General features: G+C 42.2%; 84 protein-coding genes and 1 CRISPR repeat array (1 of these 85 running past the window's edge). Of the genes, 50 read left to right on the top strand and 34 right to left on the bottom strand.

The annotated features are described in order from the left end of the window. On the bottom strand, positions 1-428 hold the beginning of the coding sequence (locus ACYQ2C_RS09455) for a S1C family serine protease (RefSeq protein ID WP_460101781.1). It extends 637 nt beyond the left edge of the window; only the first 428 of its 1065 coding nucleotides appear in the window; it begins with the start codon at positions 426-428; its stop codon lies off the left edge, out of view. A 501-nt stretch (positions 429-929) separates the two neighbouring features. Beyond that, entirely contained in the window at positions 930-1229 is a 300-nt protein-coding gene (locus ACYQ2C_RS09450; RefSeq protein ID WP_460048480.1) for a TfoX/Sxy family protein, read from the bottom strand. 182 nt (positions 1230-1411) lie between these two features. On the opposite strand from ACYQ2C_RS09450, the gene ACYQ2C_RS09445 reads away from it, so the two are divergent. The 7 genes from ACYQ2C_RS09445 (at position 1412) to tsaA (ending at position 8398) form a co-directional block, all read left to right on the top strand. After that, positions 1412-2158 (top strand): M15 family metallopeptidase, encoded by a 747-nt coding sequence (locus ACYQ2C_RS09445; RefSeq protein ID WP_460101783.1) that lies wholly within the window; start codon positions 1412-1414, stop codon positions 2156-2158. A 160-nt stretch (positions 2159-2318) separates the two neighbouring features. Further along, complete coding sequence (gene cysE, locus ACYQ2C_RS09440) at positions 2319-3134, top strand: serine O-acetyltransferase (protein ID WP_460048477.1); 816 nt, start codon at positions 2319-2321, stop codon at positions 3132-3134. Between the two features lie 249 nt (positions 3135-3383). Next, positions 3384-4022 carry a protein-L-isoaspartate(D-aspartate) O-methyltransferase gene (locus tag ACYQ2C_RS09435; protein ID WP_460115668.1) on the top strand — a complete coding sequence of 213 codons (639 nt, stop codon included), beginning with the start codon at positions 3384-3386 and terminating at the stop codon, positions 4020-4022. A gap of 131 nt (positions 4023-4153) precedes the next feature. After that, complete coding sequence (locus ACYQ2C_RS09430; RefSeq protein ID WP_460101785.1) at positions 4154-5107, top strand: DUF368 domain-containing protein; 954 nt, start codon at positions 4154-4156, stop codon at positions 5105-5107. Between the two features lie 240 nt (positions 5108-5347). Beyond that, complete coding sequence (locus tag ACYQ2C_RS09425; RefSeq protein ID WP_460101787.1) at positions 5348-6118, top strand: peptidoglycan DD-metalloendopeptidase family protein; 771 nt, start codon at positions 5348-5350, stop codon at positions 6116-6118. Between the two features lie 137 nt (positions 6119-6255). Continuing rightward, the gene (gene rpoS / locus ACYQ2C_RS09420) at positions 6256-7260 is read left to right on the top strand and encodes an RNA polymerase sigma factor RpoS (protein ID WP_460101789.1); all 1005 of its coding nucleotides are present in this window, start codon (positions 6256-6258) and stop codon (positions 7258-7260) included. A gap of 391 nt (positions 7261-7651) precedes the next feature. Further along, positions 7652-8398, top strand: a complete 747-nt coding sequence (gene tsaA / locus ACYQ2C_RS09415; RefSeq protein ID WP_460101791.1) for a tRNA (N6-threonylcarbamoyladenosine(37)-N6)-methyltransferase TrmO — start codon at positions 7652-7654, stop codon at positions 8396-8398. 113 nt (positions 8399-8511) lie between these two features. On the opposite strand, the gene fdxA is transcribed toward tsaA, so the two are convergent. Continuing rightward, positions 8512-8835, bottom strand: coding sequence for a ferredoxin FdxA (gene fdxA, locus ACYQ2C_RS09410; RefSeq protein ID WP_460048470.1), 324 nt, complete (start codon positions 8833-8835; stop codon positions 8512-8514). Positions 8836-8986: 151 nt separating this feature from the next. Further along, a complete protein-coding gene (gene mutS, locus ACYQ2C_RS09405) occupies positions 8987-11560 on the bottom strand; it encodes a DNA mismatch repair protein MutS (protein ID WP_460101908.1) in 2574 nt (857 codons plus the stop codon). Between the two features lie 274 nt (positions 11561-11834). On the opposite strand from mutS, the gene ACYQ2C_RS09400 reads away from it, so the two are divergent. The 7 genes from ACYQ2C_RS09400 (at position 11835) to ACYQ2C_RS09370 (ending at position 20458) form a co-directional block, all read left to right on the top strand. Then, positions 11835-12332 carry a CinA family protein gene (locus tag ACYQ2C_RS09400; protein ID WP_460101794.1) on the top strand — a complete coding sequence of 166 codons (498 nt, stop codon included), beginning with the start codon at positions 11835-11837 and terminating at the stop codon, positions 12330-12332. A 193-nt stretch (positions 12333-12525) separates the two neighbouring features. After that, entirely contained in the window at positions 12526-13572 is a 1047-nt protein-coding gene (gene recA, locus ACYQ2C_RS09395; RefSeq protein ID WP_460048468.1) for a recombinase RecA, read from the top strand. A gap of 385 nt (positions 13573-13957) precedes the next feature. Beyond that, positions 13958-14473 carry a regulatory protein RecX gene (locus ACYQ2C_RS09390; protein WP_460101796.1) on the top strand — a complete coding sequence of 172 codons (516 nt, stop codon included), beginning with the start codon at positions 13958-13960 and terminating at the stop codon, positions 14471-14473. A 1955-nt stretch (positions 14474-16428) separates the two neighbouring features. Beyond that, a complete protein-coding gene (locus tag ACYQ2C_RS09385; RefSeq protein WP_460101798.1) occupies positions 16429-17301 on the top strand; it encodes an aspartyl/asparaginyl beta-hydroxylase domain-containing protein in 873 nt (290 codons plus the stop codon). 36 nt (positions 17302-17337) lie between these two features. Further along, positions 17338-18492, top strand: a complete 1155-nt coding sequence (gene solA, locus ACYQ2C_RS09380) for an N-methyl-L-tryptophan oxidase (protein WP_460101800.1) — start codon at positions 17338-17340, stop codon at positions 18490-18492. Positions 18493-18654: 162 nt separating this feature from the next. Then, positions 18655-19569, top strand: a complete 915-nt coding sequence (locus tag ACYQ2C_RS09375; RefSeq protein WP_460101802.1) for a DMT family transporter — start codon at positions 18655-18657, stop codon at positions 19567-19569. 103 nt (positions 19570-19672) lie between these two features. Continuing rightward, complete coding sequence (locus ACYQ2C_RS09370; RefSeq protein ID WP_460048458.1) at positions 19673-20458, top strand: 3-hydroxybutyrate dehydrogenase; 786 nt, start codon at positions 19673-19675, stop codon at positions 20456-20458. A 120-nt stretch (positions 20459-20578) separates the two neighbouring features. Here ACYQ2C_RS09370 and ACYQ2C_RS09365 read toward each other — a convergent pair whose 3' ends face one another. Together ACYQ2C_RS09365 and ACYQ2C_RS09360 are read right to left on the bottom strand one after the other, a co-directional pair. Beyond that, complete coding sequence (locus tag ACYQ2C_RS09365; protein ID WP_460101804.1) at positions 20579-20992, bottom strand: pilin; 414 nt, start codon at positions 20990-20992, stop codon at positions 20579-20581. A gap of 153 nt (positions 20993-21145) precedes the next feature. Continuing rightward, positions 21146-21205 carry an NINE protein gene (locus ACYQ2C_RS09360; RefSeq protein WP_460101910.1) on the bottom strand — a complete coding sequence of 20 codons (60 nt, stop codon included), beginning with the start codon at positions 21203-21205 and terminating at the stop codon, positions 21146-21148. Between ACYQ2C_RS09360 and ACYQ2C_RS09355 the strand changes: the two genes are divergently transcribed. Then, positions 21204-21404 (top strand): hypothetical protein, encoded by a 201-nt coding sequence (locus ACYQ2C_RS09355; RefSeq protein ID WP_460101914.1) that lies wholly within the window; start codon positions 21204-21206, stop codon positions 21402-21404. The genes ACYQ2C_RS09360 and ACYQ2C_RS09355 overlap by 2 nt on opposite strands. Before the next feature lie 423 nt (positions 21405-21827). Here ACYQ2C_RS09355 and ACYQ2C_RS09350 read toward each other — a convergent pair whose 3' ends face one another. From ACYQ2C_RS09350 to ACYQ2C_RS09300, 11 genes are all read right to left on the bottom strand, one after another. Next, positions 21828-22097, bottom strand: a complete 270-nt coding sequence (locus tag ACYQ2C_RS09350; RefSeq protein ID WP_460115670.1) for an imm11 family protein — start codon at positions 22095-22097, stop codon at positions 21828-21830. A gap of 307 nt (positions 22098-22404) precedes the next feature. Continuing rightward, positions 22405-23268 (bottom strand): hypothetical protein, encoded by an 864-nt coding sequence (locus tag ACYQ2C_RS09345; RefSeq protein WP_460101806.1) that lies wholly within the window; start codon positions 23266-23268, stop codon positions 22405-22407. 93 nt (positions 23269-23361) lie between these two features. Then, a complete protein-coding gene (locus ACYQ2C_RS09340; RefSeq protein WP_460101808.1) occupies positions 23362-24225 on the bottom strand; it encodes a hypothetical protein in 864 nt (287 codons plus the stop codon). Between the two features lie 93 nt (positions 24226-24318). After that, positions 24319-25182 carry a hypothetical protein gene (locus ACYQ2C_RS09335; RefSeq protein ID WP_460101810.1) on the bottom strand — a complete coding sequence of 288 codons (864 nt, stop codon included), beginning with the start codon at positions 25180-25182 and terminating at the stop codon, positions 24319-24321. After that, positions 25179-26405: a hypothetical protein gene (locus ACYQ2C_RS09330; RefSeq protein ID WP_460101812.1), complete on the bottom strand. Its 1227-nt coding sequence runs from the start codon at positions 26403-26405 to the stop codon at positions 25179-25181. The genes ACYQ2C_RS09335 and ACYQ2C_RS09330 overlap by 4 nt, the downstream gene beginning before the upstream one ends. A gap of 336 nt (positions 26406-26741) precedes the next feature. Continuing rightward, positions 26742-27281 (bottom strand): imm11 family protein, encoded by a 540-nt coding sequence (locus ACYQ2C_RS09325; protein WP_460101814.1) that lies wholly within the window; start codon positions 27279-27281, stop codon positions 26742-26744. Between the two features lie 130 nt (positions 27282-27411). Beyond that, a complete protein-coding gene (locus ACYQ2C_RS09320; protein WP_460101816.1) occupies positions 27412-30339 on the bottom strand; it encodes a ribonucleoside-diphosphate reductase subunit alpha in 2928 nt (975 codons plus the stop codon). Positions 30340-31123: 784 nt separating this feature from the next. Then, complete coding sequence (locus ACYQ2C_RS09315; protein WP_460048449.1) at positions 31124-32179, bottom strand: ABC transporter ATP-binding protein; 1056 nt, start codon at positions 32177-32179, stop codon at positions 31124-31126. Positions 32180-32424: 245 nt separating this feature from the next. Continuing rightward, on the bottom strand, positions 32425-32781 hold the full coding sequence (locus ACYQ2C_RS09310) for a hypothetical protein (protein WP_460101819.1): 357 nt from the start codon (positions 32779-32781) through the stop codon (positions 32425-32427). A gap of 114 nt (positions 32782-32895) precedes the next feature. Beyond that, positions 32896-33798, bottom strand: coding sequence for an ornithine carbamoyltransferase (gene argF / locus ACYQ2C_RS09305; protein ID WP_460101821.1), 903 nt, complete (start codon positions 33796-33798; stop codon positions 32896-32898). A 245-nt stretch (positions 33799-34043) separates the two neighbouring features. Then, the gene (locus tag ACYQ2C_RS09300) at positions 34044-35213 is read right to left on the bottom strand and encodes an acetylornithine/succinylornithine family transaminase (RefSeq protein WP_460101823.1); all 1170 of its coding nucleotides are present in this window, start codon (positions 35211-35213) and stop codon (positions 34044-34046) included. A 552-nt stretch (positions 35214-35765) separates the two neighbouring features. Between ACYQ2C_RS09300 and grxD the strand changes: the two genes are divergently transcribed. Next, the gene (grxD, locus tag ACYQ2C_RS09295) at positions 35766-36092 is read left to right on the top strand and encodes a Grx4 family monothiol glutaredoxin (protein WP_460048444.1); all 327 of its coding nucleotides are present in this window, start codon (positions 35766-35768) and stop codon (positions 36090-36092) included. A 465-nt stretch (positions 36093-36557) separates the two neighbouring features. Continuing rightward, the gene (locus ACYQ2C_RS09290; protein ID WP_460101825.1) at positions 36558-37547 is read left to right on the top strand and encodes a sterol desaturase family protein; all 990 of its coding nucleotides are present in this window, start codon (positions 36558-36560) and stop codon (positions 37545-37547) included. Between the two features lie 243 nt (positions 37548-37790). On the opposite strand, the gene ACYQ2C_RS09285 is transcribed toward ACYQ2C_RS09290, so the two are convergent. From ACYQ2C_RS09285 to ACYQ2C_RS09270, 4 genes are all read right to left on the bottom strand, one after another. Then, positions 37791-39134, bottom strand: a complete 1344-nt coding sequence (locus tag ACYQ2C_RS09285; RefSeq protein ID WP_460101827.1) for an alginate export family protein — start codon at positions 39132-39134, stop codon at positions 37791-37793. Between the two features lie 2445 nt (positions 39135-41579). Beyond that, complete coding sequence (locus ACYQ2C_RS09280; RefSeq protein ID WP_460101829.1) at positions 41580-42644, bottom strand: imelysin family protein; 1065 nt, start codon at positions 42642-42644, stop codon at positions 41580-41582. Between the two features lie 305 nt (positions 42645-42949). Continuing rightward, positions 42950-44386, bottom strand: a complete 1437-nt coding sequence (locus ACYQ2C_RS09275; protein ID WP_460101831.1) for a di-heme oxidoreductase family protein — start codon at positions 44384-44386, stop codon at positions 42950-42952. 451 nt (positions 44387-44837) lie between these two features. Further along, positions 44838-46085 (bottom strand): imelysin family protein, encoded by a 1248-nt coding sequence (locus ACYQ2C_RS09270; RefSeq protein ID WP_460101833.1) that lies wholly within the window; start codon positions 46083-46085, stop codon positions 44838-44840. A gap of 1526 nt (positions 46086-47611) precedes the next feature. On the opposite strand from ACYQ2C_RS09270, the gene ACYQ2C_RS09265 reads away from it, so the two are divergent. The 5 genes from ACYQ2C_RS09265 (at position 47612) to ACYQ2C_RS09245 (ending at position 56487) form a co-directional block, all read left to right on the top strand. Continuing rightward, positions 47612-48331, top strand: coding sequence for a response regulator transcription factor (locus ACYQ2C_RS09265; protein WP_460048434.1), 720 nt, complete (start codon positions 47612-47614; stop codon positions 48329-48331). Positions 48332-49388: 1057 nt separating this feature from the next. After that, a complete protein-coding gene (locus tag ACYQ2C_RS09260) occupies positions 49389-50759 on the top strand; it encodes a FecR family protein (RefSeq protein WP_460048433.1) in 1371 nt (456 codons plus the stop codon). After that, positions 50749-53346 carry a CHASE2 domain-containing protein gene (locus tag ACYQ2C_RS09255; RefSeq protein WP_460101835.1) on the top strand — a complete coding sequence of 866 codons (2598 nt, stop codon included), beginning with the start codon at positions 50749-50751 and terminating at the stop codon, positions 53344-53346. Before ACYQ2C_RS09260 ends, ACYQ2C_RS09255 begins: the two co-directional genes overlap by 11 nt. A gap of 959 nt (positions 53347-54305) precedes the next feature. Beyond that, a complete protein-coding gene (locus ACYQ2C_RS09250; protein ID WP_460101837.1) occupies positions 54306-55478 on the top strand; it encodes an OmpA family protein in 1173 nt (390 codons plus the stop codon). A gap of 193 nt (positions 55479-55671) precedes the next feature. Then, positions 55672-56487, top strand: coding sequence for a mechanosensitive ion channel family protein (locus ACYQ2C_RS09245; RefSeq protein ID WP_460101839.1), 816 nt, complete (start codon positions 55672-55674; stop codon positions 56485-56487). A gap of 111 nt (positions 56488-56598) precedes the next feature. Here ACYQ2C_RS09245 and bfr read toward each other — a convergent pair whose 3' ends face one another. Together bfr and ACYQ2C_RS09235 are read right to left on the bottom strand one after the other, a co-directional pair. Beyond that, positions 56599-57075 (bottom strand): bacterioferritin, encoded by a 477-nt coding sequence (gene bfr, locus ACYQ2C_RS09240; RefSeq protein ID WP_460048428.1) that lies wholly within the window; start codon positions 57073-57075, stop codon positions 56599-56601. Between the two features lie 797 nt (positions 57076-57872). Continuing rightward, positions 57873-58085: a (2Fe-2S)-binding protein gene (locus ACYQ2C_RS09235; protein ID WP_460048426.1), complete on the bottom strand. Its 213-nt coding sequence runs from the start codon at positions 58083-58085 to the stop codon at positions 57873-57875. A gap of 541 nt (positions 58086-58626) precedes the next feature. Here ACYQ2C_RS09235 and ACYQ2C_RS09230 point away from each other — a divergent pair. Then, complete coding sequence (locus ACYQ2C_RS09230) at positions 58627-59229, top strand: peroxiredoxin C (protein WP_460048424.1); 603 nt, start codon at positions 58627-58629, stop codon at positions 59227-59229. Positions 59230-59303: 74 nt separating this feature from the next. Here the strand turns inward: ACYQ2C_RS09230 and rnt are convergent, their stop codons facing one another. Both rnt and pyrC read right to left on the bottom strand, forming a co-directional pair. Beyond that, positions 59304-59948 carry a ribonuclease T gene (gene rnt, locus ACYQ2C_RS09225; RefSeq protein ID WP_460101843.1) on the bottom strand — a complete coding sequence of 215 codons (645 nt, stop codon included), beginning with the start codon at positions 59946-59948 and terminating at the stop codon, positions 59304-59306. A 77-nt stretch (positions 59949-60025) separates the two neighbouring features. Then, a complete protein-coding gene (gene pyrC, locus ACYQ2C_RS09220; RefSeq protein WP_460101845.1) occupies positions 60026-61069 on the bottom strand; it encodes a dihydroorotase in 1044 nt (347 codons plus the stop codon). 262 nt (positions 61070-61331) lie between these two features. Between pyrC and ACYQ2C_RS09215 the strand changes: the two genes are divergently transcribed. The 13 genes from ACYQ2C_RS09215 (at position 61332) to ACYQ2C_RS09155 (ending at position 77625) form a co-directional block, all read left to right on the top strand. Then, on the top strand, positions 61332-62285 hold the full coding sequence (locus ACYQ2C_RS09215) for a MotY family protein (RefSeq protein WP_460101847.1): 954 nt from the start codon (positions 61332-61334) through the stop codon (positions 62283-62285). Between the two features lie 711 nt (positions 62286-62996). Then, the gene (locus ACYQ2C_RS09210) at positions 62997-64217 is read left to right on the top strand and encodes an argininosuccinate synthase (protein ID WP_460048418.1); all 1221 of its coding nucleotides are present in this window, start codon (positions 62997-62999) and stop codon (positions 64215-64217) included. 630 nt (positions 64218-64847) lie between these two features. After that, on the top strand, positions 64848-66308 hold the full coding sequence (gene ccoN, locus ACYQ2C_RS09205; protein WP_460048417.1) for a cytochrome-c oxidase, cbb3-type subunit I: 1461 nt from the start codon (positions 64848-64850) through the stop codon (positions 66306-66308). Positions 66309-66325: 17 nt separating this feature from the next. Next, the gene (gene ccoO, locus ACYQ2C_RS09200; RefSeq protein WP_460048415.1) at positions 66326-66937 is read left to right on the top strand and encodes a cytochrome-c oxidase, cbb3-type subunit II; all 612 of its coding nucleotides are present in this window, start codon (positions 66326-66328) and stop codon (positions 66935-66937) included. A gap of 28 nt (positions 66938-66965) precedes the next feature. Beyond that, complete coding sequence (locus ACYQ2C_RS09195; RefSeq protein ID WP_460101850.1) at positions 66966-67169, top strand: cbb3-type cytochrome oxidase subunit 3; 204 nt, start codon at positions 66966-66968, stop codon at positions 67167-67169. Positions 67170-67171: 2 nt separating this feature from the next. Further along, positions 67172-68071, top strand: a complete 900-nt coding sequence (gene ccoP, locus ACYQ2C_RS09190; protein WP_460101852.1) for a cytochrome-c oxidase, cbb3-type subunit III — start codon at positions 67172-67174, stop codon at positions 68069-68071. 453 nt (positions 68072-68524) lie between these two features. Then, entirely contained in the window at positions 68525-69967 is a 1443-nt protein-coding gene (gene ccoG / locus ACYQ2C_RS09185) for a cytochrome c oxidase accessory protein CcoG (protein WP_460101854.1), read from the top strand. 722 nt (positions 69968-70689) lie between these two features. Then, positions 70690-71274 (top strand): FixH family protein, encoded by a 585-nt coding sequence (locus ACYQ2C_RS09180; protein ID WP_460101856.1) that lies wholly within the window; start codon positions 70690-70692, stop codon positions 71272-71274. Between the two features lie 20 nt (positions 71275-71294). Then, positions 71295-73772 (top strand): heavy metal translocating P-type ATPase, encoded by a 2478-nt coding sequence (locus ACYQ2C_RS09175; RefSeq protein WP_460101858.1) that lies wholly within the window; start codon positions 71295-71297, stop codon positions 73770-73772. A gap of 100 nt (positions 73773-73872) precedes the next feature. Continuing rightward, on the top strand, positions 73873-74061 hold the full coding sequence (gene ccoS, locus ACYQ2C_RS09170; RefSeq protein WP_460101860.1) for a cbb3-type cytochrome oxidase assembly protein CcoS: 189 nt from the start codon (positions 73873-73875) through the stop codon (positions 74059-74061). Positions 74062-74111: 50 nt separating this feature from the next. Next, positions 74112-74861, top strand: a complete 750-nt coding sequence (locus ACYQ2C_RS09165) for a sulfite exporter TauE/SafE family protein (protein WP_460101862.1) — start codon at positions 74112-74114, stop codon at positions 74859-74861. 214 nt (positions 74862-75075) lie between these two features. Then, complete coding sequence (locus ACYQ2C_RS09160; RefSeq protein ID WP_460048406.1) at positions 75076-75498, top strand: hypothetical protein; 423 nt, start codon at positions 75076-75078, stop codon at positions 75496-75498. Between the two features lie 723 nt (positions 75499-76221). After that, the gene (locus tag ACYQ2C_RS09155) at positions 76222-77625 is read left to right on the top strand and encodes a cytochrome-c peroxidase (protein ID WP_460101865.1); all 1404 of its coding nucleotides are present in this window, start codon (positions 76222-76224) and stop codon (positions 77623-77625) included. 155 nt (positions 77626-77780) lie between these two features. Here the strand turns inward: ACYQ2C_RS09155 and tmpT are convergent, their stop codons facing one another. Beyond that, entirely contained in the window at positions 77781-78923 is a 1143-nt protein-coding gene (gene tmpT / locus ACYQ2C_RS09150; protein ID WP_460101867.1) for a thiopurine S-methyltransferase, read from the bottom strand. A 474-nt stretch (positions 78924-79397) separates the two neighbouring features. Here tmpT and ACYQ2C_RS09145 point away from each other — a divergent pair, with 474 nt between their 5' ends. Further along, positions 79398-80222, top strand: a complete 825-nt coding sequence (locus ACYQ2C_RS09145) for a delta-class carbonic anhydrase (protein ID WP_460101869.1) — start codon at positions 79398-79400, stop codon at positions 80220-80222. A 348-nt stretch (positions 80223-80570) separates the two neighbouring features. On the opposite strand, the gene ACYQ2C_RS09140 is transcribed toward ACYQ2C_RS09145, so the two are convergent. Beyond that, a complete protein-coding gene (locus ACYQ2C_RS09140) occupies positions 80571-81512 on the bottom strand; it encodes a hydrogen peroxide-inducible genes activator (protein ID WP_460048403.1) in 942 nt (313 codons plus the stop codon). A 152-nt stretch (positions 81513-81664) separates the two neighbouring features. Between ACYQ2C_RS09140 and ACYQ2C_RS09135 the strand changes: the two genes are divergently transcribed. Both ACYQ2C_RS09135 and ACYQ2C_RS09130 read left to right on the top strand, forming a co-directional pair. Then, positions 81665-82312 carry a carbonic anhydrase gene (locus tag ACYQ2C_RS09135; RefSeq protein ID WP_460048401.1) on the top strand — a complete coding sequence of 216 codons (648 nt, stop codon included), beginning with the start codon at positions 81665-81667 and terminating at the stop codon, positions 82310-82312. A 15-nt stretch (positions 82313-82327) separates the two neighbouring features. Continuing rightward, entirely contained in the window at positions 82328-83872 is a 1545-nt protein-coding gene (locus ACYQ2C_RS09130) for a SulP family inorganic anion transporter (RefSeq protein ID WP_460048400.1), read from the top strand. A 145-nt stretch (positions 83873-84017) separates the two neighbouring features. Here ACYQ2C_RS09130 and ACYQ2C_RS09125 read toward each other — a convergent pair whose 3' ends face one another. From ACYQ2C_RS09125 to ACYQ2C_RS09110, 4 genes are read right to left on the bottom strand one after another with little or no spacing between them, the layout of a single operon-like run. Continuing rightward, on the bottom strand, positions 84018-85250 hold the full coding sequence (locus ACYQ2C_RS09125; RefSeq protein WP_460101872.1) for a hypothetical protein: 1233 nt from the start codon (positions 85248-85250) through the stop codon (positions 84018-84020). Further along, on the bottom strand, positions 85247-86593 hold the full coding sequence (locus ACYQ2C_RS09120; RefSeq protein ID WP_460101874.1) for a proton-conducting transporter transmembrane domain-containing protein: 1347 nt from the start codon (positions 86591-86593) through the stop codon (positions 85247-85249). The genes ACYQ2C_RS09125 and ACYQ2C_RS09120 overlap by 4 nt, the downstream gene beginning before the upstream one ends. A gap of 2 nt (positions 86594-86595) precedes the next feature. Continuing rightward, complete coding sequence (locus ACYQ2C_RS09115; protein ID WP_460101876.1) at positions 86596-89589, bottom strand: DUF2309 domain-containing protein; 2994 nt, start codon at positions 89587-89589, stop codon at positions 86596-86598. Between the two features lie 4 nt (positions 89590-89593). Next, positions 89594-90424 carry a SulP family inorganic anion transporter gene (locus ACYQ2C_RS09110; RefSeq protein ID WP_460101878.1) on the bottom strand — a complete coding sequence of 277 codons (831 nt, stop codon included), beginning with the start codon at positions 90422-90424 and terminating at the stop codon, positions 89594-89596. 368 nt (positions 90425-90792) lie between these two features. Here ACYQ2C_RS09110 and ACYQ2C_RS09105 point away from each other — a divergent pair, with 368 nt between their 5' ends. The 11 genes from ACYQ2C_RS09105 (at position 90793) to cas2e (ending at position 103489) form a co-directional block, all read left to right on the top strand. After that, complete coding sequence (locus ACYQ2C_RS09105; protein ID WP_460101880.1) at positions 90793-92025, top strand: hypothetical protein; 1233 nt, start codon at positions 90793-90795, stop codon at positions 92023-92025. Next, the gene (locus ACYQ2C_RS09100) at positions 92025-92906 is read left to right on the top strand and encodes a hypothetical protein (protein WP_460101882.1); all 882 of its coding nucleotides are present in this window, start codon (positions 92025-92027) and stop codon (positions 92904-92906) included. The genes ACYQ2C_RS09105 and ACYQ2C_RS09100 overlap by 1 nt, the downstream gene beginning before the upstream one ends. 112 nt (positions 92907-93018) lie before the next feature. After that, complete coding sequence (locus ACYQ2C_RS09095) at positions 93019-93900, top strand: hypothetical protein (protein WP_460101884.1); 882 nt, start codon at positions 93019-93021, stop codon at positions 93898-93900. Between the two features lie 181 nt (positions 93901-94081). Further along, positions 94082-96808: a CRISPR-associated helicase Cas3' gene (gene cas3 / locus ACYQ2C_RS09090; protein ID WP_460101885.1), complete on the top strand. Its 2727-nt coding sequence runs from the start codon at positions 94082-94084 to the stop codon at positions 96806-96808. A 638-nt stretch (positions 96809-97446) separates the two neighbouring features. Then, a complete protein-coding gene (gene casA, locus ACYQ2C_RS09085; protein WP_460101887.1) occupies positions 97447-99024 on the top strand; it encodes a type I-E CRISPR-associated protein Cse1/CasA in 1578 nt (525 codons plus the stop codon). Between the two features lies 1 nt (position 99025). Next, entirely contained in the window at positions 99026-99556 is a 531-nt protein-coding gene (casB, locus tag ACYQ2C_RS09080) for a type I-E CRISPR-associated protein Cse2/CasB (RefSeq protein ID WP_460101889.1), read from the top strand. 41 nt (positions 99557-99597) lie between these two features. Then, complete coding sequence (cas7e, locus tag ACYQ2C_RS09075; protein WP_460101891.1) at positions 99598-100656, top strand: type I-E CRISPR-associated protein Cas7/Cse4/CasC; 1059 nt, start codon at positions 99598-99600, stop codon at positions 100654-100656. Between the two features lie 9 nt (positions 100657-100665). Further along, positions 100666-101475, top strand: coding sequence for a type I-E CRISPR-associated protein Cas5/CasD (cas5e, locus tag ACYQ2C_RS09070; protein WP_460101893.1), 810 nt, complete (start codon positions 100666-100668; stop codon positions 101473-101475). Next, on the top strand, positions 101475-102233 hold the full coding sequence (cas6e, locus tag ACYQ2C_RS09065) for a type I-E CRISPR-associated protein Cas6/Cse3/CasE (RefSeq protein ID WP_460101895.1): 759 nt from the start codon (positions 101475-101477) through the stop codon (positions 102231-102233). The genes cas5e and cas6e overlap by 1 nt, the downstream gene beginning before the upstream one ends. A gap of 23 nt (positions 102234-102256) precedes the next feature. Continuing rightward, complete coding sequence (cas1e, locus tag ACYQ2C_RS09060; protein WP_460101897.1) at positions 102257-103171, top strand: type I-E CRISPR-associated endonuclease Cas1e; 915 nt, start codon at positions 102257-102259, stop codon at positions 103169-103171. 9 nt (positions 103172-103180) lie between these two features. Further along, on the top strand, positions 103181-103489 hold the full coding sequence (gene cas2e / locus ACYQ2C_RS09055) for a type I-E CRISPR-associated endoribonuclease Cas2e (RefSeq protein WP_460048382.1): 309 nt from the start codon (positions 103181-103183) through the stop codon (positions 103487-103489). An 83-nt stretch (positions 103490-103572) separates the two neighbouring features. Next, a CRISPR array of direct repeats spans positions 103573-111836; the repeat unit is 29 nt; unit sequence GTGTTCCCCACACACGTGGGGCTAAACCG. A gap of 57 nt (positions 111837-111893) precedes the next feature. Here the strand turns inward: cas2e and ACYQ2C_RS09050 are convergent. From ACYQ2C_RS09050 to ACYQ2C_RS09040, 3 genes are all read right to left on the bottom strand, one after another. Then, positions 111894-112826, bottom strand: coding sequence for a type VI immunity family protein (locus tag ACYQ2C_RS09050; RefSeq protein WP_460101900.1), 933 nt, complete (start codon positions 112824-112826; stop codon positions 111894-111896). Between the two features lie 11 nt (positions 112827-112837). Continuing rightward, on the bottom strand, positions 112838-113557 hold the full coding sequence (locus ACYQ2C_RS09045; RefSeq protein WP_460101902.1) for a VRR-NUC domain-containing protein: 720 nt from the start codon (positions 113555-113557) through the stop codon (positions 112838-112840). A 459-nt stretch (positions 113558-114016) separates the two neighbouring features. Next, the gene (locus ACYQ2C_RS09040; protein ID WP_460101904.1) at positions 114017-115018 is read right to left on the bottom strand and encodes a lipid A deacylase LpxR family protein; all 1002 of its coding nucleotides are present in this window, start codon (positions 115016-115018) and stop codon (positions 114017-114019) included. Positions 115019-115343 lie beyond the last annotated feature (325 nt).

The following is a 115343-nucleotide window of genomic DNA, read 5'->3' as shown; positions in this document are numbered from 1 at the left end:
GAATCGCCAACGGGGAGGGCTTTTAGGGCTTTTTTGGGCGCATCAATTTTTAGAACAGCAATATCTTTCTCAGGTGCTAAACCAACAACACTGGCACTCCACGCGCTTTGATCAGACAGTGTAATTGTGATTTCACGAGCACCATCAATCACGTGGAAGTTGGTAACTATATGTCCTGAGTTATCCCAAACGAAACCTGTACCCGTACCCTGAGGACGACGAGTGACATTGTAAGAGTAGGGATCTCTAACCAAGGTATTATTGGTGACAAATACAACTGAAGGGCTTGCCGATTTGAATATTTCGATGTTGTTTAATTCGTCGTCGGTAAGTGCAAAAGCAGGCTGAATGCACAAGCTCAGCAGAAAAATACTAACCAAAAAGGTAAACGAGTGTAGTTTATTTGACTGTGAAGTATTTATTTTCATAGTACTTGGGTTCTTCGTTCAAATGGGAAAAGTCTGAATTGAGAGACTTGAGGCGATAGATTCGCCGTCGCAGATCAGAACCAACAGTTTTAGTGGAATCCACCTGCAAGTGTGTTCTCAGCGTTATAGATAGGGGCGAGGGAATAAAATTCAAAAAAAGAGCCAGTCCAAATGGACTGGCTGAAAACCGTGATTAGCCTGATTAAGGAGAAGAGACCATGGAGTAAGGTTTCCTCTGTATCGAAACATTGTCTCGATGAGTTAATGATAACAAATCTCATTTGCATGTAAAGTGTTTTTGCAAATTATTCTCATTTATTTTATTCGAGCGCACATTTACCGATAGACTTGCATTACGTGTGTAAGCGAACAGTTGGAAAAAGGCTAAACTGGCGATTGATGTAAGATTTGAATCCGTTGGCATCAGCGCCAAGACAAGGTCTGTCTATAGCGCTGTTGGCCAAGGTTTATGAATGAAGTGGAGTTACGTTAACGAAGACGTTAGTGTTCGGCAGCAAGCATGGCAGCGGCATTGCCCGACAGGTGTTTTACTTCGGCAACCAATTTAGCTTTGGTGTCTGGGCCTAGGTCATTCCAATGCCTGTCTTGAAGAGCGCCTTGCAATGCATAGAGCATTACCTTAGACACATTAATGCCTCTTTTTTTGATGCGAACATACGCTTCAACGGCACCGACTTCTTTGAGATCGTCGGTATTGTGTATACCTACAGCGTGAAGGATGTTTACAGAGGCAGCCCCGATATTCTTAAGGTGAATAAGGTCAGTATTGTTAACGTTCATAAATTAGCCTTTATTTATTATTATCAAGCTTAAAAAATTATAAAAAGTACGAACTTTTTTGCTACTTACCCATATAGCGAATTGTTATGTTACACCTTAGAAAGTTTATGGGTAAATACTTGTTAAGGATTTTGCGATGCACAATCTTTTTCTGTTACCTAAGGTAGCAACACGGTTACAAGATGGCGGTTAAAGGCATGAAATTCGATGAATGTTGTGTAGGAAAAACCATATCCCACCTGGCTGAACCTGGCCCGGACAATCCGTTTGGCTGTTTACTTCATCCGAAAGTTTTACCTTCACTTAAAATTTTAGCAGATGCAGCAAAAAGTCAAGGTTTTGAATTGAAGGTTTATAGTGGTTTTCGTAGTTTTGATACCCAAATGACAATTTGGAATAGAAAGGCTGCAGGTGCACGGGTGATTTTAGACGCCAATGAAGAGCCAATTCCTTATGATTCTCTTAGTGGTTGGGAGCTAGCCCAAGCTATTTTGCGTTGGTCGGCGTTACCGGGCGCCTCTCGACATCACTGGGGTACAGACGTTGATATTATTGATGCCAGCGCTTGCAGTGAAGATTATTCTGTACAGTTGACCCAGAAAGAAGCAGCTAAAGATGGCATCTTTGGAAACTTTCATCAGTGGCTAACACATTGGTTAAGTGAGAATCCAGAATGTGGTTTTTATAAGCCCTACACAAAACCAGTGTTTGCTAATGATCCACAGTTTGGTATTGCGCCAGAACCGTGGCATTTGAGTTTTGCACCTGCAGCACAGAGGTTCGAGGAGCATTTTGATTTGTCCTATCTGTACCGGTTAATTGAGGTATCCGATATTTTGTTGAAAGATACGATACTCGAACACTTATCGGAAATTTACGAGAGATTCATCCGTGTGGGCTCAATGCCTAACCAAGTTGCGCATCATTAAGCTTGAATGAATATAAATAACTGCGGTTAAATTGCTGTGGCGAGTCTATGGAACCTCTGATTAACCCAGAGGCTGCTGTAAATCATTCATGCTGGCATCGATTGCGCAAGAGACTTATCCTAAACACATCTGCCCTACAATTTCTAACACAGAGCCGCACATGCAACTGTTAAGAGTCCAACAAAAGCCTGATCACCTAATTCATTTATGGGAAACCATTCGCGCTGAAGCTAAGCAAATGAGTTTGATAGAGCCAGAATTGGGCAGTCATTATCACTGTACTGTACTTAAACACGACAAGTTTAATCACAGCATTACCTACATATTGGCCGGGCTTCTGGAAAGCACTGATCTTCCTGCAATGTTGGTGCGTGAAGTTTGCGAACAGGCTTTGTCGAGTGATCCGAGTATTGAGATCTCGATGTTGGAAGATATAAAAGCATGCGTTGATCGCGATGCGGCCTGCGATACCTACATTACGCCTTTGCTTCATTACAAAGGTTTTCATGCCCTGCAATCCTACCGGATTGCCCATTGGTTATGGAAAGAAGGACGTAAACCGCTGGCGTTGTTTTTTCAAAATCGTATCTCAGAGATGTTTGCCGTTGATATTCATCCGGCCGCGCTGATTGGATCTGGAATTATGTTTGACCATGCTACGGGTATCGTCATCGGAGAGACTGCCATCATCGAAGATAATGTTTCTATGCTCCATTGCGTAACCCTCGGCGGCAGCGGTTGTGGGCGCGGTAAAAGACACCCAACCATTCGCCAAGGTGTGATGGTAGGTGCGGGCAGTAAAATCTTGGGTGATGTAGTCGTTGGAGAATGCGCGAAGGTTGCCGCAGGAAGTTTGGTAAAAATGTCGGTGCCTGCCTACACAACCGTCGCGGGTGTGCCTGCAAAAATCGTTGGTAAATCTCAGAAAACTCAGCAAGCGCCGTCTCAATCTATGGACCAACAAATCTCCGCGTAATCTCAGTTCTAGTGTGAAAAATCGTCTTGGTCTAGACGATTTTTTACGCGAAATGGCAGCTATCGCTTATTGTGTCTCGCGTTGATATAAACATCTTGATAAACAATGCGCAATTTCAATGCCTCAATAGGTGAAATTTCGTATACTTTATCTTTAAGCATTAACGTCAGTGCTTATGCCGTGGAACGATTCTTACATAGTATTCAATAATGTTCGGAAACTCTAAAGATGCATGATCAGGGAATTGGCATGACTTCCCAGCGCACTCGCCAACGTCTTACCCAGAGACTGCGCGAGCAGGGCATCACCAACAATCGAGTACTCTCGATTATCGAATCGACTCCCAGACACCTTTTTCTCGACGAAGCGCTGAGTCATCGCGCCTATGAGGATACTTCTCTGCCAATCGGACACGGACAAACACTTTCACAGCCTTACATTGTTGCACGTATGACTGAGATATTACTGGAACATGCGACCAGCAAAACCAGTGTGCTTGAGATTGGAACTGGCTCTGGGTATCAAACCTCAATCTTGGCGCAACTGTTTCAACAGGTTTACAGCATCGAACGCATCAAGCCTTTGCAAGACAAAGCTCGAAAGCGTCTTAGTCAGCTCAGTTTACGCAATGTCATTCTCAAGCATGCCGACGGCCAGTTTGGTTGGCCGCAAGAAAAGACCTTTGGTGCCATTATCAGTACAGCCGCGCCAACAGAGATTCCTCAAGAATTACTTGATCAGCTTGAAGTGGGTGGCGTGCTGGTTATTCCAGTCGGACAAGAGCAACAGATTCTAACGGTGGCCAAGCGCCAGCCTGATGAGAGTATTTCTATTACTAAAATAGAACCCGTAAAATTTGTACCATTACTTGGCGGTGTAACACGTTAGACTCGTTACACCTTTAATGTGGCTGTTTAAATCTTCTGCTGTTTATCGTTTCAATTCATCCGCGTGGGAACTCCACGCTGTCGTTTTAACTCTCTCATTAATATCTACTTGGTATCAAGGACGACAGTTTCATGACCAAACTCTTTAAGCATTATTTTTTATTAGTAGTTCGAGGAATGGCCATGGGGGCGGCTGATGTTGTGCCCGGTGTTTCTGGCGGTACTATTGCGTTTATCTCTGGGATTTACGAAGAGCTTATTAACTCTTTAAAAAGTATTGGCCCAAAAACCGTATTGATTTGGAAAAACCAAGGCTTAAAAGCGGCCTGGCAATCCATCAATGGTAACTTCCTGTTGGCAGTTTTTGGCGGCGTTTTGATCAGTCTATTTTCGCTATCAAAACTGATAGATGTAGCACTGCATCAGTACCCAATTTTAGTTTGGGCTTTTTTCTGGGGATTAGTGGTTGCGTCGGTGTGGCATCTCGTTCGACAAATAAAGTTTGAAAATCTAACCATTTGGGCTTGGATGGCATTTGGTGCCTTTGTCGCATTGGGTATTTCCATCGCCAAACCGGTAGCTTTACCAGCCTATTGGTGGGTGCTAATGCTCGGCGGTGCTGTGGCGATATGCGCAATGATCTTGCCGGGTATCTCCGGCAGTTTTATTTTATTGCTGCTGGGCTTGTATCCCATTTTTATTGATGCACTTGCCACCTTTAATATTGTGTTGCTGGCGAGCTTTGGTGCCGGATGTGTAATAGGCTTGATATGTTTTTCTAGGCTCTTGTCCTGGTTGCTTGCACGGTATCATTATCAGACACTGGCTTTGTTGACCGGATTTTTAATTGGCTCCCTCAATGTAATATGGCCTTGGAAACTTGTGCATGAAGTGCGTGTCGATCGACATGGTGATGCAATACCGGTCGTTCAAGAAAATGTACTACCCAATGTATACGCAGAAGTATCTGGACAAGCATCCTACTTAACCGAGGCACTCATATTAGCTTTTTTCGGTTTTGCACTTGTTCTATTTATTGAATTTTTTTATAAGAAATGGTCCTCAGCCACTCCAAATAGTCACTAAGGATAGATCAAAAGGTGCCTACTGAAATCAAGAAAAGGAAAAGTAAACCTGTAAATATCAGTAAAACGTCTTTTTGGTACCTTCTTTTTTATTTTTTTTTAGAATTTATCTTAATAGACCGCCAAGTTTTAAGCGGTCTCAAGCATATAATCGTTATATCGCGATATTCTAAAAGAGAATTATTTCACACTATCGTTGTTCAATGTTGGTGCTTTTATGTGCGGTAGGATGTTCAAGATCTTGATCATCCCGCTGATCATAACGGGATGCAGTTCACCTTCTCGGCCGGCAAAAGTGATTGAATTATCGCAACCACCGTCTAGAAATGTCACAACTCATGTTGTTTCGAAAGGCGAAACGCTATATTCAATCGCTTGGAGATACGGACTTGATTATAAAGGTTTAGCAAGAGCTAATAAAATTGGCGCCGATTACTACATTTACCCCGGCCAAGTATTGAATTTGGTCTCATTACCCGAAAAACCTAGCCCTTCCAAGAATACCCACACACAAAGTGTAGCTAAATCACGGTCTGCTACTTCCAATAATGATTCTGGTGTCAAAAAGGCGACACCGCCTCGTTCAAAACTGTTAACGCGATCACCCGCTCAACAAAATTCGCAAACCACCTCAAATTCTTCGGTCAACTGGGTTTGGCCCTCTCATGGAGCGATCGTTCGGCATTTTCGGGTTGGAGACCCCGAAGGTGAAGGGATTGATCTTGTGATGAAAAAGGGAGATTCTGTTGTTTCCGCCGCAGACGGTACCGTGGTCTACGCGGGTGAAGGACTTAGAAGATATGGCAAACTTCTCATTATAAAACACAACAAACAGTTCCTCAGCGCATACGCGCACGCCGATCGAATTCTGGTTGACGAAGGGAGCCAAGTTAAAGCAGGTCAGAAGGTTGCCGAAATAACTTCCGAAAGGATTAGTCAACCAAAGCTGTATTTTGAAATTCGTGACGGTGGTAAACCTGTCGATCCGTTGCGGTTTCTACCCAAAAGGTAGTGTGTTTCGAATGTGCTTTAGCGGTAAGTCCAAACAACAATAATATTTATAGGACTTCACATCCCAAAGTCAGGGTGTCACAGAATAAGAGTGTTGGTGAGCTCTTTAGTATTAATCAAATAAACAGGGCTAAGATCATGGCAGTGACTATACATAATTCTAATATTAAAGCTGACGATAACTTGTTTGTTGTATCCGATTTAGACGCCAACTTCATTGACGTCGATAATGATGATGATTCTGCTGATGAAGTTTTTTCTCATCATTCAAAAAAGTCTTTTGGCGACGAATCAGACGAAATTGCTAAAAATCTAGACGCAACTCAGCTATACCTCAATGAAATTGGTTTTTCCCCGCTTTTATCCGCTGAGGAGGAAGTTTTCTTTGCGAGAAAAGCTTTGAAAGGCTGCGAGGGTTCTCGCAAAAGAATGATAGAAAGTAATTTGAGATTAGTGGTAAAAATCTCTCGACGTTATGTTAACCGTGGACTTGCCTTACTAGATTTAATTGAAGAAGGTAATTTGGGTTTGATTCGCGCGGTTGAAAAGTTTGATCCCGAACGTGGATTTCGTTTCTCTACTTACGCAACTTGGTGGATTCGTCAAACCATCGAGCGCGCCATCATGAATCAAACGCGAACCATTCGTTTACCGATTCATGTGGTAAAAGAGCTTAATGTGTATTTGCGTGCGGCTCGTGAGTTATCACAAAAACTCGATCATGAGCCTACACCCGATGAAATTGCGACCTTGCTAGAAAAGCCGGTCGAAGATGTTGAAAAAATGCTGAAGTTGAACGAGCGTGTAACATCAATGGATGTACCACTTGGTATTAACTCAGAAAAAACATTAGCCGATACCATTCCAGATCATCAACATTCTGATCCGTCTTCAATGTTACAAGACAGCGATCTGTGCAACAGTTTGGATAATTGGTTAGGTGAGTTGACCGAAAAACAACGAGAAGTTATTGCTCGCCGATTTGGTCTTCGTGGCTATGAAATGAGTACGTTAGAAGAGGTTGGTAAAGAAATTGGGTTAACTCGCGAGCGTGTGCGCCAAATACAAGTGGAAGCATTAAAACGCCTACGCGATATTCTTGAACAACAAGGTCTTGATGGCGAATGCTTGTTTAGCCTTTAATTCACATAAGGGATATTGAGTTAATTCATAGCTAGTCAATCTTAGTTCCCTAAATTAACAAAATTTGAAGCCGCTTTTTGCGGCTTTTTTTATGGTTTTATTTTTGGAAATCTTTAATCCAATTCTGAAAGAGTCATTAATAAGTCCTTTGACGCTTAATTCCGCTAATTAATTTCTCGCATCACAAGTCAAACTTATGAAGGCATCTAAGCTCATTGTTGATCGTAAATAAAGGCACGGCTTTTGGTGTTTTTAACACTTTAAAAATCCTCGAACAATTATTGGTAGTGGTTGCATTCTAAAGATTGCCAACAGGATACGTTTTGATGGTGGTTGATTGTCGATAAAAAAGCAGTAGGATGCCTTTTTTGAAACATTAGCCTTGCAGATTATGCCTACCAAAAAGCCTAGCCAGAATTTTTCCAATGTAACCTACTCCTTTTCGGCGATTGGTGTCGTTCACTCGTGTTTTAAAGAAAAATTTGCGACGCCGCGACAAAGCGGTTTGGTGGCAGAGGCGACCGGAGTTATTGAGCTGTTTGAGCCGTTTAACGATCCAAACGCGGTTTTGGGTCTTGAGCAGTTCAGCCATTTATGGGTGCAGTTTGTATTTGATCAAAGTATGAAAACACCTTGGCGTGCAAAGGTGCGTCCACCAAGACTGGGTGGCAATGCTACGTTAGGCGTCTTTGCGACACGCGCACCGGTGCGTCCCAATCCTATTGGTTTGTCGGTAGTAAAACTCGACTCCGTAGAGGTTAAGCCCAATCAGGTGCTGCTGCATGTGAGTGGTTTGGATATGGTTGAGGGAACACCGGTTCTAGACATAAAGCCCTACATTCACTACGCAGATTCTATTCTTAACGCGCGCTCTGGTTTCGCCGATACAACGCCTACTAAATTACCGGTTGTTTTTTCTTCTGAGTTAAAAGAATTAATAACAGATTCCTGTGAATACAACCAATCCTTAATTGCGTCGATATTAGGTTTAGATCCACGTCCGCAGTATCAGCAATTTGATGAATCTCGCATTTATACTGCCAATATTGAAAACGTTGACGTGAGCTGGGTTTATCGACCTACAGAGGGTGATCAGTGGCAGATTGAAGTGATTGCGTTGAAAAAACTGAAGACTTAAGAACTAAGTTTTTTGGATAATTAATTGGAAAATTATTGCGGGAATACTAAAAACAAGATTACCAACGACATACGTGCAGATATTGTCTGTCGTTGGATAGAGTCTGGAAAAGCTTAACGCTCTAGATACTGCAACTTGCCTTTAACGCCATCCCAATCTGCTGCATCGGGAAGTGACTCTTTCATCTCTGTAATGTTTGGCCATACTTCGGCCAATTCTGCATTCAGTTCAAGGAACGCAGCTTGATCTTCTGGTAGTTCATCTTCCGAGAAAATAGCATCAACAGGGCATTCTGGTTCACACAACGCACAATCGATACACTCGTCTGGATGAATTACAAGGAAATTTGGGCCTTCGTAAAAACAGTCTACAGGGCAAACTTCCACGCAGTCGGTGTGCTTACATTTAATACAGTTTTCGCCAACGACGAAGGTCATGGTGGGCTCCAATAACTATCTGCTAAATTTCGAGCGGGGCATTCTATCAAGAGTCGATAAATTTTTGCACGTGCTTTTTCCAGTAATGTTTATCGACCCATTGAATAATTATAAACTTTTATGGTAAATGAAAATTATTAGCAATTGGATGTCAGTTTGATTTTAACTTTCGCTTTAACGCGTAGATCAAATCCAACGCCGCTTTCGCTGTGAGCTCATCAGGATCAAGTTTTTCTAGCTCGGCAATAATTGGGTGTGGCGCGCTGCTGAAAAAATCTCCCTGAAAAAAGTCAGCCTTTTCAGTATTACTTGGCGCTGCGATAACTTTGGGTGGAAGGTTATTCACCGCCGTAGAGCCTGCTTCTAACAGCTCCAATTGCTGTTTTGCAATTGCTAATACTGGCTGCGGGATTCCTGCGAGCTTGGCAACTTGTAAACCGAAACTCTGATTTGCGGCACCGCGTTGAATGTGATGTAAAAACACCAAATTATCGTTGTGTTCGGTTGCATCTAGATGAACGTTTGCTACGGTGGTGATTTGCTCTGGCAATTGAGTTAGCTCGAAATAATGGGTAGCAAACAAGGTGAAGGCTTCAATTTTTTCTGCTAAATAATGCGCACAGGCCCAAGCCAATGACAGGCCATCAAAGGTGCTGGTGCCTCGTCCGACTTCATCCATTAACACTAAACTGCGATAGGTGGCATTGTGCAAAATATTAGCGGTTTCAGTCATTTCCACCATAAACGTTGATCGACCGCCGGCAAGATCATCAGACGAACCAATTCGAGTAAAAATTCTATCGACAATACCAATGCGCGCGCTCCGAGCGGGAATAAAACTGCCCACATGCGCCAGCAAAGTAATCAAGGCATTTTGGCGCATATAGGTACTTTTACCGCCCATGTTTGGACCGGTAATAATGAGCATGCGTTGATGCTCATCCAAACTTAAATCGTTGGCCACAAACGGCGTATCAATCACTTGTTCGACAACTGGGTGTCGGCCACCAACAATGTCTAAGCCCGGCGTTTTTTCTAATTTGGGTCGACAGAAATTCAGCGATAATGCGCGTTCTGCCAAGTTGGTTAACACATCCAGTTCGGCAACAGCGGCGGCAGAGATTTGCAAATTAATGAGATCTTCATTAATGATTTCTAGCAGCTCATCGTAAAGCGCTTTTTCTCGTGATAGCGCTCTACTCTTGGCAGAGAGTGCCTTATCTTCAAACGCTTTAAGCTCAGGCGTGATAAACCGTTCGGCATTTTTCAACGTTTGTCTGCGCAGGTAGTCTGCTGGCGCTGAATCCGATTGGCCGCGACTGATTTCAATGTAGTAACCGTGCACGCGGTTGTAGCCGACCTTCAACGTACTGATTCCCGTGCGGGCTTTTTCTCGCTCTTCTAAATCTACTAAGAACTGCCCGGCATTGGTACTCAATGATCGGAGTTCATCAAGTTCGCTGTCATAGCCATTGGCAATTACGCCGCCTTCTCGAATCACCACCGGTGGATTTTCTTCGAGCGCTTTACTCAGCAGCTCAACAATTTTTGGAAACTCAGCGATCTCGTTGCTTAGACTGTGCAATTTTGCGGATGTATCCAGCGTTTTTAGATCCGCTTGCAGGCCAGGATAGACCGCTAAACTCGCACACAGTCGAGACAAGTCTCTCGGTCGAGCAGAGCGCAGCGCAACGCGGCCTAAAATACGTTCTAAGTCACCGATATTTTTCAGTGACTGATGAATTGATTCGTAATGATAGTTTTGCGACAAGGCCTCAATAGCATCTTGGCGCTCCGTTAAAATCGCAAGATTTTGCAGCGGACGATTCAGCCAACGGCGTAACAAGCGGCTACCCATGGCGGTAGCGCTTTTATTTAAAACCGAGTAGAGGGTATTAGATTCTTCACCCGATAAATTCAAATCGATTTCTAGGTTACGACGAGTTGCGCCATCAAGGGCTACTGCTTCATCGCGATCTTCATGTTTTAACGAGCGAATATGCGGCAGCGATGTGCGCTGGGTTTCTTGGGCATAAGAAAGTAAGCAACCAGCAGCGCCAATGGCAGCGTTCAGATTTCCACAGCCAAATCCCGATAAGTCTTTGGTGGCAAACTGCTCACACAGCAACCGGGTAGCCGTATCGTAATCAAATTCCCAAGGTGGGCGAGGTCGCTGACCACGTGTTTTCGGCGGCAGGTACTGGCCACCTAAATCTTCCGCAAACAATATTTCGGCGGGCTTTAATCGCTCAACTTCTGCCAATAATGCTTCTTCACCGAAGACCTCTAAAACATGGAAGCGGCCACTGCCAATGTCTAAGGTGGCAATTCCAAAACAGTTATCAACAACATTAACAGCTACTAATAAATTGTCTTTATTTTCGTTCAATAAAGCTTCATCACTAACCGTACCCGGAGTGACTACCCGCACAACCTTTCGCTCGACCGGGCCTTTGCTTTCGGCGGGATCACCGACCTGCTCGCAAATGGCAACCGACTCGCCCAAACGAACCAGCTTCGCTAAATAGGCCTCTGCTGCGTGAAACGGAACACCAGCCATGGGAGTTGGATTGCCGCCGGATTTTCCACGAGCGGTTAGTGTGACATCTAATAGCTCGGATGCTTTTTTAGCGTCATCAAAAAAGAGCTCGTAAAAATCGCCCATACGATAAAACACCAATTCGTGCGGATGCTCGGCCTTGATGCGCAGGTATTGCTGCATCATCGGCGTGTGGTGAGATAAATCGGCGGTGTCTATCGCGGAGAAATTTTGCGCGTTTTGGAGATTTTGTGGGTCCATAAAGACAATTTGATTGTTTACTTGGAATGAATGATCGCAATTTGCGACCGGTTCCGCTCAAGGTTTACTTGAGCTCGAAAATAAAAGCACGATAGTCTAACGTATCTCGTACATATACTCACTGATGGAAGCTAATCTCAGAGACGAGCTTCTCAGCGCGCCTCACCGAAGTACTGATAGGAAACCGATAGTTTAAATTATGAAATCAATGACAGAATCTCTTGCCCAACAATTGGGAAATCTATTGTCAGAAAAAAGTTTGACCTGTACCACGGCAGAGTCGTGTACTGGTGGCGGTATCGCTGCGGCAATTACTGAAATTCCGGGCAGTTCTCTGTGGTTTCAACTGGGTTGGGTTACCTACTCAAACCAAGCCAAAACCCAACAATTGGGTGTAAATGAAGAAACACTTAACACTCACGGTGCAGTCAGCGAAGCCGTTGTTCAAGAAATGGCGGAGGGTGCATTAAGAGCTTCGGGTGCTGATTTTTCGGTGGCTGTTAGCGGTGTAGCGGGGCCAACCGGCGGCAGTAAAGAAAAACCCATAGGTACAGTTTGGATTGCCTGGAGCTCAAAAAGTAATCGTCAAACTGTTAGTAAACATTTTCAATTTAACGGTGGGCGAGCCGAAGTTCGCCGTCAAGCGACCATGGCCAGCTTGCGTGGTTTGATCGAAATGGTACCGGGTAATGGCTAATGAAAAATACTGTATAAATAAACAATAACTGTTTTCTTATACAGTATCATGTGATAATTTAAAGCAACTGAATTCAGCCGCTTGGGTTCACTAATCGGTGTCATATTTTGTAAGCTACGGCTTTTGATACTCTAACCTTAAAGAACCAACGCAGCTTATGAAACAAAAAAACGTTAAACCCACGAGGATATCAATGGACGCCAATAAAGAGAAAGCACTTGCCGCGGCTTTAAGCCAAATTGAACGACAGTTTGGTAAAGGCACGGTCATGCGCATGGGAGACCGTGAACATCATAATATTCCTTCGGTTTCTACAGGCTCTATTGGTTTAGATTCCGCGCTGGGTATTGGCGGTTTACCAAAGGGACGTATCGTTGAAATTTACGGCCCAGAATCTTCTGGTAAAACCACTTTAACGTTACAAGTCATCGCTGAAGCCCAAAAACAAGGCGGTACCTGCGCATTTATCGACGCCGAGCACGCGCTGGATCCTATTTACGCTGAAAAGCTCGGGGTTAATGTTGACGATCTTATCGTTTCCCAGCCAGACACCGGTGAACAAGCTTTAGAAGTTGCCGACATGCTGGTTCGCTCCGGTGCTGTTGACGTTCTTGTGGTTGACTCTGTTGCGGCGTTAACGCCAAAGGCTGAAATCGAAGGTGAAATGGGTGATCATCACGTGGGTTTGCAGGCTCGTCTTATGTCGCAAGCCTTGCGTAAAATTACCGGTAATATCAAAAACGCTAACTGTTTGGCTATTTTCATCAACCAAATTCGTATGAAAATTGGTGTGATGTTCGGCTCTCCAGAAACTACCACCGGTGGTAATGCACTGAAGTTTTATGCCTCTATACGGTTAGATATTCGCCGAATCGGCTCGGTAAAAGAAGGCGAAGAAGTCATTGGTAGCGAAACCCGAGTAAAAGTGGTTAAAAACAAAGTTGCTCCGCCGTTTAAACAAGCAGAATTCCAAATCCTTTACGGTCAGGGTATTAACCTGTTGGGTGAAATAATCGACTATGGCGTAAAACTCGGTTTAATCGATAAGTCCGGCGCTTGGTACAGTTATCAAGGCGATAAGATTGGCCAGGGTAAAAATAACTCCATGCGCTTTTTGCGTGAAAATCCAGAGATTGCTAAAACTATTGAGTTACAAATTAGAGAAAAATTATTACCTGAGACAAGTAGAGAAGATGACGCCGTCGAGGTTGATGAAGAGTCTTCTGAAGTTGAAGAATAATATTAAGATTACTGATTGAGTCACCCATGAGTTAATCAGAGTATTTAATAGACTTTCATTAGTAAAAAGCCGACTTTAAATGTCGGCTTTTTTATTGATAAGAAACTCTAGGAACCTCTGATTAACTCATCCTTGATTTAATCAGAGGGAAGAAATTGAAAATGTGATTTCCAATTTCTTCACAATTTCAATCACTTGCCGTTCTTGAAATTGGCGACACATCCTTGTGTCGCGAGAAACTCTAGGTTAATCAGCGTCTCTCATAAGCAATCGAGCGTTTGAAAAATATGAAGTAGCATGTTTAATTTTGCAATTCGATTCAATCAAGGATAAGTTAGCCAGAAATTCCTATTGTATTAAATTGATTAATTGAGCATCGAATCTCGTGCCCAAAGACCTTAAGCAAACAACAGACTTACCTAAAAAGTTTACCGATTACGCAATTTATTTGTTATCGCGTCGTGATTACTCGACCTCGGAATTAACAAAAAAGCTGCACAATAAGTTTGCGACAGATGATGAGAGTGGGCAAACGACAGAAGACTTTTACAATGCCCTTCAGCATTGCCTCAACAAAGTTATCGAATATGGCTACGTCAATGATGAGCGCTACAGCGAAGCCTTTGTTCGTAGCAGTAGCACAAAACTTCGCGGGCCACTGCGTATTCGTAATGAGCTCAAGCAAAAGGGGCTGGCTAATCATCACATCGCTAGCGCATTAGAAACTGATACTATCGATTGGTTTGAGCTGGCGAAATTAGCGTTTGACCGAAAATTTGGACCAGATAGTAGAGAGCAAATTAAAACGGATCCAAAATTAAAGGCGAAATGTTACCGTTATTTGTCGTACAGAGGTTTTACCTCGGATCAAATCAGTTACGCATTAGATGCAACCGAATAAAATATGCTTTTTTGATATTAGTCGTCTTTAAATTATCGCATTTCGAATAAATAAGTTTTATTCCAATCGTTATTTTACAATCAATATAAAATTTCCCGTCTATAAAAAATATCGTATGTGCAAACATTATTTGCACGTATCTTTAAAATTCTGATAACAACCCGGTATAAAACCAGAGTCAGCCCTCTTTATAAAATTACTAATAATGCCTGAAATTTCTAAATAGAACCTCTGATTAACTCATGAGGGTTAATCAGAGGTTCCTAATTTAATAGGTATTAATGGTTAGTTTAGAGTTTGTACTTCATTAAAGACCCAATTTTTGATCTGTGACAAAAAAATACAGTAGTTGGAATTTTAACAAGCTACAGTTACCGTTGTTCAGATATGAGTTTATTTTACAAATATGTTGGTTGCATTCTTTGTTCAGATTTTTGGGGTAAAAATATTTAAAGCTGACTAATGTAATTAAAGTAATTAACGTGACCGGCATGACTATAGTGACATATATTTATTTGAATATTTTTAACTGATTGTAAAATGTGTGGGATTACTCGGAAGCGTATTGAGCTTGTAATAAATGAAGTTTGCCGCCGTAATTTAAGAATTATTTTTTAATGTTTTTAATAGGTAAAATGAACAAGTTAATAATTGTTAATGAAATATCACAAAATAAAATAAAGTTCATTTTTTAAAGTCGCAAATGTAAATTCCAGGGAGATAACAAAAGCTCTGGAATATTTATTACAAATTGTTTTTGCTCGCAAGAACAATAAGACGCTAGGTCGGTCTTAGATGTAAGTAAAAAATATGTTGAGTTTTTATGGTAAAAAACACTCTCTAAGACTGATTTTTTCTCCATGCTATAAAAAAGGCTAACCCATAACCCCTTATAACATGATGAGGGTTTGGTAATTTAAATCACCGTAACTAATTGAAATTAAAGAAAAAATAAGACATAAATTTTTCAATTTATTCCCTTCGATGTCATCGTCGAAGAGTAAATCAAAGGTTTCGATAGTTTGTATATAACATTAAATAAGTGAACGTATTTTTGAACGTTAATTTAATTTGGTAAAAATTAGAAAATTAATAATATGTAACCGAAATTACATAAATTTATGTAAATGAACAGGCTTACAATCTAGGCTGTTATTCCTGTCAGTATTGAGGCTAATCAATGAGTAAATATACTGCGCGCCTTAATCAGCTAGGGTAATAAATCCTCAGTCGATCAATCTCACGAGCATTTAATTCACTTCTTAAGTCTAAATTTCAAATTTAATTTGAAATCAATGGACGCAGTTTTATATTTTTGAATGAATGTTTTTTTGATGGCTAAGATTGGTTGATTACAATGTGAAGTAATGCTTTCGTATTAATAATAACTTTTATTATTCATTATTGTGGTTTGTTTTATTTAAATTAAAAAATTCTTTGTGAATTGATTCAAAAAAAATATTTTATTAAGAATACAGAATGTTTTTTATAAATATAATGCGCAACCTAACTGTCAGACAGTTAAAAATAGAAGTTTAAATTTTTTCTAACAAAGCATTCTTTTATTTTTGTTCATCTTGTTACTGTAAACTATCGGTCATAAATTAGTCCTACACTCCGATACAAAAAATAAAACGGTGATAAGTATCTCTGTGCGCAAATAAATCTAAGTTTATTTTGATTAAGTGGTCAAAATCGTTTCGAATAATAATAAATAGACTCAAATTTTATTAAATTTATTAAATTTATTAAATAGCTTTGGTCTGTATAAAAATTTAGTTGCACTAACTGTATTGTTTAGCCTTGTATAAAAAATAAATTAAGTCACTTTTAAATTAATCTATTTCAAACAAATAAATCACTACCTGAGTAATGTTTAGGGTTTTAGGGTGTTGCCTTAAATATTGTTTCTCAGCATTTTAATGTTTTACAAATATATTTAAGGAAGAAATATTATGTTAAATAATGTCTGTAATTCTATCGAAAAATTCTTGCCGGCTGTTTCTCGCGTTAAAAAATTTGACGCTGGGGTGAGTAAAATTATCGCGGATGAAATTAAAGAAGCAAATTTAGATTGGAAAAACTTCTCGTACAGTGAGTACGTTTCTGAAGGCGTGCATTCATTGTCTTTGTACAGCAGTAACGGTGACAGCAGTAATACACTTATTAAAGACTGTACACCTGAACCAACGGATGTTTTAGCAAAATTACCTAAAACGGAAAAAATCATTGAAGACTTAGGTCTTGATTTGATGTGGGTTCGTTTAAATTTATTGCGTCCAGGCGCTTGTTTGTGGGAACACCGCGACTATTCAGAGCTAGAAGACAAAAAACGTCTACGTCTACATTTACCTGTGCAAACCAATGACGAGGCGTTTTTAATTTTAGAAGGACGCAAAGTACACATGCATGAAGATGCCTTGTGGAAATTAAATCCGGCAGATTACATACACGGTGCAGTAAATAACGGTTCTGATCGTATTCATATTGTTTTCGACTGCTATGTAAACGAAAATCTAGAAAATATGGTTCGCCAAGAAGTTCTGGACGAAGCTTGGATTCGCGGCATGCAAACGCCTACCGACGACGATTTAAATACCAAATTAGTTTCTGCGTTACGTCTTTATCAACAAGACCGTAAAAAAGAAGCTGAAGAAACGTTATTACGGTCTTTCTATAATTACGACTTCACCGGCAAATCTTCGTTAGATCTTGTTCGTGAAATGTACTATTTAATGGGTGATAAAGACCAAGTTGGCGTGTGGGAAAATCGCATCACACGATTCTTAAAGCAAGAATCTTTTGAGTTTTTGACCCCAGCTAGCTGAGTGCTGTTGAGAAATCTACACGATTAAGGAATTACAATGGGCACATCTACAGATAACGCTTCACCTAATCATTACGACGTTATCGTTCTTGGTGTTGGTGGCATGGGCAGTGCCACCATTTGTGAACTCGCAGAACGTGGTTTAAAAGTATTGGGCGTTGATCGCTTTTCAATTCCTAACCAAATGGGTTCTTCTCATGGCGCCACGCGTATTATTCGTATGGCCTACTATCAAGAACCCTATTACGTAAAATTGGTTCAGCAAGCCTATGATTTGTGGCGAAAATTGGAAGAAAAGTCCGGTGAGCATTTGTTGGCAATTACCGGATCAATCGACGCCGGTTACGAAGACAGTGAGATTTTTTTAGGCTCTAAGCGATCTTGCGAAGAACACAATTTACCACACGAGATTTTAAATGCGCGCCAAGTTGCGGAAAAATTTCCGGGTTACAACCTTCCTGATGATATCTACTCGGTTTATCAGCCAGATGGCGGTGTATTATTTGCCGAGAAGTGTATCGATGCCTTTATTCGTTTGGCTAAAGAAAACGGCGCTGAAATTCACGATCACGAGCAGGTATTAGATTTCGAATCTAACGACGGTTCGGTAAAAGTGATTACCGACAAAGGTGAATACTTTGCTAATCGTTTAGTAGTAACGGCTGGACCTTGGTTCTTAAAAATTCTAAAAGATTTGCCCAAGGTTGCAACACCTGAACGCCAAGTTGTTGGTTGGTTTGAGCCCAATGATCCCGAAGTGTTTTCGCCGAATCATTTCCCAGTGTTTAATTTAAAAGTTAACGAAGGTCATTATTACGGATTTCCGGTATTTGATCAGACGGGTTTTAAATTTGGTAAAGCGCATCACTTAAAAGAAGTGGTTGATCCCGATAACATGAATCGTGACGTCAGCGAAGCGGATGAGCAATTAACTCGTGAAGGTTTAGTGCGTTTCTTCCCGAAAGCTGCGGGTAAGCTATTGGATAAAGCCACGTGCATTTACACCAATACGCCTGATGAGCATTTTGTCATTGATTTATTGCCGGGTACATCCAATGTGTATTTTGCCGGCGGTTTTTCAGGACACGGCTTTAAGTTTTGTTCGGTAATTGGCGATATTATGGCCGACTTGGCTCAGCATGGTAGTACTAAATACGACATCGATCTATTTAAACTAAGCCGCTTTGAGTAACTGTTTTTAGTTTAAAGAGTTAACTAAGCAAAAGATCACAAGCTTAGTTTTTTCTGCTTCAATACACATCGCAAAAGGGATGTTGCGATTGGTAAGGTGTAGTTCGGAAAAACATTTTGATCGTTAAATGTTATTTTTGAGCTTGATATAATGGCTAAAATTATGACTTTTAATTATCAACGTATAAAACTGAACACGACCACTAAGTTTTCAGTACTGTTCTTTCCAGCTTTATTTGTACTTCTTTGGAGTACAGGTTTTATTGGTGCTAAATACGGTTTGCCTTATGTCGAACCGTTTACTTTTTTATTCATTCGTTTTGGTTTTGCGACCCTATTATTGTGCGCAATTGCTTTGGTAATGGCCTCGCCATGGCCCAATCGACAACAGCAGGTGTTTAATATTTCGGTTTCGGGATTATTACTGCACGGTTTTTACCTAGGTGGAATTTTCACCGCGATTAGTTTAGGAATGTCTGCGGGCGTCGCTGCATTGATAGTGGGTTTACAGCCAATATGCTCGTGTTTGTTCGCACGTTATTTTTTAAACGAATCCATGTCGCGCTACCAATGGATAGGGTTATGCCTTGGTTTTTGTGGTGTTGGCTTTGTGGTTGCCGAAAAGATATTAGCGATTAATCTTGGTGAAAGTGGCAATCTTACCGCGGCGTTATTGGCTGTATTCGTAAGTTTAATGGGAATCTCATACGGTGTAATTTTTCAGAAGAAATATTGTACCGAAATGCATCCAATTACTGGTACAGCTCTGCAATACGCGACAACATGCATTGTTATGCTCATTTTGGCACTCTCGTTTGAGACAATGCAGGTACAATGGACGGGTGAATTTATTTTTGCTCTATTTTGGCTAGTATTTGTATTATCGTTTGGTTCTATCTTTATCTTAATTTATTTAATTCAAAACAGCTCAGTATCTAGCGTAACCAGCTTTTTTTATATGGTACCGCCTGTTACCGCCATAGAAGAATATTTAATTTACCATCAGCAACTATCAGATGCCGTTATTGTGGGTGTGCTCATTGTTGCTGTAGGTGTTTTTATTACCAATAAAAAATAAGCTAAGATATTTACAAACGCTACAGATTTATACGTTATTGTAGACATTTAACCGAATAGACCGATCAACCCGATTATTCATAAAAGATTTTAGAGACGTTATTATGGAATTAAAAAATAAATCCGCTTTGATTACCGGTTCAACCAGTGGTATCGGTCAAGGTATTGCTTTCGCGTTAGCGGCACAAGGCGTTAACATTATGCTTAACGGTTTTGGCGATGCTGAAGAAATTGAAAAACAGCGCCGTGCGATGGAAACCGAATACGGAGTAACCGTATTGTATTCAAACGCCGATATGACTAAACCCGAAGAAATTCGTGCAATGTGTGAAGTAGCCGTTGCGGAATTTGGTGGTGTCGATATTTTAGTAAATAACGCCGGTATTCAACACGTATCCCCAATTGATGAATTCCCAGAAGATAAATGGAATGCCATTATCGACATTAGCTTAAACTCTAACTTTCATACCTTAAAAGCCCTTGTGCCAAGCATGAAAGCAAAAGGTTGGGGCCGTATTATTAATACCTCATCGGTTCATGGTTTGGTGGCATCACCTTATAAATCTGCTTACAACTCTGCAAAACACGGTGTTATTGGCTTAACCAAAACCGTTGCCTTGGAATTGGGCGAATTTGGTATTACCTGTAATGCCATTTGTCCGGGCAGTGTAAATACGCCGCTCATGCACAAACAACTTCCCGGTTTGGCAAAAACCTACAACATGACAGAAGAAGAAGCCATTAAAAACGTATTGCTAAAAGCACACGCCATTAAACAACAAGTCAGCATTTCTGATATCGCAGACCTAGTTGTGTTTTTATGTGGTGATTCTGCGAAATTAATTACCGGATCGTCATTAACAATTGACGGTGGCTGGACTGCGCAATAAAACTTAGGAAGACATTATTTTTATTGTGCTAGTAAATGCTTTGCTAACTTAGTTATTCAAGTTGTGTTCGGGTTAATGTTTTCTAATCTTAACCCGACGTATTCCTTTAAAAAATATAATTTACCGATTTCTGCACTTAATGGGTCTGTAGTTTTCTCTAAGTGTTCCTTTAGTACAATTCCAAAAGATTGAGTTGTTTTCGATTATTGGAGTAAGGATAAGAGTTTCATTTTCTACGGTTGATATTACTGATCCAAACGTAATAATTAACTCTTCACCATTAAATACTGCTTCATGTGATTCATCTATTAGATAAATTTTGTTATAACCCAAATGTGTATTTGAAGCGGGTAGAGTGTCATATTTATCAAAATATTGTTCTATACTTGTGGTCAATACTTGTGACTCTACAATGGTTTGGTCAATTTTTGCTCTTGTTGTGTAGTCTTGATAAGCAGGAAGGGCGACAGCCGCTAGTATGCCGATTATTGCCGTGACCATAAATAAACCAATAACAATAATAATCGCTACCAAGAAACCGCTGTTTTTATCGTTTGGCCCAGCTGGAATCCCTTCGTTATATTTGTCATCCCATTTTTTAGGATTGCATACTAAGAAATAGATAAATTCTACAAGAGCAATTAATCCCGGTATCCATAACCAACAAAATAGCAGATAAAAAACACCCTACCATTGGCCTAAATAGAATCTGTGTGCACCAAAACCGCCTAAGAAAAAAGCAAAGATGGCAGCCGTAACTTTATTCTTATACCGTTTTGATCGTTGTGATAACCCGCAATTTGGACACGTCGCAGCTGAAGCATGCATTTCTTTTCCGCAAGCATTGCAAGTTCTTGTTTTGTATGTATTTAAGTTAGAATTTGGTACCTGGTATGGCGATGTCATTGATGTTCCTATCGATATTGAATCAGCTGAAGTTGGATAATTTATAGGAACCTCTGATTAACTCATCCTTGATTTAATCAGAGGGCAGAAATTGAAAATGTGATTTCCAATTTCTTCACAATTTCAATCACTTACAGTTCTTGAAATTGGCGACACATCCTTGTGTCGCGAGAAACTCTAGGTTAATCAGAGTTTCCTATAGTGTTTTCAGCGTTGTTGGAATCGCTTCTGCGGATGATTTATTATCAGTTAATACTTAAGTTTATATCGCGGGCTGGTTTTTTATTCATTTATTTTATTCAATAAGTTGTTTTGTCGATTGAAAAAATAAAGAGTTTTTCGATTGAGCGTGGGTGTGGAAATAAAACAATATAGAATAATTTCTAAAAAACTGGATTGTTGTTCAAGACATAGATCTATCACTTGATCGTTTTTATTTTTAGTCAGGTTTTTAAATTTATTTCTAGATAATTTCTGAGGCCAAATTATTGGAAAAATTTAAGCCTTTAAGTTGGTTGTTTTCGATTAAATCTTTAAAGGCTTGGTTGCAGTAGATACTTTCGTAATTATTAAACTGCGATTTAAAAATTAATAATGATTCAACTTTGTTTTTAAGGAAGCTTAGTTTATTAACTTCAATAAAACCTGTCTCGTCAATATTGCGTTGGCTTTGGCTGTTATCTACGTAACTTAAATCGGTTTTTAAATTTACGTGAAATAACCAATAGGGAATATTTTCGCACTCTAAAGACAGCGATGCGCTGCCATTATTTACTTGGGGGCTTAAACCGAGTTTTTTAGCAACATTAATATAGGCTTCTATGGGAACCTCTGATTAACTCACCCATGATTTAATCAGAGGGCAGAAATTGACAATGCGATTTCCAATTTCTTCACAATTTCAATCACTTACCGTTCTTGAAATTGGCGACACATTTATGTGTCGCTGGAAACTCTAGGTTAATCAGAGCTTCTTGTACTTTAAACACGATTTTTATTTTATTCATAATGAATGGAAGCTTGGCCAAATATCGTGTTAATTATGATTTTTGAGCCAATTTTTTCTGGGCTTGGTATTCGTTATGAGTTTTAACTTTTTCTGGATGAATATAAAAATTATGGGCTTCCATGGTTGTCTTCAAATTTGTGTCTGTTAACCCTTCTATGGCTTTGAGTCTGCGCGCGTTTGCCTCTGGCGATAACTCCAAAGTAAAGCTTTTAAAAATATCAAACATTAATTGCTTCATATTCCGTTGATCAATCCATTCTTCTGGTGGAATATCTTTCTGATCTGATCGCTCCGGTCTCAAGCTAAAGGCAATAAAAAACAGTTCGCTATCGTCTAACGTTGTCCAAAAATAGTGGTTATTATAAGTAAAGTGGCCTGTATCTAGAGAAAAATAAGCCGACGGCCCCGGTAAATGGTTATAGACTTGCCAGTCAATAGGGCCACGAATTGAAGTAAAACTAGTGGCTTCATATTCGTCAGGAGGAAGGTTTATAAAGCGATCTTGAATAAAATCCAATACCGCCCACTCGAAGGCTCTGGGGTGAAATAACGATAAGCCCTTTTTGGGCTCGCGAATATTAATGCAGCCAGCGCTAAATCTCATAGAGCTGACGGCTCCAATACCCCAAGGACCCCAATATTGGTAGCGGCGATTAATATAAATTTTTTCACTCCAGCGATGATTTCTATACCAAGGCTCGTTTTGGCGAATATCGTAGCTGGTACCCCTGGGGCTTAGGTCTGGCGCATAACCTGCCTGGTTAGAAAAAGGCGCTTTAACGCTGAACGTTGAGCCCTGGTAATCACCATGAAAGCGCGCAGCCTGTTTAATGCTAGGGCCTTTGGCAATGCAGGGCTCTTTTTGTTTTCTAAATTTTAACAGCGGGAAAATCACTTAATAAAACCTGTTTTTCGTTTGAGTTTATCGTAACGATTACCGGCCACTTCGGTAGCGATATGATCAACCGTTGTAACAATTCCACAGGCTTTATGATTTTTGAGCCAATTTTTTCTGGGCTTGGTATTCGTTATAAGCTTTAACTTTTTCTGGGTGAATATAAAAATTATGGGCTTCCATGGTTGTTTTCAAACTTGCGTCTGTTAACCCTTCTATGGCTTTGAGTTTGCGCGCGTTTGCCTCTGGTGATAGCTCTAAGGTAAAGCTTTTAAAAATATCAAACATTAGTTGTTTCATATTGCGTTGGTCTACCCATTCTTCTGGAGGAATATTAGGGGGATTGAAAGACGTTGGATATAACTTAAACGCGATAAAAAACAGCTCACTATCGTCCAACGTTGTCCAAAAATAATGATTTTCAAAAGTAAAGTGACCGGTCTCTAGCAAAAAATACGCCGTGGGGCCGGGTAGATGGTCGTAGGGCTGCCAGCGAATCGGCCCACTTACCGTTGTGAACGGAATGGATTCGTATGTTTCAGGCGGAAAATTTATAAAGCGGTCTTGAATAAAATCCAATACCGCCCACTCGAAGGCTCTGGGGTGAAATAACGATAAGCCCTTTTTGGGCTCGCGAATATTAATGCAGCCTGCTTTAAATCTCATGGAGCTTACGTCGCCCACACCCCAAGGCCCCCAGAAATCATAGCGGCGATTGATGTAAGTTTTTTTCGCCCAGCGGTGATTGCTGTATTCCGGTTTATTATGGCGAATGTCGTAGCTGGTACCCCTAGGGCTTAGGTCCGGCGCATAGCCTGCTTTGTTGGAAAAAGGCGCTTTAATACTGAACGTTGAGCCCTGGTAATCACCATGAAAGCGCGCAGCCTGTTTAATGCTAGGGCCTTTGGCAATGCAGGGCTCTTTTTGTTTTCTAAATTTTAACAGCGGGAAAATCACTTAATAAAACCTGTTTTTCGTTTGAGTTTATCGTAACGATTACCGGCCACCTCGGTAGCGATATGATCAACCGTTGTAACAATTCCACAGGCTTTATGATTTTTGAGCCAATTTTTTCTGGGCTTGGTATTCGTTATAAGCTTTAACTTTTTCTGGATGAATATAAAAATTATGGGCTTCCATGGTTGTTTTCAAACTTGCGTCTGTTAACCCTTCTATGGCTTTGAGTCTGCGCGCGTTTGCCTCTGGTGATAGCTCTAAGGTAAAGCTTTTAAAAATATCAAACATTAATTGCTTCATATTGCGTTGATCAATCCATTTTTCTGGTGGAATATCTTTCTGATCTGATCGTTCCGGTCTCAAGGCAAAGTCAATAAAAAAAATCTCGCTATCATCTAACGTTGTCCAAAAATAATGATTTTCAAAAGAGAAATGGCCGGTCTCCAGCAAAAAATACGCTGTGGGTCCGGAGAGATGGTCGTAGGGCTGCCAGTGAATTGGCCCACTTACGGTTGTGAAAGGAATGGATTCGTATGTTTCAGGCGGAAAATTTATAAAGCGATCTTGAATAAAATCCAGTACCGCCCACTCAAAGGCTCTAGGGTGAAATAACGATAAGCCCTTTTTGGGCTCGCGAATATTAATGCAGCCTGCGCTAAATCTCATGGAGCTTACGTCGCCCACACCCCAAGGCCCCCAGAAATCGTAGCGGCGATTGATATAAGTTTTCTTCGCCCAGCGGTGATTGCTGTATTCTGGTTTATTATGGCGAATTTCGTAGCTGGTACCCATGGGGCTTAGGTCTGGCTCATAGCCTGCTTGGTTAGAAAAAGGCGCTTTAATACTGAACGTTGAGCCTTGATAATCACCATGAAAGCGAGCAGCCTGCTTAATGCTAGGGCCTCTGGCAATGCAGGGCTCTTTTTGTTTTCTAAATTTTAACAGCGGGAAAATCACTTAATGAAACCTGTTTTGCGTTTGAGTTTATCGTAACGATTACCGGCCACCTCGGTAGCGATATGATCAACTGTTGTAACAATCGCGTGGGCTTTGCGGGCTACGGATATCAGAGCGATGCCGGTTAGAGCTGAACCGGAAATCAATGTGGCAGCGCCTAAAATACCCATGGCCGGGAGAGTCGCATTTGAGGCATGCTGTAAACTCGCCATTTGCTGGGTGTATTTTTGTTCCGCTTTTGTGCGGTAGTGGGTACCTCCGTGGCCGCCGCCAACCGCTAAGCTCTTAAAGCTCCACAGGCGTTTGGTAAAGGGTTTAGAGGGCATTTTAAAGCCTAAATCTAGGGCGAGTTTCATGGCGATATCAACATCACTGGCTATTTCGTGAAAGAATACATGGTGATTGTGATCGTGAAAACTGATGCCGCGCTGTTTTAGGCGATGTAAGGCTTGGGTTAATACTGCCGAGCCACCTCGGGAGCTTATCCACGCGGTTTGAGGCATCTCTTTTGGTTTGGTTGCCGCAATTCGTTGGGATTCCACGCGGGCCTGCATCATGGCTTGTGCCAATAGTTTGGAGCTGTCACGAATTTCTTTAATGCTTAACGGGTTAGTAATGCTTCTACGGCGAACATAACCAGTAATATCACCTTCACCATAGGTGTGATGCAAATAATATTGGTTAAAAGACGATTTTTCCATGTATTCGCTTTCAGATAACGCTTTGGCGCCGTTGATTGCGGCTTTATCACTTTGTTTTGTGCTATCAGTGACCGCGATCCGAGTTGTACCGTGCGGATTGGGGGTAATTTTATCTTCTATGAATGTACCCCATTCTGATTTGTCATTTTTCTTCGCTTTGTAGAGCCCAGTTTCGTTCAGAGTTTTAGTTTGCTCGGGTTTGGCAACAATATCGGTTACATAATAATTACCATTGGCAGAGCGAACGACTTGGGCCATGCAGCCGGGTAGGTTAACGGCGAATTGTGTTAATTTACGCGCCGCAGGATTAGCCGCTTGCAGAATGTTGTCTTCGTGATCATGACCAGCGGTTAGCCCTTGCAGCAGTTTTACCAGGGTAATTTTGTGGTAATTACCGCTTCGGTTAAATTCTATTAATGTTTTTGCAATATCTTTGTGAGCAAAAACGCCTCTGCCAATACCGTTTTTAGAGCCGGGTATGTGAACATAGTCCTTCATGTTTCTGGGTAACTGGTTAGTCATGTTTTTTCCATATTATTTAATGAAAATTTTGCTCGTAAGTTACAAAAAGCCGTATAAATGCAGGAGTGTATTAATCATTAATTAAATCCCACTGTAGGCTGGTGTTTGTGATCTGCATTGGCTTTTGATTACGAGCTTTACCGGAGTTGTGTGGCTGGAGGATAAAGTTTGATCTAATGGTTTTTCAGTGATCGGTATCACGTATTTTTTGGATTTAATTAAATATTAATAAAAAATAGTTCAAATATTTTCAGATGTAATACTTAAGTTTAAATATTTCAGATAATCGTTTTGATTGACTGCTGTAATAGGAGAGATGTTTTGTTAGGAGAAAAGTCAGATAATTTCTGAGACCAAATTTTTAGAAAAATTTAAGCCTTTAAGTTGGTTGTTTTCGATTAAATCTTTAAAGGCTTGATTGCAGTAGATACTTTCGTAATTATTAAACTGCGATTTAAAAATTAATAACGATTTAACCTTGTCTTTTAGAAAATTCAGTTTAGTAACTTCAATAAAACCTGTTTCGTCAACATTGCGTTGGCTTTGACTGTTATCTACGCAACTTAAATCGGTTTTTAAATTTACGTGAAATAACCAATAGGGAATGTTTTCGCATAATACCGGTAGCCATTCGCCATACTGTTTTAACGGTTCTTTTAAATGTTTGAATGCTTTTTCGTTCATGATGAGTTGGTCGGTAAACCAACAAGTAATGTCAGGAATGGCGGTGATGTTCGTGTCGCTGTCATTATAAAAACGAATATTTAAAGGCTTCCAGATTGCTTGCCAAGATTCCAATTCTTGCTCGTGTTCATCTTGAAATGGGTAATAAGTACCGTGTTTTTCGTAGATTTCTTCCAGAGGAATATCGGCCACCAAAAATTTATGGCGATTAAAACTGAGTTGATAAGTTATGGTTTCAGCGGTCTATATTTTTAAAATTATTTGCGTAAAAAAACCGGCACTAGGCCGGTTTATTATTTTCTGCGTTTTTATCCATTAAAACTTATTGGCAAGCTTCGCAATCTGGGTCGTCCAGTGAGCAGGCTTTGGGTACTTCTGCAGCCTGTGGTTCTTGCACGGGCTGGCTTGGTGAGGCGCTGGCGCCCGCCGGTGCTGTGCCCGAAGATACGGCGTTTAGGCTGCCGGTATTGACGGTAGATTTCTCGGTGGTGGTTGCCGCTAACGCACGTAGGTAGTAGGTGGTTTTTAGGCCACGGTACCAAGCCATGCGGTAGGTGATGTCGAGTTTTTTACCGCTAGCACCGGCAATGTATAGGTTCAAGCTTTGGGCTTGGTCGATCCATTTTTGGCGACGGCTGGCGGAATCTACTAACCAGCGTGGTTCTACTTCAAAGGCGTTGCGATACAGCGCTTTTAAGTCTTCTGGAATACGGTCAATGGCTTGAACAGAGCCTTCGTAGTATTTCAGGTCATTAACCATGACGGTATCCCACAGACCGCGTTCTTTTAGGTCGCGAACAAGGTAGGGGTTAACCACGGTGAATTCGCCAGAAAGGTTCGATTTCACGTACAGGTTTTGGTAAGTCGGCTCAATGGATTGCGACACTCCGGTAATGTTGGCGATGGTTGCTGTCGGAGCAATGGCCATTACGTTGGAGTTGCGCATACCTTGGGTTTTTACGGTTTCGCGTAAGGTGTCCCAATCTAAGGTGGTGCTGGTATCGACTTCAATAAATTGTTCTCCACGGGCGGCAATCAATTTTTGAATAGAGTCGATTGGCAAAATGCCTTGGCTCCACAATGAACCGTCGAAGGTGGAGTAGGTGCCACGTTCGGTTGCCAATTGGCTGGAGGCTTCAATGGCGTAATAGCTGATGGCTTCCATGCTGTTATCGGCAAATTCAACGGCTTCATCCGAGGCGTAAGACAAACGCATTTTATAAAGCGCATCTTGGAAGCCCATAACACCTAAACCTACTGGGCGGTGTTTGAAGTTGCTGTTTTGCGCGCTGTCTACCGAGTAGTAGTTAATATCGATTACGTTATCGAGCATGCGCACCGCGGTTTTTACAGTGGCTTTGAGTTTTTCGATATCGAGTTTGCCATCAACAATGTGTTGCGCAAGGTTCACAGAACCTAGGTTACACACGGCGATTTCTTCGTCGGCTTTTGTGTTTAGCGTAATTTCGGTACACAAGTTCGATGAGTGAACCACACCAACGTGTTGCTGCGGGCTGCGCAGGTTACATGGGTCTTTAAAGGTGATCCATGGGTGGCCGGTTTCGAACAACATGCCCAGCATTTTGCGCCATAAATCGAGCGCGCGAACGGTTTTGCTGAGCTTGATTTCACCGGCTTGTGCTTTGGTTTCGTATGCGCAATAGGCGGTTTCGAAGGCTTCGCCGTACAGGTCGTGCAAGTCAGGCACGTCATGTGGCGAGAACAGCGTCCATTCTTTGTCTTCGAAGACGCGCTTCATAAACAAATCGGGCACCCAGTTGGCGGTGTTCATGTCGTGGGTACGACGGCGATCGTCACCGGTGTTTTTGCGCAGTTCGAGGAATTCTTCTACGTCTAAGTGCCAAGTTTCTAGGTAGGCACACACAGCACCTTTACGCTTACCACCTTGGTTAACGGCAACGGCGGTGTCGTTAGCGACTTTTAAGAAAGGCACAACACCTTGTGATTTACCGTTGGTGCCTTTGATGTAGGCGCCAAGCGAACGAACGGGCGTCCAGTCGTTACCCAAGCCACCGGCAAACTTTGACAACATGGCGTTATCGCGAATAGCACCGTAAATGCCGTGCAGATCATCGGGAACGGTGGTCAGGTAGCAAGACGATAACTGCGGACGCAAAGTCCCTGAGTTAAACAGTGTTGGTGTTGAACTCATGTAATCGAACGAGCTGAGGAGTTGATAGAACTCAATGGCACGTTCGTTTTTGTTTTCTTCTTCAATGGCAAGACCCATAGCCACACGCATAAAGAATACCTGGGGTAGTTCAATGCGCACGCCATCGCTGTGAATAAAGTAGCGATCGTAGAGGGTTTGCAGACCAAGATAGGTGAATTGGTCGTCGCGGTTGTGATCGAGCGCTTGACCCAGTTTTTCTAGGTCGAAATCCAATAATTTGGGATTAAGCAACTCAAGCTCAATACCGGCTTTAATGTAAGCAGGCAGCGCTTGGGCGTACAAACCTTCCATTTCGTGATGGGTTGCTTGTTGCGCGATTTTCAAGAACGAAAGCGCTTCGGCGCGAAGTTTGTCTAACAACAAACGCGCGGTTACAAAGCTGTAGTTGGGCTCGTTTTCGACCAACGTACGGGCGGTAATAACCAAAGATGTGTTGACGTCTTCAAGGCTAACACCGCTGTAAAGATTGCGCATGGCACCTTTAAGAATGTCTTCCGGGTTTACTTCAGCAAGACCAGCACAGGCTTCTTCTACCAATGTGCGCACACGCACCATGTTGAGCGCCTGTTCGCTACCGTCTGGCATAACCACCATGATGGTGCCGTAAACGGCATCGGGTTGTGGCTCAGAGGTGGTAGCAGCTTTAGCCGCACGAAGACGTGCGTGTTCTTCACGATAAAGTACGTATGAACGGGCGATTTTGTGTTCACCGGCGCGCATTAACATTAGTTCTACTTGGTCTTGAATGTCTTCAATGTGCATGGTGCCACCAGAAGGCATACGTCGAGCAAAGGTCGCTGCAATTTGCGCCGTTAGTGATTTAACGGTTTCGCGAATGCGCGATGACGCCGCAGCGGTGCCACCTTCGACCGCTAAAAACGCCTTGGTCATGGCAACCGAGATTTTACTCTCATCAAAGGGTACTACCGTGCCATTGCGCTTGATTACGCGCATTTGCCCGGGTGCGGTAGCACTTACGTGGCTGGCTCGTTTTTCGGTGGGTGTAGGGGTTTTTGACGAGGTTTTATCGGTTCGGACTTCCGACTCGGTTCGCATGTATGTCTCCGTAGACTGTGTAGCTATTACTGCTTGTGGCTGTAGCTGAGGTATAGATTGAATATTTGTCGACAAGCAAATGGAACGAGCAACTCTTGTGCGGTTACCTAGTTCTGCTTGTTATTGCCAATGCTGTTAAAAACATTGTTAAACGATTTCTACGTATTGAAACTCAACATCTGCGAGTTTTATTTGTATGAATCTAGTCGAGTGCAAGGATGGCGTCATTTTTCTCACATTCAAACATCGTAAGCCGTAACAGAAAATCCCTAACAACCGTAAGCCTTTTGCTTACCTAAAAATTCAAAAGCCCTGATCTCAGAGGTATCAAGGCTTTTGGGTGATTCATATGTTGGGTTGCCTATTATGTGGCGTTTTTGCGTGTTCGATCTGTAGTTTTTGCCTTAGAACCGGTGCAAATTCGGCACCTTTTGCGGTTATTTTCTGCGACTCTGTGTGTTAACAACATCTTGAAAGGAAACCCAACATATAGGGGTTTCGAATTGGCTTTGATACAAGATAATGCGCTTTTGAGCTTTCTGCAAGTTGTGTGACTTGGTGGTTTTTTGTTGATAAGGTGTGGATAAATCAAAAAGTTAGTAATTGCTAACCATGTTTCGATTGATATAACTCTAATTCGTCAAAAACTACTAAAAAATCTGGTTTTATACTTTTTTACACTTAACAGGAGCAATTTTTAGAAGATGTTAACTGTTAGCCAATCTGACAGGTTTTTAATTGGTCAACCTACTCAAAAAAACGGTTAATCAAACAGGAATACAGTTTATTTGGGGAAACCAATGAGGTGTTGCAAATTCAATGAAAGTGGAATTTGCTGGCCAATGGCATAGTCGAGGTGACTTGGAAAACTGGCGAGTAATTTTGAGCCTGAGCCTAAATGCAAGGTGTACAAAGTCGATGTTCCGGCAAAAACCTTACCTGAAACTTGGCCTGCAATTTCGCTGTGTTCGTCAAAAATAACATCATCGGGGCGAACCAAGAGATCAACTTCCCCGGAGTGAGGCCAATCATTCACTCCATTTTTGGCAATTAAGCCAAGTTCAGTTTCAATGTGATGCTCACGTAGCCTACCCGACAAAAACACGCCTTGGCCGATAAAGCTCGCCACAAAACGACTGTTGGGTTGATGATAAAGATTGTAGGGCGAATCCCACTGGTGCAGCTTTCCGCCGTACATCACACCAATGACATCCGAAAACGCAAAGGCTTCTTCTTGGTCGTGGGTTACCATAATCGCAGTAATTTGCTGTTGCTTGAGAATGTTCCGTACCTCAAGCGCAAGTGTTCTGCGCAGTTCGACATCTAGGTTTGAGAAGGGCTCATCAAGTAGTAGCAATGATGGTTTTGCGGCCAGTGCGCGGGCCAATGCCACACGCTGTTGTTGACCACCGGACAACTCATGGGGAAATCGTTCGGCCAATTGTTGCAGCTGAACCAGCGCGAGCATTTCTTCACAGGTCGCCATCTGTTGAGCTTTGGGCTGTTTATGCAGGCCAAAAATAATGTTGTCTTTTACCGATAGGTGCGGGAAGAGCGCGTAGTCTTGGAACACTAAACCGATTTTGCGGTGCTCCGGCGCTAAGGTGGTTAGGGCGCTTGATAGCATCTGTTGTGATAAGCGAATTTCGCCGGCGTGGAGGTTATGAAATCCAGCAATGGCACGCAGTACTGTAGTTTTACCGCAGCCGCTTGGGCCTAATAAACAGGCGATTTCGCCTTCGTTTAGTGTCAGGTCGAGGTTTTCAACCACTTGTGTGTCTGAGGTTTTGCCTTGCGCTGGGTATTGGCAGGCGATGGACTTTAATTCTAAAAAACTCATCAGACAAAAGGCCTTCTAATCGAAATTCCAGACATGGCAGGATACTTCAAAGTCATGTTGCTATCATCCACCTTTTCTTGCTTTTACCTATTATCAAGCTTTGAGCCAGTTATTTGATTTACAACGATAATCTTTGGTCTTGCCTAACCAATGTATCCGTCTTTGACGGTTGCTGATGAGGATTATTAAAAAGCTATGGTTAAAAGGCCGTATTTTAAAGGAAGTGATTGTTAAAAACTTGATCGTTAAAAAACCATGGCATGGTCGACCAAATAACGGCCATTGATGTTGACCAAGACAATCTCGGCCACGTATTCACCTTGAGCTTTGGAGCAAAACTGTTTCCAGATAACAGCAGCAGAGTTGGGCCTTCTTAGTATTGCCAAAGGTTCGCGATGTAACCATTGGCCCTTCTCTGATTGATACTTGGTGCAAACTCTAAGCAGGTGTTCTGGCGTCACTATGGCTTTGGCTCGCTCGGTAAAATCGCGAACGTGTTTTGGGTGGTCAATGTCGGTGGAGGCTTGCATAAGATTATCCATAATTGGATTAGCGATATCCCAAAGCTCCTGTTCGCTTTTCTCCATAAAGTTAACGGACATTTGGGCCTCCAGTTTTGTATGTTTTTAAAAGTTGTGTAAAAGAAAAAGGCCTGCATTGCAGACCTTTTTTAAGTTTGTTTACCGTTAAGCCTTTACCTGCGGTTAATAGCCTTTTTACGCTTGATAAACGAGGTATTCCATTAGGGCTTTTTGCGAGTGAAGGCGGTTTTCTGCCTCATCCCAGACGACTGAGCTTTTGGCATCTAGCATGGTTTCGCTGATCTCCATACCGCGATAAGCAGGCAAACAATGCATAAACAGTGCGTCATCGTTGGCGAAAGTCATTAACTCTTCAGTAACTTTGTAGCTCGCAAAAATTTGCTGACGTTTACGCTTTTCTTCTTCTTGTCCCATAGAGGCCCAAGTATCGGTAACAACCAACGATGCGCCTTTTACCGCTTCGATAGGATCGCGCACAATATCAACGCGATCGCTGTTTTCAAGCAACATAGAGCGTGTTGGCTCGTAGCCTTCGGGACAGGCGATTTTAAGATGAAAGTCCCAAATTCTGGCCGCATTGATGTACGACTGGCACATATTGTTGCCGTCACCAACCCAAGTTACGGTCTTGCCTTGAATGCTGCCTCTGTGTTCGCGAAAGGTCTGCATATCGGCAAGTAGCTGACATGGGTGGAAATCATCGGTCAAGGCGTTAATTACCGGTACTGACGAGTTGCGAGCAAAGGCTTCTAGCATGGCATGGTTAAAGGTTCGAACCATAATGATGTCGACCATGCTAGAGATCACGCGCGCGGTATCTTCAACCGGCTCACCACGACCCATTTGGGTATCGTTAGACGATAGAAATATCGCATGACCGCCCAACTGCGCCATACCAGCTTCAAAAGATACGCGGGTACGGGTCGAAGACTTTTCAAAAATCATCCCCAACACTTTGCGTTTTAGTGTTTTTTTGCTGGTACCGGCTTTGTGTTGTGCTTTGAGTTCAATGCCTCGGTCGATAATCGAGTTCAGTTCGTCAGTGGTTAAATCACTAAGCTGTAGAAAATGTTTCATAGTTACATCCCGGGTCTAGGCAGGCTTCCCTGCTGATGCTTAAGCTAAGATTTCTACCCGGCGGTACGCCTTTTAACGTTGCAATGGTGTTCGCAGCGAAATAAAGGGTTTTATCCAGTACGGATTATTGTCTGGATTCATGGCTTGCCAGTCGGTCTACTGGCTCAACTCTTCAATGGCAGAATTCAGCGCCTAAGCAATTTCTAAAGGCCTGTTGTTCAAAACAGGCCGTCTAATGGATTGAGTTACAGTGCTTTAATAATCTCAGCAAGAATTGAGACAGTTTGCTCAGCTTGGTCAAAGGTTGTCACCAGTGGCGGTAGTAATCGGATCACACTGCCGGAGGTTACGTTTACGATCAAACCCTTGTCTTTTGCTTGGGCAACAATGGTTGATGCCGGTTGACTCAATTCAATGCCAATCAATAAACCTTTGCCCCGAATTTCTTTCACCTGGCTTAGGCCGCTGAGCTCTTCGTTGAAGCGTTGTAAATAGAATTCACCCAGTTTTTCGGCATGGGCGAGCAAATCATCTTCAACAATGTGTTGAACAACGCGATCGGCAACGTGGGTACAAAACGGATTGCCGCCAAAGGTTGAGCCATGATTACCTGGTTGAAACACCTCAGCCGCTTTACCCTTAGCCAAACATGCGCCAATAGGTAAACCGTTGCCCAAACCTTTCGCCGTAGTTACAACATCAGGGGTTATGCCGTTCCACTGGTAGCTAAAAAAGAGACCGGTGCGGCCATTCCCGGTTTGAATTTCGTCCAAAATCAATAACAAATCGTGCTCATCACACAGACTTCTCAATTCATTGAGATAGTTATCTGCCGGAATATTAATGCCACCTTCGCCCTGAATAGGCTCAACCATAACGGCAACAACGCGTGGGTTGCATTTGATGATGGTTTTTAGGGTGGCAACGTCGTTGTAGGGCGCGTGAATAAAGCCCGATAAAAACGGCGCAAATCCGTCTTTGACCTTACTGTTACCGGTAGCCGTTAGCGTGGCCATGGTTCGACCATGAAAGCTGCCGTTAAAAGTGACGATAATTGGGTCTAGAACGCCTTTTTTGTTGGCGTACTTGCGCGCGATTTTAATAGCGGCTTCGTTAGCTTCTGCACCTGAGTTCGAAAAGAACACCTTGTCCATACCGGAAATTTCGCGCAAGCGTCGACCAAGCCGTTCCTGTGGTTCAATTTGAAACAGGTTAGAAATGTGTAGCAATGTGTTGGCTTGTTCGGTGATGGCTTCAGTGACGCCTGGGTGTTTGTGGCCGAGACCGCAAACTGCAATTCCACTGAGCGCATCGAGATATTGGTTACCTTCGTCGTCCCAAAGATAGCAGCCGTCGCCTTTTACGAGCTTGGCAATTCTTGGGCCGTAGGTATCCATTAACGCGCTTTGATCCATGGCGGTATTTTTGAACCTCAGATTAAGATTAGTATTTGACCCAATTGGGTCGTAGTTGCCGTTTTACATGCGATTGTTTGCACGAAAACGGCATTTTCCTCGCTTAAATCGCGAAAAACTGGCAATACTAGACGATTAAGAGCGCTTGGCAAAGCTCGACCTATGTCTAGAAACACATTTTCGTCATTCTTGTCGCGAAATCATTGAGATTACTCATCTAAGATGTCGATTTCGTGGCATACCGTGCCATATTCATCGACAAAATTTCATGTTCGGTAAAGGTAAACTGAAAACAAAGCTTAGCATTCAAGACAAGGCACTCCTTTATTGTTGGTAGGGTTTCCAAGATCAGTCACATTTTTGTGATGAATAAGGCAGTTATTGAACTTGAAAGGCGTAATTGCAGGCTAAAAATCTCGATCTAACGTATTCAACCTCAACAACACGGATCTTGCTTGGCTTTGCGAGAGACTGATGTGTAGAATGCCGAACTAAGAGTCATTGCAAGTGACAACACTAATCATTTGATACCTCTACAGAGGAGAAGCTATCGTGGATATTATGGAGACCATTAAGTCTCAGATCGAAGAGAATCCAATTATTCTTTACATGAAAGGCTCACCAAGCGCGCCGCAGTGCGGTTTCTCAATGCGTGCTTCGCAAGCTTTGATGGAGTGCGGACAACGTTTTGCTTATGTCGATATTCTGAGCAATCCTGAAATTCGTACCAATCTTCCAACCTATGCTAACTGGCCAACCTTCCCACAGCTATGGGTTAAAGGTGAGCTTATTGGCGGCTGTGACATCATCACCGAGATGCATGAAAAAGGTGAGTTGAAATCATTGGTTGATGAGGCTGCTCCTCAAGCTGCTGAATAAAATCGACCCGTTTGTAGATTTACGCCTGAGCCATAATTTTTAAAATTCTGTTTTTATAGGAAACTGTGTTTTTATAGGAAATTCTGATTAGTCCAGAGCTTCCAGTAACGCAAGGACGTGTTGTCAATTTCAAGAACGGTAAGTGACTGAAGTTGTGAAGAAATTGGAAATCGTATTTGCAATTTCTGTCCTCTGATGAATTCATGGATGAGTTAATCAGAGGTTCCTATAGAATTATGGCTTGGTGTTTAAATGAGTAGGTTTTTCGTGGTTCACTTGAATATAAACTCTTTAATTGAACCTATTATTCGTTAGAGCAAATCTTTCGTTGTTAACATTGAGTCAGTCTCGTGCCGCTAAGCACGTCGATGGTTACCTCAACAACATCAATCTTTAGCCTCTGTGTTATCGTTAATTCAATCTATCGTATTTTGAATTAACCACATCAACTAGGGTTTATTGAGCATGCTTGAATCCTTAAAAATAGGATTGCTCAGTCCTTTTCAATCAATTGCAGATTCCGGCAGTCGAGTATTTTGGCTATTTTTACTGGCCAATGTGGTTATTGCTGTTGTTTTTCTGGCACTTCGTTTTCGTCAATTTCAAAAAGAACCCATCGCTAATCAAGAGTTTTCTTTTGGTCGGTATTTTGTGGGCTTCTTTTCTGCGGCACACTGGCGCACTAAATCCAGTCTTGTTGATGTAAGTTATTGGCTAGCCAACAGCGTTATTAAATACACGGCATTAATGCCGGTAGTATTTTCTTATGCAACCGGAACCCTTTGGGTTGATGATCATTTAAGAGCTTGGTTTGTTTCGCCTGGCTGGCAGATAGCGCCTGGATTTTTAGCGCTTTTATATACGCTGATATTTTTTATTATCGATGATTTAAGCCGATTTTTATTGCACCGGGCTTTGCATTTGTCGCCGATGTTATGGCGATTTCACAAGGTTCATCACAGTGCTACTAATTTAACACCCATTACTTTGTATCGTGTACATCCGGTCGAAATGATGTTGTATTTTTTCCGTGCTTTGTTGGTTTATGTTGTTATTACCGGCGTTTTTTTATTTTTGTTTTCAGGCAAGCTAACGGGTGTAACTCTATTAGGCAGTAATGCTTGTATTGTTATTTTTAACTTATTAGGCGCGAACTTGCGTCACAGTCATATTCCGTTGGGATTCGGTTTTTTCGAAAAATGGTTTATCAGCCCGTTGCAACATCAGGTTCATCATTCTAGTGAGCCTGAGCATTTTGATAAAAACTTTGGATCTGTTTTGGCAATATGGGATCGATTTTTTAACAGTTGGTATTCAAGCCAGAATATCTCGAAAACCAAAGCCCTATCGTTTGGCTTAGATGAAAACTCGCCATTGTTAACGGTGGAGTCTGATTTTATTTCTTCTCCACAGGCTAACGATTTTCCCCTGCAAAACGCCTATAAATCCGAATAAATTGTGATATTTAGCATATTCCTGATCGGCTTAGGTTTTTTTTGAGCTGTTTCTACGCTTGAGCGTTTCACCGATTTTTAGGCAAGATTTCCCACTTTAATACAGCATTTTTTAGAGCCTGCGGTGATGGTAGCGACGGTCATTTGGGGGAGGTTGGATACTTAAACAGCTCGGATTTCTCCGAGCTGAAAGAGCGGGTTAGGGATTTACCCACTGGGAGCGGAATAACTGTATGCCTTAGTCTTAAAAGACGTAGGTTACCGCAGCATAAACAAAGGTAGAGTCGTTTTTATCGTTGTTTTCCAATACGTCACCGGCGTTTAAGTAGGCACCGGTTAAATCAACCTTGATCTTTTTGCTGATAGAAGTCCATTGCCAGCGTGCTTCTAGCTGAGTACCAATATAGGTATCGGAGTTGTCGGCACTGGCAGGAATTCGCGCACCAGAGAATGCATCGGTTTCTTCAGCAAGCCAGAAACCACGTAAGCCCACCAAAACTTTGGTTTGTGAGGTTGGCTTTAGGTTAAGCTTGACTCCAGGAGTACTGATGTTGCTTCTGATGAACGGGCCAAACACGGCTGTTGGGCCGTAATCAAAACGACGTGAACCAAACAAAGTATCGAAACGCTCACTGTCTAGATCGTTAGGATCTTCATCACCACTGGCGTAGTCGTAAACAAATGAGATTTTCGGTGAGTACTTAGCATCAAAGCTATAGCCGGTTTCTAAATGCGCAAAATACGCTTGTTGATCGAGATCGGTGGTAGAGCTTGATGAGCTGCGAGTATCGCCCCATTGATACGTAAATTCAGCGTCGTAATACCATTCGCTGGTTTTGGCATTGGTCCACCAGTGCGTACCAACCGTGGTTAGGTCACGATTGTTGGTCGCTTGGTTGATGTCGTCATCTTCTTTTAGATCGAATAAGTACCATTCGTTGTTGATCTTGGTATTTTTAGGCGATAAATAAACACCCCAAAAATCTACTTCTTCCAACGCTTGGTCGGTTTTAGGATCGTTATCTAACGGATCACCATCAATTCGGCGTTGGGTTGGGTTGGTGTAGAAAGCTCTGAATGCTAATTTAGAATTACTGTAGTGCCAGTCGATACCGTTGTAACTGTTGATGGTGTTACGTGTGCCATTTCGAGAAACAAAACGACGAGTACCGATATCCATTGTAAAGCGACCGACGCGAACATAACTTTTGATGTCTTTATCGGCATCGGCGAATAAATCAATTTTCGCGTAAAGCTGCAAAACGTCCAATGGGTTGATTGTGCTGGTGCTTAGCGGTGAGCCTTCGTCGGCAATATTAAACAACTCGCGGGCGTCGATAAGCTCGCCAACAAGATTCACTTTACCGAGATCTGCATCGGCTTTTAGCAAGGTGCGTAGGAATAAGCCTTGGTCACTACCATCGGTACCGACACGAAACTGCTCATCGAGATGCTCAAATCTCAACCGAGATTCGCCTGAAATTTTTAACCACTCTGGTGTAATGGATTGCTCGGCTTGAGCATTAAAACCCATAGAGCATGCGATAATTGAAGATAATAAAAGTGAAGGTTTGAGATGTCGTTTCATAAGGGTTTCTTAATTATAAATTCGAATTTTCATATTTACGTTGCGGGTTAGGAGTATTTTAATTAAAAAACAATTTTAATTAAATCGTTGACACGGTTATGTCGTTAATTCGTTAACTTTATGGGCTTCGTTGAAAATAATACGCTTTTGGGTATGAGTTATTAGGCGCCTAACAAACTCTGTATGCAGTATTCATTGTGTCGTTTCTGTAAGCCCTTATCACGATCAAGGCTGTTAAGGTTATATAGGGGCCTCTGATCAAATCATGGTGTAGTTAACCGGAGGTTTCTATGGCTTTTTTATCGATTAACTAACAACTGTCCTTAACTACATTTTGCATAAATCCAACAATGTCTAATTCTAATATTACGTTTGATGTGTCGTTACATCGATTTTTTAAATGTTGTCTCTTTAGATAATTTTTTAAACCAAGTTGATCCTATTTAACAGCGTGTTTTCCCATTTGTTTGTTTACAACAGATCATTAAACGTTGACGTTAGCGTGTTTTTATCAAGAAGACCTGTTCTTGGTCATCAACTTTTAATTACTCAACATCTAGGTGAAGTTCGGCTGAGTTAATTCGGCCAGCAAATAAGTGCTCACTCTTTTTGAAATTACTTTTTCATCATTCTCAAAGATAAGGTAAAAATATTCCATAACAATAAACCTTGATTCTTACCGGGTATTATTGGCAGGCAAGTGCTTTCAAATGAACCACAGCCAACTTTTATCGCGCATAGATTTTTAGCATGATTGCTGGTTCCTATAGAAAACCATGAGGTACTCAGGGATTCCTATGAAAATATAAATTAATGAACTTGGTTTACCTTTTTAGATGTCTGATTTATAAATCACACTATCAATATAGAGTTTTCTTAGACAGAGGTGGGTGTCATCAATTTCAAGAACGATGAATAATTGAAATTGCAACGTAATTGAAAGTCATGTTATTAATTTTTGTGCGTTGATTTAATTCGGGCGGAGTTATTCAGAAGTTTTGCTAAATAAAGCACGATTGCGTGATTTATTTAGTTATCTTTTTAAATCTCGAAAGGGTGTCCTAGTGAATTCGTCTTGGATTTAGTCATAGGGTAGGTATTGATCGTGACATTCTAGGTTTCTTTTTCTTGTGAATTAAGGGTGCTTTATTACTCTGATATTCCAAATAAGCGCCTTTAGATTTATGGTTAATTCGTCCTCAATTTTTGGAAAGATTTATCGACATCAATTTTTTCTATAGTTACGCCTGATAGAAAAAAGGTTTCACGGTGATAGTTTTTTGTTTGCGGTCATGGCTCAATATGAGCAGCTTGAGCTGCTTTTGAGTGGTGGGCAAAAATTTTAAATGCATTTTGAGTGTGCTTAATGTTCAGACGGAGATTTATTTGATTATAAGCGCATGTTCCTTGGCGGATGTTCTCTGTGCAGATTTTGAGGGTAATTTATGTTTCTTTGTTGATAAAAATAGGCAGTTTTTAAAAGATACAATTTTTAAGATGGCGTGGCTATTTTTTAAATTAAGAGTTTTTGTGAAATGCAATAGAAGTTTGCAATTAGTATTCTATGAGCGTTATTTAAATTATTTAAAGTGAGCGTTTTATTAGTTCGATAAATACAAATAAAATTTATTTTTACCCTAAAAGTTATAAGTAAAAAAGCGTTAAGAAATTAAAATTTAAGTCTATTTATTCCCCCCAATAATTTTTTTTCCTGCCATTTAATCGGCGATTTTTTCCTCTTTATTGATTAAATAAATGTACTGGTATGAATAAATTTTTATTTGACGAGATTGTTTTGTTGTTTTGTTGATCGAAGTGGTGAAATTAGTACGAAATTGATCCATTATAAGTATAACTATTTAATTTATTTATAAGTGTGTTGAGCTGGTTGATCGATTAAATCAATTTAACCGGTGAGATCAACGAACTTCATAAAACTACGTTATTCTCTGGACGCTGCAAAAGTGAAAGAACCTAATCGATTTGATTATGACCGATGGGCAGTAGCTTATGGCAACGTTTTTAGCGTTGTTTTATGAATAAATCTTAATCTGACTACTTAGGATTTATTGGGTGTCTTGGGGTGTTTTAATTCGTGACTGAATTAAAATTCAGCACTCATAACCTACTGTTTCATTTTTGAGTAAATCATTATGAGATTAACAAGGATAATATCACTCATCTCGTCGTGACTTTTAAACTCTGCATGTTGACGGATTCAACGATGCAGAGTTCTAAAGGCGACTCCCACCGACTGATCGCACAGATCTTAGGGTTAAATGTATCGACAAAGGGCATTTTAGGGGGTCGCTGATTAAGCAGCGTAATTTCCATTTTTTCACAATTTCAATCATTGCCGTTCTTGAAATTGGTGACTCATCCTTGTGTCGCGCGAAGTTTTACAATAAATCAGAGTTTTCGTTAAATAAATTCTGTGGACGAACTTTAATCGCCATCGTTATCGTTGAATCCAATCGGCAGTTCTAGGTTGGTAACTACCTTATTTTTTATGAGCGTTTTAACGGCATTAACTCTTTGCTGGATTTGTTTAAGCTCTTCGGCTTGTTCGGATAGATGTTCGGCAAGTGGCTTATCAAGATTGTGAGTGAGGTTAATCGCTTCTTCTAACCCTAACGCAATTTCCTGTGATAATTGCGGCATGCCTTTTTCAGACAAGTAGTTTTTGAGCCCACCGTTATTAAATAAATTCAATACTGCTGATAAGCTCGCTTGAATATTTTCTGCGGAATGCTTTGATCGCCAAGATTCTAAAAAGTAAAAATTCGCCTGTGTATAGTTGTTTGTACTACCAATAGGTGAGCCAATTTTTTGATTGGCAACTTCTTCAAGAGTCAATAACACGCTGTCAAATATGTTTCCAATTGAGGTATCGGCATTCCACGTTTCACTGCCATCCCCAATAAAACTTGGTTCGTATGATGTCCAAGAGCTTTCAATTTTTACGGCATTTGTTTGGATATTTTGCGCTACAAGTTTTGTCAGTTGGCAGTGTTTTGTTCGCAGTTCTGGCTGATTCGAGAGTTCTGAAAAGCGCTCGTCATACAATAGATATTCCAAGGCGCTGATGCCTTGTGTTACAACACTTGCACCCTGTAGGTTTTCTTCGGTGATTTCTTGTTTGAATAACCCCAATGTTTTTGACGCCACAAGGTTTTTCTTGTCTGGCCAAAATTGAAGTTTCCAATCAATACGTTCGTCAGTCACTGGGCCGAAATGAATCGCTTTTGCTGCTTGCCAAGCGTTCATTGTGTTTTGCCACTGTGCTTGAATATCTGCTTGTTGTTGCTCAGAAATACCTGTGTCGCAGGTCCAATTTTCTGTGGATTTTGCGAGACTTTCGGTTTGAAGCGTAAATTCGTGATAAGTGGGTTTGATAAATTGATTGTTCATTGAATTTATCAGTACCTGATCAGGATTGACCGCTGTATCGCTACAGGCGACGAGAGCAATTACTGAAGACGCGATAAAAATTCGATTGAGTTGCTTCATAGTGTTTCAGAGTCAATAAGGGTAATTCATTAAATTCTCGGCGGAATCATTTTTGGTAGAGCCATTTTTGGTAGAGTCTCTGTTGGAAGAGCCACTATCGAATTTCTCTAGAAAAATTCGTACCGCCGTTAGGTTTTGAGTTGCGCTTAACTACAGGAAACTCTGATTAACCTAGAGTTTCTCGCGACACAAGGATGTGTCGCCAATTTCAAGAACGGTAAGTGATTGAAATTGTGAAGAAATTGGAAATCACATTTTCAATTTCTGCCCTCTGATTAAATCAAGGATGAGTTAATCAGAGGCTCCTACAAACTGTTTAAAAACGCTAATAACTGTTTTCTTTCGTTGGCCGGTAAGTTCACAAAAGCCTGCTGGCTAGTTTGAGCTTCGCCGCCGTGCCAAACGATGGCTTCGGTGAGATTTCTGGCTCTACCGTCGTGGAGGAAACCAAACTCACTGTTTACCGTGCTGGTTAAGCCAATTCCCCACAGTGGAGCTGTTCGCCATTCAGTGCCACTAGCATTAAATTCACTGCGATGGTCGGCCAGACCTTCTCCCATGTCATGCAACAACAAATCGGTAAAAGGGTAAATAGTTTGGTTACTAAGCCAAGGCATATCGGGTACTTCTGGGGTTTGCCAGGATACCTTGTGACAATCGGCGCAGCCGATGGTTTGGAATATTTCAGCGCCCGCGGTTATCGTGGCTTCGTCGTTAATTCTTCGCAAAGGAACAGCAAGATTGGCGGTGTAGAAGGTTACTCGATCTAAGATTTTATCGCTGACTTCCGGTGACCCACCGTTAATCGCCGATGTGCAGTCGGTTTGAAATTGTGTGCAGTCGTCGTGAGCAACAATTGAGCTGGTTAAACCCATGTCGCCGGAAAACGCAGATGCATTTTGCTGTTTCAGATTGGGTTGTCCGGCTTTCCAGCCGAATCGTCCTAAATCTTGGGATTGCGTCGCTAAATTCCAAACGGTGTTTGCTTTACCTGAGATACCATCTTTGTCTAGGTCATCTGGATCGGCGTTTGCCAGAATTTGTTCATTCGATAAAGCTGCGAGATAACCCAAACCAATCATCGCTGGTGCAATACGAACAGACGTTTGTAGGTTGTCGAGAGGCGCGTCGTAAATGGTGTTTTCGATAACAGCTATGGGTTTTCTGAGTTCAACTTTTTCATCGCCCGATAATGTCTGCGTTTGATATTGGTATTTAAAACTCAGTTTTGCTTCGGGCTCTAATCCTGGAATCGCCATGTCTTGTAACTGTTCACCAAGAATCGGATGAGTAAGCACCGAGTGTTTTGGATCAGATGATGGGCCAATACTTAATCGAACCAAGAGTGATACGTGATTATCGTCATCACTAGCCGGTAAATGGCCGCGACCGTCTTTAATATGGCAATTTTGGCAGGCATTGGTATTAAAGTAAGGACCTAAGCCATCCCGCGCGGTTGTTGAGGAAGGTGCGGTAACCCAAGGATTTCTGAAAAAGCTGTTGCCGACGCTGAAATTGAGCCGCTCGGTAAGCGGCATACTAGCGGATGGTAATGAGAATGCATTGGTGGTGGTGTTTGCCACGGCATTGGCGCCGCCAATATTTTCTGGAATTTCAACGATGACACGTTGTTTTGTTGATTGTTGATTGTCTTGAGGTGAAAAAATATCGCATGCCGAAACAATCGTCATTACAGCAATGCTAACACCTAGGGTAGTTGTGCGACGGATTACGCTGCTCATGTTCTTGCCTTGATTTGTTCATCTGCAAATTCAGATTGTTCGCTATTTTACAGATTTTCCGTTGATGCGAATCAATATCATATGAAAGAAATTCTAAATAATAAATTTATTCTTTCTGGGTTGCTACACGGCTGCATAGATTTCTAGATTTGTGCCACTGGTCCGTAGTGAAGCGCGCTGCTTTGGTGTACCTGCGATTTTGCTACAGGAGCCTCTGATTAACGCACGAATGAATCAATAAGAGCGCAAAAATCAAAAATGTGATTTACAATTTCTTAATAATTTCAATGGCTTATTGTTGTTTGGCGTCAAGGAGCATCCTTTCTCCTCTGGAAGCTCTGTTTGAGTTTTTGGTATACGTTAAATCGAGTGGATTGCGATGGGGTTACCGAATTTCGCCTAATTCACAAGCACAACCTTTATGCTTATCAATTAGGCGATTCGGAGAAGATTATTCAGCGGCTAAATCGGGGTTTAAATTATCAATACCAAGCGTCGCTGCTACCTGTTCAATTAAGGCTGTCTCTTGTGCTAAAGACGCAATGGCGTTATTGATTAAGGCCACACCGCGATCGTTGCCTTCGGCAATCATTTGATCAAACTTCATCGGTGATGTTTTATCTTCCGCCGCGTTAACCATGGCTTGAAACTTCGCTTGAGTATCGGCGAGTTGATGTTGCATCTTTTGGGCGAGGTCTGGATTTTTCTGGGCGACAAGTTCCGCAAGCGAATCTGTAGAAAAGAGCTGTCCGGTCGAACGTTGATATTCGCCAGTGTAAACATTCACGATGGCTTTTGCGTTGTCGAAGTAACCGTTGTGCGTATTGTCGCTGAAGCAATCGTTCTCATCTTCAGGCGAGTTGGCCTCAAGGGCAACACGCATTCGGTCACCAGCTAATTCGCCAAACGCCAAAGATCCCATGCCGAACAGAATTCGTGACAAAGCTTCATTGGTGGATAAACTCACAAATGCGGCTCTGTAATTATCTTGTTTGGGCGCCCATTGCGCTTCTAAATAAGCGATGTCAGAGACCAAAAGTTTTGTCGCTGCTAAAAGATAATCACGTCGGCGATCACAATTGCCATTGGTACAGGCGTCACCAATAATAAAGTCGGTGTAAGGCCGCTCGCCCGCACCCAATTCAGTGCCGTATAAATCTTGACCCCACAGCAAAAACTCTATGGCGTGATAGCCGGTTGCAACATTCGCCTCAGAGCCGCCAAACTCGTTTAATTGCTCAAGAAGTTCCGGAGATAACACCGATAGATCGTATTCTTTGGCACCTAACGTTAATGACTTCGAAGCAATGATGTTGGCCGTAGCGCCCGAATTACCTAGCTCGCCAAGATACGAGTCATCGACGTAATCAATAAATCCTTCGTCCAACGGCCAAGAATTTAGACGCAGGTCTTTCTCATCGACAATGGAATGTCCAAATCGAAAGGCTTCAGATTGTTGGTACGGACGTCTGGCTGCGATCCATGCTTTTTGGGCAGCGACTAATTTGTCATGGGATGGATCTGCTAAAAAAGTCTCGATGGAATTCTGTAATTGTTGGGCCGTTAAGAGAGTGTCTTCATAAATAGTATGGGCAAGATCGGCATAACCATTCACAACATCTTTTTCTGTAACTGCCTCTGTGGCAGCGGAAACGCTAACTAAAGAGATAAGACTCAAGCCTACTAACATATTTCTCATAACAGTCCTCAAATAGAGCTTGGATCCGTCTATTTCCAAAAACTCGGTAAAATCTATTGGCTAATTTTTTACGAAAATTCAGACACGATAATAAAGTTAGTAATAATTATTATCAAATAGAAGCGTTACTACTGGGAGTTTTACCAGCTAATTGGCTGATTTTTAGTGTAAAAAGTAAACGATCGTAAAATTGATTTTCGATTGCTGGAGTGTCTGTGGAATAAAAGACACAATAGTCCAAACCAAAGTGATTAAAAAGATTGTTCGTGCATTTTCTTGACCTAAAACAGGGCAAATAGATGCATCAATTGTTTAGAAGGGTTAATTTCGACCGAGTGTATTCGTAATTGGTTCAATATTGAAATATATAGACTGGCTTTTTATGAATAAAAATAATTACAAATTATGCATATCACTGAGTCGACAAAACGTATATGTATCTTAAGAAAATTACGCTAACAATATTGGGTCTATTTAAAGGGACTGTTTGCCATATTTTGTAAAAATACCCATTGTGAGTGTTTGAGAGTTTATGAAATAGAGCGAGTTTGTAATTAACAATAAATCTTATTCAAATAAATGAAATTGCCTAAGACTACTTTATTTATTGAATTAGCTACGGATGTGTATTTTTGAACAGACATTTTTGACAAGCAATTTTACGGTGGAAAGTGCGTAAATTGCTTAAGTTTGTTCCGGTGGCTTGATTGATCTGAATAATCAAGTTTGCGTATTTATGAATTAACGATATTGAGAATAACCTGCCAATCTATCAAAAGTTAAAAACATTGTTCACGGAATACTATTTTTTGATTGCGTTTTAAGTTTATTCTTAATGCAAACAAATGGACGGTAACAATGAGTGTAACCTTATCAAATTGAATTGTATGGATCAAAGAGAGTTGTATGGTATTTAGTAACAAAGTTACTGATTTGACTGTCTCGAATGTCGTTTGGTTCTGTGTTAGTGAAGTTTATTTTCAAATGTAAGTTTTCATTATTAGAGCAGCTTTTATCGCATCGCTAAAGCCATGCAAGTAGGGCTTTAATTGCATCGACCATGATTGAATTTTATCGAGACTGTATTTTTTTAAATCTTGAAATTACATCGTGTTAAACAGAGTAAAAAATTACAGGTAGTTATTCTGTTTTAGCTGGTCTCAGATATCAATGACAATAATTGTTAAAAATATAACGCTAAGAAGCCGTTATTTTTAGGTACGGAATTTAGTATTTGTTGATCATTTGTTGAAATATGCCGTCGCTCAAGATGTGGTAAAAGTCGCATTATTTTGAGTAATTGAATGTAAGAGTGTTATCGGCAAAATTCGATGCGCACCGTATTGAAATATAATTTTAACTAATATTCAAATTAATATAAAAAAATATCTTCTAAGTAGTTAGTGTTTTAAAAAGTAGTGCTTCTTTAATCATATGTTGTGTGGCAGTGGTATAGAATTATTGACTAATCAACTTTCACTAGCAATTTGCAATGTAATAAAAATTACAAGTTTAGAGTTATTGATATGACAGATACGGACAGGTCCGAAGGGAATAACCTGAAAATTGGATTGTTAGAAGACGATGTTGCTCAGGCGGAGTTGCTTAAGCAATGGTTGTCGAATGATGGATATCAGGTTTTTCATGCCGATAGAGTGAGCAGCTTTATTGAATTAATGGAAAATCAACCATTAGATATGGCAATTTTAGACTGGCAATTGCCTGATGCAACCGGGCTTGATGCATTGCGATGGATTCGTGAGCATCAGTCATTGGAGTTGCCTGTTATTTTTTCTACCCAACGTGACAGTGAAGACGACGTTGTTGAAGCTTTGAAGGCCGGAGCTGACGATTATTTGATTAAACCGCCTCGCCAAGGCGAGATGTTAGCTCGTGTTGCGGCAATTAGCCGACGTGCAGGTCTGAAAACCGATGATCATTTTATTCGTCTGGCGCACGTCACGATTGATACGCGTAACAAACAAGTTTTTGTGGATGATCAAGAAGTAAAAATGACTCGCAAAGATTATCAATTGGCCGTGTGTGTCATCCGTAATCAAGGTAAGTTACTGTCGAGAGAGTTTTTGTTAAAAGAGGTTTGGGGAGTTGATGCAAATCTCAATACGCGTACCGTGGATATGCACATCAGTCGTATGCGCAGGAACTTGAAAATAGAACCTTCTTGCGGCTTTTGTATAAAAACTGTTTATCAACACGGATATCGATTAGAAAAAGTAGAGGCATAGTGCCTCTACTTTGATACGTAATTTATCGTTAGTTTTTTTAACCGCAGTTTTTCAATGGCAGTGTTTGTTGGCTGGTTTTTATTGGCTAGTTTTTATTGATATTTCATAGCACTTTAATTTCCGTAGTTTTTGTAAGGAAAAGAGTTGGGTTAGCTAAAATTTTTTGATTGAAATTACTCCTTTCCGCATGTGTGTTTACACACAATTCTTATTTTCAAACAGATAGTTATCAATTCCCCAGCGTGCTTATCATAATGTAATGAATTTTTTGCTTAACGATTTTAAAAATCGTAGATTTAACGACGTTTTTATCAGATTTTTGCTTAAACGTTGATATTTTAAATCGAGAAAATACGGTCATTAAAGTCTGTGGTGCAATGTTTAAGGTGTTATTTCTTATAGGGTGAAAACATACAAAGAGGCTGGGTCATTGAGTGCCGTATTTTAAGTGTTTAGTCTTCAAGCTAGGGTGATAGTGGGTTGGTCTGCGGTCGGCGGGAAATTTCTGGTGGACTCCTCCAGAACTTAATCAAAGGGCAGAAATAGTCGGTGCGATACTCAATTTCTTCACAATTTCAATCACTTGCCTTTCTTGAAATGGGTGGTCTATCCATCTGTCACAGATAACTCTAGGTTAATTAGCATTGCCTGTTCTGAATCAAGGGACACAAATTGCAAGTGTCATCTAATATCGCTGTGTAATTTCAGTGACTTATTTTGTAGTTAAATACCTATTTCGAAATATCTAGGTTTGTCGCTGCTCATAAACTGTTAGAATGGCAGTTGCTTATGAGCTGAATATTTTTATTGTGAATACAGATGTATTGGTCATTTAAATAACGCTCTGTCGTTGTAAAGACCAGAAGTTGGAGAGGGTAGAGGTCGTTAGTGGTTGTGTTTAAAACTCCGCTTTTGAATAAATTTGCGGGAGGGTTACGCAAAGATTCTGGGCTGTCTTCTTATTATATCTTGCGGCTAATACGTGCGAACCAGTGCGAATCTATAAAAATAATTGCTTCACGTTAGGGAGTTAAATTTGATAATGCGGAATGTATTTTTGACCAGCATTTTAACGTTGGCTTTTGTGTCAATGTCGGCTAAAGCTGAAAAAGATTGGTTATACAGCGTAAGACCGGGGGATAACCTTTGGAATTTGTGCGCTCAATACACCACCCGTGCAGATTGTTGGTTGAAACTGGGTAATTACAACTCCGTCATCTATCCCCGGCAGCTCCCTCCCGGTCTAATTATTCGCTTTCCAATCTCGTGGCTGAAGGATGTTCCCAAAACAACTACGTTAAGTTATTACTCTGGTGAGGTTTGGAGCTACACCGATGACCCCAATGATCTATCGATTATCGAATTGGGTGAAAAGTTGGCTTTGGGAACAACGGTTATTACTGGGGAAAATAGCTATGCAACCTTGCGTTTTGATGACGGTACTTTGCTGCAAATAGAGCCAAACAGTAAGCTTTTGATCGAGTCTCAATCAGGATATTCTCCAACTGACTCGTATCGATCAGAAATCTTTTTAAATTCGGGTGCTGTTAAAACTCGCGTTCCTGAAAGACAACCGAAAAGCCGCTTTCAAATTCGTACACCTTCGGCGATTGCCGCGGTAAGAGGTACGGAATATCGATTGGTATCAAGATCTGCCGATTCTGATCAAGAAGATAAAAATATTTCCATTACTGAAGTGACTGAAGGTGTTGTTGCGGTGAGTGCCAACACTTCTGAGGTTGATGTCAAAAAAGGTTTTTCCGTTAAAACCGAACAAGGTAAGGCTCCGTCTGCGCCCAAGCCCTTATTAGTTGCGCCGTCTTGGCATGAGTTGGTAAAAACCGTACAAACTGTGCCTGTGAGCTTGGCATGGGTTGATGTTGCCGATGCTACTGCCTACAAGTTAGATGTCTTAAAAGATAATGACCAAGGTGAGGTTATTGAGAGTATTGAGCTTGCTGGTGTGCAGTACACTGATGCGGCTCTTGCATATTCCGAAGGCTGTTTTCGATTTCAGTTGAAGGCTATTGATCAAGAAGGAATTCAGGGGCTGCCGCAAAATATTCGTGTGTGTTTAACAGAGAAGGTTGATGCACCGGTGGTTGCTCGCGCAAAATCAGTGGCAAAACCCGAAAACGATATTGTTCTTCAATGGCAGGGCTCTGAGCAAGCGCAGAGCTACATTGTTGAGGTTTCTCGCACGGCAGATTTTATCGAGGTTACCGAATCCTATGTGGTGACTGAGCCAAATTTAATGCTTACCTGGCACAGTGATTATGATCAGGGTTTTTATTATCGTATTAAAGCGGTTTCCGGTGATGGCATTAACAGCGAATTTTCGCAGACCGGCCAATTGGTCATTGACCGCCTACCAGGAAAAGCATTAACGGCGTGGTCTGTTTTTTGGGTTTTAATTCTTGCGCTTTAAACCTTCCAATATTCTGCTAGAACGCCTGCTCTTTGCAGGCGCTATGTCATTTTTTGCCATAGTGATCTCAATATGGCGATGGGGTTATTCCGTCGATCAAGCCATCTACGATGCGCTCATAACTACATTTCCTGTGCAGCCCGATCCAGAATTACTCATTGTCGCTATTGATGAACGGAGTTTGCTGGAGTTAGGTCGATGGCCTTGGCCGAGGCGCGCCCACGCTCAACTGGTGGATCGCCTTCACGAGGCCGGTGCTAAGGCAATTGCCTTTGATGTTGTCTTTCCCGAGAGCGATCAATTTGACGTTGGTGGTGATGCTGCTTTTGCCGAATCTATAAAAAGAATGGGTAAGGTAGCGTTATCTGTACATATGGAACAAACCTATTTGGGTGGTCAAGTATTGGAGATTCTTCCGACTCCCGAATTAGCTTCCGCAACCGAATATTTGGGGCATGTGCATGTTGAATACGATGTTGACGGCGTTTGTCGGGCTGTTTTTTTAAAAGAGGGCTTAGGCCAAGCCTATTGGCCGCATTTAATGCAAGTACTGTTAAATATGGTTGAAGAATCCGACGGTGGCTCATTGCCAGGGTTGACTGGCGGTTCCGGGAGCTCTTCCTCTTTTATTATTGAAAGAGATTTTTATAATTTAATTCCGTTATCTGGGCCGCCACCGGCCATTGAAACGGTATCGTTTACGGATGTCATTCAAGGACGTGTGCCGGCTCGAAATTTAAAAGATAAGATTATTATTGTGGGTGCAACCGCAAGAGGGTTGGGCGATATCGTTGCTACGTCATACGGAACTATGGACGGTGTTGAGTTTAATGCTAACGTATTTAACAGTCTGCGATCACGTACCACAATTACACCGGTGTCTGCGGGTATTCATTGGTTTTTGTCGGGTCTAAGTGTTTTTTTATTGATTGTCTTAGCGGCTAAGTCGACACCGCGACAGTATTTAATCTTAACGGTTTTTTATGTTGTTGGTTTCTTAGGGGTAATTTGTACGGCCATTTTTACGGTGCGAATTTGGTTTGCACCACTGAGTGTTATTATTCCTCTATTATTGTTTTATCCCTTGTGGAGTTGGCGACGATTAGAGCAGGCAATTGGTTTTTTACGACGTGAATTGATCCGAGTTCAAACTGAGAAAACACCTATCCATAAAACGCAACGACCTCTAACACAGCGTCTTCAATTTGTTGCGAGTATTGTTGGTATCCAACAGTGGCACATCGAATCACCGGAGTCTGATGTCTCGACAACAACTAACGGAGAAGACATCGCTGGCGATGACACTTATGATGGCGATCGTCACGTTAAACCCATTATCGTTTCTGAAGGTAATACTTTTCATAAAGTAAGAGTTTCGTGGCAAGAACCATCAACTCTTGAGCGTCACAAGGCCGCTTTATGGCGAAGTGCCATTGATCATAATTCCAACTTTTTAGCATCTAAAAGTCCTAAGCCTGCCGAGTTAGTTACTGCAACAATTTCGAGTTTGAGAGAGGCTACCCATCAATCCGAGGTAAATAGGTTATTTACCAATCGGTGCTTAGATCTGTTACAAGATGCCATTGTGGTGGCGAATATTTATGGCGATTTAATTTTCCAAAATCATCTGGCGTCTTCGTTGTTTTCAAACATAGTGGGTGAGTCGTCAACGATCCTAGATTTACTTAAGCCGCTAAAAATTGATCAGCCCTGGTTGGAGTTGATTCGCAAATCTGTTTTGAATGGAGAGGTCATTTCGGTAGAAGCCTCTTTTGTTGATACCGAGCGCGAGTTTTTTTGCCAATTGTCTGCAATGTCTTGGCAAAGTGATCAGATCGATACGCTACTATTCACCTTCACAGACATTACCGCCATCAAAGAAAACGAGAAAGCTCGTAATGAGGCGTTACACTTTTTATCCCATGATTTGCGATCTCCAGTCGTTTCTATCTTGGCGCTTATACAGCAATATCGAAATTCGCTAAGCAGCCAAAACCCAAGCGGTGTTAAGTCAGTAGACAGTCTATTGGATGACATTCAAGCCTATGCCGAAAAAAATCTCGCTTTTGCTGAAAGCTTTTTGCAGCTAGCACGAGCCGAAATTAGCAGTGATGCCAATTTTAACTTGTGTGACCTCCATGCGGTAATTGATAACGCTACCTTAATGATTCGTCATTTTGCCCAAAGTAAACAGATCAAAATATCCGTGGAGCGAACCATGGATGATCTATGGGTGTGGGGTGATGGCGAGTTATTGGAAAGGCTTTTGATTAACCTGTTGAGTAATGCCATTAAATACAGCCCGGAGAATTCAAACGTTGTCTTAAGGGTGTCGATAGCCCGTGACCAAGTGTTTGTAAAAGTTATTGACGAAGGAATTGGTATAAAACAGGATGAGTTAGAAAATGTCTTCAAAAAATTTCGCCGGGCTTCTAATACAAACACGGTTATTGGCGCTGGCTTAGGTTTACATTTTGTTGATATTGTCGCAAAAAAACACGGTGGGCATGTTAGCGTTACCAGCGAAATAAATCGCGGTAGTACATTCACGGTAGCGCTGCCTCTCTATCAAGACGAATTAGAATAATTGCTTGTTTGGTTATTCACTTTAAGCGTATCTCTGTCTGACCAATCCCGAAAGTGCTTCAATTTTTAGCAAAGATAAAATCTGGTCTCCCGCAGTTTTTGGCTAACCTTCCGGAGTGCTTGATAGAATCGCTGACAATTAGATTCGTTCAGAAATTGAAAATGCGATTTCCTCTTAGATTACTGATTCAACCATCTGGTGCAGTTGGCAATCTGCTTTTATGTCTCTAGAATTTTTAGGCGAAGAGAAGTTCTTTCAAATCCCATTAAGGGAACCTCTGATTAACTCATCCATGATTTAATCAGAGGACAGAAATTGAAAATGCGATTTCCAATTTCTTCACAATTTCAATCACTTACAGTTCTTGAAATTGGCGACACATCCTTGTGTCGCGAGAAACTCTGGTTAATCAGAGTTTCCTAAGATTTATTGCTCCGAAACTTGTAAGTTATTGTAAATATTTCAAGCAAATTAAGGGCGCAATCTAAAATTCGATAATTTGATGTGGATATTTCTTGATATGTTTTAATTTTTTACGGTGTTTTACAACTTATTGCGAAATAAATACATGACACTGATGAAGATATAAACGAAAATAGCACCATCTAAGCAATACTTTCTAATAACTAACTGTTGGTCTGATCTTTGTATTCCTTAAAACTGTACCTGCTTTGTTTGGTTGCCTACTTTATTGATCGACTCGGTACGTCTGAGTCTGTAAATAGTGGTGATCGAGTTCAGAGCTGGCAAAAATAATTTTATTGCACTTGTTCGTAACTTAACCTAAAGGCATAAAGTGCACATGGCCTTAGATCGAGTTCGATTATTTTTGTAATTAACACAGATTTGGTTTTTAAAAACTATACAAAAAGTAAGTCAATCAACCGTTTTTCAACCCGTTATTTTCAGTAACGCGTGAGATTAAATTAATTAAAAGAGTAAGATTTCAGGAGTGATTTGTGATCAAGAAACATTTTTTAGCAAACTCAATTAAAGCTGCTATTGCTTCTACCGTTTTTGCGACCGCTGCGGTTTATGCCGATGACTACAACGAAGGCCTTACCTTCACCCCAGGCTTAGGTTACTACTTCTTCGACTCAAGCAACGAATTAGAAGACGATAGCTTGTATTCGATTTCAGTGGGATACCAGTTTAATAATCCTTGGGCAATCGAATTTGTTTATTTAAATGCCGATACCGAATCAGACATTCCGTTTATTGGCGATGTTGACGTCGATCAGTTCCGTCTTGACGGGTTGTATCATTTTGCGCGCAATGGCAACTGGCAACCATACTTGGCTGGCGGTATTGGTGACATCGATTTCGATGCAACTCGCTTTAATGTTTCTGAAGACGACACAACTCTAAACTTTGGTGGCGGTGTTAAATACTACCTTACCGATGCAATCGCGCTTCGCCCGGACGTACGTGTAATTCACGGTATTGATGAAAACTTCCAAGATGTTGCCTTTACACTTGGTCTTAATTTCTTGTTAGGTGGCTCATCAAGTTCTAGCAAAGTTGCTAAACCAGCACCGGTTCAACCAGAGCCTCAAGAAGCTGCTGCGCCAGCAGACAGCGATAACGATGGTGTAATTGATACTCGTGACCAATGTCCAAATACTCCGGCAGGCGTTCGAGTTGACTCCATTGGTTGTGCGTTAGATTCTGATAACGATGGCGTTGCTGACTATAAAGATGCTTGCCCAGACACCGAAGCTTCTGCAAAAGTTGATACGCGTGGTTGTTATATCGAGTTAACAGAAGATAAAACCGTAGATTTAAGCGTACGATTTGCAAACAATTCAGCAGTGGTTGAGCCAGAGTTTTACTCTGAAATTGAAACTGTTGCAAAATTTATGCGTGAGTACGCGACCAGTGACGTAGTCATCGAAGGTCATACTGACGATCGTGGTTCCGCTGCCTATAACCAACAATTATCTGAGCGTCGAGCCAAAGCTGTTGCTGAGGTATTGGTTTCGCAATTTAACATCAATGCTAATCGCGTTTCGGCAGTAGGTTACGGTGAAGCTCGTCCAATTGCTCCTAATGACGATGCAAACAATCGTGCTTTAAACCGTCGTGTAGTTGCTGTTGTAAAAGCTTCAGTAACAACTCGCGTTAAAAAATAATGATCTGAAGTCGTTGAATAAATCCGCTTCGGCGGATTTATTCAGTATTAAGTCTGTAAATTGAAAAACAGTCGTTTTTAAATTCTTATAAATTCCACTTGAAATATATTAAAGCGCTCGTTTATATCGACCTTTTGTATGTTCTATCTGCCTTATTTTTATTCTCTTTTACACAACACATGAGTTCGCTGCTATGAGCATTGAAGAAATTATCGAAAAATTTCCCGGTTTTGTTATTGCATACGGATTAAAGATTGTCTTAGCCATTGTTATATTTGTGGTGGGTAAATGGATTGTTAAATCCGTTGTTGGCCTGATCGCTAAAACCATGGAAAAACGCTCGACGGATATTACTTTAACGAGCTTTTTGCGGAGTATCTTATATTACCTAGGAATGACGGTCGTTATTATTGCGGCCTTGAGTCAAGTAGGTATTCAAACTGCGTCTTTAGTAGCGGTAATCGGTGCTGCGGGACTTGCAATTGGTTTGGCTTTGCAGGGATCTTTGGCGAACTTTGCTGCTGGTGTAATGTTGATTTTATTTAAACCTTGTAAGTCTGGTGATTTTGTTGAAGCCGGTGGCGCGACAGGTACTATCAAAGAGATTGGTATTTTCGCTACGACCCTGTTAACGCCCGATAATAAAACCATTATTGTGCCTAATTCTGGAATTACCGGCGGCAATATTACTAATTTCTCTACTCAGCCTATTCGTCGTGTAGACCTTGTTTTTGGCGTTAGTTACGGATCTGATATCAAGCAGGTTAAACAAGTTCTTACCGATATTGTTAATGCAGAATCACGAATTTTAACCGATAAAGTTGTAACCATTGCGGTATCGCAATTGGCAGATTCTTCCGTTAATTTTGTGGTAAGACCTTGGGTTAATTCTGCAGATTACTGGGGTGTTTACTTCGATATTACCGAAACGGTTAAAATGAAATTCGATGAGCTTGGAATTGAAATTCCGTTCCCACAAATGGATGTTCATTTGTCAAAATCGGAATAAGATCTTAGAAGAAGCTCTGATTAACTGGTCTCGGTTTAATTAGAGCTTTTCGGATACAAAAAGGCGTGTTTGAAACACGCCTTTTTTTTGGCAATATGAAGGAAGCGTTAATTAGCTGTTCATTTCCATAGCTGATTGCAAGTAATTTTGAATGCCAACTTTGTCAATAAGACCTAGTTGAGTTTCTAGCCAATCAACATGCTCTTCTTCATCTTCTAGAATGGCTTCGAACAAATCACGAGTCACGTAATCTTGAACCGATTCACAGTAAGCGATACCTTCACGAAGATCGGGAATTGCGATTAATTCTAATTTTAAATCGCATTCCAACATTTCTTTGGTATTTTCACCAATCATTAATTTGCCAAGATCTTGAAGGTTTGGGATGCCTTCTAAAAACAAAATACGCTCAATTAGCTTGTCTGCGTGTTTCATTTCGTCGATAGACTCTTCGTATTCTTTCTCAGCTAATTCTTTTAGGCCCCAATCTTTGTACATACGAGAATGCAAAAAGTATTGGTTGATAGCTACTAATTCGTTATAAAGAACTTTGTTTAAATACTCAATAACTTTAGCGTCACCTTTCATGGGGATCTCCTCGTGGAAAATTCGGGCTTTTAAGCGATAATTTTTTGATTATAAGCAAATCGAGACAATATTTTCTTAGTGTGGGGAGAAAATAAACTTCTGTCAACATAAGTGTTTGATTTGTATTGATAAACCTAAATCAAAATCTTTTTCAATTGCCCTTGAGAAAAGTTAGTGTTACTAAATTGAAATACGGCTAATTCGCATTAAAGAAATTTTTATAGGAAATTCTAGCTTGATCAGGATTATTAAAAATAAAAATACTACCTCTCAAAATTGTAGTTAGATTTAATGACTTGTTAATTTTTCGGAATATTTTTAAATAGAAGTAGGCTTAGATTTTTGTTGAGTAAAAGCAGTATTTATTTTCGTATGATCATGAGTTTTCTAATGTTTTTATGTGTGAGGGTGAATAATTTTTCGAGAGAAATAAATTCTCATTTTTAACAGGCGAAAGCTGAATTTAATGTCTATTTATTTTTCTGAAAGTATTTTTAAAAAAATTGTTTTTTTTATTTTTAAGAGAGCTGTGATTAACTGATGCTTGTCACTTAGAGACCCTTAATAGAATTTTAGGGTAATTTACTTTTGAACGAATGGAATTTTTACTCGCCGCAAGTCGGCAGGAGAGATTGGTTTATATTCTGAATTAAGTGTTAAGTGTTGGCTATTAGGCCAGAGAGACTAAAGCGATGCAATTGATGAGTTCGGTATAAAACTCATCAATTGGTTAGGAACAAGCATAGAGGATTAAAAAAGCGAGCAATAGAGCAATTTCTGATCTGAGTGTTTTGTGATCAGGCAGCGCTATAACAATCGGCTGCGTTCATGTTGCTAACTGCGTTCTCGGCTAGAGTTTTGTTGACTAGGTCGCGTGTTTGGGCTGCGCATTTTCCGCACTGAGTCATTGCGCCCAGCTGTTGTCTAATTCCACGAAGATTAGATGCACCTGAACAGACTGCTTCACGAATTTGTGAGTCTGTAATTCCTTTGCAGATACAAACGTACATGAATCTTAAACCTCAAAAAATCAAATCAAGTTGTCGCTAACAGAAAGCCGTGTTCAGAGTAAATTTTGGGAGCAGATGTATAAAAATAAGTACCTACCCAGTGAGGAGGTACTTGGGTATCTGTTCCTCAACGAATAGCTAGAGTTTATACGAACGAGAATTATTGTCAATAATAGGTGGTAATGATTTTTATTTAGAGGGTTGGTGTTTTGGCCTGTTTTGAGCTGTTCAAATAATTTTCAATTATGGCGATAATTTTACGTAATACCTAAAAATTTTTTATAACTCGTTGATTTATAAGGTTTATTTTTCAAGTTTAAGGCTATAGTTACTATATAAAAAATCTATAGGACTGAAGAGATATGAAGTGTATGATAGTCACCTACTATTGGTTGGCTCAGTTGTTATTAAATTCTTCTGGCTAACTATGGTCTCGGCTAATTTGAAAAATGGCCATTTTTATCAGGGCTTCGCCTTAACATTGCGAGCTCCTAAACATTTGTTTTCCATCAATGCAAGATTTGACCAAGGGAGATTTCTCATGGGCGTTTTAGTAGGCAAACCCGCACCAGATTTTACTGCAGCAGCTGTCCTAGGTACTGGAGAAATCGTTGACGATTTCAACCTTTCAGCAACCATCAAAGGCAAGAAAGCTGTTATTTTCTTTTACCCTCTAGACTTCACTTTCGTATGTCCTTCTGAGCTTCTAGCTCACAACAACCGTGTTGAAGAGTTCCAAAAGCGCGGTGTTGAGCTAATCGGTGTTTCTATCGATAGCCACTGGACTCACAACGCATGGCGTAATACCCCAGTAGAAAATGGCGGTATTGGTGAAGTAGCTTACACTTTGGTTGCTGATATCAACCACGCAATCTGTAAAGCGTACGACGTAGAATCAGAAGGTGGCGTTGCTTACCGTGGTTCTTTCTTGATCGACGAAGACGGTCTTGTTCGTCACCAAGTTGTTAACGACCTTCCATTAGGCCGTAACGTTGACGAAATGCTACGTATGGTTGACGCACTTAAATTCCACCAAGAGCACGGCGAAGTATGTCCTGCTGGTTGGAAAGAAGGTGATGCAGGTATGAAAGACAGCCCAGAAGGTGTTGCTTCTTACTTGTCTGAAAACGCTTCTAAGCTTTAATTTTAAGCTTGTTGCACAAAAAACCCGGCTCTAAGCCGGGTTTTTTTATGTTTGTTTAAACGAGGAAGCTGAATTTACAACGGCCAGCCGCCAAGTTCTTTCCATCGATTTACAATCAAACAAAACAGTTCGGCTGTTTTTTCTGCATCGTATGCGGCCGAGTGTGCGGAGCGATTGCAAAAGTCAATTCCGGCAGTTTGGCAGGCTTTTGCAAGCACGGTTTGGCCAAAAGCCAGTCCCGACAATGTCGCGGTATCAAAGCATGAAAATGGATGAAACGGGCTTCGTTTCAAGTCGCTACGTTCAGCCGCGGCATTAACGAATCCAAGATCAAAGTGAGCATTGTGACCAACAATCACGGCGCGAGTACAGTCGTTATCTTTAACTGCCTTGCGAACATGTTTGAACAGTTCGGTCATTGCGTAGCTCTCGGGCTCCGATGCTCGATCTGGATCTTCCAGATTAATCCCCGTGAAGTCGAGTGCTGACTGTTCAATATTAGCTCCGTCAAACGGCTCTATATGATACTGGTAAGTTGATCCCGGAATAAGCAATCCAGAAGCATCCATTTTTACCGGAACGGCAGCAATTTCTAATAACGCGTCCCTTTGAGCATCAAATCCACCTGTCTCAACGTCAACGATAACCGGCAGAAAACCTCTGAATCGGTGTTTTAGGGTTAGTGTGTTTTGATCTTCATTATCGTGTGACTCTGTCACAAAATATCCTTAAACCAAGAAATGGCACGTACAATAAAATAAAAAATTAGGTGTTTAGTTTTTTGTGAAGGTCGCTTTTAGCCAATGCGTTTCCAATTCAATGTTTCCCCGGCAAGCAGAGGTATTACCCGGCTGGTAGACGTTAGTGGTAACGACTCAGGAACCGTCCAAGGCGCTTTTTGCAGGGTGATGGTTTCTTTATTTCTGGGCAATCCATAAAAGTCGGCACCATTAAAGCTCGCGAACGCTTCTAGCTTATCGAGCGCTTGAGCATCTTCAAATGCTTGCGCATAAAGCTCTATAGCTGTGTACGCGGTGTAGCAACCAGCGCAACCACAGCTTGCTTCTTTCGCTGTCTGCGCGTGAGGTGCAGAATCCGTACCCAAAAAGAAACGCGTATTACCGCTGGTAGCCGCTTTAATTAAGGCTGCCTGATGCGTATTTCTTTTTAAGACCGGGAGACAGTAGTAATGAGGTTTTACTCCGCCCACTAACAAGTGATTACGGTTGAATAGTAGATGATGTGCTGTAATTGTAGCAGCAATGTTGTCGCTACTGCTTTCTACAAATTGAGCTGCATCTGCGGTAGTAATGTGTTCAAAAACGATTTTCAGCTCCGGAAAAGAAGCCGTAAGAGTTTTCAGTGTGGCATCAATAAAGGCTTTTTCGCGGTCGAAAATATCAATATGAGCACTTGTAACTTCGCCGTGTATCAAAAGAAGTAAGCCTTGACGCTGCATTTCTTCAATAACTCGATAAATGTTCTTGATATCGGTAACGCCGGAAGCTGAATTAGTCGTTGCGCCCGCAGGGTATAGTTTGCATGCGACTACGCCGGCCCTTTTCGCCTCAATCATGTCAGCTGGTGTGGTGTTATCGGTAAGATACACGGTCATTAGTGGTTGAAACGAGTAATCGCTCGGAACATGGCTGCTAATTCTTTGAGCATAGGCGACAGCGTGTTCGGCAGTGGTAATTGGTGGTACCAAGTTGGGCATTACAATAGCGCGAGCAAAAGTTTGAGCTGCATCTTTTACGGTTTGGGCGAGCGCTTCACCATCCCTTAAATGAATATGCCAATCATCCGGTTTGGTAATTGTAAGCGTTGTTAACTCACTCATTGCGGTTGAGACTTCCTAGCAGTTTAGAATTCATCGGATGATAACAGGAAACCGTATGTCGCGCTAAACAACGCATTGGGTAATTTTGACCTCAGTAGGTTTATTTCTATACACAATTAACCGGTCAATAACTGTCGCATCTTTTAAAGCAGTCCATACTTATGGATATGCTCCTACCAAAAAATTGAAAACTAAAGGTTAGTTCAGAAACGTGCGACTTTTCATTAAACGAACTCTTCTTAAAATTTACTTCTGCGTAATTTTGTTCGTAACGATCGTATTTCATGCTGCTTTTGCCGGTGCTGTGAGTTTTCGTCCAGCGCTTGAGTCCAGTGAATGGTATGTACAAAGCTCCATATACGAATGCCGAATGTCGCAGATTATCCCAAATTTTGGGGAAGCGGTTATTACTCATCGCGCGGGTCTTGCGGTAAGTTTCCAGCTGTTCTCTGATTTACCAAAAATGAAAGCCGGTCGAGCGGCGATTCGAGTCACTAGTCCGTTTTGGAAGCCTGGTGGAGAGGTAACGCCTTTAGGTTTTGTTGATGTTTCCGAGGGCAAAACAACGCTCGATTTAGACGCGCAATTAACCAATAGAGTCATTGAGTCGTTATATCAAGGATTACAAGTAGAGGTAATTCGCCGCTCTCGATTCGATCCGGAGACATCGGTCGTGGTAAGTGTCTCGAATGTTAATTTCCGTGGAGCCTACGATAAGTATTTGGAGTGTTTAGCAACATTGCTCCCGGTAAATTTCGAACAGGTCGAGCGAATCTCAATTAGTTTCGCCAGCGGTAAAAACTCGTTAGATTCTGAGTCGGAAGAAAAAATACAAAGAATTCTCACATTTGTTAATGCACAAACTGGCGTTCAATCAATTTACATTGATGGTCATACCGACAGCTTTGGGACTCGTGCAGAAAATCTCGAAATTTCTAAGCGTCGCGCCGAGATTGTAAAAAACTCCCTAGTGAGAGGTGGCGTCGATGAGTCAAAAATTTGGGTGCGGTGGCATGGCGAGCGATACCCCGTCGCATCGAATCGAACTCCATCGGGTAGGGCCGAAAATAGACGTGTAACCATTCGTTTGAGTAAAAATCCGCTTCCAGAAATTGCTTTTGATGGTATTGATGAAAATACCATGGAAGAAGAAAAGATGATGATCGAGGACAAGAATGACGACGAAAAAATGATGGAAGAAAAAAAACCTCTGTAGTTGAGACGTTATTTTAATCTTTTAAGCAATATAAAAAGGCTTTGAATTCGAATTTTCATTAGACCAAAGTCTAAAGGGGCGGTACCGATATAATTGGCTAGCTCAATTAATTGTTATTGTGTTTTATTTTCTCTGCAATTAATTTTAGGGATGTCTGATTCACATACCCTTGTTTTAATTGCGCGTAACAACCAAAACGCTGATTTTTAATTTTCTACAATTTCAACTACTTATCATCGTTGATAGTAGCGATACAGTTTTCACATTGGCAAACTCCCGGTTAATCGCTATTTTATTTTGCTACGAATCATTTACGTTAATTGAAAGGTGGCGTTTTATTATAAGTTGCAATTTATTTGCTGATGTAATCGACAGCCAGCTTTTAATAATTAGTAACTATTGTTCCAGACTGGTTTTACGCAGAGTTATCTCTCTTAGCTGCATTTGAGTGATTAATTTTGGAGAGCTCAAAAATTTTTAAATATTTGCCATGGGCATTTGTATTATTTATCAAGCGTAATAGGTTATTTGAGCTAGAATCCACCTAAAGTTTATTCATGTTGTGCTGTATTCCAGTCATTAGGAATAGATGTTTTATAAGCCTTTTAAAAACTTAAGCAATTGATTATAAACGCTGGGAATTGTGCTAAATTCCCGTTACAATGCGCGCCGCCCAAAATAAGGGTTCCGTAAAGTAATTCAGGAGTACCCATGTCTGCAGTTAAAAAAGTCGTGCTTGCTTATTCAGGAGGTCTAGACACCTCTGTTATCGCTAAATGGCTTCAAGAAACCTATCAGTGTGAAGTTGTTACTTTTACTGCAGATATCGGCCAAGGCGAAGAAGTTGAGCCTGCACGTGCCAAGGCAAAAGCTCTTGGTATTAAAGAAATCTATATCGATGATCTGCGCGAAGAATTTGTTCGCGATTTCGTTTTCCCAATGTTTCGCGCTAACACCATCTATGAAGGCGAATACCTATTAGGTACTTCTATCGCCCGTCCCTTAATTACCAAGCGTATGATCGAAATCGCTAATGAGACCGGTGCTGACGCTGTTGCTCATGGTGCTACCGGCAAAGGTAATGATCAGGTGCGATTTGAGTTGGGTGCTTACGCATTAAAACCCGGTGTTAAAGTTATTGCGCCGTGGCGTGAGTGGGATTTAACTTCCCGCGAAAAACTAATGGATTATTGCGAGCAGCACCAAATCCCTGTGGATTTTGCTAAAAACAAGAAAAAGTCTCCTTATTCTATGGATGCTAACTTACTTCATATTTCCTATGAAGGCGGCATTCTAGAAGACCCATGGGCCGAAGCTGAAGCCGATATGTGGCGCTGGAGTGTTGCTCCTGAGCAAGCTCCTGATAAGCCGACCTACGTAGAATTGACCTTTGAAAAAGGTGATATCGTCGCCGTAGACGGTGAGAGAATGTCACCTGCGACTGTTTTGGCGACGCTTAATAAAATTGGCGGCGCAAATGGTGTTGGCCGATTGGATATTGTTGAAAACCGATATGTAGGAATGAAGTCTCGCGGATGTTACGAAACTCCGGGAGGCACAATCATGTTAAAAGCGCATAGGGCCATAGAGTCCATTACGCTAGACCGTGAAGTAGCTCATCTTAAAGACAGCCTCATGCCAAAATACGCCGAAATGATTTATAACGGTTATTGGTGGAGTCCTGAACGAAAAATGCTTCAAACCGCCATCGATCAATCACAACAGGTTGTAAATGGCGACGTTCGAATCAAATTGTACAAAGGTTATGTCGAAGTTGTAGGCCGCAGATCTGCTGACAGCTTATTTGATGAAAAAATAGCAACTTTTGAAGACGATGCTGGTGCATACAATCAAAAAGATGCCGAAGGCTTTATCAAACTGAATGCATTAAGAATGAGAATTGCGGCCAATAAAGGCAGAAACAACTTTTAATTTTGTTTGTAAGGCAGCAACTACCATACCGTGTATTTGCTGCCCTACACAAAATGTCATCACATAAAAACAGACGTAAGCGCCAGATTTTAGTTGTATTTGCGTTTACCGAGGCAACTGGAGTTTGTGTTGGATTGGTAATAGAAAATCCAGCAAGCTTTATAGATTGTCCGTTACTTGCTGTATCAGATTAAGTATGTTGCCCTTAACAATTGGGCAATTAGCACTAATCCAAAAAATTATTGGTCGGTAGGTTTTTCCCACTTTTGGATCAAAGCTTAATAGACGATGTTTGCGTTATATTATCGCACCATCGAAAAAGGGCTATTTCTGCATACTTAAAACGGTATTAGTTGAGCTTCGAAAGTAATTGTTTTTTTAATATTCGCGCTATTTATCTGAGCTTAGAGACATGCCCCCAGCAAGAGTTCTGCTTTTGTTGGGTTTTGCTTAAGCTAAAGTTCTAACAGCTTGATGAGAGTCAAGCTAGAGTTCATTAGCCTCTCTAATATACCGCTGAATATATAAGTGCACTTTAGGGTAGAAAAAAGCACATTAAATATCCGGTTATTCAGGTATTTATCCGAATTAAAAATTCTAAATATTCATTAATTAGTCTAGGACGTCGCTATGGGAAGTCATTCTGTTGCAGTTGAGCAGCCGGCGTACGATTTTAAAATCGTACGTCAGTTCGCTGTTATGACCGTCATCTGGGGCGTGGTCGGTATGGCAGTCGGTGTACTGATCGCGTCTCAATTGGTTTGGCCTGAGCTGAACGATATATTTCAGCCGTATACACATTTTGGTCGTTTAAGACCGCTTCACACCAATGCGGTTATTTTTGCATTTGGTGGATGTGCACTGTTTGCCACTTCCTATTACGTTGTTCAACGTACGTGCCAGACCAAATTGTTTGGTGGAATTTTAATTCCGTTTACATTCTGGGGTTGGCAATTAGTTATCGTTCTTGCAGCAATTACCTTGCCAATGGGTATGACTTCTGCGAAAGAATACGCCGAGCTAGAATGGCCAATCGATATTTTGATCGCTTTGGTATGGGTTTCTTACGCGATCATATTCTTTGGTACTATTGCAACGCGTAAAACCTCGCACATCTATGTAGCGAACTGGTTCTACGGTGCATTCATTATTACCATCGCAGTGCTTCATATCGTTAACAGTGCCTTTATTCCTGTTACCTTGACTAAGTCCTACTCTGCCTACGCAGGTGCGATGGATGCGATGGTGCAGTGGTGGTACGGTCACAACGCAGTAGGTTTCTTCCTAACCGCTGGCTTCTTGGGCATGATGTACTACTTCGTACCCAAACAAGCGGGTCGTCCTGTTTATTCTTACCAGCTTTCAATTGTTCACTTCTGGGCGTTGATTTCACTGTACATTTGGGCTGGTGCTCACCATCTTCACTACTCAGCATTACCAGACTGGGCTCAAAGCTTGGGTATGGTTATGTCTTTGATTCTATTAGCTCCATCTTGGGGTGGTATGATCAACGGTATCATGACCTTATCAGGCGCATGGCATAAATTGCGTACCGATCCAACCCTACGTTTCCTAGTGGTTTCCCTTTCTTTCTACGGTATGTCGACCTTCGAAGGTCCGATGATGTCGATCAAAACTGTGAACGCACTTTCGCACGATACTGACTGGACCATTGGTCACGTACATTCTGGTGCATTAGGCTGGGTTGCGATGATTTCTATTGGTGCGGTTTACCACTTACTTCCTGTTTTAACTAACCGCAAAGAAATGTGGAGCGTTAAATTGGTTAACACCCATTTCTGGTTGGCGACCGTTGGTACTGTTTTGTACATCGCTTCCATGTGGGTAAACGGTATTACTCAAGGTTTGATGTGGCGTGCATTTAACTCTGATGGCTCATTGACTTACAGCTTTGTTGAATCTGTAGCGGCGAGTTACCCAGGTTATACCGTACGTGTTATTGGTGGTGCTATGTTCTTGCTGGGCATGTTAATCATGACCTATAACATGTTTAGAACTCTAGGTGCTGAGCAACCTGAAGCAAGCCAAGTTGAAGACGATTCTTCAATGCCACAAACCCAAACGGCTTAAGTCTGGAGTTATAACACATGAAAAATCATGACATAGTCGAAAAGAATATCTTCTTGATGGTGATTTTAGTTGTTGTCGCCATCAGCTTCGGGGGATTGGTGGAAATTGTTCCGCAATTCTTCCTTAAGCAAACTACTGAACCAGTAGCTGGATTAAAACCATGGCCTGCTCTACAACTAGAAGGCCGTGATATTTACATCCGCGAAGGTTGCCATGTTTGTCATACGCAAATGGTTCGTCCTCTTCGTGCAGAAGTAGAGCGCTACGGCCACTACTCAGTAGCGGGCGAGTCGGTTTATGAGCATCCATTCTTGTGGGGTTCTAAGCGTACGGGTCCAGACTTGGCTCGTGTTGGTCAACGCTACTCAGACGACTGGCACAAAGCTCACTTGTATAACCCTCGTAACGTAGTGCCTAAGTCCAATATGCCAGCATTCCCATGGTTGTTTGACAACCATTTAGATGGCGAACACACGGCTGCAAAAATGGAAGCTTTACGTAAAGTTGGTGTTCCTTACACAGATGAAGATATTGCTGGTGCTAAAGCAGCGGTAGAAGGTGTTACTGAGATCGATGCTCTAGTGGCCTACCTTCAAAATATCGGAATTTTGTTGAAACAAAAACGTTAATCAACATACGACTGTTATCGGAAAAATTATGGATATCAATGCGCTTCGTAGCATTTCAACAATACTAGTAATGATTGCATTTGCTGGTGTGTGTTGGTGGGCTTTTTCACCAAAACGCAAAAAGCAATTTGAAGAAGCTTCAAACCTAGTTTTTTCCGATGACGCCAACACAAAAAATAATCCTGAGGGTGAAGCTGGTCAGCCAGAGTCTGGGGAAGAGAGGCATAAATAGTTATGAGTACTTTCTGGAGTTTATGGATCATCGTTTTAACGTTGGCCAATTTAGTTCTAGTTTTGTGGGTATTGTTAGCGAACAAGAAAGTTGCCGTTCGCGATGATGCAGATCCTGAAAATAAAACCACCGGCCACGTGTATGACGGTATCGAAGAATACGATAACCCGTTGCCAAAGTGGTGGTTCCAAATGTTTATTCTAACCATGGTTTTTGCTGTGTTTTATCTTGCAGCTTACCCAGGTTTAGGTTCGTGGAAGGGTCTTTTAGGTTGGACCTCTGTAAATCAACTTGAAGCTGAGCAAGAAAAAGCGCTTGAAAGCTATAAAGAGAGTTATGGTGTTTACAACGAGATGTCCATTGAAGAGTTGGCACAAGATCCTCGTGCAAACAAAATGGGTGCTCGCTTGTTTGCGAACAACTGCGCAGTTTGTCACGGTGCAGATGCTGGTGGTAACTTTGGATTTCCGAACTTAACCGATCACGATTGGTTGTACGGCGGTACACCAGACGCTATCAAAGCAACTCTAACAAATGGCCGTCGTGCTGCTATGCCAGCCTGGGGTAGTATCTTAGGTGAAGAGAAAATTGCTCAAGTTACCGAATACGTTTTGAGTGTTTCTGGCCGCGAGCATGACGCAGCACAAGCTGAAGTTGGTTCTAAATTATTCTTGCAAAATTGTGCAATCTGTCATGGTGCCGATGCTAAAGGCCAATATATCACCGGTGCTCCAAACTTAACCGACGATATTTGGTTGTACGATGGTTCTCCTGCGGGTATTCGCCAAACTTTACGTAATGGCCGTAACGGTGTTATGCCTGCGCAAGGCGATAAACTACGTGAAGATAAAATTCATTTGCTAACGGCTTATGTTTATTCACTGTCACAAGATTTTGAATAAGCTGACATAAGTTACTCTTATGAATATCGAAATAGGCTGCTTCTGTTACAGAGCGGCCTATTTTTTTGTCTGAAAATAGGCAAGATTTGAAAATAATCAAATATATTTGAGATAGTGCAAACCAAGTTAAATTTTTTATTTTAGAATAACACGAAGTTTAGGAATTTATTTGTTTTATATTTACAAAATAGATAAGTGATACAGAAAACTCTCGCTTGAGAGAGTGATATTAAGAGCGTGATAATAACTACAATTGAGACCTTAAAATAACTTTTAGTTGGTTTTTTAAAGCTCAGAAATTGAAAGCGCAATTTCCAATTTCTTCACAACTTCAATCATTTTAAGTTAATCGAAGTTGGCGATGCATCTTTGTATCGCGTGAAACTCGTAAATACTCAGAGTTTCCCATTCTAAATAATGTAATTAAATATCCGTGAAGAGTTAGGTGCCCCCGTGTTAGACAAAATACCCACAAAAGAAATTTCTGACCCCGATCATTCGGATAAAAAATATTCCGACCTATATCAGGCTGCAAATAAGATCTACGTACGTAAGATCAGTGGATTTTATCAAAATATTCGAAAGTACACGGGACTGCCGCTTCTTCTCGGTTTCGTCATTCTTCCTTGGTTAATGATCGATGGTCGCCCTGCGGTTTTATTTGATTTACCAGAGCGTAAATTTCATATTTTGTGGATGACCTTTTGGCCACAAGACGGAATGTTTTTGGCGTGGCTATTAATTATTTCGGCATTTACCCTATTTACGGTTACCGTTTTGGTTGGACGCGTATGGTGCGGATTTACCTGTCCGCAAACGGTGTGGACCATGTTGTTTATGTGGGCCGAGCGAATTTGCGAAGGCGACCGAAACAAGCGAATTAAATTGGATAGTCAACCTTGGAACACCAATAAAGTAATCCGGAAATCGTCCAAACATCTTTTATGGATCGCAATAGCGTTTATAACTGGCGTAACCTTTATTGGTTATTTTACGCCGGTACGTGAGTTGCTGTTGGGTTTTGTTCCTAGTGTTAATGATAATGGTAGCGTCGGCTGGAATATTCATCCTGCAGCGGCATTCTGGACACTCTTTTTCGCTGGTATGACCTATTTGAACGCGGGTTGGATGCGTGAGCAAGTGTGTAAATTCATGTGTCCTTACGCGCGCTTCCAATCGGTTATGTACGATAAAGACACCTTAGCGGTACACTACAACGCCAGTCGCGGTGAAAGTCGTGGTGCACGCAAACCCGGTGACGATTACAAAGCCGAAGGTAAGGGTGATTGTATCGATTGCTCTTGGTGTGTTCAGGTTTGCCCAGTTGATATCGATATTCGTGACGGCCTTCAATACGAATGTATCAACTGCGGTTTATGTGTGGACGCCTGCGATTCGGTAATGGATAAAATGAATTATCCTCGTGGACTGATCAGCTTTACCTCGCAGGATGCTCTGGAAACCGGTCATACCAACTTTTTTAGACCGAGACTGTTCGGCTACAGCTTTGCGGTGGTTGCAATGTTCGCCGCGTTTGTCTACGCCTTGTCTGATCGCGAGCCTTTGTCTTTTAACGTTGAACGCGACCGAGGTGTAAGAATGTATCGTGTTAGCGGCGACGACATTGTGAATGTGTACACCTTAAAAATCAGCAATATGGATCGCATTGATCATTATTACGATATTGGTGTTATCGGTGCAGAAGGTTTTGAATTAACGCACAAACCGGTATTTTTAGAAGAGGGCGAAGTGTTTACCGTGCCTGTTAGAGTCTCAATTCCAAGAGAGCAGTTGGAGACTACAAAAACAGAAATTTATTTAACGGTTACCGCGCGTGAAGATGAAAAGTTAACGGCAAAAAACAAAACATCGTTTATTGGTCCAGAGACTCATTAAAAAATAGAAAGCCTCAAATAGATATCTATTTGAGGCTTTTTTTAAGCCGTATTAAAAGCTCGTGTGTTTTTAAATAAATAAAATGTAGCTGGCTAAGCCGACTTTTTATATTTTTCTAAGCAATACTTTTCTAGATGGCAATCTTCTGGATAATGGTTTTCTCTATCGTGTATAAAAAGCTCTGAATAACTCAAAGGTTTCTAGAGTTTATCGTGACGCAAGTATATGACGTCAATTTTAGGCGCGGTAAGAGATTACAATTATGATGAAATTGAAAATTGCGTTTTCAATTTCTATCTCTCAATTAAATCATGAACGAGTAAATGAGTGGTTTTTTGTCAGGGATTTCATTAACAGATTTTAGAAACATTTTTTAACGAAATTTTAATGGAATTATTTTGGCGAACTTACTGAATTTTGTATCACGCCGTGATAATGAATAGCTAAGGATTTCATAAGATAAAAGCGATCTTTTTATTAGCTTTTTTCTATCAAGTCGCCGATTTTTTGAGTGTGTATTTCAGGTATGTTTCGCCGATTAACACCTGATTTTTTATCTGTTAACCCTGTTATTTAAACCCTTAGCGCGGTGGCTAGGTTTTTATCTTCCATTGCCAAAGAAATAACGAGAAAGATTCACGCTATTTCGTAGGTTCATCTCTAATTTTACTTTACAATGCTGGCCCCAATATCAATCAAGTCATAACAGCTGGCGGAAATTCATGGTGGCACAACCCGAAAAATCGAGTAACCCTTGGTACAAAGAAAGCTGGGCGTGGTTCTTATTAATACCCTTAATTGCCTCGGTTATTCTTTCAAGCATTATGGTTACCACAGCCTTTAAATATGGCGACGATGTTATAACCGATGACTACTACAAAAAGGGTCGGTTAATTAACCAAAGTCTTGAGCAGGTAGAACACGCCTACGAGATGGGTGTTACCGCGCGTATTGCATTTGACTTCTTAACAGGCGAAGTCAACATAGTCATGACTAAAGACTCTGGCGACGAACTGCCTTCAGTCTTATATCTGTATCTAGATCATCCGGTTGATGAAAACCTTGATCAGGTTCTAGAAATGAAAGAATTTGCGCCATTTAACTATCGCGCAGATTTGGATCGACCTCTCAAAAATCGCTGGTACTTGCGTTTGTTGCCAACGAACATTCCTTTGGCTCTGGTTGATCCTGAAGATTTAAAAGCTCAAGAAAATGAAGCGTTTGAACGTTGGCGGCTAAATGGTGAGGTTAATTTTGCCTTCCAGACCGACGTGAAGTTAATCGGTCAGGCTCCAGAACTTAAATAGCTTCGGATGAGACATTTACCATGAATTCTGCCGGGAACAGTCCGTGCTATCACTGTGGTTTATCGGTTGTAGACACCAACGAATTCGTCACAACCCTTGATGGCCAACGCCGGTGTTTTTGTTGCCCAGGTTGTCAGGCGGTCGCCGAGGCGATTCATGGTAATGGTCTTGCAAATTTCTATCAATTTCGCTCAGAGCTCAATCAAAAGCCAGATTCAGCGTCATCCATAAATTATCAAGCTTATGATTTGCCGCAATTGCAGGAAGAATTTGTCTTTCCCTGTGATGTCGCGGACGATTCATCAGAGCCCTTCGTTCAAGCACGTTTTCATATTTCTGGAATCACTTGCGCCGCGTGCGTTTGGCTGATTGAGCACAGACTCAATGCGTTCGATGGCGTTCATAAAGTCAGTGTTAATGCCGCAACGGAGCAGCTTGTGTTGCAGTGGCAATTGAGCAAAGTGAAGCTCAGTGAAATCATGTCTGCCGTTGCCAGCATTGGCTATGTGTTAACTCCGGCCAGTGAAGATCAACAGCTGCTTATTCGCCAGCGCGAGAAACGCAAGGCTTTAATGCGCCTCAGTGTCGCAGGCTTTGGCATGATGCAAGTCGGCATGGTGGCGGTCGGGCTCTATGCTGGAGCTTCCGAAGAATGGCTGGTGTATTTGCGTTGGGTAAGTTTAATTATCGCAACTCCCGTGGTGTTTTTCAGTGCGCGACCTTTCTTTGAAGCAGCGTTTCGGGCCTTAAAACAAAAGCACCTGGTTATGGACGTCCCCGTTGCTATCGCAATTGGATTTGCGTATCTAGCCAGTATTTGGGCGACCATTCGAGCAACAGGCGAGGTCTACTTCGATTCTGTATCGATGTTTACCTTTTTATTGTTACTCGGTCGTTATCTGGAAATGCGCGCTCGCCATACCAACAGTTTGGGAAACGCAAAATTTACTCAGCTATTGCCACTGACCGCAAATCGAATAAATCGCGAAGATGTTGGTCAATCGCGACAGACCGTGGCATTGCGCAGTTTAGTCGTCGGCGATTGGGTAGCCGTTGGTGCCGGTGAATCCATTCCTTGTGATGGTGTTGTGGTCGATGGCGAAAGTCATGTTGATGAGTCTTTACTTACTGGGGAGTCATCGCCAGTAAAGAAATCTGCCGACGATCTGGTTGTAGCCGGTAGTGTGAATAATGAATCTTCTCTGATTGTTCAAGTAACGGCGGTAGGTCAAAAAACCAAATTATCAGCCATCGAACGTTTGGTTGAAAACGCCTCTTTAAACAAGCCACAGCAAATTGCGTTAGCCGACAAACTATCGTCGTATTTTGTTGCGGCTGTGCTCTTAATGTCGGCAATCATTGGCGGGTTTTGGTGGTTACACGAGCCATCCGAGGCGCTTTGGATTGTACTTTCTGTATTAGTGGTTACCTGTCCCTGCGCGTTGTCGCTCGCGACTCCGACTGCTCACGCCAGTGCGTTATCGCGCTTAAGGGCTGCGGGTTTGTTGGTGTTAAACAGTAATTGTCTCGCTGCCTTGGCAAAGGTCAACTTTGTGGCCTTCGATAAAACCGGTACCCTAACTCTAGGCAAGCCCAGCGTAAGTGAGTGCCTACCTAAAAGTGGGCAGGCAGAAGACGCTCTAGAAATTATTGCCGCCTTGGAAGTTGACTCTAGGCATCCAATTGCCGAGGCGTTCAAACCTTGGAGCAACAAACGTGTTGCCAGCCAGGTACAAGTTAGCACCGGTAAGGGCGTATCGGGAATGGTGGATAACGCCCGTTACTTTTTTGGTAACCTGACCTTTTGTCGGCAGATAATGCTAGAAATGAGCGAAGAGCACTCCCCAATTATTGAGATTCAAGCGCCAGACGACCGTCAATGGTTGTTGTTGAGTCGCCAAGAGCCACAAACACAGAATTTCTCTCAAATTGCTTGGGTACGCCTAGAAGATCAAATTCGTCCTAGTGCCAAGCCGGCCATAAACGCCTGTCGCCAAAATCACATGCAAGTGATGTTGCTTAGCGGCGATACCTCAAACCTTGTCAGCCAAGTAGCCAAAGAGTTAAGCATTGACGATGTCCACGGCGGAGTTTCTCCGGAACAAAAACTGGATTGTATTTCTGAACAGCAACAGCACCAACGTATTGTCATGATGGTTGGCGACGGTATCAATGATGTACCCGTGCTGTCTGGTGCCGATGTATCGGTCGCCATGGCACAAGCCACCGATCTCGCTCAAACCAAAGCCGATTGTATTTTACTGAATGGCGATCTAACGTTAATTCCGCAGGCTATTCAGTTTGCAAAACGGCTGCAAACAACGATCAAACAAAACCTGGGTTGGGCGTTGGCTTACAATGGTTTAGCATTGCCTCTGGCGGCGTTTGGCTATATTCCGCCTTGGGCGGCGGCGATTGGTATGAGCTTGAGTTCGCTCATTGTTGTAATAAACGCTTCTAGATTATCTAAAGGCCCGTTGGTAAATCATCATGCCTAGGTTTTACTTGTCCAGTAAAATACTCGAAAATCATCTAATTTAGATGTGTGCAAGTCGTACGCGGCTCTAAGCCGTTAAGTATTTAATCTCGGAGAAATGCGTGGAAATTCTCTACATTCTCGTTCCCATTGCACTGGTATTTGTGTTCATTGCCATAAAAGTTTTATTCTGGGCAATTAACAACGGTCAGTACGATGACTTAAATACAGAAGCTCATCGGATTTTATTCGACGAGCAAGAATCCAAAAAAAAGCCATCAAATCCCGTTAACGAGAAATCATCTCATTAAATGGCAGACGATTTTCTGGCCGCATTCATTCATAACGTTTTCGAAGTTACATGCCCGATATTAATTACGCACTTATAGCCACTACTTTTATTTTGGGTTTTTTCGGCAGTGGCCATTGCATTGCGATGTGTGGTGGAATTTGCAGTGCACTCAGCTTTGCTTTACCGGCTGCAAAAATTGGCCTAAGAATTAAAATTATTCTTGGTTACAATTTAGGGCGTATTGCCAGTTATATGACTATTGCACTGGTTTTTTCTGCACTTACCGAAACATTTGCAAAATCATTATCACCGAATTTCTCTCAAGTATATTTATCAAGCTTAAGAATCATTGCCGGATGCTTACTCATCGCTATGGGATTGTATCTTGCGAACTGGTGGCGGGGTTTAACCCATCTTGAACGAGTTGGGCAATTGCTGTGGAAGCATATTGCACCGGTTAGCAAAAAATTCATTCCAGTAACCAGTTTCTTAAAAGCTGTTCTTTACGGAGCCGTTTGGGGATGGTTGCCGTGCGGTTTAGTGTATAGCGCCTTGGCTGTGAGTGTGGCGCAAGCAAACACCTTGAACTCCAGTCTGGCTATGGGTGCATTTGGTTTGGGAACCTTGCCTGCATTATTTGCCACCGGCATGTTGGCCGACAAATTTAAAAAGATTTTAAACAATAAACATTTAAGACTTTTCTTTGCGTTATCGATTATCGGTTTTGGTGTGTGGACGCTAATGTATTCTGGTGGTCATAACCATGCACAGCATAATAATTCTGGAAACGATCATTCTACCCATATGCATAACCATTAATAGGAATCTCTGATTAATTTATAGAGGAGTAAATGAGAGGTTCCAATAGTGTGTAGCTGACTAAATTGGTTTAAATTACGTTGGCTTAAATTAAGTTGACCTGACTTGAGCTGGTTTAGATGAAATTAGTTTGGATAAAATTGGTTTCGCTTAAACTTGCTTAATATTATTTAATTCAACACATCCGAAGAAAAAATTCTGCTAGAGCGTTATTATGATAAAAGTGAAAGGCAAAATAGCTGGAATTGATGTTGATCTAGAAATAGACGGTTTGAGTCAAGAACTGTTTAAACAATTTACACAGCTGGTAAGTTCTTCTTCGGCAACGTTGGCTTCTTCACAGGAGAGCACCGAGCTTTCGCACACGTCTGATAATCAGCACAGTGAAAACGGCCAGCTTACAAACAGTCCTCCTTACTTTCCTGTCGCGCAACAATCCGCACAGTTAGCACTTCAATACCTAAAAGAACATGGCGATACCAGTTCTAGTGTGTTGATTGACTACTTAAGTAGTCATGGCTGCTCTGATCAAGAAATAAAAAAATCGCTTATGGCTCTGCGTGAAAGTGATGATGTGAGAACTTATAAGTCCGACGACGGCCAACAACGCTTTTACCAATTCATCAGTAAAATCTAGTTTACGTTGCGCAACGAGCTTCTCTTTTAACTCTGCTGTTTACTCTGCCAATAGTTTGCCTTCTGTTCTATTCATCTCTAACCCTTTTTGATTTTATAAATTCACTATTTACGATTCTTAATGGTTAATTCAAAAAATAGAAGCCGCTCGCGCTTTTTATAATTTTTTACGAATTGATAACGTACGTCTGGATTTCAGTGAAGAGTGTATTTACTGTAAAAATGTGTGCTGCTTGAATTTGTGTTATTTCACCGCTTATTTTTTCTGTCAATATTTCTTGCTGTAAAAACTATTTGTCGTAAATGCTTCTTGTTTTTGTATGCGTAATTTTGATTTAAATTCTATTGGTCTTTTTCATGAAAGACTTTGTCAATACTTCAATAATGATTTTTCATTCAAGCAAATGAACGTTGCTTTTTTAATGGCTTGTTCTATCTTTATCTGTATATCGAAATAAGTGTATCTTTCTTGAATGTTTATAAACAAACCTAAGCTTACAGCTCGAATTTCTGCATTTTAGTTTTAATGCAGTCTGTTGGAGTTTTTATTATAAATAAGACAGACGTTGTAAAAGAAAATACGTTTAAATCATTTTTAATGCGCCGAATTCTAATTGCCCGTATTTACGGTCGTATTATGTTTCTGTTTCGATCAAAAATAATAATTATGCGCTAATTCGTTAGACGCAAAATCACCTTATATTTATTCACTAGGAAACACAGCATGTTCACAAAATCAAAAGTCTTTATGGCTTTCGCTTCGGCAATGGTTTTATCCGCTTGCGGTGGTGGCAGCAGCAGCTCATCTACACCCGTAGAAAAACTGTCTGCGGATCTAACGGCCACTTTAGAATCTGTCAGTGGTGGCGAAGGCCTTGCCGCGTTTACACTGCCAGACTCTGATGACTATGAAAATATTCCTCAAGATCCTAATAACCCATTGTCGGCAGAAAAAGTGGCGTTGGGCCAACGGCTTTATCATGAAACCGCTTTAGGTACTAACGGTGTCAATCCCGATCGTGTGGGTACTTGGTCTTGTGCGTCTTGCCATCACGCAGCAGCAGGATTTAAATCGGGTATTTTACAAGGTATCGCCGAAGGCGGTGAAGGCTTTGGTATGGCCGGTGAAAGTCGAGTACTTGCCGAAGGCTTTGATGCGCAATCAAGCGATCCAACATTAAGACCCGATGTGCAACCGGTAACTTCTCCGGCCGTATTAAACGCAACCTATCAAGAAGTTATGTTGTGGAACGGTCAGTTTGGCAATATGGTTGGCGGCTTGGTAAATCTTGGCCTTGCTGACGAGGTATTGGCAACACCCGGCACGCCAAAAGCGCAAAATAATCGTCAATTAGCGGGCATAGAAATTCAAGCCATCGCAGGTCTTGGCGTACACCGTATGAGTGTAACGGGCGATTCCATCTTGCAAACAAACAGTGAGTATCAAACGCTATTTAATGCTGCTTATCCCGATGGTAGCAGCGATGTTTTAGGCGATGCCGGTAAAGCGATTGCCGCTTTTGAACGTACCATTATTGCTAATCAGTCACCGTTTCAACGCTGGTTGCGCGGCGAAACCGATGCCATGAGCGAGCAAGAATTACGCGGTGCGATTTTATTCTTTGGTGAAGCGGGTTGTGGCGATTGTCACCGTGGCCCTGCGTTGAGTTCAGAAGTTGGTGCAACCGAAGATCAAGTATTCTTCGCAATCGGTTTTTCGGATTTTGATCCGAATAATCCTGCTGTTACTGGTGTGGTAGACGATGCTACTGCGCGCGGACGCGGTGGTTTTACCGGTGAATCGGCCGATAACTTTAAATTCAAAATTCCACAGTTATACAATCTAGCCGATACCAACGTGTTTGGTCATGGTGGTTCATTTAACTCTGTGCGTGATGTGGTTGCGTTCAAAAATACCGGTTTATCTCAAAAAGTATTGCCGGTGGGCGTGATAGACAATCGAGTAAGTCCTTTGGGTTTATCTGAGCAAGAAATTGATGATATAACAACGTTCTTAGAGTCTGCGTTATACGATCCTAATTTAACACGATATTCTCCAGAGTCAGTTCCATCTGGCAACTGTATTCCTGTTAACGACGCAATTGCTCAAATCGATTTGGGTTGTTAATTGAGCTAGTCGTGAAAAAACCTCGACATTTTAGCCGAGGTTTTTTTATTTTATAAAGCGCTCAAAGCGATAAATTTTTATTAATGATATTTTTAAAAAAATTAAGCGAGCAAAATCCAGAATTTACCTGATCTGGTTTCTACTCGATCTAGACTTTATGCGAGTTTCATAATATAAATTTTTCTTCCTTGATAAACGCTTTCTTTTATTATTTGCCAACCTAATTTTTCGTAGAAGCCGATTTTATCTTCGGTAAATAAATAAAAGTCTAAACCATTCTTTTTAATAATCTCTGATATAGACTTTACCAGAATAAGCCCAAAGCCTTGGTTTCTAAATCTAGGATGAATATAAATATCACCCAGCCAAGGCCCTAGAGATGGCTCACAGGGTAAATCACTGGATAGGAACGATGCCGTTCCCACCAATTCATTATTGTGAAACATACACCACGATTTTGGCGCATTCGTGGAGTGGTTACGACTGCTGTCTAGCAAACAATTTCGGAAGTCTTCCTGCGTATCGTGAGGGTACAAGTGATTCCATTCTTCAAAGTGCCATTGGCTAATTTGTTCTATGTATTGCGGGCATTCGTTAATATCCTTAATAACGATTCCCGCGGGGAGCTTAGGCGTTAACAGCCAAACACTTTCATAGACTTCTGAGAGATTGCGTAAACCTTGTGGTGGAACTTCATGGGCTAGGCGTGTTGTCTCGTAATTATCGGCGTAATGAAGCAGGATTTCATCATCGGTTACCGAAAACGGCGGCCCGGCCATCTCTGATTGATTGTATTGGTAGGTAATAATTAATTGTTTCGCTCTAGCTGCAATGGTTTGCAGATGCTTTGCGTATTTTGGTCGCATTTCGGTTGGTAATGCGACCAATGCAGCGCGGTCGTAAATAGCCTTGATAAATGCGTCTTGGCTCGAAAATAATGTTCGTAGCGATTCGGTTACTATTTCTGGCGATAATTGAAAGAAATCGCCTACAAATGCAATTAGGTTATCTTTGTGATAACGTTTTAATGCTCCAATTTCTTCAATTACCGGTGATAATTGCATTTCTGTAAATAACTGATTGATGGCTTGTTCACTAAGATCAATACCTATCACCTTAAAGCCTTGTTCAACCAGCCAGTGAATATCGTGGGTTTTACCGCATAAAGGTACAAAGACCACGTCACTCGGTGCTAAATTTAACGCCGTGACAAATTCGAAAAGATGGCGGTTAACATCACCCTCATGAAATCCTATTTCATTTTTTTGCCATTTATTGAGCCAAAACTGATGGTCCATTAAGTAATACTCTTTGTTCGCATGTAAATCGTTTGCTTGAAAATCGTGTGTGTGGAAATAATCTATGGTTGTTAAAGTACCATTTTGAAAATATTTATTCAAAATATAATTTTGTAATCGCCAAGTGTATTTTCAATAACGTAATTTTGTTTGATCTCTGTTTTTGGCAGTGTTTTGAAATAACGTGTTTTTATGATATGCGTAAGAGTTTTGGAATGAAAGATAATTCTTTTTTTGATTTGCTGGTTTTTATACAAGATTTTGGTTTTTTTATAAAAAAATAACGAATTATTTTTTTGAAAAAACATTATCTTTTATAAGATGCATTTATTTTTAATATTTTTTGCATGTCTGCTTTATTTGGTTGGTTTATTGGCTACATTTAAGACAAATAAATATCAAATTGTTGAATGCATTCGTCAGTTTTTAAAAAGCGACTGAAGCAAAACAACAACAAACATGCTGAGGTTGATTGTGAAAGTATTAAAGAGCGTTGGTGTATTTGCGTTTTACTCTATACCTGTTTGGGCGATGACCGCCTTTGCTGAAAGTGACGGACATAAATCGGCGGTAACTCCACCGTTTGGTGGCTGTGAAAACTACGGCCCGCAAGCCCCAAGAGATATCGATTCTTTGTTAGGTGAGGATTCTACGGAATTTAGGCTTGCCATGCCGAGCACCGAACTCAATTTATGCAACATTCATTTACACACCAATGCCGAACATAAAGCTAAGGAGTTTTCCATAATGGGCGGTGAGGGTGATCATACCGGTTACCAATGTACAATCAGCACAGAGTTAACTACGCGAGAACAAAAAATTCCATCGGGCGATATCTGTGGCGGTCTAAAACCCGGTGATACCATAGAAGTACATTGGGTTCATACTTCTTGCAATACCGAGCCCGGTGCAGGTTTAGGCTCTTGTTCGTCACAAGCGTGTTTAAATCCCGAATTACGTGTTGAGGCGCAGGTCTTTACTTTGGTGAACGATTCATCAGCCATGCAATTTTCCGATTTTGATTTAGCGCCCAATAAATTAAACGGGAAATTCCAACCGGCAAACCTGCCAATTTCAACCGGTGCGCCAGTTGAATACTTGGGTTCAACTACCGGCCCTAAATATAACGATCAACAATGTTCACCTTATCAGGTGACATGGAGTGTTAGGCCGCAGTGCGCAAAGTTGGATATCAATAGTCTGGGCAAATGGTGTAAGACAAATAAATTCGATGAGCATCACGCTCATGGCGTTCGAAAATTGGTCGTAAATCCGAGTTTAATATCCACCATTAACTGACAGATTAACATTGGTATGGGCTGAAATGTATTTATAAACTGAGGAATTTATCGAGTTATTTTCTGAAATTAAACGTAATCTTTAAAATCAATTTTCACCGTTAAAGAAACTCCCATTAACCTGAAGCTTGCAGTAAAACAAACCGGAGCTCCCAGTAATAAAAAAGAGTGGCCAATTTCAAGAAAGATCTGAGATGTAAATTGTGAAGGAATTAGAATTTTCAGTCTATGTCCTCTGATTAAATCACCGAAGAGTTAATCAGAGGTTCTTTAAGTTTAATGCCTCTGTTTTTGTTAACAGAGGCATTAACGTTTAAACATAAATTCCGAAGAAAATGTATTGATCGAATTAATTTTCAATAACGGTCACAGCGTGTTTTAAATTCAAGTCAATAATTTCTCGAATATGACTTGCCAACTCTCTGAAGAAATTTCTAGCCGGAGAAGTATTTCGCCAAACTAAGCTGTGGTGTCGAACAATGGGTTTACCTAACAGCTCGCACACGTGAAGCTCTTCGGGTCTGTGTAACTCAGAATTAACATAAAGCCCCGGCATAAATGCCACACCCATTCCCATAACAACCATTTGTCGCAATGTGTCCAAACTGGTGCCTTCGTAATCTCTTAAGACCTTTGCGCCCAGTTTTTGGCAGATTTCCAGCACCTCGTAATGGAAATGATGCGTATTTTCTAGAGTCAAAACCTTTTCTTCACGTATATCTATTGGGTTGATAAATTTTTGACCGGCTAATCTGTGATCACTGGGTATTACAAATTTGAGTGGTTCTGTGAATAATTCTGACGAAACTAACTGCGGCGAGTCTAAGACAAACGGCGAAATAACCAAATCGTACTCGCCACTTAATAGACCTTCTTCAAGATTTCTTGGTGCTTCATCTCGCACGTAAAATCGTAATTTTGAAAACATTTTGTGCAACTGAGGCAAAATGCTCGGTAATAGGTAGGGGCCGAGCGTTGGTGGAACTCCTAAACGGTAAGTAGTCTCCGATCCCTCCGCAATATTGCGCGCTTTTTCTTCAAATCTTAAAGAAGCCTGTAGAACTGCCTCCGCGTACTCCAGCAATGCTCTGCCTTGGGGCGAAAGTTGAGTGCCAACTCTAGAACGTTCAAAAAGAGTAACCCCAAGGTTTTTTTCCAGTGTGCTAATTTGGCTCGTTAACGTCGGTTGGCTGATTCCAAGCACTTGGGCCGATCGCCGAAAATTGTTCTCGTGGGCCACGGTTACGAAATAACGTAATTGATTCACCGAAGGCATTTTATTGTTGGGCATATGTTTATCCGCACATGAAAATTAATGCTTGATAGGAAAGTGTGATCACCAGTTCCTATTTTTTTCTATAGAGCTTTCATTCCAAACTAAGTTAACAGACTTTTTAACGATTGTGATTTACCTCAAACTTTTAATCTTTTGGAGAAATTTCTATGCAGCATGTAATTTCTGGTATTGCCAAATTTCAAAGGGAAATATTTCCAGAAAAAAAAGCGGCGTTCAAAAAACTTGCTACCGGGCAAAACCCGGAGGTGTTGTTCATAACTTGTGCAGATTCCCGCATTGATCCTAACTTAGTTACGCAAACTGAGCCAGGTGATTTATTTATATGTCGCAATGCCGGCAATATAGTTCCCCCGCACAGTAATCAAACCGGCGGCATGACCGCATCGATCGAGTTCGCTGTCGCGGCTTTGGGTGTTAGTCATATTGTTGTTTGCGGTCATACCGATTGCGGCGCAATGAAAGGTGCCTTGGAGCCCGAAAAATTAGAGTCCTTACCTCATGTATCGGAATGGCTGGGACATTGTCGATGTGCTACGGCGGTTTTAAAAGAAAAACACGGCCAATTAAATAAAGATCACTTGGATGAATTAACCAAGGAAAATGTAATTCAGCAATTACAGCACCTTAGAACTCATCCCGCGGTTGCTGCAAAATTAGCCAGCGATCAAATCGAACTTCACGGTTGGGTTTATGATATCGCCACGGGAAAAATTCATTGCTTCGACTCTGCAACTCGTTCATTCGTTGAAATGAATGAAAGCTATGCAGAGCAAAAAATAGCTTCAAACAGTTAATTGGAGATACTGGAAATGAAATTGGATGTATCATTTCAAGATATCAAAAGTGATTTACCAGCGAGTATTGTAGTTTTTTTCGTAGCTTTACCATTGTGTTTAGGTATTGCTCTAGCTTCAGGTGCACCGTTATTTGCCGGAATTATTTCGGGTGTTATTGGTGGTATTGTAGTCGGTGCTGCCAGTGGTTCAAGATTGGGGGTAAGTGGTCCGGCCGCGGGATTGGCCGTTATCGTTTTTGATGCAATCTCTTCTTTAGGTGGTTGGGAAGTATTTTTAGTTGCCGTGGTTTTGGCGGGTATCTTTCAGCTGATTTTAGGTTATGCAAAGGCTGGATTTATCGCGTACTTTTTCCCAACGTCTGTTATTGCGGGTATGTTAACCGGTATTGGTTTGCTGATTATTCTAAAACAAATTCCGTATTTGTTTGGTTGGCATGCCGACTTTTTAGGTGAACAATCTTTTACGCAAATTAATGGAGAAAATACCGTAACTGCTATTGAGCATGCATTAGCGTTAATGTCGCCAACGGCAATTGCAATTTCTTTGATATCACTGGCTATTTTAATTTTTTGGGATAAATATTTAGCCAAAAGCCATAAAATATTCCAGTTAATTCAAGGGCCAATTGTTGTTGTATTACTGGGTATATTAACGTCTTACCTATTGGCTCTAAACGGCAAACCGTTAGACCAAGCTCAGTTGGTGACTCTACCAGTTATTGAAAGCTTTGATGAGCTAAGTGCGGTAATCGCTTTTCCGGATTTTAGTAAAATACTGAGTGTGGAAGTTATTGGCGTTGCCTTGGTACTTGCTATTGTCGCCAGCATTGAAACCTTATTAAGTGTTGAGGCGACGGATAAACTTGATCCAATGCGTAATACCACGCCAACCAATCGCGAATTAAAAGCGCAAGGTTTGGGTAACATTGTTTCTGGTTTATGCGGTGGTTTGCCAATAACCCAAGTGATCGTGCGCAGTTCTGCGAACATTACCTTCGGTGCTAAATCAAAACTTTCAGCGATTATGCACGGTTTCTTTTTGCTGATTAGTGTTGTGACTGTCGCAAACATGCTGAATTTAATTCCGTTAGCGTCGCTTGCTGCAGTTCTGATGGTCGTCGGCTACAAACTGGCTAAACCATCGGTATTTAAGTTGATGTTTAAGCACGGTCCTGAACAAGCGTTACCATTTTTAACCACCATTGTCGCAATGTTGTTTACCGATTTATTAACGGGTGTTGTTGCCGGTTTGGTTGTGGGTGTTTTCTTCACCTTAAAACACAGCTACCGCAACTCTTACCACTTCAGAGAAATCGTTGATTCTAACAGTGACAAAGAAACCCATCATATTGTGTTAGCAGAAGAAGTCTCGTTTTTTAACAAGCCGAGCATTCTTAAAAAATTGAATGAAATCCCTAAAGATTCACGGGTGATCCTCGATTTTTCTAACTCAAAATCGGTGGCATTTGATGTAGTTGAACTGGTAAAAGAATACGTTGCGCAAGCAAAATATCGGAATATAGAAGTAGAAACCATACAATTTAAACCCACTCTATAGTCCGATTTTAGTAAAAGTCTTTACGTTGCAATAGGCTCAGGCCTTTGATGAGAGCGGGCACAACCGCTCTCTTTTTTTAGTTTTCTAAAAAGTTCTTTTTTTAAATTTAGTCCTTTTAAATATAGTCCTTTTAAATTCAGTCCCTTTAAATAAAAAAAGCAATTAAGAATAAAAATCCAATGCACCCGCAGGCCAGGTAATATTTACTGGTCATCATATCAATATTTTCTTCATGCTCTGGTGATCCGAGGCAAAGATACAAAAAGCTTCTGATCGAAAATATTGCGTTCAAAGAAATAACGACCATCCAACCGAACATAATTAACGATTCGTGCGAAAACACGATTTCGGCTAACAGGTCTATACCTACGTATCCCAGTGATAACGGAAATCCTGCGCTCAATAAACTGAAAAACAACAGTGTATTTGCGAGACGTGGATAAGAACTGTAATTTCCCTGCGGTGAAAACAGTGACAGATGACCAACCCTAGATTCCAAGGCGCCAAAGGTTAATATCACGCCCGGAGTTGCTAAGGTAAATACCGCAATAATGTACAGTTTTGCTTTGGCTAAGCCATCAAATGGTAGCATGGCGATAAACGCTATGAACAACAATTGACTGGCGGCCATTGCTGCAAAACCACGTTTGGCGTTGACCTGAAACGCAGCTGCCAATGACGACAGCAATGCAACAATCAAGAAAATACCGTGAATTAAGCTGCTAGACTCCGGAATAAACAACGCGCTTTTGCTGGCAAACAAACCTTGTACCACCAAAAAGCCCGCGCAAATACCGGTAGAAGAATTTTCGTAAAGTTTTCCATACCAGCTTGCTAATGGGAATCCACCGAGAATCAGCAAGTAGGCGGCAATGGATAATCCTTGAAAAGCAGCACCTTGTGAACCGGTAATCAGGTTGCTAACTATAAACAGAGCAAAAATCACCACCCCGTAAATTATTAACAGACGTAAAAGCACAGGCTTATTCTTTTCGCTAACGACTAAAAAAATATACGCAAGAAAAACCAAACCGAGGCTAGCAAGTGCATTATTGGTAAATATCAGCAAGCAACTGCAAATCGCAAAGATTAATACACTGATAAAACCTCGGTTGGTGGTAGACCAAGAGGGTGAAAACACCGATATTAGAATGAAACTGATTAGTACCACCAAACTTTGTAAATAAGGTGTTAAATCTAAATTCGAGTGCTCGTTGAATAATCCCTTGGATATTAAGGCGCAAGCCATAACAATGGCTGCTGCCGATAACACAGAAATAAGCCAGGTGCGAAATTGTTGCGGATTATTACTGTTAGCAATTGATATCGCATCATGAGACGGTGAATGCAGAGAATGATTAATTAAGACGTTGCTCATGCTTCGTCTCCTTTAACGGTATTTTTGTTGTCGGTGGCAGCATTCCCAAGTTTTGCCGCAATGTTGTTATCTAGGCGATCAAAACTCAGAATGATAATTTTTAAGGTGCCGAGAAATCGGTCTTTCCAGAAGGTTTCGAGCAGACCACGTTCCAGCGAAATACGATAAATAAATTGGCGAAAACGGCTGACTTTATGATCGTATTCTCGAGTTGCGGCAAGTGAATGGCCAAGCATTTGATTAATCAGCTTGTAATCTTGTAATAAGCTTGGCGCACGTAAAATTTGCAGCGCTCTTAAGCTTGCGTGGGTTACTACGTGAATTAGCGCTAATATTTCCCAACCTAAGGCAATTTCACAAACAATAATTCCCAACTGAGTTACCGAGCCGTAGGCTAATTTTGATTTAATATCGTTTTGCACCTGCCATGATAAAAAGCCGATTAGCGCCGTTAATACACCAATTACCAATAACAGTGTCATTAATAACTGACTTTCGGCAAAAAAGTTGATGCTGCGTAAAAGCAATAATGGGCCTAAGTGTACCGATAATGCACCATAGAAAATCGCGCTCGACGGCGTTGGTCCTTCCATTGCACGAGGAATCCACGAGCTGAACGGAAATAAAGCTGCTTTACCAGAAGCGGCAAATAATATACACAACCCTATAATCAATAAACCATCGTGTGGTGCTTCTATTCCGTACCAATAAGAGTTTTCTAATAACTCGAAATTGGAGTGATGGGTAAAGTAGTGCAACAATAATGCAGCAGTTATTAAACCAATGTCACAGCAACGATAAATAATAAAAACATACAGTGCATTGCGTGGCGGGCCGTCTCGTGTGGTATAAAAAGCAATTAATAATACCGAAGAGATACCCACCAGCTCCCAGCCAATAATTAATATCTCTAAAATACCGGCAAAGGCTACGATTAAAAGACCGCAGCAAAATATCGTAAATAATAAATAGAAACGATGGAATCCCGGATCTTTATGAAGATAACGTTTAGAGAAATAGCAAATGGTGCCTAATAATGTTAGCGACAACAGCCCGTACACAATCGATAAATAATCGATTACAAAAATAATTTTGTAATCGTAATCACTCGAACCAAACCAGTTGCTAATATGGTGGCTAGACGGGCCGTGCAAAATAACATTAATACTTAACACCAATACGCCCAACAAACAGGCCAGTATTGGCAGCATCACTAAATAATAGGTCGTTTTTTCGGCTTGAACACCAGCTGCCGAAATATTTTTTATGGCAAAAAATCTCAGCAATTGCAAAACTAAAGAAAATGCTGGAGCAAAAATTAACAATATCAGTACATTATTCATCTTTAAATCCCTTTCGGGTTTTGACTAACAATATGGGCACAACCAAGGTGGTCTGAAACACCTCGGAAGAAAGATTCGGAGCGATCAATTACGGGGAAACCCGTGGCGGTCACTGTGTGTGGTACAAATTTACCTTTATAAAAATGAAATAACTCGCCAGTTTGAGGATGCCAAGAAATCAGTTGAATCCAGCCATTGCCAACTAAACGTCCAATCATTGGATATTTATCGGCAATTTCAAGTAAGCGCTCAGGTGTTGCCTCAACGATGGTTAATAATCTAACCGGCTCGTGAATCTCTACCATCTGCCAGGTTAAACCTGTTCTTAAATCGGAGGAGTGACCGTTCATGACGCCCACTAATCCGGCGATATTATGTGGCAGCTTTGTGCCGCAACCGTATACAACCGGATCGGTAACGCTGAAATAATATTCCAAATTAATGCCTGCACCCACGGGGCCTGCGGCTTGTAAAATATTCGCCACGATAGTGCCGTCTGAATCTTGTTCGGGATCGTAGGAAATTAAAAAGGCACGACGATCCATGTACAGATTTCGCGTTTTCTCACGACGTCCAATAATACAAACAGCGTTGGTTGAATGACCGTACTCGGGTCGCGGCTGCGCTAAATCGGTGGAGTGACGTTGCACGACTTTTAAAGCTTGTTGCACAGTGATATTGGCGGGTGCGTCGTTAAAGCGACGACAACGCTCGTGGGCACTGTGAGCACAGGCGTCGAGCAGCGCGTCCTCCATGGATTCCAACTGGTCTCGCAAATGGGTGGCAACGGTTTCTAGCTCGTAAAAGGTTAGCGTATCGTCTGCGGTGTTGTGGTAACCACCAACAACGTGGGTTGTGTCGGGAATATCAAGACCACGCTGCTTTAGATTAGCGCGCACCGTTGGATGATTCGCCATCATTGCAAACGCTCGCGCATTAGGGCCGCCGCGGCCACCACCGGTTGCACCGCAGTCGTAGGCGGCTTCGTGGGGGTTATTCATGCTCGATGAACCATGACCAATAATCGTAATTAACGGCGCAAAATGTTTGGTAAGTCCCATGGTGCGCAGCAGCTTTTCAACGATGTCAGTGGCTTCTTGAAGCGTGAATCCGGGCAAGAGTCCGGCAGCATTACGTTGATCATTAATATTGCCTTTATCATCATCTTCACGAAACAGCTTAAGCGTGGTTTTGGGTCGGTCGTGATGATGGCCGGTAATACGATGCAATAGATTGTGAGAGAAACTAGGAAACAAGGTATGGCTTAACAGCGATGCCACATGTAAACCACCCATGGCAACGGTCCAAATACTGCTGCTCAATAACTTTAAACGACTGCGTTGCAAAAATTTAAGCCATTGGCCCTGACGCAATCGTTTCGAGCGATAGTTTTTTTCGTTGTCAATTGCTACCTCTTCGACAAAATGCTGAGGCGTTGCTGTAACGGGGCACAGTGGTCGCGAGTGAACATCATCGAAACCTTTGTATTGCATCACCACGCCAAAAAATCCGGGGCAACCATAGGTTTCAGCTTCGGGTAAAATTTCTTCCAGATGGCGACGAGTCGATTCTTCTCGGTCATCCATACAGAACACCGCCTGAACTTTAGGTACAGCTTTTGAACCATGGTCACAGGATTTGTCGGCACAAGCGTCGGTCGCCATCAACGGTTTTTGATGCTCCGTTAATGCATTTAAAATGTGGTTGCGGTGATGGCGTTCAAATGCGAGGTGCAACAGGTAAGAGCGCTCAAAGTGATTAAAACGCTCATGCTCAGCGAGCCACGCAGACGCTTTTGTTTTATCGGCAAACAACGCCGGTAAAAAAGTAAAAGCCTGCGCACTGACAAAAGCTTCGTAGACCAAAGAGATTTTGCTATCGGTAACCGTTTCGGGTGTCGTCCACGTTGTTTGGTAATCGGCCATAGTAACGGTGCTTTCACGCTCGGCTTTGTAGGCTGCCGCTAAATCAAGCGTTAGTTGCACGGCTAAAAAGTCGATGAGTTTACCCGGAACAGGATTGATCGGTAACTTATCGGGATGACACTCAAATTGGCGGAACATGCCCGCCCAACCGCGCAATGAGTGCAAGGTCTCAAAAATAGTCTGTTCCCAGTGTTCTTTGGGAACAGCCATTGTTTCTAAAAGATGAATAACGGTCTGGGCGCTGCTCCAATTGTTGTCAATTTGTTTCTTGCATTGTTGTTTAACCGATTTCAGCCAACCTTCTTGTAACACAGGCGTAAGCATGTACGCCTGGAACGCCGCGAGAAAACCTTGCCCGCGCAACGGTAAGGCATGATTCGATACGCCTTGATCAACAAACGCTGACGCAAGCTTAACCAGCAGAGGATGTACCCAAGAATCGGTATCAATACCGGTGCGAGCCAGATAAAAATCGCGAGCACGGGGGTAAGTCACGGTTTTGTGTTCGGGTTTTACCACTTCTGCTAAATACAGCCACAGTTGCTTTAAACTGCCTTTTTCAGGAATCTTCGAGGCTTTGCAATATATGGTAGAGCTCGCCAGAGTCGCGGCACTTGCGTACAAAGCATGAGGTTTATCTAAACTGCTGTGTTCGTGCAGCCACCAACGCACCGAGCTTGATGAAGGAACATCGAACAAGGTTGTTAAGCGCCAAACTAAATAATCACGTCTGGTAGGACCGCCCGAGAAAATAACAGCATCGAGATTATCGACTTCAGACTCTAAAACCGCACTAATATCGTCAGGTAAAATGCGGCCGTTATTGACCGCGGTACGATAATACATTTCACTCATAAACGAATGTGCTTGAAAACGATTACCGGCTTCACGCACGGCATCTTTAAAGCTCAAATGCTCAAAGGTGTGTAACGGGTTATGATGCACAAACGCATGAATAGGAGCCTGTTCGGGAAGATAATGCGCTACCTTGTCTATTAATTCGTGAACAAGATCTTCGGCGGCCAAACTTTCAATTGACGCTTCCCCGAGTGTTGAATTCATGACTGTCATAAAGCTATACCTTCATACGTACCGCAAGAGGATGGTCGCTAACTGCACGCATTGTATCCATGCCCACAATGTCCATTTTTAAGTCTGGTCGAACACTAAAGACTACGTCCAGTCCACTTAAGAAAGTGTGGTCTACTAATTTTGCGTGAGATACATCTACTTGAACCAAAATATCTTTATCAGGAATTGCTGCTACCGTTTTTTTCAATTTAAGCAAGCTTGTGAATGCAGCGTTACCAGAAATACTAATCACCCAAATGTTACCTTGTTTCTTACTGGAAATATGGCTTTTAAACAGTGCAATTGGGCCAACGCCGCGAATGCCATGAAAAACCACTTTGGCGATAAGTCCTGCGGCCACACCCATTAATAAGTCGGTTAATAGGGTCACCACTACCGTCAACGAGAATAAGAACAGCTGATCTTTACCAATTTCATTGGCATGCAACACTTCTTTTAGCGAAGCCAAGCGTAAACCCGTCACAATCAACATCGCAGCAAGGGCAGACAGCGGAATCAACTGAATAAGATCGGTTAGCACCGCCACATACAACAATAAGAATACGCCATGGAAGAAGTTGGCTCTATGACTTTGCGCTCCGGCGTCAACATTGGCTTTGCTGCGCACAATTTCAGAAATCATAGGTAATCCACCCAAAAACGCCGCAATCGTATTGCCAACCGCAACAGCAAATAGATCGCGATTTAAATCCGAAGGGTGTTTGTATTCTTTGATGGCATCAGCGGCAACAACGGGATCAGCGGCAACAACGCTCAAGGTTGATTCGATAGAACCCACCAACGCCAGCACCAACTGATGATATCCACTGCTCATATCACCGCCGTCTAACGCCAATACAGCGCCCAACGCAACAACAATTAAAGAGGTGTCAGGGCCTTTAATAGTAAAGAGAGCACTGCCAATCTAAGAAACAATCAGTACTCCCACAATTACAGTGATTAGTCCCGCAAACGGAAGGAAACCACTTGTGTTTAATACTTTGGTTTATTTCTTGTCAGAGTAACGTTTAAGGCAGTTAAATAGAATCAAATTTTTAGCAAGAACGCGTTCACAAAATGGAAAATTTTATAGCAATCTGGTTGGTTGTAAGTAAAAAATCAAAAAAACGCTGAGATACTAAAGCCTGTTTTTAACACCCTATTTGTTATCGAAAAAAGAAAATAAATTCTGGAGAGCAAACAATGTTAATTGCTGGTAAAAATGGAGTGGGTAAACCGGTTAATCTCAGCCCGAACAATAAACAACTCATAAACGCGTTTACAGGCTTAAAAATATGCGCAGATCGTAATGAGTCTTGGGCGGTAAACGCCATTCGTGAATTAAAATCCCTCAATAGCGGTCACTTTAAAAACAGTGTTTATGTTGATGTTAGCGTCAAAAAAGCCACCGTATTAACATTAGTTCTTCCCGGGGTTAGAGCCTCGGTTCTTAAAAAGAAAGATGGCAGTTATATTATCTTTCAGCTGAAGATTGATGATACCTATTTGGATTTACAAAAGAGTTTTGAGAAGCCTAGTCTTGTTAAGGTCAAATATAATGCTTCAAAGAGATCACCATGGTACGTGGACGCGAAATCAAAAACAAACACTACTTTAAAAAGAAGTAGGTTGACTAAGGTGGTCGTCTCTGACTCACGTAAGTCACCGGCAGAGTCAGCAGCTGAATCTGCTGATGCACTAAAATCTTCCTCTCTAGCGAGTGAAATGGATATGAAAACACATGGTTTCTTTATGCATTTCACCCCCGGCGACAAATCCATCGGTGGTTTTAAACATTGGACTCAAGCCTACAACGTTGATTCCGATAAAAGTTTGAGGGAATCTTCCAAAATGTTGGCGGATACTATGCTCGCTACTAAAGAAATAGAAGGTATGTCATGGGTATCAGAAGCTGGTGGTTCTGGCATTCTTGCTCAAGCACTTAAGATTTTGGATGATAAAGGTGTTACTTTTGATAAATGTAAACACCATATATTTTTCCATGGTATGACAACGAATCAAAAAATGGCTGAAAACTACGCCTTAAAAATGAAATTTATGGTTGATCGCAAAATCAGTAGTGGGGTTAATCTGCTTAATATCAATCAATTGTTCGGTTCGGGTGCTATTGGTGGTGGTCAATTTGTCGCGGCAGTGAATCGTTATCGGCAAGACCCAGAGCACACCATTCTTAAATTGGGTGCCGATGTAGCCGAGGCCGCAACCGGTGCTCGCGGCGCCGGGGCAACCATAGCCACCAGTGCCGGGGCTTGCTTAGCTGCTTTAGGTATTAGTGTTTCTACTCAAGGTGACTTTTCTTTCTCACCACTGGTTATTGCTTCCATGGCAGCGGCCTCCGCGGCATATCCATTAGGTAAAAAACTCACAGAAGCTTGGGCGCCACGTTTAGCCCGTAAAATTAAGAGCAAGTTCTAATGTTTTATGTACCCTATAAATTTAAATCTCAAGATGAACCGACCACGCCAAAAGGGCCAAATTTTTCTAGAGCTCCTCGTATAGATATCTCGATAAATGGAACAATGATTAGTTTAAAAGTACCTCGCCATAGAACATCGTTACGCGCAGGTCCATTTACATCAAAACGGCAATTAAATTTGTCAGATAGTCATTTTGACTACTACGATTCAGGTATATCGGAATGGAAGGTGTATAAATTTTTATCCCGAATTTGGGATTTTTACGGACATAACTTTATGGGTGGCGTCGGTAATCTTGGGTTGGTTGGTCACTTTATGTATTTGCCTACTCAAATTGAAGGAACTTCTTTTTTTCATCCTACTTTCTTTGAGAATACGATATTAGATTATTTGCACGATTTTTATTGTGAGCATCATGACCGATTCGAGATTGATGAGCCTTATCGTTGGCTTTACCAGGCGCCGGTAAATTGGCAGGTATTAAATTTTGGTGAAGATGTAAATGGAGTTCAGTTTGATGTAGTCAAAGATAATGATGATTCTACAGGCTATCAAAGAACTTATATTTTTATACCAGTGAGCAATAATTTTATTTTGAAATTTTATTTTGATGTAGAAAAAAATATTAATGTTGTTAATGATATAAAAAAAGATGAATGGATAAACCCCCAACCATTTATAGATCTTCGCGAGCAAATTATCGGTAGCATTAAAGTTGAGCTTTCCGAAGACGCCAAAAAACAACGTGAACTTGCTTTGCAAGATGTTGAGAATCCGAAATTAAGCGAAACTTTTGCTCCTATTGATTGGCCCAAAGACGGTATTCTTAAAGAAAAATTCGATATTGAAAATGATGATGGTTGGGGCGAATACTCGTAATTTAGCTTTTTAATAGCCTTCTTAATTGAAGGCTTTTTTCTTTGTGAATGTTAAGTGTCATGGAGGAAGCTTGGGCACCACGATTAGCGCGTAAAATTAAGAGTAAGTTCTAATGTTTTATGTTCCTTATAAATTTAAATCTCAAGATGAACCGACCACGCCAAAAGGGCCTAATTTTTCTAGAGCTCCTCGTATAGACATCTCGATAAATGGAACAATGATTAGTTTAAAAGTACCTCGCCATAGAACATCGTTACGCGCAGGTCCATTTACATCAAAACGGCAATTAAATTTGTCAGATGAGCATTTTGATTACTGGGATTCCAGTAAGTCGGAATGGAAGGTCTATAAATTTGTATCTCGAATTTGGGATTTTTACGGACATAACTTTATGGGTGGGGTCGGTATGCTTGGGTGCTACGGCAACGTTATGCTCTTGCCAACGCAGTTAAAAGAAACCTCTTTTTTTCACCCAATTTTCTTTGAGAGCACAATATCGGATTACCTTCATGATTTTTATTGTGAGCATCATGACCGATACGAGATTGATGAGCCCTATCGTTGGCTTTACCAGGCGCCGGTAAATTGGCAAGTATTAAATTTTGGTGAAAATGTAACTGGAGTTCAGTTTGATGTAGCCGAAGATAATGATGATCATACAGGCTACCGAACAACTTATGTGTTGATACCAATAAGTAATAGAATGATTATAAAATTTGTTTTCAATATACGTAAGAATATTAATGTAAGTAATGATATGAACATCGACAAATGGATAAACCCCCAACCATTTATTGAACTTCGTGAGCAAATTATTGGTAGCATTAAAGTTGAGCTTTCCGAAGACGCAAAAAAACAACGTGAACTCGCCTTGCAAGGTGTTGCGACCCCAAAATTAAGCGAAACTTTTGCTCCTATTGATTGGCCCAAAGACGGTATTCTTAAAGAAAAATTCGATATTGAAAATGATGATGGTTGGGGCGAATACTCGTAATTTAGCTGTTTAATAGCCTTCTTAATTGAAGGCTTTTTTTTAGAATGATAAGTAAAACTTGGACACTGCAAACCAAGTCCTATCCGAAAATCCTACATGTGTATATAACCAGTTATTGATCTCGAAATTATTCCTCGTATACATTCCTATGCATCTTAAATTGTTCGGGAGCTAGCTTGACATGTATAAACAGTATTTTCGCTACTGGGGAAAAACCAGTGCCAAAAACAACCTCAAAAACAACGACTCGACGCCAGCCAGTTACCATCTACTCGCATTCCACTCGCTAGACGTTGCCGCTGTGGGGTACGAGTTGCTATCACTCAGCAAACCCTACAATACGGTGTTAGCGCAGCAATTAGAGGTAGACGGCGAGTGGTTGCAGAATTGGTTTAGCTTCTGTTTGGCTTTGCACGATTTGGGTAAATTCTGCTCAGGCTTTCAGCAGCAATGTGCTGGATTGTCTGATCGGTTAGTTCAAGAGCCTAAGCCGTATTCCTATGGTCTACGCCACGATGCTTTGGGTTACCTGTTACTTAAAGAAATCAATAATTTACTTAAAAAAATCGACAATGAGTGGCTATCGACTAAAAACTGTCGTTGGTTAAACATTACGGTAGGTCACCACGGTAAACCCGTCGATCAACGAGATGAGAAAAGTAGAAATATTCACACCTACGCCAGCGATCAAGATATTCAAGCGGCCACGGAATTTACGCAAGATTGCGTCGAGTTATTTCAGTTAGATTCATCAACTCATCCCAAAGTAAAAGAAAATAAAATCAAAAAAGCCTCTTGGATGTTAGCAGGCATCAGTGTGCTGGCAGATTGGATTGGTTCGAATCCTGAATTTTTCCAATACAAAAACTTTGAAAATCTAGAACCTGAAAAAATAAATTTAGAATATTATTGGCAGAACGTCGCCTTGCCTCAAGCCAAGAAAGCGTTAAATTCCCCAGCGTTTACTTTTAAAAAGAAAAAATCGTTTACCAGCATTACCCAACAATTTGATTACATTAAAACCCCAACGCCTTTACAAGCAAAAGCCGCTCAAGTTGAACTATTAAATAGCCCACAATTATTTATTTTAGAAGACGTGACCGGTGCTGGCAAAACCGAAGCCGCGATGATCTTGGCGCATCGACTCATGGCAAAAAACCTCGCCGATGGTATTTATGTAGGTTTACCAACCATGGCGACCGCAAATTCTATGTATAAACGATTGGCGAAAAGCTATCGCGCCTTGTATGACGAATCTGAACGGCCATCGTTAGTATTGGCACACGGCGCCAGTGGCCAAAATCAAGATTTTTCCGATGCAATTATGTTATCTGAGCAACAGCAAGACAGCGATTACATTACCGACGAAACCTCCGCCAGTAATTACTGCAATGCTTGGTTTGCCGACAGTCGCAAAAAAGCGTTAATGGCCGAAGTGGGCGTGGGCACGATTGATCAAGCCATGCTGGGTGTATTGCCGGCTCGCCATCAAGCTTTGCGATTATTAGGGTTACACCGAAAAATATTAATTATCGACGAAGTGCACGCCTACGACGCCTACATGACGGAAATTCTAGAAAGGTTAATTGAATATCACGCCAATACCGGTGGTTGCGTAATTTTATTATCTGCCACCTTGCCCAACAATCAACGAGATAAATACAACAACGCCTTTATTAACGGTTTAAGAGCAAAAAATAATTTAAAAAAAATGGAAAAAGTTAAAAGCGACGCAACACTCTACAGCTTTCCATGGTTTACTCAAACCGCGTTACAAACCATTGAGAATGTAACTGACAATTATTTTAGAGAAGTAAAAGTCGCTACTCGCGCCAATGTTGAGCGTACCGTGAAAGTGAATTTAATCCATAATGAACAGCGCGCAATAGAGTTGATAACTAACGCGGTAAACAATAACCAATGTATTTGTTGGATTCGCAACACTGTTGCGCTGGCGCAAAAAACCTATCAAGAATTAAAAAATCATCCTGATCTACAAGACGCCGAAATTACGCTCTTTCACAGCCGTTACGCATTGTTAGATCGCCGATCCATTGAAGAAAAAGTACTCGATAAATTCAACAATAAATCGGAATTTAACGGCCGAAAAAAACAAATACTTGTCGCCACTCAGGTGGTGGAACAAAGCCTCGACCTTGATTTCGATTATATGATAACCGATCTCGCACCCATGGATTTAATTATTCAAAGGGCGGGGCGCTTACAGCGCCATGTTCGCGATCAACACGGTAATCCTGCTGAACAAGAACAACGTTCGGCACCGACATTAACCGTGCTAACGCCAGAGCTAGAATCGGCAAGCCATCAGAATTGGTTAGAAACCTTATTGCCTAGCAATTCCTACGTTTATAAAAATATTGGCCAACAATGGTTAACCGCAAAAATACTTAGCGATAAAGGCCAATTTACCATGCCCAACGATGCACGCTTACTGGTCGAAAGCGTTTACGGTGACAACTGCGAACAAATCCCTGGAGCACTGGTAAAAGCAACCGAGATATCAGTTGGAGATGACCTAGCAAAATCCAGCATTGCCCGTAACGCGGTGCTAAAGATTACCGATGGCTACTCCGCAACCAATGGTGGTTGGTACGACGAAGCAGACTTTGCCTCACGACTTACCGAACAAGAAACCGTAGAAGTCGCCCTAGCAACCCTAGAAGACGGCCAGCTCGTCCCTTACGCCAAAGGCGAACAACACGCTTGGGCGCTGAGCATAATAAAAGTACCGCAAAAACAATGGCACCAAGCACAAAACACGTTGGACGAAAAAACGAGAAACACCATTTTCGAGTTAAAACAAGCAGTTAAATCATTAAAATGGCTTGAAGTGTGGTTGGTTGATGCCAGATATAGCGCCGAGACAGGGTGGATGGCTGAAAGTTGATCAAAATCCCCGCGTAGGCGGGGAACAATCCGACATGGATAACCGAGCTTGATACTCATGTCGGTTTAGCTCTACTACCCGTAGAGAATGGCGATAAATATATCTCTAGGTTATAAATGATGCAATATGTATAAGTATTTTAATTTATTCGCTAGGTAAATATTAAAAACAGAAGACATGAGTATCAATTTCAGTGTAACTAAATTATGTTTGACAGCGCTTATGCTACCACATTATTATCTCTGGGTGTTCAAAACATATTTAATTGGAGCTGAGGTTGATAAAACAATTGATAACTCTGCTGCACTATTTACACAAAATTGATCCTAAGCCTAATACTGTTTCTGCGTTAAAGTCGTTGGCTATTATTAGTATTTCATTTGTGTTTTTCAGTGTATTAGTTTCTTTATTTTTCTGATTTTTATTCAAAAAAATAAATCTTACTTCTGTTATCTATTTTTATAGAAACCCTATTTTTTTATTTCCGTTCTTTACTTACGTAAAGTGTGTTTTTAAAAATTCAGTTCACTGAATTAATTCTGTTCAAGCTGTAAATAATTGCAGGCACTAAAACTGGTATTGGTTGGTTTGGTGTTGCACTAATTTATAAATAAAAACAACCCAGACGGAGCTGACATGTGAATTTAATTACTACTCCTTGGTTAAATGTAATTCGCACCAATGGTGATTTAGACGTCATTACACCCGCGCAATTAGTTGAGACCGAAAATCCTGTTCTTGATTTAAACAGCTGTCGCCCCGATTTTAAAGGCGGTTTGTATCAATTATTAATTGGTTTATTCCAAACTTTTTTTGCGCCAGAGGATAATGATGACTGGTCGAAATGGTATGAATCGCCACCACCCATTGATGATGTTAATCAAGCGTTCGCAAATTACATTGATTATTTTGAGTTGTTTTCGGAAAAAATCGCTTTTCTACAAGATTTTGATTTGCCCGAAGCAGAAACAAAATCTGTGTCTGCGTTATTAATTGAAGCGCCGGGTGCCCAAACGATAAAATTTAATCTTGATCATTTCGTTAAGCGCAATCAGGTTAATGCCATTTGTCCAGAATGTTTATCGGCGGCCTTATACACCCTGCAAACCAACGCGCCAGCAGGTGGTGCTGGGCATCGCACCAGTATGCGCGGCGGCGGCCCGTTAACTACTTTGGTAATGCCCCATGATCCAAAAGCCACGCTTTGGCAAAAAATTTGGTTAAATATTTTAACCGAAAATAACGAACCCGATGATTACGCAGATGTGTTTCCGTGGTTAAAGCCCACCAACACCTCTGAAAAAAAAGGCGCAGGCACGTACATAACGGAGGTGCATCCGCTACAAATGTATTGGGGGATGCCGCGACGTATTCGGATTAATTTAAATTCTATGCACGAAGGTGATTGCGATTTATGCGGTAAGCATTCCCAGCAATTGATTAGCGAATATCGCACCAAAAATTACGGCATTAATTACGACGGTGAATGGATTCATCCACTGACACCACACCGTGAAGACTCTACGGGTAAAAAACCAACCTTAAGTATAAAAGGCCAACCCGGCGGTGTAGGTTATCGCGATTGGTTAACCTTAAATTTTACCTATGAAAACGGCGATACCTTACCTGCCAAGGTTGTGAATGTGTTTTATTCCGGCGAACGTGTGGACCTTTTAAAAGAAGAGTGCCCCGATATTGCTAAAAGTTTTGGCCTTTGGTGTTTTGGTTACGATATGGACAACATGAAGGCTCGCTGTTGGTATGAAAACCAAATGCCGGTGGTGGGCATCAATACCGATTTAATCTATGCGGATCAATCGTCGTTTATCGATTTAGTCGAGGCCTACGTTAAAAAAGCACAGTTTGTTTTAAAAGCTTTAAAAGATGCCTTAAAGCAAGCAAACTCTGATACAAAATTTGTGGACGATCAATTTTGGTTAGCAACCGAAGATGTGTTTTTTAAACAAATTATCGAAGTGTCTAAATACGACCAATTAGCCAACAGCATTCCTAAAACGGTATTTGAGCGTTGGATTTATACTCTAAGAAGTACGGCGTTTTCGATTTTTGATCATAAAACTCTCGATTATCCAGTCGATGAAAATAATCTTAAAAATATTGCTTTTGGTAGATCTAATCTAAGCAAAAAGCTAGGCAATAAAAAAATTATGGACGATTTCAATAGCTACATACTGAACGAAGAAGGTGACAGCTAGTATGAAAATAAACCCAACCAGTTTAAGTGAATTAGAAGTTAACTTTATTGTAACCTGGCGAAAGAGTTTAGAATATTCCCGCGGTGATCGTGCTCAGTTGCGTAGAGCTTCTAATTCAGTTGAAGTAATTAACTCTCCGGCGTTTTATCGATTTTTAAATTATTTAAAAGCTATTAAACCGGAATTGTATGGCACTGAAAAATTTACCGAAAATAAATTGCTGTTACTAGCGATTGTGGCAGGGCTTGTTGCTAGGCTAAATCCAGAAAGCAAAGCGCCGTTTGCGCAATCCCTAGGTCATGGCGAAAAACAATATTCTGAAATTCGTTTTCAACAATTATTGCGAAGCCGCGACGAAGATGAGTTTTTCCGTCGCGTGGCGACCGCTATTCATTTTTTAAAGGGTGATGTGTCGGTAAAAGATGTGTGTAACTGCATTAGCAGTTGGTACAAAGAATACAAATCATCATATAAAACGAATGTGTCTGATCAGTTTAAGTTTCAAATGGCAACCAAATACTATCAAGTTTAATAAATACTATTTTTAACCAGTAAACAGAATTCGAGATTATTATGAAAAATTTCCTTCAATTACATTTATTAACGCACTACCCACCGGCTAACTTAAACCGAGACGATTTAGGGCGACCTAAAACCGCGAAAATGGGCGGCGTTGATCGCTTGCGTATTTCTTCACAGAGTTTAAAACGTCATTGGCGCACATCAGAAATTTTTGAAAGCGCGATGGCGGGCCACGTGGGCACACGGACTAAAAAGCTCGGTGTTAAAGCGTATGAAGACTTGTGCGCAAAAGGTCTTGATGAGAAAAAAGCGATAAAATTCGCCCAAGCTATTGCCGGTGAATTTGGCAAGCTTAAAAAAGAAGACAAAGAAAAACCGCTTGAAGGTTTAGAAATTGAGCAGCTGGTACACATTAGCCCGGCGGAACAGCAAAAAATTGATGCCTTAGTAGCTGAAATTGCAGAATCCGGTACAGCGCCCAGCGAAGAACAGCTGAAATTATTGCGCAAAGACGAAACCGCTGTTGATATCGCATTATTTGGCCGCATGCTTGCCTCAAAACCAGAATATAACGTAGAGGCCGCTGCGCAGGTTGCTCACGCCTTAACCGTGCATGGTGTTACCATCGAAAGCGACTTTTTTACCGCCGTTGACGATTTTGACCAATACAAGGCCGATGCGGGTTCTTCACACTTGGGTGAAACCGGTTTTGCTGCGGGTCTTTTTTACACCTATATTTGCATCAATAAAACCGAACTTTTAAATAATCTAAATGGCGATACCGAACTTGCCAATAAAGCGCTGCAAGCATTAACCGAAGCCGCCATTAAAGTTGCGCCAAAGGGTAAGCAAAACAGTTTTGGTTCCCACGGTTATGCTAATTACGTGTTGGCCGAAATTGGTGATCAACAACCCCGTTCGTTATCCGCCGCATTTTTAAAACCCATTATGCAAGACGTGGATTATCTTAAAGCGTCTATTGATCAGCTTAATCGACAAAAAGAAAATTTCGACAAGGTTTATGGTGATTGTTCTGATGCTAAATACGCATTAAATGCTGCTGAAGGCGAAGGTTCAATGAGTGAATTAATGGCGTTTATCTGCGAATAAGAGGTGATTATGCATTACCTAGTTTTTCGCCTATACGGCCCCATGGCCAGTTGGGGCGAAATTGCGGTGGGCGAATCTCGCCGCACTGCGATTGCCCCCAAAAAGTCTGCCATTACCGGTTTATTAGCCTCGGGGTTGGGTATTCGCCGTGATCAAGAAGAACAGCAACAAGCGCTGGTTAATAGTTTTACTATGGCGACAAAAATTCTTCGCCAAGGTGAATTGCAATCGGATTATCACACCACCCAAGCGCCAGATTCCACCGGTAAATTTGTCTATAAAACCCGGCGCGACGAACTGATTACCGGTAAAGATCGGCTGGGCACGGTGTTGTCTACCCGTGGTTATTTGTGCGATGTGCACTGTGTGATTGCCATCGCCCTAACGGAGCAAAGCTCGGTATCGTTAACGGATTTGCAGCAGGCGTTGAAAACACCGAAATTTCAGTTGTTTTTAGGACGTAAATCCCATCCGTTAGCGGCACCGTTAAATCCAGAAATTATCGAGGCCGATAATTTTTACGGCGCGCTTAATTTGTACGAGTTAAAGCCGGTACTTAATATTGCTTCTGAAAAACAAATGAGTAGCCGTATTCCTGAATTTATTACCGACAAGCGTTGGTTATCTTCTGATGAATACGTGAAATATTATTGGGAAGGCGACCACAACCATTTTCGTGCAGCCAGTGACGAGTTTAAGCCAGAGCAGATACAAACCCTGTATCGTCGTGATGTGCCGTCATCCCGTAAACGTTGGCAGTTTTCCGAACGCACCGAAAGCCATTGGTCTGAGAAAATCGTGGTTGAGGAGAATAATTAATGTTTTTATCGAAATTCAGTTTAAAAACACCGTTACAACAACATCAATTGCACTTAATACTAAGCCAACAGGTTTATGGCTTGCACAGATTACTCAAACAAGCCTTTAACGACTCGTTTTATTTGTTTCGCGAAGAAGTAATTCAAAGTGTCGGCAATAACAGCCAACGTTTGTATTACGTGTTATCCACCGAACAACCAAAACCCAATAACGACGTATTTGATGTAGAAACCAAACGCTTTGAACCGCATTTGTTGGTTGACCAACAATTGGAATTTCGCTTACGAGTGAATCCTGTAGTTGCTCGAAAAACGCCCGGTAAAAAACATTCGCCACGTCATGATGTGGTAATGGATGCTCAACGGCAACATTTAATGAATTTATTAAATATTACCGATGCATTCAGTGTTAAACACATAAAAAAATCAGAACTAAAAAAACGAGTATTAACCGAAGTAACCGGTTATACCCCTCGCGATTTAGACTCGGAATTAAAAACCGCGACCGAAAATGCCTTAAAAGCTTGGTTAGACAACAAAGCCAAAAAACACGGTTTTGAGTGTTTGTCTTTTCAGGCCGACGGTTACCAATGGCAATCGTTACCCGAAAAAGGTCGCGGTGCCGGTTTTAGCACCGTCGATTACCAAGGCATTTTAAAGGTAACAGAGCCGCAAGCATTTTTGGCTCAGCTTTATAAAGGCTTTGGCCCCAGTAAAGCGTTTGGTTGCGGATTAATGATGGTTAGGCCAGCCTGGTAAACATCACCAACAGGGAGGTTGTTGTGGCATTTATTCCGTTAAAACCCATTCCCATAAAAGACCGGGTTTCGCTGATTTTTGTCGAATACGGACAAATTGATGTGAAAGACGGCGCTTTTGTGGTGATCGATAAAAACGGTATTCGCACTCACATTCCCGTGGGAACCGTTGCTTGTATTTTATTAGAGCCGGGCACGCGAGTTTCTCATGCTGCAATAAAACTCGCCGCCACCGTGGGTACTTTATTGGTTTGGGTGGGCGAAGCGGGCGTGCGCTTGTACGCCAGCGGCCAACCCGGCGGCGCCCGTAGCGATAAATTATTGTATCAAGCCAAATTAGCGCTGAATGATGATTTACGCTTAAAAGTGGTTCGTAAAATGTACGAACTACGCTTTGGCGAAGAACCACCACAAAAACGCAGCGTTGATCAATTGCGTGGCATTGAAGGCGCACGGGTGCGCGAAACCTATAAAATATTGGCCAAACAATACGGCGTAAAATGGAGCGGGCGCAATTACGACCCTACCAATTGGGACGCCGGAGACCACGTTAACCAATGCTTAAGCGCGGCCACCAGTTGTTTATACGGCATTACCGAAGCCGCTATTCTTGCTGCCGGTTATGCTCCGGCGGTGGGATTTATTCATACCGGCAAACCACTTTCGTTTGTTTACGATATTGCCGACATCGTTAAATTTGAAACCGTCGTACCACTGGCTTTTCGTATTGCCGCAAAAACCGTACACGCACCCGATAAACACGTGCGCCGCGAATGCCGAGAATTATTTCGATCCAGCAAATTATTAAATCGAATTATTCCCATGATTGAAGAAGTGCTCTCTGCCGGAGAAATTGACCCACCGCTACCGCCGGAAGAATCTATTCCGCCTGCCATACCCGTGCCCGAAAACATCGGCGATAAAGGCCATCGTACTTAAGGAGCACGTATGGCTTTTACCGTTGTTGTAACAGAAACCATTCCACCGCGGCTGCGCGGGCGACTCGCCGTTTTTATGATAGAAGTGCGTGCCGGCGTTTATATTGCCGACTTAAGTAAACGTGTGCGCGAAAAAATCTGGCAATACATCGAAGCCGATATCGAAGGCGGCAATGTAGTAATTGCTTGGGCCACCAACACCGAATCTGGCTATGAATTTCAGACCCTTGGTGAAAATCGAAGAGAGCCAGTCGATTGGGACGGATTACGCTTGGTGAGCTTTAAACCCTTGGATTACAGCGAGGAAAATACCGATTAAAGTTAGTCTAAAAAACACACAAAGTATTTGGTAGAAAAAACAGGGTGGTATTTTTCTTTTAAAAACAATCATATACAGTAAGAGTGTTCCCCACACACGTGGGGCTAAACCGTCCAGTTAAAGATGTCATTACTATGGTAGCATGTGTTCCCCACACACGTGGGGCTAAACCGTGCCAATCGATACCTCAAAACAAAATCCAGAAGTGTTCCCCACACACGTGGGGCTAAACCGCCGTTGATGCGTGTCATGTCGATTGAGGGCATGTGTTCCCCACACACGTGGGGCTAAACCGAAGTTCATATTTTCGCTCTGCCAGATCCTGAGGTGTTCCCCACACACGTGGGGCTAAACCGCGGCTGGGTTAAAGAGCCTTGAGCAGATGAGTGTGTTCCCCACACACGTGGGGCTAAACCGTAATTAATTCTCCAACTGTGTTGAATTCACAGGTGTTCCCCACACACGTGGGGCTAAACCGGACATGGGTCAGGCAGAAGTAGAGCTGGACGAGTGTTCCCCACACACGTGGGGCTAAACCGCGACGTCGGCCAGCTCGCAAACGCTCGGACTAGTGTTCCCCACACACGTGGGGCTAAACCGAACAATGTTCATTTATTTTCCAAAAAAATCTTGTGTTCCCCACACACGTGGGGCTAAACCGCTCATCTTTCATACTCTCTATGTTGTTGGTTGGTGTTCCCCACACACGTGGGGCTAAACCGCGACCTGATACGCTCCCACGAAAAATTAGGACGTGTTCCCCACACACGTGGGGCTAAACCGGACAGTAGCCCAGCAGGGTTTTATAGGGTTTTGTGTTCCCCACACACGTGGGGCTAAACCGCAGACATCAAAACTATCGTTTTAAGCGTAGTGGTGTTCCCCACACACGTGGGGCTAAACCGTTATCGCTCAATCGCAATAAATGTGAATCAGTGTGTTCCCCACACACGTGGGGCTAAACCGGTATTTCGATTCCTCGTGCCAGTAAAAAAATTGTGTTCCCCACACACGTGGGGCTAAACCGACGCCAGCCCTTATGAAATTAGCGGAGCAATAGTGTTCCCCACACACGTGGGGCTAAACCGAATATAAGAATATCAGAATGGAATATCTTGATGTGTTCCCCACACACGTGGGGCTAAACCGCCACTTAGCGTCGGACTTGTCATATTCGCTTGGTGTTCCCCACACACGTGGGGCTAAACCGCAGTGGAATAAAGAAAAAGCTGCACAAGTTAAGTGTTCCCCACACACGTGGGGCTAAACCGTTAAATCACCCATAAATTCACCTGTTATTTGCGTGTTCCCCACACACGTGGGGCTAAACCGAATTGATAGATAATTTTCGCCATCGATCGATGGTGTTCCCCACACACGTGGGGCTAAACCGTAACAATATTGCAAATTTTGGTCGCAATGCAGGTGTTCCCCACACACGTGGGGCTAAACCGATGGGATTCGTTCGATTTTGTTGAAGAATTTGGTGTTCCCCACACACGTGGGGCTAAACCGGCGCGTTGCTGGTGGCGTAATGGTCGATTTCAGTGTTCCCCACACACGTGGGGCTAAACCGAATTATTTTTTTATGCATTTGGATATTTTTTCGTGTTCCCCACACACGTGGGGCTAAACCGGCTTTTGCCTGCATGGAAAAGGGCTATCGATAGTGTTCCCCACACACGTGGGGCTAAACCGCTTGAGACTTGATGAAGAAATATCCAGCGCCTGTGTTCCCCACACACGTGGGGCTAAACCGATAATTTTTGCATCATCTTTGCCGTGCTCATCGTGTTCCCCACACACGTGGGGCTAAACCGCATGTCTTTTTAACAAATTCTCTATGAGTGATGTGTTCCCCACACACGTGGGGCTAAACCGGCAGAATGTCTTTTCGCGGATTCCAAGAGCACGTGTTCCCCACACACGTGGGGCTAAACCGATATTCGTTAGCCAAGTCCTGCATCCCTGATTGTGTTCCCCACACACGTGGGGCTAAACCGCTCTGTTGCCATTCAGGTCAGCGGGGTTGATGGTGTTCCCCACACACGTGGGGCTAAACCGTCCACAAACCCTTTAAGCGTGATCATGCGCAAGTGTTCCCCACACACGTGGGGCTAAACCGTAACGAGTGTCACTAGTGAAGTTATGGGCACGGTGTTCCCCACACACGTGGGGCTAAACCGTATTTAATGGTTCCTCTAACGACAATAATGATGTGTTCCCCACACACGTGGGGCTAAACCGCGAACTTACAATATTGATCTGAAAAGTAATAAGTGTTCCCCACACACGTGGGGCTAAACCGACTTTGCTGTTAGTTGTCTTGCTGGTGGGTCGGTGTTCCCCACACACGTGGGGCTAAACCGAATTTCCCCTTTCAGCGTCTTATGTGACCTCAGTGTTCCCCACACACGTGGGGCTAAACCGCTCCAGCAATGGTTAGCGTTTAATCCAGAAGTGTGTTCCCCACACACGTGGGGCTAAACCGCATCTTTACATTTCTTTACACTATTGTCTTTCGTGTTCCCCACACACGTGGGGCTAAACCGGCCATAAAGCTGCAAGCGGCCCCTGCGGCAGTGTGTTCCCCACACACGTGGGGCTAAACCGCAATCTATGAGAAATTCATTTAAGGGTTCGTTGTGTTCCCCACACACGTGGGGCTAAACCGAGCAAAACGTGTTTATTTTCGCTACAGCTTAGGTGTTCCCCACACACGTGGGGCTAAACCGTGATCAACGCTTTGCGCAATTCGTGCACCCTGGTGTTCCCCACACACGTGGGGCTAAACCGCGTTACGCAATTTTAAATATCAAGCCTCCGAAGTGTTCCCCACACACGTGGGGCTAAACCGCTGAATACATTAAGGCGAGTACCGGGTCATCGGTGTTCCCCACACACGTGGGGCTAAACCGGGAAAAAAAATGCAGCTTAATATGAATATGATGTGTTCCCCACACACGTGGGGCTAAACCGTTTGATTTTGCTCGGCATCATCGGTGCCGTGGGTGTTCCCCACACACGTGGGGCTAAACCGGGGTTTTGAGGAGATTGCGACAGGGTTGGAATGTGTTCCCCACACACGTGGGGCTAAACCGATGTGATCAAGGTTGCAGGAGAAGATGTTTTTGTGTTCCCCACACACGTGGGGCTAAACCGAATATGAGTAAGCTCAATATTGGTTGATGCTAGTGTTCCCCACACACGTGGGGCTAAACCGCGTGACAATAAACGCAGTGGCAAATATCGGGAGTGTTCCCCACACACGTGGGGCTAAACCGGACAACATTTCATCAACTTGGGCATCGGTCAGGTGTTCCCCACACACGTGGGGCTAAACCGCGTGGGCAGAACGTACCGCAAATAAAAACGTTGTGTTCCCCACACACGTGGGGCTAAACCGCCGCAAGGGCTGCTTGGTGGTTTGTAGATCGTGTGTTCCCCACACACGTGGGGCTAAACCGCAACTAGGGTGCAGCGAAACAAAGACCTTGCGGTGTTCCCCACACACGTGGGGCTAAACCGCTGAATGATTTATATTTAGCCCCGCGTTAACGGTGTTCCCCACACACGTGGGGCTAAACCGTCATCATCTTCAACAACCCACGAGTTTTGCACGTGTTCCCCACACACGTGGGGCTAAACCGTCCGCCGGTGGCATTACATCTAATGTTTATTCGTGTTCCCCACACACGTGGGGCTAAACCGGCTAGCGTGGTAACAAACATAACGTACATTTCGTGTTCCCCACACACGTGGGGCTAAACCGCGCACGAGACATTGCAAAACAAAAACAACTTGGTGTTCCCCACACACGTGGGGCTAAACCGTGCAGTTTGTTGTTTTTATTTCTCCGGACTTGGTGTTCCCCACACACGTGGGGCTAAACCGCAGCGGTTCCATCCATTTCAATGCCAATATCAGTGTTCCCCACACACGTGGGGCTAAACCGAGCCTTCGATGTAAACCTGTGACCCCTTCCGTGTGTTCCCCACACACGTGGGGCTAAACCGCATTGAGGCGAGATTATCTTGACCAACAAAACGTGTTCCCCACACACGTGGGGCTAAACCGATGTTTAATATCAGAATTATCCTGAAACCATTGTGTTCCCCACACACGTGGGGCTAAACCGTGATTTTTTCATCAAGCAGCTTACCAATGGTTGTGTTCCCCACACACGTGGGGCTAAACCGGGTGTAAATAGATCAAATCGCGCAATGGAGTGGTGTTCCCCACACACGTGGGGCTAAACCGATAGATTTTTAATTCGAGTATTTTTTCTTGGGGTGTTCCCCACACACGTGGGGCTAAACCGGCGCAGTAAATTTAGCTACGAGCGCAATTTTAGTGTTCCCCACACACGTGGGGCTAAACCGCCATCAGTCAGCTTAGAGAAATCGCCTCTATTGTGTTCCCCACACACGTGGGGCTAAACCGCATTAAAGATTGCCGAGTTAGAGCTTAAAGCTGTGTTCCCCACACACGTGGGGCTAAACCGGCGCTGTAATTTTTTCTCAACGGTGCATTGATGTGTTCCCCACACACGTGGGGCTAAACCGTGGTCTGCTTGAGCATCTTCCAGTTCGTTTGGGTGTTCCCCACACACGTGGGGCTAAACCGTTTGGCTTTGAGACCGTTCGAGTTGGAAACCCGTGTTCCCCACACACGTGGGGCTAAACCGGAAGTACAAGAAAAAAATGAGGTTAATCAGTTGTGTTCCCCACACACGTGGGGCTAAACCGTTTGGCTTTGAGACCGTTCGAGTTGGAAACCCGTGTTCCCCACACACGTGGGGCTAAACCGGAAGTACAAGAAAAAAATGAGGTTAATCAGTTGTGTTCCCCACACACGTGGGGCTAAACCGAATTATTAATTATCCATACGGATTATCTAAGGGTGTTCCCCACACACGTGGGGCTAAACCTTATTCAATACTTCTTCGGCTTCATATATTGCGGTGTTCCCCACACACGTGGGGCTAAACCGCGCCGCGACATTGCTGATTCAATCGGCGAGGCGTGTTCCCCACACACGTGGGGCTAAACCGGTTGTTAGCGCCCCATCCTTTACACCTATTTTGTGTTCCCCACACACGTGGGGCTAAACCGTATTTACAAAATGTTGCGAGGCAACAAAAAATGTGTTCCCCACACACGTGGGGCTAAACCGTTCTTATGGAAACCAGAAAAGAGAGTAAAAAAGTGTTCCCCACACACGTGGGGCTAAACCGGGAATTATTTCTCGATATTGCGAGCAGCGATCGTGTTCCCCACACACGTGGGGCTAAACCGATTATCCTGACCAACAAAACCCTTAAACCCTTGTGTTCCCCACACACGTGGGGCTAAACCGATAATTTTTGCATCATCTTTGCCGTGCTCATCGTGTTCCCCACACACGTGGGGCTAAACCGTTTTTATTGATATAGAAACCATTCCAGACCAGGTGTTCCCCACACACGTGGGGCTAAACCGGAGTGCATCAGGAGCGAGGATTTGATGACTTTGTGTTCCCCACACACGTGGGGCTAAACCGCACTGAATAATGCACCACACCGGCCAATGAATGTGTTCCCCACACACGTGGGGCTAAACCGATTTCCCATCTCGATCAAGTCCCGACCAGTACGTGTTCCCCACACACGTGGGGCTAAACCGTGGACGAACGCCAATATAGATTTTTAAAAAAAGTGTTCCCCACACACGTGGGGCTAAACCGCGCTGTATCACCGTTTTTATTTGAAAATGCCAGTGTTCCCCACACACGTGGGGCTAAACCGCCATTATTTTAATATTCATCGTACTAATAGCGGTGTTCCCCACACACGTGGGGCTAAACCGAGAGTTTTTTGCGTTTATTGAAGATTTCATTGGTGTTCCCCACACACGTGGGGCTAAACCGCAATCAGCGCTGGCGAATCGAAGGTAAAGAGCGTGTTCCCCACACACGTGGGGCTAAACCGCGTTATACCCGAAATTCAATGTTTGCCGCCACGTGTTCCCCACACACGTGGGGCTAAACCGGTTATTGATAACACGTCTGTAAATCACGCTCGGTGTTCCCCACACACGTGGGGCTAAACCGGGGAGATTGGAACAGAGATTGCGCGAGGAGCAGTGTTCCCCACACACGTGGGGCTAAACCGCCGGACGCTATCATGAATAGAATTAAAAAAAAGTGTTCCCCACACACGTGGGGCTAAACCGTTATTTTTATCAGAATAAATTTAATTGGGGCTGTGTTCCCCACACACGTGGGGCTAAACCGACAACGCCAATCGCGATCAGGTCGTTTCATTTGTGTTCCCCACACACGTGGGGCTAAACCGGTAACCGATGGAGAAAAAGAAGTTCATGTGTGGTGTTCCCCACACACGTGGGGCTAAACCGCAAAGAGAAGAGGTTTTCAATAAGTTAAATCTGTGTTCCCCACACACGTGGGGCTAAACCGCAATCGAAATAATGAGATTTTTATGTCCTTCAGTGTTCCCCACACACGTGGGGCTAAACCGATTATCTTTTACAGATACAAAATTTTCGATAAGTGTTCCCCACACACGTGGGGCTAAACCGGCATATTCATATTTAATTGAATCAATAGTCAGGTGTTCCCCACACACGTGGGGCTAAACCGACATCACGGTTGATGATGAATTGCCTTGGGGTGTGTTCCCCACACACGTGGGGCTAAACCGCCGCTTTCTATCCAAAGGGTGCGGTCTCGTACGTGTTCCCCACACACGTGGGGCTAAACCGAGCTCCAACGAGTGGACAGGTGATCGAATCACGTGTTCCCCACACACGTGGGGCTAAACCGACCGCATTGAGGCAGAAGAAAAAGCCGAGCAAGTGTTCCCCACACACGTGGGGCTAAACCGTTGACGAACGCCAATATAGATTTTTAAAAAAAGTGTTCCCCACACACGTGGGGCTAAACCGCACGCTGCCTAAATTATTGCTGCTGGTTCCACGTGTTCCCCACACACGTGGGGCTAAACCGAGTCTTTGGTTATCAATTGTGGCCGCTGTGATGTGTTCCCCACACACGTGGGGCTAAACCGGCTCTATTGATCGCAGAAACATCCTGCCTAAGGTGTTCCCCACACACGTGGGGCTAAACCGCTATCCGCGAGGACATTGGTTTGGAAGCATCTGTGTTCCCCACACACGTGGGGCTAAACCGGAACTTGATGACCGATTCGATATTTCAGAGGTGTGTTCCCCACACACGTGGGGCTAAACCGTCTTCAGAAAAATATTTCTTTGGTGGATGGTGGTGTTCCCCACACACGTGGGGCTAAACCGGTCGATTGAAGTTGGCGCTTCAGTCGACCATTGTGTTCCCCACACACGTGGGGCTAAACCGCGACGAGCCAAGAGATTGCGAATAGATCGAGCGTGTTCCCCACACACGTGGGGCTAAACCGAGCTTTTTCTAGCTCCGTCTCGGGTTCGATCCGTGTTCCCCACACACGTGGGGCTAAACCGTGCCCAGCCAGGTGAGGAACGGCTTAATACTAGTGTTCCCCACACACGTGGGGCTAAACCGCTGAAATTAACAATCACGGAACAGGCAAACTAGTGTTCCCCACACACGTGGGGCTAAACCGCAGATCAGATGCTATTTTGTAGGTCTTGTTCAGTGTTCCCCACACACGTGGGGCTAAACCGGAATAAACCCTCAAGACCGAGATACTGTTTTGGTGTTCCCCACACACGTGGGGCTAAACCGCGGCCACGGCGCATACGTGCTATTAGTGAGGGGTGTTCCCCACACACGTGGGGCTAAACCGCATTCTTTTTTGGCTGCTCTAACTACCCAAAAGTGTTCCCCACACACGTGGGGCTAAACCGCTGATTGGTGTTGTTTTACAGCGCGTAGCGCGGTGTTCCCCACACACGTGGGGCTAAACCGTTCACTCAAACAGTAAAGTCCAAGCTGCACGAGTGTTCCCCACACACGTGGGGCTAAACCGATAAAAAATGCTTGAAAAAAATCATACATGATGTGTTCCCCACACACGTGGGGCTAAACCGGTAAAATTATGGCTCGTCCAAGACAAGGTGTTGTGTTCCCCACACACGTGGGGCTAAACCGGTACGTAAAAATGAGTAATGATAACGGTATTAGTGTTCCCCACACACATGGGGCTAAACCGATTGCCGCAAGTAGCGCGGGCATTTGTTCCGGGTGTTCCCCACACACGTGGGGCTAAACCGTTTTTACGGGCGCCTTCCGTGGCTTCTGCGATGCGTTCCCCACACACGTGGGGCTAAACCGGACATCGAAATTAAATTCCAGATTACCGAAACGTGTTCCCCGCACACGCGGGGCTAAACCGACTGGGGTATGGAAACTGTATTTACATCCAGTACGTTCCTTGTGCACTTGGAGTGCTTTACCCATCAAACCGAGATAACCAACGCTGGGTAAACGCTTTGTTGTCTTTTCCTTCTGGATCATAAAATAAGGTCTTACTAAATTCGGCACGTGTCGGTTTTAATGCTCGACCTAAATTAATATATTCTTGGGGGATAAAATCAGGCGACCCGATTTGGGGAATATTACCCGCTTGGAAAATAACACCGTTACTGTAAGGACAAGACAAGGTCGATTGGCCTGCATTCGCTAACACGGCTTGAGCGCCGCCAGCTTTTTCTAAGATACGGTTAGAAACCGCTGTTAGAAAGCCAATCGATTTAGTTCCGTCACCGGCCTGAATTTTGGTCATCGTCAAAGAATAAGCATTAAAGCAGGGATAATTAAATAATTGTGAACCTATAACTTCCAGTGCTGCATCCATTCCGCCAACATTAAAAGGTTCTATAAAACTCGGGCCAGCATAAGCATGCTCAACTTCCATGGCATTGCACATTGAGACAAACTGCTGAATAAATCCGTCAAGACCGATTTGATCAAGAATAGAAAAAGGGTAGGTAATAAGTAAGTCGCCTAAATAAGTTTGCCTTTCAACTTTGTTGCAAGCACTACTTAATGACCAAAATTCGGCTTTATCTTCTTCACCGCCCGCCTCAATTTCGTAGTCTGCGTCAGGGTCTACCATTGCTTCGATTAAAGCAGGGTCAATATTTTCTCCGGGTTTTAATCTGCGCATAACGCGATCATTGGCAACGGCATAGCTGCGAAATTGCCCTTGAGCTTGTGTTAGATAGGTTTGTACGCAATCGGCCATTGCTCGAACACGACCGGGTTGACCGGGGCCACCAATATAAAACTCCATTGCCAAGCCTAAAACGGCGGATGGATTGCCACTTCTCGGGTAATAGACAACAGGCTCTTGCGTGATAGTGCTGTAATCAAACTTAGTCATTCTGAAGGTCCTTAAATAATTTGGCCGGGGTTTTTACAGTTACAGGCTGCCTCTCTATCTTGAAGCGTTCCTCCAATGCGATAAATGTCGTAGTTCTCGATCCCTCCGGCAATCTCTTTGTAAGCCTCATCTTGCTTTTTGTCGCGCCGATCATTTCTGAATTTATACTCTATCACGCGTTCTATATTATCAACGGTAGGTGGTTTGGCGGGATTTTTCACAATGGTTAAATCCGGCCTTCGAATATAACCCTTTCCCGGTTTATAACCCATTACCTCTTTTGTGCGAGCCATCCAATTATGCGAAGGTTCTGTACAGTCTGGGTTATTCGGGTCGCGGTGCATTAACGGTTTAGGTATACCGTTGGTCGCCAATCCCATATCGTAGGATATTTCAGACTTATAGCGGCTTTTGTAGTTAAGCGCAGCGTCGGCGGTAGTAAAAACGCCATGCACACAGGCTTGATACAAATTTTGATCCGACGAGCCTGCGCTGGGATTTTGATTGCAACAACAGGCAACGCTGCAAAGAACCGATTGATCTAAAGCCTTTTGCTTTTCAATGGGTTCTGCGGGTAATTCTGTTTGAGTTTCGCTAATAATCAGTTCTTCGCGAGTTGCCTTGCCGGAAGCGAGTTTATTTTTAAAATCGTTTTTAACTTGCTCGGCGTGGATTTGAGTTTTTTTAATTTCTTCGCTGATACGATTTGTGATTACAGCCATCTCGTTCATTGAAAAACATTCCGAATGTGACAGTAGTGTGCAAGACATAATATGACCCACACAAGAATCTTGGCATTGCGTACTCATAATTAACGTTACCTAGTATCGAAATCCATTTTAATCTAGGTGCAGGTTTATAAATTTAAATCGCAGAAGAAATAATTTTGAAGCGTGAATAAAATCACATTTTGAAATGTTTTAAAAATAATTACTGATGCTTATTTGCATTGATCAAAAAATTTTTAAAGAAATAAATCGGAAAAGAGTAAAATTAATGTTTCTGTGACGGTGTGGTGTTTTCTTAAAAAATTATTGCCTAATGGAAGCATAAAATATATTTACAACAATCGCACTCAAATTATCTTTAGGTTTAATGGAATGGTAGATGATTAATTTGCCTGAATCTCTGATTAAGTCGTGGATGAGTTAATCAGAGGTTCTTTACGTATGTACGCTAGATAAAGTATTTTAAAATCTATAAGACACGCCTATCGATCCAAATGCATCGCCTTCGGTTTGTTTTTCAAATTCGTGAGAGCGAATAATATTAGTGAAGGTAACGCGCCAATCTCCTGCGCCTGCAACCAATCCTAATTGTACGTCGCCAATCCATTCATTTTTGTCAACGCTATGGCTGTTGCCATCGGTGTTGCCATCTAAGAATATATTGTGTTCAACGTAGCGGCCAAAAACGCCGGTAAAAAAGTACCAATAAAAGTCTTGGTGATTATTAAAATAATTACTGCCGGTAGCGCTGGGTCTTAGTAGAGGTGGGCCATAGTCGGCGTTAACGCCTTTACCGATACGAAAGGTGGCGCCGGTTCCGACAGATCGGTTTGAGCTGCCAAGAATGGTGTTAATTTGTGGCACTACGTCTATGCGGTTATCTAAAATGGGAATCATCCATTGGCGCTGGAACTGTATATCTAAGGTAAATTCGTTGTGCAGTTGATTGTCCCAACCTTCTGGGCGCTGCACGCCAACCAATTTATGCGCGGTTTTTTGTGCGGCTTCCGCGCCTGAGTCTGGCCCAACTAATCCCACGATAATTTCCGATTTATCAAGGGTTCGATATTTTCCTTCGTTTGAGTCTGCTAATAACCCGGCGCTAAAATACAACCAACCGGCGTAGGGTCGGTCATCTTCGATTAATTCTGATCGTGAAATATCGGCGGGTGCGTAAATTTGTTGGCCGATGGTAGTAACGTAACGAATGTCTGTGTAGTTTGTATCGTAGGATAATTTTTCGGCAGCTCTCTGTGCCCAGTGCGGCATATAGGTATCGCTGACGTAGCTAATTTGCGAGCCGTGGGTGTAATTGTCGTCTTCGCCGGGGCCAAATAAATCATTTTCGAAACTTATTGATACAGTGCCCTTGCGATCTGCACCGTAACTGGTGATTGAGTATGCAGAAAGCAACACTAATATGGCGGTTGCTATTTTTTTCTTGTGCAATGGTTTTTTTCTCATGGTTTTAATGTGAAGCTTGCTCTTAGTTTAAGAAATTATTTAATTGCAATGTGTTGAGCAATGCTTGTGCCAGTAATTTGTGTGTTTGTAACTGATTGATTTTAATAAATTATTTTTAAGTTTTCGAACAGTTGCTTGAGTTTAAAAAAATAGTTAGGTATTTTTTGCAAACTTTTAAAGTGGCTTTGTAAGAAAGAAATAGAGCAATGTATGTGGATATTTTATTAAAGGAAACTCTCTTTATACGGCGCGGTTTCAGATAATAAGTGCAATTGGTAGTTGAGAGGCCAGCTGGTAGAGTCAGCACCTCTCCCGACCAAGAGAA

This window comes from Sessilibacter sp. MAH3, assembly GCF_054658275.1.
Note: the sequence above shows the minus strand (reverse complement) of the source record. Positions and strands in the feature narration are given on the sequence as shown.

What these genes read in the sequence shown, in the direction of transcription:
- ACYQ2C_RS09180 (WP_460101856.1), top strand. Translation starts at nt 70,690, where the DNA reads ATGGTGGCACAACCCGAAAAATCGAGTAACCCTTGGTACAAAGAAAGC.
- ACYQ2C_RS09385 (WP_460101798.1), top strand. Translation starts at nt 16,429, where the DNA reads ATGTTAAATAATGTCTGTAATTCTATCGAAAAATTCTTGCCGGCTGTT.
- solA (WP_460101800.1), top strand. Translation starts at nt 17,338, where the DNA reads ATGGGCACATCTACAGATAACGCTTCACCTAATCATTACGACGTTATC.
- ACYQ2C_RS09370 (WP_460048458.1), top strand. Translation starts at nt 19,673, where the DNA reads ATGGAATTAAAAAATAAATCCGCTTTGATTACCGGTTCAACCAGTGGT.
- recA (WP_460048468.1), top strand. Translation starts at nt 12,526, where the DNA reads ATGGACGCCAATAAAGAGAAAGCACTTGCCGCGGCTTTAAGCCAAATT.
- ccoN (WP_460048417.1), top strand. Translation starts at nt 64,848, where the DNA reads ATGGGAAGTCATTCTGTTGCAGTTGAGCAGCCGGCGTACGATTTTAAA.
- ACYQ2C_RS09320 (WP_460101816.1), bottom strand. Translation starts at nt 30,339, where the DNA reads ATGCGAACCGAGTCGGAAGTCCGAACCGATAAAACCTCGTCAAAAACC.
- ACYQ2C_RS09435 (WP_460115668.1), top strand. Translation starts at nt 3,384, where the DNA reads ATGACTTCCCAGCGCACTCGCCAACGTCTTACCCAGAGACTGCGCGAG.
- ACYQ2C_RS09430 (WP_460101785.1), top strand. Translation starts at nt 4,154, where the DNA reads ATGACCAAACTCTTTAAGCATTATTTTTTATTAGTAGTTCGAGGAATG.
- cas2e (WP_460048382.1), top strand. Translation starts at nt 103,181, where the DNA reads ATGGCTTTTACCGTTGTTGTAACAGAAACCATTCCACCGCGGCTGCGC.
- ACYQ2C_RS09400 (WP_460101794.1), top strand. Translation starts at nt 11,835, where the DNA reads ATGAAATCAATGACAGAATCTCTTGCCCAACAATTGGGAAATCTATTG.
- ACYQ2C_RS09375 (WP_460101802.1), top strand. Translation starts at nt 18,655, where the DNA reads ATGACTTTTAATTATCAACGTATAAAACTGAACACGACCACTAAGTTT.
- pyrC (WP_460101845.1), bottom strand. Translation starts at nt 61,069, where the DNA reads ATGAGTGAGTTAACAACGCTTACAATTACCAAACCGGATGATTGGCAT.
- cas7e (WP_460101891.1), top strand. Translation starts at nt 99,598, where the DNA reads ATGAAAAATTTCCTTCAATTACATTTATTAACGCACTACCCACCGGCT.
- ACYQ2C_RS09120 (WP_460101874.1), bottom strand. Translation starts at nt 86,593, where the DNA reads ATGAATAATGTACTGATATTGTTAATTTTTGCTCCAGCATTTTCTTTA.
- rpoS (WP_460101789.1), top strand. Translation starts at nt 6,256, where the DNA reads ATGGCAGTGACTATACATAATTCTAATATTAAAGCTGACGATAACTTG.
- ACYQ2C_RS09355 (WP_460101914.1), top strand. Translation starts at nt 21,204, where the DNA reads ATGGCAGCCGTAACTTTATTCTTATACCGTTTTGATCGTTGTGATAAC.
- ACYQ2C_RS09130 (WP_460048400.1), top strand. Translation starts at nt 82,328, where the DNA reads ATGAAATTGGATGTATCATTTCAAGATATCAAAAGTGATTTACCAGCG.
- cas5e (WP_460101893.1), top strand. Translation starts at nt 100,666, where the DNA reads ATGCATTACCTAGTTTTTCGCCTATACGGCCCCATGGCCAGTTGGGGC.
- ACYQ2C_RS09110 (WP_460101878.1), bottom strand. Translation starts at nt 90,424, where the DNA reads ATGAGCAGTGGATATCATCAGTTGGTGCTGGCGTTGGTGGGTTCTATC.
- ACYQ2C_RS09230 (WP_460048424.1), top strand. Translation starts at nt 58,627, where the DNA reads ATGGGCGTTTTAGTAGGCAAACCCGCACCAGATTTTACTGCAGCAGCT.
- ccoO (WP_460048415.1), top strand. Translation starts at nt 66,326, where the DNA reads ATGAAAAATCATGACATAGTCGAAAAGAATATCTTCTTGATGGTGATT.
- ACYQ2C_RS09045 (WP_460101902.1), bottom strand. Translation starts at nt 113,557, where the DNA reads ATGAACGAGATGGCTGTAATCACAAATCGTATCAGCGAAGAAATTAAA.
- ACYQ2C_RS09175 (WP_460101858.1), top strand. Translation starts at nt 71,295, where the DNA reads ATGAATTCTGCCGGGAACAGTCCGTGCTATCACTGTGGTTTATCGGTT.
- cas3 (WP_460101885.1), top strand. Translation starts at nt 94,082, where the DNA reads ATGTATAAACAGTATTTTCGCTACTGGGGAAAAACCAGTGCCAAAAAC.
- ACYQ2C_RS09040 (WP_460101904.1), bottom strand. Translation starts at nt 115,018, where the DNA reads ATGAGAAAAAAACCATTGCACAAGAAAAAAATAGCAACCGCCATATTA.
- ACYQ2C_RS09050 (WP_460101900.1), bottom strand. Translation starts at nt 112,826, where the DNA reads ATGACTAAGTTTGATTACAGCACTATCACGCAAGAGCCTGTTGTCTAT.
- ACYQ2C_RS09165 (WP_460101862.1), top strand. Translation starts at nt 74,112, where the DNA reads ATGCCCGATATTAATTACGCACTTATAGCCACTACTTTTATTTTGGGT.
- ACYQ2C_RS09195 (WP_460101850.1), top strand. Translation starts at nt 66,966, where the DNA reads ATGGATATCAATGCGCTTCGTAGCATTTCAACAATACTAGTAATGATT.
- ACYQ2C_RS09285 (WP_460101827.1), bottom strand. Translation starts at nt 39,134, where the DNA reads ATGAAACGACATCTCAAACCTTCACTTTTATTATCTTCAATTATCGCA.
- ACYQ2C_RS09160 (WP_460048406.1), top strand. Translation starts at nt 75,076, where the DNA reads ATGATAAAAGTGAAAGGCAAAATAGCTGGAATTGATGTTGATCTAGAA.
- ACYQ2C_RS09155 (WP_460101865.1), top strand. Translation starts at nt 76,222, where the DNA reads ATGTTCACAAAATCAAAAGTCTTTATGGCTTTCGCTTCGGCAATGGTT.
- ACYQ2C_RS09450 (WP_460048480.1), bottom strand. Translation starts at nt 1,229, where the DNA reads ATGAACGTTAACAATACTGACCTTATTCACCTTAAGAATATCGGGGCT.
- ACYQ2C_RS09100 (WP_460101882.1), top strand. Translation starts at nt 92,025, where the DNA reads ATGTTTTATGTACCCTATAAATTTAAATCTCAAGATGAACCGACCACG.
- ACYQ2C_RS09140 (WP_460048403.1), bottom strand. Translation starts at nt 81,512, where the DNA reads ATGCCCAACAATAAAATGCCTTCGGTGAATCAATTACGTTATTTCGTA.
- tsaA (WP_460101791.1), top strand. Translation starts at nt 7,652, where the DNA reads ATGCCTACCAAAAAGCCTAGCCAGAATTTTTCCAATGTAACCTACTCC.
- ACYQ2C_RS09245 (WP_460101839.1), top strand. Translation starts at nt 55,672, where the DNA reads ATGAGCATTGAAGAAATTATCGAAAAATTTCCCGGTTTTGTTATTGCA.
- ACYQ2C_RS09315 (WP_460048449.1), bottom strand. Translation starts at nt 32,179, where the DNA reads ATGAGTTTTTTAGAATTAAAGTCCATCGCCTGCCAATACCCAGCGCAA.
- ACYQ2C_RS09135 (WP_460048401.1), top strand. Translation starts at nt 81,665, where the DNA reads ATGCAGCATGTAATTTCTGGTATTGCCAAATTTCAAAGGGAAATATTT.
- ACYQ2C_RS09210 (WP_460048418.1), top strand. Translation starts at nt 62,997, where the DNA reads ATGTCTGCAGTTAAAAAAGTCGTGCTTGCTTATTCAGGAGGTCTAGAC.
- casB (WP_460101889.1), top strand. Translation starts at nt 99,026, where the DNA reads ATGAAAATAAACCCAACCAGTTTAAGTGAATTAGAAGTTAACTTTATT.
- ACYQ2C_RS09095 (WP_460101884.1), top strand. Translation starts at nt 93,019, where the DNA reads ATGTTTTATGTTCCTTATAAATTTAAATCTCAAGATGAACCGACCACG.
- fdxA (WP_460048470.1), bottom strand. Translation starts at nt 8,835, where the DNA reads ATGACCTTCGTCGTTGGCGAAAACTGTATTAAATGTAAGCACACCGAC.
- bfr (WP_460048428.1), bottom strand. Translation starts at nt 57,075, where the DNA reads ATGAAAGGTGACGCTAAAGTTATTGAGTATTTAAACAAAGTTCTTTAT.
- ACYQ2C_RS09445 (WP_460101783.1), top strand. Translation starts at nt 1,412, where the DNA reads ATGGCGGTTAAAGGCATGAAATTCGATGAATGTTGTGTAGGAAAAACC.
- ACYQ2C_RS09265 (WP_460048434.1), top strand. Translation starts at nt 47,612, where the DNA reads ATGACAGATACGGACAGGTCCGAAGGGAATAACCTGAAAATTGGATTG.
- ACYQ2C_RS09235 (WP_460048426.1), bottom strand. Translation starts at nt 58,085, where the DNA reads ATGTACGTTTGTATCTGCAAAGGAATTACAGACTCACAAATTCGTGAA.
- ACYQ2C_RS09270 (WP_460101833.1), bottom strand. Translation starts at nt 46,085, where the DNA reads ATGAGAAATATGTTAGTAGGCTTGAGTCTTATCTCTTTAGTTAGCGTT.
- ACYQ2C_RS09125 (WP_460101872.1), bottom strand. Translation starts at nt 85,250, where the DNA reads ATGAGCAACGTCTTAATTAATCATTCTCTGCATTCACCGTCTCATGAT.
- ACYQ2C_RS09115 (WP_460101876.1), bottom strand. Translation starts at nt 89,589, where the DNA reads ATGACAGTCATGAATTCAACACTCGGGGAAGCGTCAATTGAAAGTTTG.
- argF (WP_460101821.1), bottom strand. Translation starts at nt 33,798, where the DNA reads ATGAAACATTTTCTACAGCTTAGTGATTTAACCACTGACGAACTGAAC.
- ACYQ2C_RS09330 (WP_460101812.1), bottom strand. Translation starts at nt 26,405, where the DNA reads ATGACTAACCAGTTACCCAGAAACATGAAGGACTATGTTCACATACCC.
- ACYQ2C_RS09280 (WP_460101829.1), bottom strand. Translation starts at nt 42,644, where the DNA reads ATGAAGCAACTCAATCGAATTTTTATCGCGTCTTCAGTAATTGCTCTC.
- cysE (WP_460048477.1), top strand. Translation starts at nt 2,319, where the DNA reads ATGCAACTGTTAAGAGTCCAACAAAAGCCTGATCACCTAATTCATTTA.
- ACYQ2C_RS09300 (WP_460101823.1), bottom strand. Translation starts at nt 35,213, where the DNA reads ATGGATCAAAGCGCGTTAATGGATACCTACGGCCCAAGAATTGCCAAG.
- ACYQ2C_RS09290 (WP_460101825.1), top strand. Translation starts at nt 36,558, where the DNA reads ATGCTTGAATCCTTAAAAATAGGATTGCTCAGTCCTTTTCAATCAATT.
- ACYQ2C_RS09310 (WP_460101819.1), bottom strand. Translation starts at nt 32,781, where the DNA reads ATGTCCGTTAACTTTATGGAGAAAAGCGAACAGGAGCTTTGGGATATC.
- ccoP (WP_460101852.1), top strand. Translation starts at nt 67,172, where the DNA reads ATGAGTACTTTCTGGAGTTTATGGATCATCGTTTTAACGTTGGCCAAT.
- mutS (WP_460101908.1), bottom strand. Translation starts at nt 11,560, where the DNA reads ATGATGCAGCAATACCTGCGCATCAAGGCCGAGCATCCGCACGAATTG.
- ACYQ2C_RS09105 (WP_460101880.1), top strand. Translation starts at nt 90,793, where the DNA reads ATGTTAATTGCTGGTAAAAATGGAGTGGGTAAACCGGTTAATCTCAGC.
- ACYQ2C_RS09275 (WP_460101831.1), bottom strand. Translation starts at nt 44,386, where the DNA reads ATGAGCAGCGTAATCCGTCGCACAACTACCCTAGGTGTTAGCATTGCT.
- cas6e (WP_460101895.1), top strand. Translation starts at nt 101,475, where the DNA reads ATGTTTTTATCGAAATTCAGTTTAAAAACACCGTTACAACAACATCAA.
- tmpT (WP_460101867.1), bottom strand. Translation starts at nt 78,923, where the DNA reads ATGGACCATCAGTTTTGGCTCAATAAATGGCAAAAAAATGAAATAGGA.